The sequence below is a fragment of the Azospira sp. I13 genome (assembly GCF_003112695.1).
GTDB lineage: Bacteria > Pseudomonadota > Gammaproteobacteria > Burkholderiales > Rhodocyclaceae > Azospira.
In genome coordinates, this window is sequence record NZ_BFBP01000013.1 from 57,073 (window position 1) to 168,871 (window position 111,799).

Here is a 111,799-nt window from a genome sequence, read left to right on the forward strand (position 1 = left end):
CTCTATCTCGACCGCATCGCCCGCCACAACCCGGCCATCAACGCCTACGTCTCCACCCAGCCGGAGCGCTCCCTGGCCCAGGCCAAGGCGGCCGATGCACGCATCGCTGCCGGCGACATCGGCCCCTTGACCGGCATCCCCCTGGCCCAGAAGGACATCTTCTGCGCCGAGGGCTGGCTCACCACCTGCGGTTCGAAGATGCTGGCCAACTTCGTCAGCCCCTACGACGCCACGGTGATCCAGAAATTCGACGCTGCCGGCGCCGTAAATCTGGGCAAAACCAATATGGACGAGTTCGCCATGGGCTCCTCCAACGAAACCTCCTTCTTCGGCCCGGTGAAGAACCCCTGGGACCAGAGCCGTGTACCCGGCGGCTCCTCTGGCGGTTCCGCCGCCGCCGTGGCGGCCCGTCTGGCACCGGCCGCCACCGGCACCGACACCGGTGGCTCCATCCGCCAGCCCGCCGCCCTGTGCAACCTCACCGGCCTCAAACCCACCTACGGCGTGGTTTCCCGCTGGGGCATGATCGCCTTCGCCTCCTCCCTCGACCAGGCCGGCCCCATGGCCCGCTCCGCCGAGGACTGCGGCCTGCTGCTCAACGCCATGGCCGGCTTCGACCCCAAGGATTCCACCAGCCTGGAACGCCCGGTGGAGGACTACACCCGGGAACTGAACGCCCCGGCTACCGCCAAGCCCCTGGCCGGCCTGAAGATCGGCCTGCCCAAGGAGTTCTTCGGCGAGGGCTGTGATGCCGCCGTGATGGCCGCCATCCAGGCCGCTATCGAGCAGTACAAGGCCCTGGGCGCCGAGATGGTGGAAGTGAGCCTGCCCAACATGAAGCTCTCCGTGCCGGCCTACTACGTCATCGCCCCGGCCGAAGCCAGCTCCAACCTGTCCCGCTTCGACGGCGTGCGCTACGGCTATCGCGCCCCGGAGTACGACAACCTGGACGACATGTACGCCAAGAGCCGGGCCCAAGGCTTCGGCGCCGAAGTGAAGCGCCGCATCCTCATCGGCACCTACGTGCTCTCCCACGGCTACTACGACGCCTACTACCTGCAGGCCCAGCGCATCCGCCGCCTCATCGCCGAGGACTTCGTCGCCGCCTTCAAGCAGTGCGACGTGATCCTCGGGCCCACCAGCCCCTCCACCGCCTTCAAGCTCGGCGACAAGGCCGGCGACCCGGTGCAGATGTACCTCTCCGACATCTACACCATCGCCGTGAACCTGGCCGGCCTGCCCGGTATGTCCCTGCCCTGTGGCTTTGCCGAGGGCCTGCCGGTGGGTCTGCAGCTGATCGGCAACTACTTCGACGAAGCCCGCCTGCTCAACGTGGCCCACCGCTACCAGCAGGTCACCGACTGGCACGGGCGCGCGCCCGCCGGCCTGGAGTAAGGCGGATGGGGCTGCCGGCCCGCCGCCTGCCATACCGGGCCCTGGCCTGCGGACTGGCGGCTGCCATTCTGGCCGGCTGTGCCACGCCGCCGCCACCTCCAGCCGAACCGCTGCCGGACAACGTGGTGGAAGTGGCGCCGCCGGCCGACAAGTACGATTTCAGCCGTCCCCTGAAGCACCTCAACGGCCGTAACCTGAAACCCATTCCTACCCGGCCCCTCAACGTTGCCGGCAGCTGCGCCTTCCGCGACCCCACGGGTTACCGGGGCAACATCCAGCTGCAGGTGAAGGAAGCCAAGGTGCAGCGTTTCGCCGCCAAGGTGGATGTGCCGAAGAAGGGCTCCTGCCAGTTCGACCTGAAGCACTTCCAGCAGGTGGAAACCCTGCCCCAGGTCCGCCTGGCTGCCGCCGACGGCTGCTCGGTGCGCATGTGGGAGCAGGACAAGAAAGTGACGGTGGCCTTCAACGGCTGCCAGGCCCAATGCAGCGGTGAGGCCGTGGATTACCTGTGGCCCATCCAGCTGGAACGCCGCAGCTGTTTTTAACGCAACCTTTTTGCCTCCGAGAACGACATGAGCGCACGTAACTGGGAAGTGGTCATCGGCATCGAGACCCACACGCAACTCGCCACCCGCTCCAAGATTTTTTCCGGTGCTTCCACCGCCTTCGGCGCCGCGCCCAACGTCCAGGCCAGTGCCGTGGATCTGGCCCTGCCCGGGGTGTTGCCGGTGTTGAACCGGGGGGCTGTGGAATGCGCCATCAAGTTCGGCCTCTCCATCGGCGCCGAAGTGGCGGAAAAATCCGTTTTTGCCCGCAAGAATTACTTCTACCCCGACCTGCCCAAGGGCTACCAGATCAGCCAGTTCGAGCTGCCGGTGGTGGTGGGCGGCGGCGTGCGCATCCAGGTCGGCCAGGGTGACAAGGCTTACGAGAAGGTGGTGCGCCTGACCCGTGCCCACCTGGAAGAAGACGCGGGCAAGTCCCTGCACGAAGACTTCCACGGCAAGTCCGGCATCGACCTCAACCGGGCCGGCACCCCCCTGCTGGAAATCGTCACCGAGCCCGACATGTGCTCCTCCGCCGAGGCCGTGGCCTACGCCAAGGCCCTACACGCCCTGGTGCGCTGGATCGGCATCTGCGACGGCAACATGCAGGAAGGCTCCTTCCGCTGCGACGCCAACGTCTCCGTACGCCGCCCCGGCGAGCCCCTGGGCACCCGTCGTGAAATCAAGAACCTCAACTCCTTCCGCTTCCTGCAGCAGGCCATCGACTACGAAATCCAGTGGCAGATCGACACCCTGGAAGACGGCGGCAAGATCCAGCAGGCCACCGTGCTGTTCGACCCGGACTCCGGCGAGACCCGGGTCATGCGCACCAAGGAAGACGCCCACGACTACCGCTACTTCCCGGACCCCGACCTGCTGCCCCTGGTCATCTCCCGGGAGTGGGTGGAGCGCACCAAGGCCACCCTGCCGGAGCTGCCCGAGGCCAAGCGCCAGCGCTTCATGGAGCAGCTGGGCCTTTCCGCCTACGACGCCACCGCCCTCACCGCTTCCCTCGAAGTGGCCGACTACTTTGACGCCGTGGTGACCGCCGCCGGCGCGGCCAACGCCAAGAGCGCCGCCAACTGGGTCATGGGCGAACTGTCCGCCCGCCTCAACAAGGAGGACAAGGACATCGCCGCCTCCCCGGTGAGTGCCGCCCAGCTGGCCGGCCTCATCGCCCGCATCGCCGATAACACCATCTCCAACAACATCGCCAAGAAGGTCTTCGAGGCCCTGTGGAATGGCGAAGACGCCAGCGCCGACGAGATCATCGAGAAGCAGGGCCTGAAGCAGATCACCGACACGGGCGCCATCGAAAAGCTGGTGGATGAAGTGCTGGCCGCCAACGCCGCCAACGTGGCCGAATACAAGGCCGGCAAGGAAAAGGCTTTCAACGCTCTGGTGGGCCAGGTGATGAAGGCCGCCAAGGGCAAGGCCAACCCCCAGCAGGTGAACGACCTGCTCAAGGCCAAGCTGGGCGGCTGAACGTCCGGCAGCGCCCAGGCGCTGCCGCAGGCCCTACTCCGCGATTGCAAACCCGCCCCGGCGGGCCCGCGAACTCAGCCCGAGGCGAGTTTATGGGCCCGCCGGGTCGTTTCTGGCAGGCGAAAACGCGGTGTGCAGGCCAGCACCCAGTGCCGGGCCGTTTCCAGGCAGACCCGGTGGCCGATGGAAACATAGAGGGGCGCCACGCCCCGCCGGCTGCGCAGCACGGCGCCGATCATTTCTTCCTTGTCCCACAGGGGCGCCCAATCCCCCTTGGCCTCGCCCGGCGCCTCATGGCGGCCAACAAGGCGGCTTTTCGCCACGCCGATGCTCGGTATGTCCAACAGCAGCCCCAGATGGCTGGCAATGCCCAGGCGGCGCGGATGGGCGATGCCCTGGCCGTCGTAGAGCATGAGGTCCGGTCGCCGGGACAGTTGTGCCACGGCGGCCAGTGCGGCCGGCCCTTCGCGGAAGGAGAGCAGGCCCGGCACATAGGGAAAGGCGGTGGGCACCCGCGCCACCACCTCCTCCAGGGGCACCAGGGAAGGAAAGTCCAGCACCACCACGGCGGCCCGGGTAATGCGCCCGCCGGCCTCGAACCCTACATCCACCCCGGCGACGGTGCGTACCGGGCCCAGGCGGTCTTCGCGTTCCACCTGCCCGGCCAGTCGGCGTTGCACCTCCCTGGCCTCGGCCGGGCTCAGGTCCCACCCGTGATGCAAGCTGTCGTTTTCGCTGCGCCGCCCCAGGTTCACGGCCGGGCCACCAGCAGGGGCACGCGCATTTCCGCCGGGCTGAGGCCGCCGTGCATGCCCAGCAGGTCCAGGGGCTGTTCCCCGGGCAGGGTGTCGTAGATGGTCCAGTTGTCGCGCATCAGCAGGGCGTAATCGCCGATGCGACTGGCCAGTTCCGGGTGGGCCGGGCCGGGGCCGAACCAGCCTTCCGCCAGCAGCCGTTCCCGGGGCATGGCCAGGGCGGCATGGCCCAGGTGCTGGCGCACGTAGGCCTCGAAGACCGTCGCCTTGCCCGGCTTCAGGTAACACCAAGCGCTGCGCCGCTCACCGCACAGAGGCAGGGCCAGGCAGTCCGCCAGCAGCGGGTGGTCGGCCAGGGCGATGCGCCGCTCCGGCGGGGAATCGATGAAGCCGTGGTCGGCGGTGACCAGCACCAGGGTATCGCTGCCGCCCAGGGTCGCCAGCCATTCGATGAAGGCCTGGCTGAAGGCGGCGAGGGCGGCCAGAGCTTCCGGGCTACGGCAGCCGTGGGCGTGGGCGGTGCTGTCGTAGTCCGGCCAATAGCCGTAGACGAACTTCTTGCCCGCCTTGGCCGCCAGCCCCGAGAGGGCGCCGAACAAGCCTTCCGGGCCGTCCAGGCCGCGATAGGCCAGCCGGGCGGCACCCCGGCTGTGGTAGCGGTTGAACGGGCTGTGGGCGATGAAGCGGGGTGACACCACGTAGCTGCTGCGTTGCAGCCCGGCATACAGGGTGGGGTGGCGGAAGAGCCGGGCCGGCAGTGCGTCGGGGGGCGGCAGGGGTTGTCGGGCCGGGGCGCCGGGCCGGGCCGTGAGGGGCAGGATGGCCAGCAGGTTGCCCACTTCCCGCAGCCACATGTGCCAGCCGGTGAGCCCGTGCTGGCTGGGGGGCAGGCCGGTCATGAAGGTGGGAATGGCAGCGGCGGTGGTGCTGGGAAAGACCGAGGTCAGGCAGCCTCGCAGATAGGGCGCCAGGGGGCCGGGGTTTTCCGCCAGCAGATCGTAACCCAGGCCATCCACCACCAGCAGGACGAGGTTGGTGACGCTGCCCAGGTCCGCGGCCGGGGCTTGCCGCAGGGGCGGGCAGGTGCCTGCCGGGGCACCGCAGGCCTGGCCAAGGGAAACCATGAGATTGGCGATGCTGCCGCCCTGATAATCCGGCTGATACATGGTGGCGCAAGAGATGGTCGGGAATGGCTTCAGGCTAGCACGGGGGCTCCGGGCAGGCCAGGCGACGCTATGTCATCTCGTCCGCTATGGTCAGCCCGCTGGCGGGGGGCTACCATAGACTCGACGTACGTTTCCCGGCATCCCCCCGTTCTTCCAGGAGTTGTGCGGCAATGCCCCTGCTTACCGCAGAGAAGACCCTGCTTCAGGCGATCTACGACAGTTCCAGCGTGGCCATCTTCCTGGTGGACATGACGGGGCATATCGTCCATGCCAATCAGCGCATGGCCGACATGTTCAGTTGCACCATGGCGCAGCTGATCGACAGCGAGTACGTCAGCCTGGTCCATCCCGCCGAGCGGGAGGCCGGCCGGCAGAAGATGCTGGCCCTGATGGCCCAGGGCATTCCCAGCGTCAATGTGGAACGCCGCTACTGGCGCCGGGATGGCAGCGAATTCTGGGGCAACCTTACCGGCAAGGCCCTGCTGGACGATGCAGGCAAGCCGGTGGGTCTGGTGGGCAACATTGCCGACATCGACCAGCGCAAGCGGGCCGAATGGGAGCTGGAGGCCAGCCAGGAACGTTTCGAGCGGCTGGCCCGCACCGTGCCCTGCGTGCTCTACGACTACATCATCTGGCCCGACGGGCGGCGCAAGTTCCTCTACCTCAATGCCCGCTGCGAGGAGTTTTTCGAGCTGGCACCGGAGGTCATCCTCGAGGACGTGAACCGTTTCTGGAATCTGGTGCACCCGGAAGACCGCCAGCGCCTGGAATCCGAGGAGGAACGCGCCCGCCGGGGTAGCGACCTGTTTGCTGCCGAAGTGCGCCTGACTACCCCCTCCGGCCGGGAAAAATGGATTCGCCTCTCGTCCCGGGCCAATGTGCTGGAGCCTGGCGAATCGGCGGTGTGGAGCGGCTTCATGCTCGACATCACCGAAACCAAGCAGCTCGAAGTGGAGCTGCGCCAGCTGGCCACCACGGACGCCCTGACCGGCCTCTCCAACCGCTCCCACTTCCTCCGGCAGGTGGAGCAGGAAATGGGGCGCTTCCAGCGCTCTCCCCGCTCCGCCGGTGTGCTGATGCTCGATCTGGACTACTTCAAGCACATCAACGACACCCACGGCCATGCCACCGGCGACGAAGTGCTGCGGGATTTTGCCCGCCGGGTGAAGGCTTGCCTGCGCAGTGTGGACCTCTTTGGCCGCATGGGCGGCGAGGAATTCTGCATCCTGCTGCCGGATACGGATCTGGAAGGCGCCCGGGTGCTGGGTCAGCGCCTTTGCCAGGAAGTAGCCGGCACGCCGGCCCAGGTGGGGGACCTCGCCATCCCCTACACGGTGAGCATCGGCGCCGCCGAGTTCCGGCCCGAAGACCGCCATTTTGAGCCCATCCTGGCCCGGGCCGATGCTGCCCTCTACCAGGCCAAACGCTACGGCCGCAATCAGGTGGCGGTGCTGTAAGCGCCCCGGCGGGCGGTGCTGCTGCCCCCTCAGGCCGGCCCTGGCTGGTCCACCATCACATAGCGTTTCCGCACCGCTTCCAGCACCTCGAAAACGCCGTTGAAACCAGCGGGAATGATGGCCGCGTCGCCCGGGCCGTATTCCCGCATCTCGCCGCTGTCGGCAATCAGCCGCAGCCGCCCTTCCAGCACCTGGAAGAACTCGTGGCGATGGGCGTGGAAGGCGATCTTCCAGGCCCCCGGTTCGCAGGCCCACACGCCCATGGAAATGCCCTGCTGCTCGTACAGCTCCCAGGTGGTGCGCTGGGGCGGCGCGCCGATACAGCGTTCCGGGGCGGGCTGGTCCAGGGTGGGCGCCGGCAGCGGGTCGGCGAAGTGGATGGCGCGGGGGGCAGTCATGACGGGCTTCTCCACGAGGGTCAGGCGCCGATCCAGCCCTGGCGCAGGGCCTGGGCGGCCCGGTCGGCCTTGGCGTTCACGCTCAGTTTCGCCGTGTCGGCCGCCGGGGCGGCCAGGGTCAGGGTGGCCTCGATCAATTCATCGCGGCGGAAGGCGTGCAGCTTTACCTGATCCCCCGCCCGGTGGCGCTTGAGGCGCTTCTCCAGGGCAGCGGGGGTGAGCTTGAGGCCGTCCCAGGCGATCAGCACGTCGCCGGCGGAGAGACCCGCCGCTTCCGCCGGGCCGCCGTTGTACACGCTGGTCAGCTTCACCTCGCTACCCTCGCCGCCGGTCTTGGCACCGAGGACAGGCAGACTGGAAGCCGCTTCCCAAGCCAGGGTGACGCCGAAGGGCTTCAACAGCCGCTCCAGGGGCAGATCGCCGGTGCCCGTCACCGCCTGCTTCAGCCAGCGGGCGGCGGCTGCCCCGCCCACCTCCGCCACGGCGGCGAAGACGCTGTTAGGCCCCTCTTCCACCACGCCGATGCCAGTACGGCCATGGCGCTGCCACAGCAGCTGCATCACCTGATCCAGGTTCGCCTTGCCGCCGCTCTCGGCCCGCAGCTTCAAGTCCAGGGCCAGGGCGATGAGGGAGCCCTTGGCGTAATAGCTGACCACGGCGTTGGGAGCGTTTTCGTCCTGCCGGTAATACTTGGTCCAGGCGGTGAAGGAGGATTCGGCCACGCTCTGCAGGTGGCGCCCCGGGCCCTTCTTCACGGCGCTGGCGGTCTTGGCCAGCAGGTTGAGATAGGTGGCGCTGTCGATGGCGCCGCTGCGCACCAGGCAGAGGTCGTCGTAATAGGAAGTGAAGCCCTCGAAGGCCCACAGCAGGCGGGTGTAGGCCTCCTGGGTGAGGTCGTAGGGGACGAAGGCGGCCGGTTTGATGCGCTTCACGTTCCAGGTGTGGAAATACTCGTGGCTACACAGGCCGAGGAAGGTGACGTAGGCCTCGGGCAGGGGGGCGCTGGCGGGTGTATTGCTGTTGGGCAGGTCGTCCCGGGAACAGAGCAGGGCCGTGGAGGCGCGATGCTCCAGGCCGCCGTAGCCGTCGCCCACGGCCATCACCAGGAAGACGTAGCGCTCCATGGGGGCCTTGCCGCCAAAGAGATCGATCTGCCATTCGCAGATGGGTTTGAGGTCGGCGGCCAGACGCTTCAGGTCCACGTCCGTGCGGCCGGTGACGGCGATGGCATGGGGCACGCCCCGGGCCTTGAATTCAATGAGGGCGAAAGTGCCCATTTCCACCGGATGGTCAATCAGTTCGTCGTAATCGGCAGCCCGGTAGCGGCCGAAGCCGTAGAGGGTGGCGGCGCCCCGCATTTCTCCCTTTTCGCCTTTGGCCACGGGCAGGCTGGTGGCCACCCGCCAGGCGGCGTAGGCCTTGCCCTGGGGCTTCACCAGTTCCACCCGGCAAGGCCGGTCTTCCTGGCCCAGGGCGCAGAGAAAGACGCTGGTGCCGTTAAAGAAGCCGTGGCTGGCATCCAGATGGGCGCCTCGCACCGAGAGGTCCCAGGCGTAGACCTCCATGGTCACGCTCAAGGCGGTGCCGGCGGGCACCTTCTCCGCCTGCCAGGTGGCCTTGTCGATCTGGGTCAGGCCCACCGCCTTGCCGCCGGCACTGGCCTCGATGCGCACGATATTCTTGGCGAATTCCCGGATCATGTAGCTGCCGGGAATCCAGGTGGGCAGGGCAAAGCGTTGCCCCGCCGGGTCCGGGTCGGTTACGGTGCACGTCACCTGGAACAGATGGGCCTCGGGCTTGAGGGGCACCAGGCGGTAATCGACAGACGGCAGTGCGACGGAAGGAGTTTTCTTGGCCATGGGAATCACGCAGAGTCAGAGTGAAGGGCGGCGGCGCCGGCCCTGGAGCATGGCCGCCATTCTAGCCTGCCTGCTGCTGACCGCCCTCGCCCCCCTCCCGGCCCGGGCCGCCGGCACCGTGGCGGTGGACGTGGGCCACGGCCTGTGGGACTCCGGCGCCATCAGCGCCCGGGGCAGTACCGAATTCGACTTCAACCTCAACCTGGCCCGGGTGCTGCGGCCGGTGCTGGAAGCCCGGGGCCTCACGGTGCAGCCGGTGAATTTCGACGGCGAAATCGAGAGCCTGCAGGCCCGGGTCGATGCCGCCGCCGGCAGCGACTTCCTGCTTTCCATCCATCACGACTCGGTGGCCTCCTTCAAGCTCACCGCCTGGAACTGGATGGGTGAAGACCTGGATTTTGCCGACGAGGACCGGGGTTTCGCCCTCTTCATCTCCCACCGCAATCCCCGGCTGGACAAAAGCCTCGCCTGCGCCTCGGCCATGGGGCGGGCGCTAAAGGCCCGGGGCTTCGTCCCCGCCACCCACCACGGCACCACCGCCGCCGGCACGCCCCGGCCCTGGGCGGATGAGGAGAATGGGGTGCGCTTCTATGACACGCTGTTCGTCATCTCACACGGGGCGATGCCGTCGGTGTTGTTTGAGGCGGGGGTGTTGAAGCATCGGGATGAGGAGTTGTTGTTGCGGGATCGTTCGCGGCAGCGCGCGATGGCTGAGGGATTGGCGGAAGGGGCGGCGGCTTGTTTGGCGGCGGGGAAGTGAGGTTGGTGGAGAGGTAATAGGGACGGGCATCTTCGGTATGGGGTTGGCCGAGAGTGGCTTGTCTGTTTGCTCTTGGGGTGGTGGGGTTGGTTGGGCGTGGTTGGTGGATTGGCGGCTGGGTTCCGCGCCTGACGCGCGTGTTCCTTTTCTTGCTTCCCCAAGAAAAGGAACCAAAAGAAGGGGAACCCTCACCCCCGGCCCTTCGGGCTTCCCTGCGCTGCTCAGTCGAGCGGGGCGGCTGCGGAACTCGCCCCCTGCGGGGGCTCAAACAGTCCTCGCCGAAAACCCCCCGCCCGCCTTCCGCTGCTCGGCGGGGGTGGAAGGGGAATGAGTCATGAGGAATGCCAATCACGGTTGATATGACAAAGGGCCAAGAACTATAAAGTTACAGCAGAATGTCATACGCACTATTTGAGTTGCGCGGTTGAAGAACCGAAGGTAAGTTTTATTCTCTGAGCTTCATGGCAGTTTGATACTTTTCCCATCTGCATTTACCCAGAAAAAAGACAGAGAATTCACCATGGGTGCAACACCTTATATTCCTCCACAACATCTAAAAACGGCGTTTCATTGCCCTTGTTGTCATGTCTATGCCAATCAGTTATGGGGGGGTGCGGCTTCAACCTTCGGGCAAGGCAGCTATCAGAACATTCAAGGGGTATGGTTTGCTTGGTGCTGTCACTGCCATAACGAATCAATTTGGGTGAACGACAATTTGATTCATCCCATAGCCACACAAGCTCCACCGCCAAATGCAGATATTCCCGAAGAAATTCTTGATGATTACAACGAAGCAAGCCGTATCGTTGGCGATTCACCTAGAGGTGCAGCGGCACTCCTTCGGCTATGTGTTCAGAAACTTTGTAAGCACCTTGGGGAGCCTGGGAAAAATATCAATGCAGACATTGCTTCCTTGGTGAAAAAGGGACTCAACCCAACCATTCAAAAGAGTCTAGATGTGGTTCGGGTCATCGGAAATGAAGCTGTTCACCCGGGAACAATTGATCTAAATGATGAGCGCCAAAAGTGCGGTCGCATTATTTAACTTGGTCAACATAATCACTGACGCAATGATTACGCAGCCAAAGATGATTGAGTCCCTCTACGATTCACTTCCGGCTGAGAAACGTAGTCAAATTGAATTGCGTGATAAATAGTACCTAATAGCCGATTTGGCTGGGGCTGAGGAAAGCATTAATCGTTAGTAACGACTGCGCAATTCGGATAGACAGTGTCATGTATGCCCTGTGCGGCGCCGAGCAACGGAGGTTCTGGCGGGAAAAGGGCGAGCACTGTTTGAGGGCCTTTAGGCCCGAGTTGCGCAGCCCCCGCCGGAAGCGAGTAGCACAGGGAACCCCGAAGGGGCGCCAAACCGGGCGCGCCTTCTTTTGGTTACATTTTCTTGGCAAGACAAGAAAAGTAACCCGCGCGTCAGGCGCGGAACCCAGCCGTAAAACACCCCATCACGCCCGAGGGAAAATCACCCTCAGCACTCAGACCAAAAGCCTCAGAGAAAAATCGGCTCCGGCGTGAGCCCGACGCCAAACTTCTCCCGCACACTGGCCTGCACGGCCGCCATCACGGCCCCCACATCCGCCCCCGTGGCGCCGCCACGATTCACCAGCACCAAGGCCTGCTTCTCATACATCCCCGCCGGCCCCAGATTCCTCCCCTTCCACCCCGCCTGCTCGATCAGCCAGCCGGCGGCCAGCTTCACCCGGCCGTCGTGCTGGGGGTACTGGGGCAGGGTCGGGTATTCGGCTGCCAGCCGGGCGGCGGTGGCGGCGTCCACCACCGGGTTGTGGAAGAAGCTGCCGGCGTTGGGCACCTGGGCCGGGTCCGGCAGCTTGCGCTGGCGGATGGCGATGATGGCGTCCGAGACCTGCAGGGCCGTGGGGGCGGCGATGCCGGCGGCGGCCAGTTCCTTTTCCACGTCCGCATAGCGGGTCACCGCCTGCCAGTGTTTCTCCAGGCGGAAGGTGACGTGGGTGATGGCGTAGCGGCCATCAAGATGCCAGCCTTCCTGCTTGAAGAGGCTGTCCCGGTAGCCGAAGCGCAGCTGGTGGCGATCGAAGCGCACCACCTCGCCGGTGGTCAGGTCCACCGCTTCCAGGTGGTGGAAGCGTTCTCCCACTTCCAGGCCGTAGGCGCCGATGTTCTGGATCGGGGCGGCGCCGACGGTGCCGGGGATGAGGGAGAGGTTCTCCAGGCCCGGGTAGCCGGCGGCCAGGGTCCAGCGCACGAAGTCGTGCCAGTTCTCGCCGGCGCCGGCGCGGAGATACCAGGCGTCGTCGTCTTCCGCCGCCAGCTCTCGGCCGGGGATGGCCATGCGCAGGACCTGGCCGGGGAAGTCGCCTTGCAGCACCAGATTGCTGCCGCCGCCGAGGATGAAGCGGCGGGCCGGGGCCGGCTGGTGGGCCAGGGCCGTGAGCTGGGCTGGTGCGGTGATGGTCAGCAGCTGCTGGGCGCGGCCGGGCAGGGCCAGGGTGTTGAGGCGGTCCAGGGGCGCATCGGCCTGGATCGGGGGCAGGGCGGCGTCAGTCATGGGCGGCGGGCCGGGCGTAGGGGGCGAAGGCAGCGGGCAGCAGGGCCTGTTCGAGGGAGCGTTGGGCGAAGAGGAAGCGGCCGTCGCAGACGAAGCCCTGGGCTTCCCAGTCCACGGCGTTGAGCAGGTCCCGCAGGGCTGCCAGGTCCACCGTGGGGTCGTGGGGGAAAAGGGCCAGCACCGCGCCGTCGTAGTAGTTGCAGGGGTGGAGGAAGAAGGGGCGTTCCACCCGGGTCTTGCCGTTCACGTAGATGCGGGGGGCGTCGCTGAGGTGGCAGCCGCGGCCCCATTTCCACCAGTTGTTGTCGTCGAAGCGGCGGATGCGGCGGCGGATGAGGCGCTCTCGGTGGGGCCGCAGCACCGGGTGTTCCACGTCGTAGATCATGGGCCGGGTCTGGCCGGTGCGCACGGTGCCGGCGCAGACGAATTCCTGGTTGCCGTGCTCGACGGAGGCGAACAGGTCGTCGGCCCCGGAAACGGCGCCGACCTTGACGTAGAAGACATCCTGCAGGCGCACCGGGCAGGGTTCCCGGGTGAAGGCGAGATGGCCGCCGGCCAGCAGGAAGTGGCGTTCCTCCACTTGGCCCCGGGCTTCGTAGCGGGTGCGGCGGCTTAAGTTGCCCTGCTCGAAGCGCCAGATGGCGCAGTTGGGGCTGGCGCCGGCAAAGATGCGGGCATCCCCCAGTTCGATGAAATCGGTGATGGTGCCGGCGGCGTGGAGCAGGCGGTTGAGGCCCACGGCGGAGGTGGCCTTGAGGAAATCCCGCGGGGTGATGAAGATCAGCTCGCCGCCGGGGGCCAGATGGCGCAGGCACTTCTCGATGAAGAAGAGGTAGAGGTTGGAGCGGCCGTCGAAATGCGCCAGGGGCAACTGCTGGCGGGTTGCCGCGGGGATGTCCTGGAAGCGCACATAGGGCGGGTTGCCGATGATGGTGGCGAATTTTTCCCGCACCGGATAGGCGAAAAAATCCATGATGCGGGCGCCAGCAGGGGCGTGGCGCGGGTCCACCTCGATGCCCACGGCGCCGGCCGGCAGGTGGCGGAAGAAGGCGCCGTCGCCGCAGGCGGGCTCCAGCATCCGGCCGCCGTTGCGGCGCAGGGCAAGCATGCGCGACACGATGGCCGGCGGCGTGAACACCTGACCCAGGTGGGTCACATCGAGGGCGGGGAGGTCTGCGCAATCGGCCATGGGCGCCAGTTTACCCCATCAGCCAGGGATTCTTGGCCATGCCGGCCCGGTGTGGACTGCCCAAAACGGCAAAAAACCTTTAAAATTCACGCCCCTGATCTTTGACTTCAGGCCAGACCGGCGCCTTTGGCCGTTTTGACCTGCTTTTCCAACCGTTGCGTCACGCCTCCCGCAGGGAGCGATGACCGGAGAAAACCATGGCTGCTACCGCCAACCGTACCCGCCGTTCCACCCTGGAACGCCGCTGCCTGTCCAAGGCCGCCAAGCGCCTGTTCCGCAACAGCCCCAAGGCTGTGCGCAAGGCTGTCTACGCCGCCGAAGGCCACGCCCGTAACAAGCCCATCCTCGGCGCCAAGTAAGCACCGACCGGCTTGAATGACGAGGGCGGCTAGAGGCCGCCCTCTGTCTTTGCATCACCCGCTTTTCGCTGTTGTTCGCTGTTCCGTTTGTTGCAGCCTCTTTCGTTGTTCCGCGCTTCTTCCGTCTTTCCAGGATCGCCCATGCTCGTCGCCGCCAATATCACCATGCAGTTCGGGGCCAAACCCCTCTTCGAGAACGTCAACGTCAAGTTCGGCGAGGGCTACCGCTATGGCCTCATCGGCGCCAACGGGGCGGGCAAGTCCACCTTCATGAAGATCCTCTGCGGCGCCCTGGAGTCCTCCGCCGGCAACGTCTCCAAGGACAAGCATGAGCGCATGGCCTACCTGAAGCAGGACCAGTTCGCCTACGAAGACATGCGGGTGCTGGACGTGGTGCTGATGGGCCACGAGGAAATGTGGGCCTGCATGGCCGAGAAGGACGCCATCTACGCCAATCCGGAAGCCACGGAAGAGGACTACATGAAGGCGGCCGAGCTGGAAGGCAAGTTCGCCGAGTACGATGGCTACACCGCCGAATCCCGGGCCGGCGAACTGCTGCTGGGCGTCGGCATTCCGGTGGACAAGCACAACGGCCCCATGCGCGAAGTCGCCCCGGGCTGGAAGCTGCGGGTGCTGCTGGCCCAGGCCCTGTTCGCCAACCCGGATATCCTGCTGCTGGACGAACCCACCAACAACCTGGATATCAACACCATCCGCTGGCTGGAAGATGTGCTCAACGAGCGCAACTCCACCATGATCATCATTTCCCACGACCGCCACTTCCTGAATCAGGTGTGCACCCACATGGCGGATCTGGACTACGGCAAGATCACCATCTACCCGGGCAACTACGACGACTTCATGGAAGCCTCGAGCCAGGCCCGGGAGCGCCAGCAGAACGCCAACGCCAAGGCCAAGGAACGGGTCGCCGAACTGCAGGACTTCGTGCGCCGCTTCTCCGCCAACAAGTCCAAGGCCAAGCAGGCCACCTCCCGCTTGAAGCTGATCGACAAGATCAAGCCGGAAGACGTGAAGCCTTCTTCCCGCCAGTACCCGTGGATCCGCTTCGACTTCGACGAGAAGGAAAAGCTGCACCGTCTGGCGGTGGAGATCGAGAACCTGAAGTTCGGTTACGACCCTGCCGCGCCCCTGTTCAAGAACTTCACCTGCAACATCGAGGCCGGCGACAAGATTGCTGTCATCGGTGAAAACGGCGTCGGCAAGACCACCTTCCTCAAGCTGCTGCTGGGCCAGCTGCAGCCCAACTACGGCACCATCAAGTGGGCCGAGAAGGCCAAGCCCGGCTACTACGCCCAGGACCACGCCAGCGACTTCGCCGAAGACAAGAACCTCACCGACTGGATCACCGAATTCGTGCGCCAGGGCGGCTACGAGGGCGGCGACGTGGAAACCCTGATCCGCGGCACCCTGGGCCGGCTGCTCTTCTCCGGCGACGAGGTGAAGAAGTCGGTGAAGGTGATTTCCGGCGGCGAACAGGGCCGCATGCTGTTCGGCAAGCTGATGCTGCTGCACTCCAACGTGCTGCTGCTGGACGAGCCCACCAACCACCTGGACATGGAATCCATCGAATCCCTCAACACCGCCCTGGACCTCTTCAAGGGCACCCTGGTGTTCGTCTCCCACGACCGGGAATTCGTCTCCTCCCTGGCCACCCGCATCATCGAGATCAAGCCGGACGGCATCGTCGATTACAAGGGCACCTACGAGGAATACCTGGCCAGCCAGGGCATCGAATAAGGCGCGGCGCCACCCCCGCGCCGTTCCCCAGGAGGGACGGGCGTTTCCGGTCTGCCAGGCCGGGGATGCCCGTCCCTTCTGCCTTTCCGGGCCGAGATAAAGCACGGCTCCCTGCCGGCTGTCCTACTGCGCCTTCCCCATTGCGACACCCTACCCGTACGGCGCCGCCGCTACTTCCTGCCGGCTTGCGTTGCGCTTTCGCCTTCGCCTGCGCCGCCGACGCTCACAGCGGAGCCCCGCGTCTTTCTCCATCTTGCAGTCCGTCCCCGGGGCGACAGCGGCGCGGCCGTTCGTTGCTACGACCCGTGCCGCCTTCCTGCTGTGGCATGGAACCTGCTCATATCGCCCCATAAGAAAAAGGATGTCGGTGGGAGGCGAGGTACTTCTCAGGAGTAAAGCATGACAACGGCTATCCTTGACCGCGCTGCGGACCTAGAACTGGTCACGATCTACGAGATCAGCAAGATTCTCACCTCCTCACTGGACTTCCAGAAAGCCGTGCGGGAGGCCCTCAATGTGATGCTCACCCACCTGCACATGCAGCACGCCATGGTCAGCTTGGTGCAGGGCGAGGGGAAATTGCACGTGCTTGGTGCAGCCGGCGTGCCTTTCTCCGTCGAGGAAGACATCGTGCTGGATGCCGAGAGCGGCGTCGCCGGCCACATCCTGCGCCACGGCACCCCCCTGGTGGTGCCCGACATCACCCAGGATCCCCTGTTTATCAACCGCACCGGCCGGGATCTTGCCCGCTGCACCGGGGTGGCCCTCATCGCCGTGCCGGTGAAGGACGGCCGGGGCGTCATCGGCGTGCTCAGCGTGGACCGCCCGCCCAACTCGCCCCGCCCCATCAGTTTCGACCGGGACGTGCGCATCCTCTCCCTGGTGGCCAGCCTGGTGGGCCAGACCTTCAAGCTGCACCAGGCCATTGCCGCCGAGCGGGCCCAGCTGATGCTCGAAACCCACCGCCTGCAAAAACAATTGCAGGGCAAGTACGACGTGGAAAACGTCATCGGCCGCTCCAAGCGCATGAAGGAAGTGTTCGCCGACGTGCACCTGGCGGCGCCGGGCAATTCCACCATCCTGCTGCGGGGCGAATCGGGCACCGGCAAGGAGGCCATCGCCCACGCCATCCATTACCTCTCGCCGCGCACCAAGGGCCCCTTCGTCAAGGTGAACTGCGCCGCCCTGCCGGAAACCCTGCTCGAATCGGAACTCTTCGGCCATGAAAAGGGCGCCTTCACCGGCGCCACCGCCGAGCGCAAGGGCCGCTTCGAAATGGCCGATGGCGGCACCCTCTTCCTCGACGAGATCGGCGACATTTCGCCCTCCTTCCAGGCCAAGCTGCTGCGGGTGCTGCAGGAGCACGAATTCGAGCGGGTCGGTGGCAACAAGACCCACAAGGCTAACTTCCGCCTGGTGGCCGCCACCAACCGCAACCTGGAGGAAATGGTGCAGAAGAACGAGTTCCGCGCCGACCTCTACTTCCGTCTCAACGTGGTGGCCATCCTGCTGCCTGCCCTGCGGGAGCGCAAGGAAGACATTCCCCTGCTGGTGGATTTCTTCCTCACCCGCTTCAACCGGGAAAACGGCCGCCGCCTGACCATGACACCGGGGGCCGTGGAAATCCTGCAGCACTGCAACTGGCCGGGCAACGTGCGGGAGCTGGAGAACTGTATCGAACGGGCCGCCACCATGACCCGGGGCAACCTCATCCGCGAGGCTGACATGCGCTGCCAGAAAGGCCAGTGCTTCTCCTCCGTGCTGCTGGATTCCACTGCCTCCCGGGCCTGCCACCCGGTCATGCCCCAGGGCGGCCCGGCGTCGGCCCTGCCCGGCCAGCCCGTGCGCCTGCGGGAGCCGATTCCGGTGGTGGCCGTGCCGGCCCGTCCGCCCCTCGGCGAGGCCGCACCCCCGGCCGGGCTGGAAGAGGATGACGAGGACCTGGCGGAAGGCAGCGAGGCCTTCGTTTCCGAACGGCAGCGCCTGGTGGAGGCCATGGAGCGTTGCGGCTGGGTCCAGGCCAAGGCCGCCCGCCTGCTCAACCTGACGCCCCGCCAGATCGGCTACGCCCTGAAGAAATTCAACATCGAGGTCAAACGGCTCTAAGGGCTGGCCGCCATTGCCCATGGCGGCCGGTTGCCGCCCGGTTCATTGCCGCCGCGGCCTGGCGGCGCGGGAATGGGCGGCAGCCGGCTTGGCCGGCAGGGACTTGGCGATGCAGGTGAGGTTGCGGTCGCTGGCCTTGCTGCCCCATGGGGTGGCCCGCAGAAGCCCATCTGGCGCGGCCTTCACTCCTGAGGCGGCGGACAGGGCCGTGTTTCCTGGCCCTTTGGGCAGCCCTCCCCCAGATCCTTATCCAGCGCGCCTTCCAGGCCTATCCATTGGTCAATGGCGGCCGGGTCGAAGCCGACCCGCCGTTCTTCCCCCATTTGCAGCAGGGGCCGGCGGATCAGCAGGGGATCGGCCAGGAGCAGGGCCAGGGCGGTGTCGCGGTCCAGTTGCCCGGGGTCCAGCTCACCGCTCTTGATGCGCGGCGAAGCCCGGTTGAACCATTGCGCCACGGGCAGGGGCGCCAGGAAAGCCAGCAGGGCCGGCGCCGTCCACGGCCAGGCCAGCAGATTGCGTACCGTCAGGCGGTGGCCGGCGGCTTCGAGCAGGGCCCGTTGTCGGGCGTTGCCGCCACAGCCGGGCTTTTCGTAAAAGGTAAGGTGGGCCATGGTTACGGGGAGTGCGTCGGTGGCGTGTGGGCACCTGGGGTGGGCCAGGTGAGGTGGGCGAGGATGGCCGGTGAGGTCGAAATGCCGTCGCGGTGGCCTGGTGGATCGGGTGCCGCTCCCGGGAACTTCCCTCCGTGGCTGGCCCTCAGGTTGGCGGGGAGGGCGGCGGGAGCGGCGAAACCTAAGGCCGGCAAGACCGCAGCTGCTCCAGGCAGCTGCAGTCCCGTCCGGTGACAGCGATATGCGCCGTCGCGCTCGGGGAGCGCAGGGCGGGGTGCGGCGGCGGGCAACCCGGGCCGGTGCCCCCCGGGGGCCTTAGACGGGGCGGTTTTCCGGCACCTTGACGGCGCCCATCTCGGCCAGGGCCTGGGCGTAGGGAATCACCGGCAGCTTGCCGTTGTACTTGGCGGCGGCATCCACCACGGCATCCACCTTGGCTTCGGCAGAAGCCTTCTTCAGGTCGCCCCGTTCCAGGTAGAGCAGGTCCAGCAGCTCGTTCCACACGGTGGCCTCGTCCAGGGGATAGATGTTCCAGCTGACGCCGCCCACTTCGACGGCGTACTTCTTGGAGAAGTCCACGTTGCCGGCGAAGAGAAAGTACTTGCCGGCAGGCACCAGGGCATCGCCCATCATGGCGACGATGTGGTCCAGGTGGGCCAGGGAATCCACGTGGGCCGCAAAGAACACCAGTTGCTCGCCTTCGGCGGCGAGGATCACCTGGTCGGCCTTGGTCAGGGGTGGGCGGGCTTCGCCAGCGACGCTTTCGGGGAATTCCAGGCCCAGCTCGCCGCGGAAGCCGAAGCGCCCGGCCTTGCCGGTGGGGCCGCTGATGAGGGGGGAGAGCAGTTTGCCGGAGAGTTTGGTGAGTACGGCGTTTTGGGTCATGGCAGCCTCGATGGGTAGGTAGTTGAAATGGATGCTGCACGGCTACTGCGAGAACCGTGCCAAACCTTGCCCGCCGCCAGTAACACCCCGGCAAGCCGCGCCAGACGGGGCTTGCGGCCCCCTGGCCGGGGCCATTGCAATGGCCGGGGCTTTGTCGGCTTCGATACAGCGGCGTCGTGTCCGCGACAAAGCACCAAATCCCTCTTTGTTATTTCAACCTGTTGTTTTCAATGGATAAATATGGCAGTTGCCGACCTGGCACATGGGTTGCTCTAAGGCTATCGCCGGCCTCCCCGATACGGGAGTCCGAGAACAAAAGCCCCAACCCCGACAGGAGCGGAACATGCAGAGCCACAGCGCCCCCACTGGAATGAGCGGAACCCCCGGCAGTAGCGTCGGCAGCGGTGCCATCCGCCGCGTCATCCCCATCGCCACCGCCCAGGGCGGTGCCGGGGCCGGCGGCGGCTGCAGTTCCTCCAGCTGTGGCTCCGGTGACGGCCCGGCCGACCTGCCTGCCCATATCTGGGAGAAGGTGAAGGACCACCCCTGCTACAGCAGCGAGGCCCACCACCACTTTGCCCGTATGCATGTGGCGGTGGCCCCGGCCTGCAACATCCAGTGCAACTACTGCAACCGCAAGTACGACTGTGCCAACGAATCCCGCCCTGGCGTGGTGAGCGAGAAGCTCACCCCGGAAATGGCGGGCAAGAAGGTGCTGGCCGTGGCGGCCGAGATTCCCCAGCTTTCCGTGGTCGGCATCGCCGGCCCGGGCGATGCCCTGGCCAACCCGGCCAAGACCTTCAAGACCTTTGAACTGATTCAGCAGACTGCACCGGACATCAAGCTCTGTCTCTCCACCAACGGCCTGGCCCTCCCGGACCATGTGGAGACCATCAAGAAGTTCAACGTGGACCACGTCACCATCACCATCAACATGGTGGACCCGGAAGTGGGCCAGCACATCTACCCCTGGATCTTCCACAACCACAAGCGCTACCACGGCCTGGAAGCGGCGAAGATCCTGCACGAGCGGCAGATGCTGGGCCTCGAGATGCTCACCGCCGCCGGCATCCTGGTGAAGGTGAACTCGGTGCTGATCCCGGGCATCAACGACCATCACCTGAAGGAAGTGAACCGGGTGGTGAAGGCCAAGGGCGCCTTCCTGCACAACATCATGCCGCTGATTTCCGACCCGGCTCACGGCACCCACTTCGGCCTCACCGGCCAGCGCGGCCCCACCGCCGCCGAACTGAAGGCCCTGCAGGATGAGTGCGAAGGCGACATGAAGCTGATGCGCCACTGCCGCCAGTGCCGCGCCGACGCCGTCGGCATGCTGGGAGAGGACCGCAGTCAGGAATTCACCAGCGACAAGCTCGACACCATTGCCACCACCTACGACCCCACCGCCCGCCAGGCCTACCGGGACTTCGTCGAAAAGGAACGGGCCGATCAACGCGCCGCCGAAGCGGAGAAGAAGGCCGCCCTGGCCGGCGCGTCCGAGAAGGCATTGGTGGCCGTAGCCACCAGGGGCGGCGGCCGCATCAACCAGCACTTCGGCCATGCCAGCGAATTCCAGGTGTACGAAGTCTCCGCCGCCGGAGCCAAGTTCGTCGGCCATCGCAAGGTGGAGCACTACTGCGCCGGCGGCTACGAGGAAGAGGAGGCCATGCCCTCCATCCTCGATGCCCTCCAGGACTGTGCCGCCGTGCTGGTGGCCAAGATCGGCCACTGCCCCATGAAGGAACTGCAGGCCGCGGGCATCGAGCCGGTGCAGGACTACGCCCACGAATACATCGAAGCCTCGGCCCTGGCCTGGTTCCAGCAACGCCTGGCGCGCCGCGCCGAGGCGGCGAGCCTGGTCGCCTGACCCATTCAACCCATCACGTCACCCCACGACAAGGAGCCCATCATGGCCTACAAGATCAACGCCTCCTCCTGCACCGCCTGCGGCGCCTGTGAGCAGGAATGCCCGAACGATGCCATCTACGAAAAGAACGGCCTCTTCGCCATCAAGACCGACGGCTGCACCGAGTGCATCGGCCACTACGACGATCCCCAGTGCCTGGGCGCCTGCCCCGCCGACTGCATCGTCGTGGACAAGAGCGTGCCACGCTACCAGGCCTGAGTCCGCCGCCATGGCCACCCTGCTGCTCACCGCCCTGCTGGCCCTGCTCCTCGGCACACGGACAGCCCAGGTGCGGTGTCGCATGGGGCGTCTGGCGGCACCCCCTGACGGCGCTTTCTGCGCTTGCTCCAGCAACCGACTTCATCCCCGGAGGTAAGGTCATGTGCGTCACCATCACTCCCCGTGCTGCCAAATACATGCGCCAGATGGTGCGATTTGGCGAAGGCTCCGCCTCCGCTGGCTTCCGCCTGGCCGTGAAGCCCGGCGGCTGTTCCGGCTTTGATTCCAGCTTCACCGTGGCCGAGGTGCCGACCCCCGGCGATACGGTGATCGAGCAGAACGGCGCCCTGCTCTTCCTCACCGCCGAAAGCTGCAGCCTGCTGCACGGCTACACCATCGACTTCAAGGAGAGCCCCTCTGCCGCCGGCCTCGCCTTCACCAACCCCAACGGCCCCCACGTCTGTGGCTGTGGGGCCGGTGACAGTGCCGCGGCCGGCCAGGGAGGCGTCGGCGTGGTCACTTTCATGAAGCGGGAGCAGGCCCCCGTGGCCGGTTGCTCCAGCCACAAGGCCTGAGGCAGCCGCCATGTCCGCCCGGGACAGCGAGGTGGTGGAACTGGACGGTCCCCCCCAGTTCACCTACGGCGAGAAGGTCATCTCCCGCAAGTATGTGAAGAACGACGGCACCTATCCCCTGCGCGACATCGGCGAGGTGCTGGTGCACAAGGGGGATGTGGGCTACGTCACCAGTATCGGCAGCTTTCTGCAGCAGTTCTACATCTACGGCGTGGACTTCGTGGACCGGGGTTGCCTGGTCGGCATGAAGGGCCGCGAACTCGAATCTTTGGACCAAACCAGCAACGAAAAGGGAGAGAGCATCATGAAAATTACCTTGCGCAAGGACAAGAACGGCAACCTGTCGGTTTACGTCCCCAAGAAGGACCTGGAGCAGGACGTGGTGTTCACCGAGAAAGCCACCCTGTGGGGTGGCCAGATCACCCTGGGCAACGGCTGGAAGCTGCAACTGCCGGAGATGGCGGTGGATACCCCCATGCCCATCACCATCGAAGCCACCAAGCTCAACGAGGAGTAAGGCCATGGGCGCCGATCGTATCCCCGGCCTGCTGGCGACCGTTGCCGACGGCCTCAAGGGCGGCGCCCTGCTTCCCTACCTGGGCCCCGAGGCGGTGCTGCTGGCGCCGGCCAACACGGCTCTGCCCCTAGCCCCGGAGGCCCTCGCCGGCTTCCTCTCCAAGCGCGCCACGGTGCCCTCGCGCATCCGCCGCAACCCTACGGCGACGGCCCAGTACATCGAGAATTTCCGCCATCGCAAGACCCTGCGCAACCTGATGCTGGAAGCCTTCGCCACCCCCGCCGAGCCGCCGGACTTCTACCGCCTGCTGGCCCGCCTGGCACCGCCCCTGGTGGTGGATACGGGCTACGACGGTGCCCTGGCCGCGGCCTTCGCCGGCAGCGATGACTGGGCCGAGATCCAGGGCGTCAGCCGGGCCGAGGTGCGGGAAGGCTGGTACCTCTGCTACGACGCCGGCGGCGGCCTCATGTCGGAGGCCGGCCTGGAGGCCCGCCGCACCCTGGTCTACAAGCCCCTGGGCAGTGTCCGCCCGGCGGGCAACTTCATCGTTTCCGATTCCGATTTCGTCGAGGTGCTGACGGAGATCGATATCCAGACGCCGATCCCCGGATTGGTGAAAAGCCGCCGCAGCAGTCGGGGCTTCGTCTTCTTCGGTTGCCGCTTCCGCGACCAGCTTTCCCGTACCTACGCCCGGCAGGTGATGAAACGCTCCGCCGGCCCCCACTTCGCCGTGTTGCCAGCAGCAGAGCTGAGCCGCAATGAACTGCGCTTCATCGCCGAGCAGGGCATCACCGTCATCGACCAGCCCCTGGCGGAAGTGGTGGATGCCCTGACCCGGTGCCTGGCCTGACCATGCTGCTGGTGCGCTACCGTCACGCCGGCCGGCCTTCCCTCTGCGGCCTCTCCCTGGCCCGGCCGCTGGAGGGCGAGGGGGTGCTGGCCATCCTGCATGAACTGCCGGAGAACCCCGGCGTCTCCATCTCGGTGGCCATCGACCGGGTCATCGCCGCCGCCCTCAGCCAGCACCCGGCCCTGGTGGCCGACACGCCCTTCCATCATATCCGCTGGATCGAGCGCTACTACGGCATCGAGGACGGCATCCCCGAAATGCTGGCGGAAACGGTGGCCGACATCAGCCCCGGCGCAGATGGCTGGCAGGTGCGCCCCCGGGATTGCCTGCCCGTAGGCAGCCAGCTGCTGCGCCACATCCGCCTGGAGCTGGCCCGCCTGGGGGATGATGCCGACAGTGCGGGCTGCTTCAACATCCATTGAAAAAGGCCCCATGCGGGGCCTCGCTTATCGCGCTGTGTGAGGTTTCAGCCTTCAGCCCGATCGCCCGGGGCGCAGGGGCTTGAGCAGGTCGGAGAGGCCGTTATGGTCGATCTCCTGCATCAGGGCCAGCAGGCGGCCGATCTCCCCGGGGGGAAAGCCTTCCCGGGCAAACCAGTTGAGATAGTTGCCCGGCAGGTCGGCGATGAGCGTGCCCTTGTGCTTGCCGAAGGGCATCTGGCGGGTCACCAGCAGTTGCAGATCTTCCGGCTTCACGTCGTCTGCCGTTTGAGTAGGTGCATGACGATGAAGCTGAGCACCGTCTCGCCCCGCTGGTTGGCCGCCACGTATTTGAGGCGGGCGATGCCCCGGTCCGGCTTGGAGGAAGAGGGTTTCACCTCCAGCACCTCGATTTCCGTATGCAGGGTGTCGCCGGGCCGTACCGGCGCCAGCCAGCGCAGCTCGTCGATGCCCGGGGAGCCGATGCTCGAGTGGCTGAAGATGCCGCTCTGGATGAACAGGCGGAAGGCCAGGGCCAGGCTCTGGAAGCCGCTGGCGATGAGCCCGCCGTAGGGCGACGCGGCGGCGGCGTTCACGTCCAGATGGAAGGGCTGGGGATCGTAGCGCCAGGCGAAGTCGATGATTTCCGCTTCGGTGAGGGTGATGCCCGGCGTGGTGAAGCGCTGGGCGGGGCTGAGGTCGTCGAGGTAGAGAGGGCTCATGGGGGTCGCTCCTGGAACAGGTAGGGAACGATACAAAACCCCGTGGCGCTTGTCAGCCCTGGCCGGCACCTCTGAAAGGTAGCCGGCCGGGTGCCGGACGCGTTAGAACCCCAGGCTTTCGAGGAAGTTGTCCACTTCGCTCTGGGAGGCGAAAGCCTGCTTTTGTTGCTTGTCCGAATCCATGGCTGGGCCGTTGAGCAGGCCTTCCCGGGCGGGTGCAGCGTCGCCCGGGGCGGTGCGGGCGAGCAGGGTGAGGAGCTGGCTTTCCATGTCCTGGGCCAGGTCCACGATTTTCTTGATGACCTGGCCGGTGAGATCCTGGAATTCCTGGGCCATGACGATTTCCGTCAGCTGGGCCTTGTTGGCCGTGGCGTCTTCCTCGGCCTGTTGCAGGTAGGCCTGGGTGCGGGCCAGGGTGTCCTGGTAGTCCTTCGAATCCTTGCGCTTGCCGGCCACGCGCTGCCAGTCAGCAAGCAGTTGCCGGGCATCGGCCTGGCTGCGCTCCTGGCTGGGCTGGATGGCATCCACCGCGTTGAGCACGCGGGAGACCGCCTGCTCGGTCATGGAGAGCACGTAGTTGAGCCGCTCCCGGGCATCGGGAATGGCATCGGCCGTGCGTTCCAGGGCCCGGAACTGGGTGTCGTGGCCCAGGGCCTGCAGGGTTTCGTGCAGGTCCCGGGTCATCTTGCCGATTTGTTCGAAGACGTGGTGTTGGTTGTCCTGGGTCATGAGGGGGCTTTCGTGGGTCGCGTTCCGTCAGGACGTAACCATACCGCATATGCCGCCGCCTTCCGAGGGGGCGGGCGGTCAGGGCACCCCGGCGGGACTTACCAGGGCCAGCAGGGCGGCGGTCTGGGCCTCGATCGCGATGCGCGCCGTCTTGTCCAGGCGGCGCAGCCAGCGGAAGGGAATTGCAGCCTCGCCGTAATGGGCGCCGGCCAGCATGGCGGCCAGGGCGCCGTTGGTGTCCGCATCGCCCCCCAGGTTCACCGTCTTGACCACGCAGGCCTCGAAGCTGTCGGTGGTGAAGAAGGCGTGACACACCGTTTGTACGGTATCCACCACGTAGCCGGTGGCCCGCTTCGGGTAGGGATCGAAGCGGAAGTTGCGGTGGCCGGCCACCAGGGCGTCGGCCAGTTCCCGGGCTTTGGCCTTGCCCTCGCCCCGCAAGAGGGCCCGGGTCATGCAGCCCAGGGTCAGGGTGGCCACATCGGAGAGGGGATGATTGTGGGTGAGGTGGGCCTGTTCCAGGCTCCTGCGGGCGAAGGCATCGTCATCCGCCAGGGTGGCGAGGACCACCGGCAGGTTGCGCATGACGGCGCCGTTGCCGGCATCGCCATCGCTGTAGGGAGATTCCAGGGTGCCCTGGCGCATGTAGCGGACGATGCCGCGGCGGCAGGTGTTGCCCACGTCGATGGGTTTGGTTTTGAGCCAGGCGAGGAAGTGCTCGGCGACGCAGGTGAGATCCCACTCGGGCCTTTCCAGAATGGCATTGCCCAGGGCCAGGCTCATCTGGGTGTCGTCGGTGATCTGGCCGGGCTTCAGGCGCAGCCAGCCGCCGCCGCTAATGTGCTCGTGCACGCCGTACTGGGCGGCGATTTCGCCGGGGGTGAGGAATTCCACCGTGGCGCCGAGGGCATCGCCGATGGCAAAGCCCAGGTAGGCGGCCCGGCTGCGGTCGAGCAGCGAACCGGGGGCGGCGGGTGGTCGGCGGGGGTGGGTGAGAAACACGACAGGGCTCCCTTCAGTAGTAGCTCATCTGCACCCGGTAATCGCCGCCGATGACCAGGAATTCCCCTTCGCCCTTGAGTACCGGCCCGGGCAGCAGGCCGTTGCAGAAGAGGATCTTCGACAGGGGGACCTGCACTTCCAGCAGGGTGTCGCCGAACTGGTCGGCCACCTCCCGGTCGTCGGTGAAGGAGATGAGGTTGTTCTGCCGCACGATGGCTTCCCGCTTACCCAAGGTAGCCACCACATGATGTTCGGAGAGGTCGTTCACGCCCCGGTAGAGGGTGAGGTGGCGGCGACTGGGAAAGCGGTAGCGGGCCAGCATCCACTGGCAGTACTCGTAGAGCAGGTCCAGTTGCAGCTGGATGGCGTTGTTGTGGAAGCGGCCACACATCTTCTCTTCCACATAGGTCATCCAGGCGGCGGAGGGGTAACGGCCCAGGGGGGCCTTGTGGAAAGTGGGCAGCAGGCCAAAGCGGCTTTCCACCCAGCCCTTGAGCACGGCGCCCTCCGGATTGTTGGCGTCGAAGCCCCAGCCCTGCAGCAGGCGCCGGTAGCTGCTGCGGAAATGGCGTGCGCCCGGGCCGGTTCGGTCCCCTGCCGAGCGATGGCGCCGCTCCCCCATTTCATCCACCCCGAAGACCGCCGCCATGTATTTCTGGAAAGCCTCCATGGCCTCCTCGGGGCTGGTGGCGTCTTCCAGCATACGGAAGAGGGCCGGGTTGGTTTCCCGCACGCCGCTGATGTGCAGGCGCAGGGGGTGTTCGTTGAAGGCGGCGCTGGCCAGCAGCCCCGCCGGCACCCCCACCAGATTGGTGCTGTGCCCCGCGGGGGGCGGCGCAAGGGGGAGGGGAGCAGCATCGGGCTTCATGCGAAAGCCATAAGCAACATCCATTCCCTGGCGTGGGTGCCGGGCCGCCCGAAGGCGGGGGGATGCCAGGGTTTGGCTGCCGGGCCTGTCAGGGCCGGGGCGGCGGGGGTGCCGGGGCAGGCGCGGGGATTACGGGTGCGGGGTTGGAACGCCGCCGGTCGGCCGGCCGGGGCGGCTGGGAATGCGGCCTTTGCGACAGGTGGCGCGGGTCTTTGTCGTGTTCGCAACATGGCCGGGAAAGGTTGCGTATTTCTATTTTTCCCCATGTAAACAGCTGCTTGAATGGAAAAACAGGACCTGGCACGCCCCTTGCCATAGTAGGTCAAGCCTGGCACCGCCGGGATTGATTTTGTGACTTCAACCATCGAGGGGAAATGAAATGAGTGATCTGCGTCAAATCGCCTTCTACGGCAAGGGTGGCATCGGTAAGTCCACCACCTCCCAGAACACCCTGGCGGCTCTGGCTGAAATGGGTCAGAAGATTCTGATCGTCGGCTGCGACCCCAAGGCCGACTCCACCCGCCTGATCCTGCACGCCAAGGCCCAGGACACCGTGCTCTCCCTGGCTGCCGATGCCGGTTCCGTGGAAGACCTGGAACTGGAAGACGTGCTCAAGGTGGGCTACCGCGACATCCGCTGCGTCGAATCCGGTGGCCCGGAACCCGGCGTCGGCTGCGCCGGCCGCGGCGTGATTACCGCCATCAACTTCCTGGAAGAAAACGGCGCCTACGACGGTGTCGATTACGTCTCCTACGACGTGCTCGGCGACGTGGTGTGCGGCGGCTTCGCCATGCCCATCCGCGAGAACAAGGCCCAGGAAATCTACATCGTCATGTCCGGCGAAATGATGGCCATGTACGCCGCCAACAACATCTCCAAGGGCATTCTGAAGTACGCCAACGCCGGCGGCGTGCGTCTGGGCGGCCTGATCTGTAACGAGCGCAAGACCGACAAGGAATACGAGCTGGCCGACGCTCTGGCCAAGAAGCTGGGGACCTCTCTGATCCACTTCGTGCCCCGCGACAACGTGGTGCAGCACGCCGAACTGCGCCGCATGACCGTGCTGGAGTACGACCCCGAATCCAAGCAGGCCGGCGAATACCGCGCCCTGGCCCAGAAGGTCCATGCCAACAAGGGCAACGGCGTGATCCCCACCCCCATCTCCATGGACGAGCTGGAAGACCTGCTGCTCGAGTTCGGCATCATGAGCAAGGAAGACGAGTCCATCGTCGGCAAGTCCAAGTCCGCCGCTTAAAGACTACGAGCCACAGGGGGCGCAGAGGTCACGGCGAAGCCGTGATGCCCAACGAAAACTCTGTGCTCTCTGTGATCTCTGTGGCTAACGCATTAATTAGGAGAATCACATGAGTGCGGTACTCGACGACAAAACGCGCAACCAGGCGCTGATCCAGGAGGTCCTCGACGCCTACCCGGAGAAGGCCGCCAAGAAGCGCGCCAAGCACCTCAACGTGTACGAAGAGGGCAAGCCCGACTGCGGCGTGAAGTCCAACATCAAGTCCCTGCCCGGCGTCATGACCATTCGCGGTTGTGCCTATGCCGGCTCCAAGGGCGTGGTGTGGGGCCCGATCAAGGACATGGTGCACATCTCCCACGGTCCCGTGGGCTGCGGCCAGTATTCCTGGGGCACCCGTCGTAACTACGCCTCCGGCACCGTCGGTGTGGACAACTTCACCGTCCTGCAGGTCACTTCCGACTTCCAGGAAAAGGACATCGTCTTCGGCGGCGACAAGAAGCTGGAAAAGCTGATCGACGAGATCGGCACCATCTTCCCCCTGGCCCGTGGCATTTCCATCCAGTCCGAATGTCCCATCGGCCTCATCGGTGACGACATCGAGGCCGTGGCCAAGAAGAAGGGCAAGGAAGTCGGCAAGACCATCGTCCCGGTGCGTTGCGAAGGCTTCCGCGGCGTTTCCCAGTCCCTCGGCCACCACATCGCCAACGACATGGTGCGCGACTGGGTCCTGGACAAGGCCGACAACAAGGGCTTCGAATCCACCCCCTACGACGTCACCATCATCGGCGACTACAACATCGGCGGCGACGCCTGGTCTTCCCGCATCCTGCTTGAAGAGATGGGGCTGCGCGTCATCGCCCAGTGGTCCGGCGACGGCACCCTGGCGGAAATGGAAAAGACGCCCAAGGCCAAGCTCAACCTCCTCCACTGCTACCGCTCGATGAACTACATCAGCCGGCACATGGAAGAGAAGTACGGCATTCCCTGGGTGGAATACAACTTCTTCGGCCCCTCCAAGATCGCTGCCTCCCTGCGGGAAATCGCTTCCCACTTCGACGACAAGATCAAGGAAAACACCGAGAAGGTGATCGCCAAGTACCAAGCCATGGTGGACGGCATCATCGCCAAGTACAAGCCGCGCCTCGACGGCAAGAAGGTCATGTTGTACGTGGGCGGCCTGCGCCCCCGTCACGTGGTCGGCGCCTACGAGGACCTGGGCATGGAAGTGGTCGGTGCCGGTTACGAATTCGCCCACGGCGATGACTACCAGCGCACCACCCACTACGTCAAAGACGGCACCCTGATCTACGACGACGTGACCGGCTTCGAATTCGAGAAGTTCGCCGAAAAGATCCGTCCGGATCTGGTGGGCTCCGGCGTCAAGGAAAAGTACATCTTCCAGAAGATGGGCATTCCCTTCCGTCAGATGCACTCCTGGGACTACTCCGGCCCGTATCACGGCTACGACGGTTTCGCCATCTTCGCCCGCGACATGGACATGGCCATCAACAGCCCGGTCTGGAACATGACCAAGGCCCCCTGGAAGAAGTAAGCCCAGGGCGCCAGCAAGTACTGAGTCCGCCTCCCATGCCTGCTGCCGGTCGGCAGAGGGTTAGGGGAGCCGGAAACTTGAAGCGCGACCGATGCGGGGATGACCGCCCGGGGCGCAAAAAGGAGATTCAAAATGCCGCAATCCGCTGAGAAAATTCTCGACCACAACGAGCTGTTCAAGCAGCCCGAGTACCAGGAGCTGATGGCCCGCAAGAAGCAGTTTGAAGACGGTGCCGACGCTGCCAAGGTGCAGGAAGTCGAGGCTTACACCAAGTCCTGGGAATACCGGGAGATCAACTTCAAGCGCGAAGCCCTGACCGTCAATCCGGCCAAGGCCTGCCAGCCCCTGGGCGCCGTGCTGTGTGCTTCCGGCTTTGAAGGCACCCTGCCCTACGTGCATGGTTCCCAAGGCTGCGTCGCCTACTTCCGTTCCCACCTCAACCGCCACTTCAAGGAGCCTAGCTCCTGCGTTTCCGACTCCATGACGGAAGATGCGGCCGTGTTCGGTGGCCTGAACAATATGATCGACGGCCTGGCCAACGCCTACGCGCTGTACAAGCCGAAGATGATCGCCGTCTCCACCACCTGCATGGCCGAGGTGATCGGCGATGACTTGGACGCCTTCATCAAGACCGCCAAGCAGAAGGGTTCCCTCCCGGAAGACTTCCGCGTGCCCTTCGCCCACACCCCGTCCTTCGTCGGCAGCCACATCACCGGCTACGACAACATGCTCAAGGGTGTGCTGACCAACCTGTGGGCCGGCCAGGAACGCAAGGAAGGCGCCGCCATCAACGTGAACGGCGGCTTCGACGGCTACTGCGTCGGCAACAACCGGGAAGTGAAGCGCATGCTGGGTTTGATGGGCGTGGATTTCACCGTCCTTTCCGATCCTTCCGACGTCTTCGATACCCCGGCTGACGGCGAATTCCGCATGTACGACGGCGGTACCAGCATTGAGGCCGGCAGCGCCGCCATCAACGCCAAGGCCACCTTCCTGCTGCAGGGCTTCTCCACCGCCAGCACCGCCAAGTTCATCAAGGAAAAGGGCCAGGAGGTCGTGGCCTTCCACAACCCGGTGGGCGTCACCGCTACCGACGCTTTCCTGATGGAAGTCTCCCGCGTCACCGGCAAGGCCATCCCCGCCGAGCTGGAAAAGGAGCGCGGCCGTCTGGTGGACGCCATCGCCGACTCCCAGGCCTACCTGCACGGCAAGACCTTCTCCCTGTTCGGCGACCCCGACATGGTCTACGGCCTGGTCAGCTTCCTGCTGGAACTGGGTGCCGAGCCCAAGCACATCGTGGTCACCAACTCCACCAAGGACTTCGAGGCCAAGCTCGGCGCCCTGCTGGAAGCCAGCCCCTTCGGCCAGGAGGCCAAGATCTACGCCGGCAAGGACCTCTGGCACATGCGTTCCCTGCTGGCCACCGAGCCTTCCGACTATCTCATCGGCTCCTCCTACGGCAAGTTCCTGGAGCGTGACACGGGCGTGCCCCTGATCCGGATCGGTTTCCCGATCTTCGATCGGCACCACCACCACCGCTTCCCCATCTGGGGTTACCAGGGCGGCCTCAACGTGCTCGTGAAGATTCTCGACAAGATTTTCGACGGGCTCGACAAGGACCCGAAGGGCACCAGTTTCGACGTCGTGCGGTGACGATCTGCCCGCCCGTCCAGTGGGTCTCCGCTGGCGGGCGGGATTTTTTTGAGGAGTGATTCAATGCCGAACGTAACGTTTTCCTCCCCCAAGCAGAAGAAGGATGTGACCGTGTATGCCGTCGCCGGCAACCGTTCCACCATTCTCGGTCTGGCGAAGGAACACAAGATTCCCGTGGATTTCGAGTGCCAGGATGGCAACTGCGGCTCCTGTGCCGTGGAAGTGCTGCACCTGGGCAACAAGCCCGCCATGGCGGCGCACCTGACGGAAAAGGAAAAGACCGCCCTGGTGCTGGCCGGCAAGGTCAAGCAGGCCGAGCTGGATGAACTGGTGGTCAAGGACCTGGCCCCGGGCTGGCGTCTGGCCTGCCAGTACATGCTGCTGGACGAGGACATCGCGGTCAAATTCTGAGCGCCGGAGCAGGATGGGCGCCGTGCGACGGGCGCCCTGAATGCGTCGTGACAGCAAAGCTTGCACTGGTTTCGTCGCACCGGTACGGGGGTGAAACTCTCCCAGCTTCCGTACCTCCCCAGCAGAGAAACAATTCCAATAATGACGGCCGGCGACGGGGCAACCCGCCGCCGGTTCGTTTTTACGGGAAATTCCCAAGGGGCCGGCCGCCCCGGGGGCTGGCTATAATCGACAAACCTTCAGCCCTTCGCCCATCCGCCATGAACATTCGCCGCCTCCTGCCCTGTGCCCTCCTCTCCCTCATTGCCGCCGCGGGTGCGGCCCAGGCCCAGGTAAAGATCGGGGTCATCGCTTCTTCCACCGGCGTTACCGCCCAGGTGGGCATTCCCCAGAAGAACACCGTGGCCCTGCTGCCCACGGAAATCGCCGGGCAGAAGGTGGAATACATCGTTCTCGACGATGCCTCCGACCCCACCAATGCCGTCACTGCGGTGAAGAAGCTGATCAGCGAGAACCGGGTGGATGCCCTGATCGGCCCCACTACCTCCCCGGCCGCCCTGGCCATGCTGGATTTTGTTGCCGAGGCGAAGACGCCCCTGCTCACCACCGTTGGTTCTTCCGCCATCGTCCAGCCTATGGATGAAAAGAAGAAATGGGTCTTCAAGACCACCCAGAACGATGACCTGATTGCCGAGGCGGTGATTGCCCACATGCAGTCCGCCGGGGTGAAGAGCGTTGGCTTCATCGGCTTCAACGATCCCTACGGTGAGAACTGGTTCAAGGTCTTCTCCGCCCTGGCCGAGAAGGCCGGCATCAAGCTGGTGGCCAGCGAACGCTTCGTGCGCACCGACCAGTCGGTGATCGGCCAGACCCTCAAGCTGATGGCTGCCAAGCCTGACGCCGTCTTTATCGCCGCCACCGGCGGCCCGGCGGTGCTGCCCCAGGCCTCCCTGCTGGAGAAGGGCTACAAGGGCAAGCTGTACCAGACCCACGGTGTCGCCACCAACGACTTCATCAAGCTTGGCGGCAAGGCTGTCGAAGGCACCCTGATGGCCGGCGGCCCCATGCTGGTGGCGGACGACCTGCCTGCGGGCAACCCCATCAAGGCCGTTGCCCAGGGCTACATCAAGGCCTATGAGGCCAAGTACGGCGCCGGTACCATGTCCACCTTCGGCGCCAATACCTTCGATGCCGGCCTGTTGTTGCAGAAGGCCGTGCCCCAGGCCCTGAAGGCCGGGGCTCCCGGTTCTGCCGCCTTCCGCACCGCCCTGCGCGATGCCCTGGAGCATTCCCGCGAAGTGGTGGGGGTGCAGGGGGTTTTCACCATGACCCCGGCCAACCATAACGGTATGGATCAGCGGGCCCGGGTGATGATGACGGTGAAGCAGGGCCGCTGGGTGCCTCTGCCCTGATCCATCAGGTTTTTGTGCCAGCGCAAAGAATCGTTAACGCGGATCGGGCACACTGCCTCCGCCCTTGCGGAGGGGCCGGGGCGTGATGGGCCCCCGGCATTGCAGTTTTTGACCGGCTCCCATCGCCGGATATAGAGGATCAACATGGCGGCAGAGCAGATGACCGAGGCGGGCGCGGCCCCCTCGCGCCGCCATAACCTGGGTGGGCATGCCCTGCTGGCGGCTATCCTGCTGGGGGGCTGTGTGCTTGCCTGGCTGCTGGGCCAGCTGGATACGGCGCGGCGGGCCAGCGATGCCCGTTCCCAGATCACCGCCGAACTGGCTGCCGTGCGGGCCCGCCTGGAAGGGCAGATTCTCGCCACCTTCAGCGTAACCGAAGGCATCGTGCACCTACTGCGCTACGACGGCGGGATCACCCAGGAGCGCTTTGCCGGCATGGCCTCCCAGGCCATCGCTGCGGCACCCCACATCCGCAACATCGCCATCGCCCCCGAGGATACCGTCCGCTTCGTCTACCCCCTGGCCGGCAACGAGCGGGCCCTGGGCCTCAATTACCGGGAGCGGCCGGACCAATATCCGCTCATCCTGCGGGCCCGGGAGCTGAGCCAGCCGATGCTGGCCGGGCCGGTGAACCTGGTTCAGGGCGGCCGGGGCCTGATCCATCGGCGCCCCATCTTCGTCACCAACAAGGAAGGGGGTAGCCGTTACTGGGGCGTTGCCTCCATGGTGGCGGATGTAGACCGCCTGCTCACGGCTGGCGGCATGACCCGGGATGGCAGCCTGGAACTGGCCTTGCGCGGGCAGGACGGCCAAGGCGAAAAGGGGGGCATGATCTGGGGTGATCCGTCGGTGTTTCAGGAGGAGCCTGCCACCATGAGTGTGCAGATTCCCGGCGGCATCTGGCAGCTGGCCGCGGTGCCCAAGGGCGGCTGGCCCCAATCCTCCCCCGCCGGTTCCCCCCTCTTTCTTCTGGCCCTGGCCAACACGGCCCTGCTCGCCTATTTCGTGGCTCAGCTGACCCGGCGCAACCGGGAAATTCGCGAGCGTAACGCCGTACTCTCCCGGGAGATCGGCGAGCGCCAGGTGGTGCAGGAATCCCTGGCCCAGAGCGAAACCCGTTTCCGTACCTTGTTCGAACGCTCGCCGGACCCCTGCCTGATCCTCGACCAGGGGCGTTTCGCCGACGGCAACGATGCGGCCGTGGCGATTTTCGGCTTCTCCGACCGGCAGGCCCTGCTGGCCACTTCCCCCATCGATGTGTCGCCCTTTGCCCAGCCGGACGGCCAATCCTCGGTCGACAAGGCACAGGCCATGGTGGACATTGCCATGGCCCGGGGCCTGCACCGCTTCGAGTGGTTGCACCGCCGCCAGGACGGCCACCCGTTCTCTGCCGAGGTCACCCTCTCGGCCATGAGCCTGGGTGACCAGCGGGTGTTGTACGCGGTGGTGCGCGACATCTCCGAGCGCAAGCGGGCGGAGGAGGAACTGGCCCGCCAGCGTGCCCTGCTGCAGGCCATCGTGGACAACGCCCCTTCCCTGATCTACGTCTTCGACGTCGAAGGCCGCCTGCGCCTGTGCAACCGCCTCTTCGAGGGGGCGGTGAAGCATTCCCGCCACACCATGGAAGGCCGACCGCGGGAGATGTTCCTGCCCCAGGCCGTGGCCCGGCAGCACCGCCGCAACGACGAGGAAGTGCTGGCCCAGGGCTGCGCCATGCGCTTCGAGGAACGCAACGACGACGGCCCCCAGGGACGCGTCTACCTCACCACCAAGAGTCCCCTCATCGGCGCTGACGGCAGCCTCCAGGGGGTGCTGGGGATATCCACCGACATTACCGAGATCAAGGCCGCCACCGAACAGCTGCGCCTGGCCGGCGTGGTCATGGAAAACACGGCGGACGGGGTGATGATCACCGACGCCCAGGGCCTCATCCTCTCGGTGAACAAGGCCTTCACCGACATCACCGGCTATAGCGCCGCCGAGGCTCTGGGCCAGACCCCCAGCCTGCTGCGTTCGGATCGCCAGGATGCCGACTTCTACCGCACGATGTGGGAAACCCTGGCCCAGGCCGGCATCTGGCGCGGCGAGATCTGGAACCGGCGCAAGAGCGGCGCCCTCTATCCGGAGTGGCTGACCATCAATACGGTGCTCGGCCCGGGCGGCGAGGCCGTGAATTACGTGGCGGTGTTTTCGGACATTTCAGCCATCAAGCACTCCCAGGCCGAACTGGAGCGCCTGGCCCATTTCGACCCCCTCACCAGCCTGCCCAACCGCACCCTCTTCCACGACCGCCTGCAGCACGCCCTGGAACGGGCCCAGCGCTATGGCCAGGAGCTGGCGGTGCTGCTGTTGGACCTGGATGGCTTCAAGACGGTGAACGACAGCCTGGGCCATCCGGTGGGCGATCTGCTGTTGCAGCAGGCGGCCCAGCGCTTCAAGGAATGCGTGCGAGTGGAAGACACGGTATCCCGCCTGGGGGGCGATGAATTCGCCGTCATCCTCAACAATTTGGAGCACGGCACGGATGCCATCCTGGTGGTGAAGAAGATGCTCCAGGCCCTGCAGCAGCCCTTCGAGCTGAACGGCACGGCCGCCCTGGTCACCGCCAGCATCGGTATCGCCATTGCCCCCCTGGATGGCGACACCCCCGAGGCCCTGGTACGCAATGCGGATACGGCCATGTACGGGGCCAAGGAAGGCGGCCGCAACAACTACCGCTTCTACCAGGCCGACATGACCCGCCGGGCCCAGGAGCGGCTGGTGCAGGAGCGTTCCCTGCGCCGGGCTCTGGAAAACGGCGAATTCGAGGTCTGGTACCAGCCCAAGCTGGATCTGGCCGGTCGCCATGTCACCGGTGCCGAGGCCCTGTTGCGCTGGCGTGACCCCCAGCGGGGCCTGGTCTCGCCGGTGGAGTTCATTCCCCTGGCCGAGCGCACCGGCCTCATCGTGCCCATCGGCGAACTGGTGCTGGAGCTGGCCTGCCGCCAGATTCACGAATGGTGGGCGCGGGGGCTGCAGCCCGGGCGCATCGCCGTCAATGTGGCGGCCTTGCAGATCGAGCGCAGCAACTATGCCGAATCCCTGGCCCGGGTGCTGGCCCGCCACGGCCTGCCGGCGGAGGTGCTGGAGGTGGAGGTGACCGAGAGCCTGATCATGGAGAACCCCGAACACGCCCAGGAGGTGCTCTGCGCCATTCAGGAACTGGGGGTGACCACGGCGGTGGACGACTTCGGCACCGGCTATTCCTCCCTGGCCTACCTCAAGGTGTTGCCCATCGACCATCTGAAGATCGACCGGGCTTTCGTTTGCGACCTGCCCCACAACGCCAACGACGTGGCCATCGCCCGGGCCATCATCGCCCTGGGTCATTCCCTGGGCTTCCAGATCACCGCCGAGGGCATCGAAACCCAGGAACAGCTGGAATTCCTCCATGCCGCGGGGTGCGACCAGGGCCAGGGCTACCTCTTTGCCCGGCCCATGCCGGCGGCGGAATTCGAGGCCTGGCTGCAGCAGCACGGGGAGGCGGACTGAGCGAGTCGCCGCCGGCTCCCCCGAAAGGCCTGCAATCCACTAAGATGGCGCCCATTGCACTATGGCTGTACCGCCCATGTTTTTCCGCCTCACCCGACGATTGCTCCTGCCGCTCCTGAGCGGCGCCCTGCTGGCTGCCTGCGTCACCACGCCGCCCGCACCGGCCTACAAGCACGAATCCTTCGACAGCAATTCCCCCTTCGAATACTGGAGCACCCGGGAGCCGGGCAACGCCTGCGAACTGGGGCGTCGCGCCCTGCTTAGCCAGGGCTATCAGGTGGATGAGCCCAAGCCCCAGAACATCCGCGGCGAAAAGCTCTTCCAGCCGGCCCAGGATTACGGCATGCGCCTGTCCATCAATCTGGTCTGCCTGCCCAGCAATGTCGGCACGGTGATCTACGCCAATGCCCTGCAGACCCGCTTTGCTCTCAAGGCTGGCGGCAGCAGCGCCGGCCTCAGCGTCGCCGGCATCGGCTCCATTTCCCTGCCCTGGGCGGCGGACAAGGATTCCCTGGTCAAGGTGGGGGAAGAAACCATTTCCGACCCGGACTTCTACAAGCGCCTTTTCACCCTCATCGAAAGCCTGGATGGCGGCAGCTGAAAGCAGTCCCGCCAAGTAAAAGGCCAGCCCTAGGGCTGGCCTTTGTTCTTTTGGGCAACGGCTCAGGCCGGCGCCAGCTGCCGTACCACCGGTTGTTCCCGGATGGGTAGATTCACCAGGGCTGCTGCTGCCGCCAGGGCGATGTCGGCGTACCACATCCAGTTGTAGTCGCCGAAGCTGACCAGGGTCAGGCCGCCCAGATAGGCGCCGAGAAAGCCGCCGATCTGGTGGGAAAGCAGGGTTAGGCCGAACAGGGTCGCCAGGTAGCGCACGCCGAAGAGCTTGCCGACGATGGCGGCGGTGGGTGGCACCGTGGCCAGCCAGGTGAAGCCCAGGCCCGCGGCGAAAAGGTAATAGGACCACTCCGTGCGGGGCATCATCAGGTAGGCGATGATCAGCACCGCCCGGGAGGCGTACATGGCGGCCAGGATGTGCTTGCTGCGATAGCGGGCAACACAGGAACCCGCGTAGAGGCTGCCGAAGATGTTGGCCAGGCCGATGATGGCCAGGGACCAGCTGGCCACCGAGGGCGGCAGGCCGCACAGATCCACCTCCCCGGGCAGATGGGTGACGAGGAAGGCGATGTGGAAGCCGCAGGTGAAAAAGCCGGCGTGCAGCAGCAGGTAGCTGGGGTCCCGCATGGCCCGGGCGATGGCCTGGCCCAGGCCGCCCTCGTTGCCGGTGGTGGCTGCATGGGGCGGCGGGCCGCCGGCCAGCTTGCCCACCAGGGGCAGGGCCGCCAGGGTGGCGATGGCCATGGCCCACAGGGCGCCCATCCAGCCGACGCTCTGGATCAGGCGCTGCAGGATGGGGGCAAAGATGAACTGACCGAAGGAGCCGCCGGCATTGATCACCCCAGAGGCAGCCCCCCGGGCCTCCACCGGCAGACGCTGGGCAGCGGCGCCGATGAGCACGGAAAAGCTGCCAGCTCCGGCGCCCATGGCCGAGAGCAGGCCCAGGGAAACGATCAGGCCAAAGCCGGAGCCCATGAAGGGGGTGATGGCGCTGCCGAAGGCCAGCACCAACAGGCCCCCAATGAGCACCGCTCGGGAGCCATAGCGGTCCGCCACCGCCCCTGCCACCGGCTGGATGGCGCCCCAGGTGAACTGCCCCACGGCCAGGGCCAGGCTGATGGTGGTGATACCCAGGCCGGTATGGGTGTTGAGGGGGCTGACGAAGAGCCCGAGGGACTGCCGGGCCCCCATGGTGACCATGAGAATGCCGGCGGCGGCCAGGGTGGTGACCAGAATGTCCGGCCGGCTGAGGGTGCGAAACATGGCGAAGGCTTTCTGGCTCCGCTACAGCGGGGCTTGGGTGGCGATGTTGGCAATATAGTCAGCGGAAGGAGGATGAAAAAGTCCATAATCACCGCATCTACGTCAACGGATCATTGACATATGGCCTGGCTCCCCAGCTGGCACAGCTTCCTCAAAGTGGTGGAAAGCGGCAGCATGGCCGCTGCCGCCCGCCGTCTCGATTGCACTCGGGCCCAGATCAGCAAGCAGATCGGCGACCTGGAAAAGAGCCTCGGCCAGCGCCTCTTCGAGCGTTCCACCCGCAAGCTCAGCCTTACACCCGCCGGCGAGGTCTTCCACCAGCACGCCCAGCGTGCCCTGGAGGCCGTGGAAAGCGCCGAGTTCGCCGTGCGCCACCTGGGCGATACCCCCCGGGGCACACTGCGCATCAGCGCCACCCTCACCTTTGGCCGTCTCTACATCGCCCCCCTGTTGCCTCGCTTGGTGGAAAAATACCCGGGCCTGGAATGTGAGCTGGTCCTCACCGACCAGCTGGTGGATCTGGTGGCCGATCGCATCGACCTGGCCTTCCGCCTCACCCAGGCGCCGCCGGAAGATGTCGTGGCCCGTCCCCTGATCGCGCTGGAGCGCTGCATCTGCGCGTCTCCCGCCTACCTGGCCGCCCACGGCACGCCCCAGAGCCTCCAGGATTTGCCCCTGCACCACTGCTTCAGCTACCTGCTCACGGACGATGGCCAATGGCGCCTGGCCGACCGGGAAGGCAACGAAACCATGGTGCCAGTGCGCAGCCCGATCCAGCACAACAACCTGGATTGCCTGCAGGAGGCCATCCTCGCCGGCCAGGGCATCGGTATCCTGCCCGATTTCCTCTGCGCCCCGGCCATTGCCGATGGCCGCCTCATCCGGGTGCTGCCCGATTACGAACCCCTGGTCCGCTTCGGCCGCCATCTCTACGCCTGCTACACCCCCAGCCGGGTGCGCTTACCCAAGGTGAAGGTCTTCCTGGCGGAACTGGAAACCACCCTAAAACCGGTGCCGCCCTGGCACCAGCCTTGAAACTGGAGGCTGGAAGCAGAAAAGCAAAAGGCCAGTCGCGGAGGACTGGCCTTTTTCAATTCGGTGGAGCGGGCGATGGGAATCGAACCCACGGCTCTAGCTTGGGAAGCTAGGGTATTACCATTATACGACGCCCGCTCGGGTGATCCGGCTGCCCGGGAGGGCTGGCCGAGGGCGCATTCTACGCCCGGGGTGGCTGCCGGGGCAACCGGCGGCCGGAAGGTGTGGAGAGCTCAGGGGGCCAGGCGGCGGTAGCGGCCGCCCTGGAAGATCAGGGGGCTGCGCTCGGTGTCCTGGGCGAAGCGTTCCACCTGGCCGATGAAGATGACGTGGTCGCCGCCCGGGTGGCGGGTCAGGTTGTGGCACTCGAAGCTGGCGCACAGGCCGTCGAGGACGGGGGCGCCGGCCAGGCCGGGCTGCCAGGCGACGCCGTCGAACTTGTCTTCGAGGCGGGAGGCGAAGCGGTTGGAGAGGGCCTCCTGGTCGGCGGCCAGGACGTTGATGGTGAAGTGGCTGGCCTGCTCGAAGATGGCCAGGCTGGGGGAGTTCGACGACAGGCTCCACAGCACCAGGGGCGGCTCCAGGGAGACGGAATTGAAGGAGCTGACGGTAAGGCCCACCGGTCGGCCGTCGGCGGCCATGGCGGTCACCACCGTGACGCCCGTGGCGAAGCCGCCCAGGGCATTGCGGAAGGCCCGGCAGTCGAAGGGCGGCAGGGGGACGTTGCCGGCGTCATCGCAAGCGTCGCAGGGCAGATCGAGGGCGGTGTTGGGGCTGGTGGTCATGGAGTGGTCGGGATCGGGCTGCGTGCTAACATGCGCGGACTTTGGGAAGCCCGGAGGGCCGGCTATGGCGCGGCTGCCGACGCAAAACCCTTATTTTTCAAGGAAGTGAAGCCATGAGAATCGGAACGCCCCTCTCCCCGTCGGCCACCAAGGTGATGTTGCTCGGGGCGGGAGAATTGGGCAAGGAGGTGATTATCGCCTTGCAGCGCCTGGGTGTCGAGGTTATCGCCGTGGACCGCTATGCGGCGGCGCCGGGCATGCAGGTGGCCCACCGTTCCCATGTCATCTCCATGACCGACGGGGCTGCCCTGCGCCGCCTCATCGAGGAGGAGAAGCCTCATTTCGTGGTGCCGGAGATCGAGGCCATCGCCACCGATACCCTGATTGAGATCGAAGCCGAAGGGCTGGCCCAGGTGGTGCCGACGGCCCGGGCAGCGCGGCTGACCATGAACCGGGAAGGCATTCGCCGCCTGGCTGCCGAAGAACTGGGCCTGCCCACGTCCCCCTACCGTTTCGCTGAATCCGAGGCGGAATTGCAGGCCGCCATCGACGGCACGGCGGAAGCCAAGGGCATCGGCTATCCCTGCGTCGTCAAACCGGTGATGTCGTCCTCCGGCAAGGGCCAGACCCTGGTGAAGAGTGCGGCGGACGTGGCCCGGGCCTGGCAGCACGCCCAGTCCGGCGGTCGGGTGCAGCAATCCCGGGTGATCGTCGAAGGCTTCATCAAGTTCGATTACGAAATTACCCTGCTCACCGTGCGCGCCGTCGGCTCTTCCGGCCAGGTGGAGACCTTCTTCTGCGAACCCATCGGCCACATCCAGGTGGATGGCGACTACGTGGAATCCTGGCAGCCCCAGCCGATGACCGAAGCGGCCCGGGAGCGGGCCCAGGAAATCGCCGCCAAGGTCACCGGCAACCTGGGCGGGCGCGGCATCTTCGGCGTAGAACTGTTCGTCAAGGGCGACCAGGTGTGGTTCTCCGAAGTCAGCCCGCGGCCCCACGATACCGGCCTGGTGACCCTGGCCAGCCAGCGCCTTTCCGAATTCACGCTGCACGCCCGGGCCATCCTGGGTCTGCCGGTGGATGTGAGCCTGCGTTCCCCCAGTGCTTCCGCCGTCATCTATGGTGGTCTGGAAGAGCAGGGCGTGGCCTATGAAGGCGTGGCCGAGGCCTTGCAGGTACCCAATGCGGACCTGCGCCTCTTCGGCAAGCCGGAAAGCTTCAAGAAGCGTCGCATGGGCGTGGCCCTGGCTAGCGGCGGCAGCATCGAACAGGCGCGCCAGCGCGCCGCCCTGGCCGCCAGCCGGGTCACGCCGGTTTCCGCCGTCAAGAAGTAAGGCTCCGGACGGGGCTGGACAAGGCCAAAGGCCGGGTGCGCTCCTCGCGGGGCGGCCCGGCCTTTTTCATTGGCGTGCTGCGCTGGCACTGCGGTATGGCGCCATGGGCAGCGACCGCCGTTGTGGTGCCATCTACTGGCTGGGCAACGTGCCGGGATGGGAAGGCAGGGGGAGGACTGCAAGGGGAGGCTTGCCAGTCTGCGCTGATGCCATGGAGACGATCCCCTATCGCTCTTCCCCGGAGCCTTCCGGGGGGGCTCCTTTCGGGCGAGGGGAAAGCCTCTTGTGCTGCGTTGCAGGGAGAGCTGTCCTGGAAGCAGCGATGCCCGATGCTCGGTATCCGGGCCCTGGTCTATGAGTCCGCCAGGGCCAGATAGAGCCGCCGATAGCTTTCACGCATGGCGGCCAGGCCTTCGGCCGTGGTGGGGGCAGCGCTATAGCGAGCTTGCTCGAAGAGCCAGGTCAGGCGGTGCAGGTCGCCCCGCAACTCCGGGTGTCGGGTGCCCAGTTGCCTTTGGTACTCCCGGGCTGTCTGTGCCGGGTGGCGGCCCAGCTCGTGGAGCAGGAAGAGTCGCTCGAAGGCGGCGTAGAGCAGGCGGGCCGCTCGGCGGTCGCCGCCGTGCCGATGCCAGTGGGTCTGCATCAGGTAATCCAGGCGGGTGTGTAGCCAGAGCAGGGGGCGACTCTCCCGGGCGAGGAACAGCCAGGCCAGCAGCAGCCCCAGCAGGAGCAGGCCGAGCAGGGCCAGGGCGACGTCCTTCTTGTGGGCCTCCAGCCATTTCTTCAGGGCCTCCCACCAGTCCGCCAGCGCATTGCGAACGGGGGCCAGCCATTGTTCCAGGGTCTCGGCCGCGTCGGCCATGGCATTCATGATCTCACCCTGCCAGGCCGGCATCCCCGGCCGCTTCGCTGCCTGGCGCATTTCCTCCGGGGTGGGCCAGTCGGAACGCAGGGGGCCGGATTCGCTGCCTCCCAGACCGTTGCCGATGCCGCTACCGGTGCCTCCGCCGCTGTTACCGTTGCCAGCCCCGTCGCTGCCATTGCCGCCGTTTTGGCCGATGGCCTCGCCCTGCCCCAGGCTGGCGCCGGCGGGCAGGCCGTGGCGCCAACTGAAGCTGAGCCAAGTTTCCTGGGGCGTCACCGTGTAGATCAGGCTGGCCAGCAACAGGATGACGGCAGAGGCAGCAGCCACGGCCAGCCCCTGGCCCCGCGCGGCATGGCCACCCAGGCTGTGCTGCGCCACCTGACGGGAGCGGCGGGCCACCTGCTCTGCCACCAGGGTGGTGACCACCGCCACCACATAGGGCAGCAGGTAGAACAGCAGGGTCCAGTCCGCCCGCGAATGAGCCGCGGCAAAGAGCACCAGGGCCAGGGAGGTGAGGATGGCGAACTGGAAGTGCCGGCGGCTGGTGGTGATGCAGTTCTGCGCCGCCTGCATGCCACAAAGCAGGTAGGCGCCGGCCCGGGGCATGCCCCAGACGGGCAGGAAGAAGAGCAGGAAGGCGATGACGGTGAGTACCAGCAGGCTGCGCTGCCAGGATTTCCCCCGGCTGTCGGGTACCCCCCGCTGGCGCCAGCCCACCCCCAGGGTGACGGCGAAGATGACGCCCCAGATGAGGGTCTCCCGGCCGAAGCTGCCGTAACGGATGTCGAGAAAGGCATTGCAGGCCACCGCCAGCAGCAGGCAGGCGTAGAGGCCCAGGTAGGCCGGTCCGTAGGTCAGGGGTTCGAGCGTCGGCTGTTTCATGGATTGAAGCGGGCGGAGAGGTCTTCGCCCCGGCGCACCGGCATCACCTGGGCACCGAGCTCCAGCAGGCCGGCGGCCAGAGCGTCGTGGCCCCAGGCCGTCTGGTCGGTGAAGGAGGCCGGGTCGAAGCGTATCGCCAGCAGGTGGGCGCCATCCTGGCGCAGCAGGGAGAGGGCGCCCAGGCTGGCCGGGGGCGGGCCGGGCAGGGCCGGCTCACTGTGAAAGCTGACAATCGTCTCACCGGGCGTCAGTTGCCGGGCTGCCCGCTCCAGGGCGGCGGCATAGGGGGTGTCACCGTCGGCGGCCACCACCGCCAGGCTGTCGAGCAGCGCCTGGAAATGGGTGTCGCCGCAGCCAGCGGGGAGGTCCAGGGGATTGCGGCCGAGGCCGATGAGTCGGACCGGCAGGCCGTTGTCCAGCCCGTAGCGGGCGATGGAGGCAGCGATGCGCACCGCCACCTCGAAACTGGCTTGCCGCCCCTGGCCGAGGTTGCTGGCAGCGTGGCAATCCAGCACCAGACACAGGCTGGCGGAGGCCAGGGGTTCGTATTCCCGCACCATTAGCTCATTGCTGCGGGCGCTGCTGGGCCAGTGGATATGGCGAGGGCTGTCGCCCCGGCGGTACTCCCGCAGGCCGCAGAACTCGCTGCTGCCGGCCCCTTCCGGTAATTGCAGGGCGCCCTGGTGAATGAGGGTGGGTGTGCCCCGCAGGGGCAGGGCGACGATGGGGAAGAGGCTCGGATAAATGGTCAGGGTGTCCTGGCCGCCGCTGCGGCCCTGGCGAGCTTCCGCCAGCCCCAGGGGGAAACTGGAGGCCAGGCCCACCGGGCCGAGCCGGTAGAAGCCGCGCTTTTCCGCCGGCACGGCGACGCTGAAAGTGCGTTCCCCGCCGCCGGGCACCCAGGCCACCTGGCCCAGCACCACCTCTGCCGGCACCTGGCCGCTGGCGGCGCCGACGAAGGGCAGGCGATCGACTAACTCCACCATGAAGCGTGGCAGCCAGCCCCGGTTGTGCACCGTCACCTGCAACTCCACCATGGCCCCTTCTGCTGCCCGCAGGGGGCCGCTGCGCGTCACCGCCAGGCGCCGCACCAGCCAGTGGGGCCAGGCGATGCCGGTGAGCAGGGTGGCGAGGAAAAGGGCGGCTACGGCCCACACCAGGGGCTGGGTTCGGTTGAGGGCGCTGCTGTAAGCCGCCAGGGTGAGCACGGCCAGCACCAGGGCGCGCTGGTGCCGGCGCAGCCAGCCCAGGGCGGGGCGGCCGTCGAAGTCCAGGGGGGTGGATGGCGGCGGCGTCCCGGGGAGGGCGCCTGCGCCGGTCCGGGGTGCGCTCATAGGGGGGCCGGCACCTGGTCCAAAATTTCCGCCAGCACCTGGGCGGCGGTACGCCCCTGGGCTGCCGCCTGGGGCCGCAGGATGAAGCGGTGCACCAGTACCGGGTGGGCCACGGCCTTCACCAGTTCCGGCGTGACGAAATTCTGCTCCCGCAGCAGGGCCAGGCCCTGGGCGGCGCGGCAGAGGGCGAGGGTGCCCCGGGGGCTGGCGCCAAGGCGCAGTTCTGGGTGCTGGCGGCTGGCGGCGACGATGCGGGCCACGTAGTCGGCCACGGAATCTTCCACGTGCACGGCCCGCACCGCCTCCCGGGCGGCCTGTAGTTCGGCCTCGCTCAATACCGGCTGCAGGCGTTCGATGGGGTGGCCCTGGGCCTGGGCCCGGAGGATGCGGGCTTCCTCTTCCGGGCTGGGATAACCGGTGGACAGGCGCATGAAGAAGCGGTCCAGCTGGGCTTCCGGCAGCACGTAGGTGCCTGCCATTTCGATGGGGTTCTGGGTGGCCAGGACCATGAACACCGGCGGCAGGTCGTAGGTGCGGCCATCGACGCTGACGTGGAATTCCTCCATGCATTCCAGCAGGGCCGACTGGGCCCGGGGCGTGGCCCGGTTGATTTCATCGGCGAGGAGGATGTTGGTGAATACCGGGCCGGGGCGGAACTCGAATTCCACCGTCTTCTGGTTGAACACCGGCACCCCAGTGACGTCGGAGGGCAGCAGGTCCGGCGTGCATTGCAGGCGCTTGCAGTCGAGGGCCACGGATTTGGCCAGGGCCCGGGCCAGCATGGTCTTGCCGGTGCCCGGCACATCTTCCAGCAGAAGGTGGCCGCGGCAGAGCAGGGTGACCACCGCCAGTTCGATCACCGGCCGCTTGCCGATGATGACGTTCTCCACGTTGTCGATGAGCTTTCCGATGGTCTGCATGGCGGCCTGAAAATGTCGTTGGAATGAAGGCGCGAGTGTAGCCCGGGCTTCCCCGGCGGAGCAATTGGCCGGGAGCGTTAGAATGGCGCCTCCCCTGCTCTTGCCCCAGCCCTGCCGCCGTGCCTGATACCTCTCCTGATACTGCCGTAGCCCAGTTTGCTCCCCGCCTCGTCGCCTGGCAGAAAAGCCATGGCCGCCACGACCTGCCCTGGCAGCAGACCCGGGACGCCTTCCGTATCTGGCTGTCGGAAATCATGCTGCAGCAGACCCAGGTGGCCACGGTGATTCCCTACTACGCCCGTTTCCTGGATGAATTCCCTACCCTCTCCGATCTGGCCGCGGCGCCCCTGGAGCGGGTGCTGGAGCTGTGGGCCGGCCTGGGCTACTACGCCCGGGCGCGCAACCTGCACGCCTGCGCCGTGGCGGTGCAGCGGCAGTACGGCGGCGAGTTTCCCCGCCAGGCCGCCCGCATCGCCGAACTGCCGGGCATCGGTCGTTCCACCGCGGCGGCCATTGCCGCCTTTGCCTACGGCGAACGGGGCGCCATTCTCGATGGCAACGTGAAGCGGGTGCTGACCCGCTGTTTCGGCGTAGCGGGTTTTCCCGGTAGCCCCAAGGTGGAGAAGGCGCTCTGGCAGCTGGCTGAATCCCTGCTGCCCCACGGGCCAGGGGAGATCGAGAGCTACACCCAGGGCATCATGGATCTAGGGGCCAGCCTGTGCAGCCGCAGTAAGCCGGCCTGCGCCATCTGCCCCATGCACGATCTCTGCGTGGCCCGCCGGGAGGGCCGCCAGGCCGAGCTGCCGGAAGGCAAGCCAGTGAAGAAGGCGGTGCCGGAACGCCACGTCACCGCCCTGATCCTCCATGATGGCGCCCGGATTCTGGTGGAGCGCCGCCCGCCCACGGGCATCTGGGGTGGGCTGCTGGCCCTGCCCGAAGTGCCGGAGGGGGATTCCCCCGCTGCTTTGGTCAGCCGCCTCGGGCTAGCACTGGAAAGCGTCGAAGCCCTGCCCGAAGTGCGCCACGCCTTCACCCATTTCCGCCTTTTCCTGACCCCCCTGCTGTGCCGCGTTTCCTCCCGGCCGGAGGTCGGCGAAGGGGGGCTGGAATGGCTGCCCGCAGAGGATTTTGCCCGGGCCGCCCTGCCGGCGCCCCTGCGTAAATTGCTGCTGAAAATGCCGTCACCGCCCTGGGGTAAAACCGGGGTGTCTTGACAAATGTCAATAGAATCAATATAGTGCGCTCCGTTGCTGCAACGCGGCAATGTCTTGTAGCCGGCCACGACCCTCATTTCTGCCTCTAGGCGAGGCACTTCCCCCTTCCTTCAACTGGTCCCCGGCTTTGGGTGCGCGCTGGCGCTCCCTGATTTCTTGAACCCCACTGTCACCGTATCTTGCGTCCCGGTTTTTTCGGCGGCGCGGTGGCTACAGGAAAGGAGAGAGAGACCATGTCTTCCACCTTCTCGCTGAAATACATGTCTCGTCGCGGTCATCATGCGCCGAGCCTGTTGCAAGTCTGTCTCGTCGCTGCCGGCCTCGCGCTGCTGGCGGCCATGAGCCCCCTCTTCGCCGGCAACGGCGAGTTTGTTGTCGGCAACGAAGCCGTAACCGCCGTTGCCGATATCGCCAGCAGCGAAGCCGCTGCCCTGGCGCAGGAGCCTGACCTGGCCAGCGTGGGCCTGGCAGCGCCCCTGGCTCCCCACCTTGCTGCCCCGGCTCCAGCCGTGGAACCCCTGACGCCGCCCATGCGCGCCGCCCTGGGTTACGTGGCCCAGCGTTACCGGGTCTCTGCCGAAGCGCTGCGGCCCATCTTCCATGCGGTGCAGAGCACCAGCCAGGAATTGCGCCTGGATCCGCTGCTGATTGTTGCCGTGATTGGCGTTGAATCCCGCTTCAATCCCTTCTCCCAGAGCGTCATGGGAGCCCAGGGCCTGATGCAGGTGATTCCCCGTTTCCACAAGGACAAGCTGCCGCCCAATGCCGGCAAGGCGCCCTTGCTGGACCCGGTGACCAATGTGCGGGTCGGTTCCCTGGCCCTGGATGAGGCCATCCGCCGCAAGGGCGGCCTCATGGAAGGGCTGCAGCAGTTCGCCGGGGCCACCCGGGACGAAGAGCAGACCTACGCCACCCGGGTGCTGCTGGAAAAGCAGCGCCTCGAGCAGGCCGCCGCCCGTCACATCGGCCGGGGCTGAGCCGGAATCGAGCTTTTCCCGGGGATTCCCGGGGCATCCTTGCAGGGCACTCCGCCCTGCCTGCTCCCCTTGTCTCTCCTACCGCCGGGATAGCCGCCACTAGTCACGGGAGGCGGCTATCCCGCCCTGGCGCCTCCCGGGCTACTTGCCCCCTGATTTTTCCCCTGCCGTTCCCTACGGTCTGGCCTGGTTCTGCCCTGGCAGCCGCCCGATCTCAGCGTCGTCCGTACGGCGATTGCCCCTGGCATTCCTCGGGAAGCCACTATTTATGCGGCTGGGAAGGGGAAAACGCCAAGTTTTCCATACCGGATGGTATGGGATAAATGTTACAAAACGGCATGGTCCAGCCGGCCGGGATAAGCCCGGTTTGGCCGCAGGGCCATTTGCAGGCCGTTCGCGTCATGAAACATCTATCCCTTTCCCGTCAAATCGTCATCGCGGCCGGCCTAGCCGTGGCCTTGATGATCGGTATCCAGAGCGCCGTGGTGGCTTACCTGTCGCGCCAGGTGGCAATCCAACAGACCCAGGATTCCCTGGAAGAGCAGACCCGCCTCATCATCACCACCCTGGAATATGCCCAGGACGCCCTCAAGGCGCGGGCTCTGGACAACCTGCGGGATTTCGAACGCTCCCTGCCGGGCAAGATCCACCTCAGCGGCCGTACTGTGACTACGGGTAGCCAGCAGCTGCCGGAAATGCTGATGGGCGGCACTCCCGTCAACGGCAACGTGGGCCTGCTGGAAAGCTACAAGAAGTCCAACGCCGGCCGCGAAGCCGCCTTCCTCATCCGCAGCGGCGACACCTTCTATCGCGGCGCCACCCTGCTGAAGGACGCCAACGGGGGGTCGCGCAACGGCGAAGCCCTTTCCGACAAGGAAGCCTACGTGCCTTTCCTGCGTAAGGGCGAGGTGTACACCGGTACCATCCAGCGCAGCGGGCGCATGTATTCCATTGCCGTCACCCCCATCAAGGACGACGCCGGCAATGTGGTGGGTGGCATCACCCTGCGGCTGGACGTGGCTGACAACATCGACCTGCTGAAGAAAAAGCTGATGTCGGCCAAAGTGGGCAAGACCGGCTATCCCTACATCGTTTCCGAGCCCTACGGCGACCAGAAGGAGGGCGTGTACATTGCCCACCCGACCCTGGAAGGCAAGAAGCTCTCGGAGGCCGGACCTCTGGCCCAGAAGATCACCGACATGCTCTACAAGACCCGCAACGGGGTCATCCAGTACAAGTGGCTGGACAAGGAAGGCAAGGAGCGGGACAAGATCGTGGTGGTCAAGGAACTGCCAGATCTGCACTGGATCGCGGCCATTGGTTCGTGGACCGATGAATTTACCGACCGCACCCTGGCCCTGCGCAACGAGGTCATCGGCATCTCCGTGGCCCTGGGCGCCCTGCTCCTGCTGGCCATCGCCTTCGTCGCCGGCAGCCGCCTGAAGCCCGTCGCCGCCCTGGTGGATGCCAGCAACCGCCTGGGCACCGGCGACCTGTCGGTGCAACTGACCGGCCCCGCCGGCAGCCACAACGAGGTGGACGTGCTGGGCCGCTCCCTGGGCCAGGCCATCGATTCCATCCGCAATCTGGTGGGCAACATCAAGAACACCAGCCACGAGCTGTACGGCACGGCCAACGCCTTCTCTGCCACCTCCCGGGAGCTCAATCAGTCCACCGACGTGCAGAGCGAAGCCACCGCCGCCATGTCCGCCGCCGCCGAGGAGCTCTCCGCCAGCATCGGCCACGTCGCCAGCAATGCCGCCTCGGCCCTGGAACTGACCGGCGCCGCCCTGGCCGATGTGGAATCGAGCAAGGCCACCGTGGGCCAGGCCATCACCGCCATGGAAGAAAGCGCGGCAGCGGTGCGCCAGTCTGCCGAGCAGGTGGGGGAACTGGGGCAGCGTTCCCAGGAAATCGAGCATGCCCTCAGCGCCATCAAGGGCATCGCCGAACAGACCAACCTGCTGGCCCTCAACGCCGCCATCGAAGCCGCCCGGGCCGGCGAGGCAGGCCGCGGCTTCGCCGTGGTGGCCGACGAGGTGCGCAAGCTGGCGGAGCAGTCCGGCAAGACGGCTCAGACCATTTCCAGCATCCTCTCCCTGGTGGGGGTGGGCGTCAGCTCGGTGCGGGACACCATCGACCAGGCCGTCGGCCGCGTCAGCTACTCCGTGCAGGCCTCCCGTCAGCTGGAGGCCGTGCTGGGCCAGGTATCCGAGCGTTCCGGCCAGGTCATGAGTGCCATCCAGGATATCGCCGGCGCCACCCAGGAGCAGTCCACCACCGCCCAGAACATGGCCCGCAACGTCGAACAGGTGGCTGAAATGGCCGCCCAGACCGGCAGTTCCGCCCATGCCAACCTGGATCAGTCAGCCAAGCTGCTCGGCGCCGCCGACAGCCTGCAGCGGGATACAGATTCCTTCAAACTGTAGACGACCGCGGGGCAGTTCGTTAGGCCCCCGCCAGAAAGAAAAAAAGCCCGGCTTGACCGGGCTTTTTCAATGGTGCTGCCGTCCTGAAATGTTTCTGGCATGAGCTTTGCTGGAGTGTCTTCCGTCAGCCTCGCTGCGGCAAAGCTTGCCGCGCCGTGGCCCATCTTTCAGGAGCCCTGCATCATGTCGGTTAGCGCTGCTTCCTCTGCCCTCTCCTCCCTCAACCCCTACGAGGCACTGCGCCGCATGAATGGGGCAACAAGCACGCAGGCCGAGGCCGCCACGTCGGGTAGTGGCGGTGCCAGCAGTATCGTCAGCATCTCCTCCCAGGCACGCCAGCGTCTGGAAATGGATGCCCAGGATCAGGCGACGGAGGCGGCAGCGGTGGCCGCCGGTGAAGTCCCCCTGCGCCACCTGGCCCTGCCGGACTGGTTTGCCGACTACACCCCGGTGATCCTGCAATCGGCGGACATGTCCAACGGGCCGGTGAGCATTGCCAGCACCTACCAAAAGGGCTACGAGATGCAGCGGGACCATCCGCAGGAGACCTCCGAGTATAGCCAGCGGGTCTCGGCCATCTACCAGCAGCTTTTGCAGGATAACGGCGTCGGCGACAAGGTGAGCCACTACCAGGCCATGCATGAGGACAAGGCCCTCAGTCAGGACCTGCGTCGCCAGTTCCATGAGGCCCTGGCCAACGATCCCCAGGCCCAGAAGCTGCGGGCTACCCTGGGCATCAGTCTGCCGAACCTGACGGCCTGATTGGCCGGCCAGTCAGGGAGTAGGTTCCGGTGTTTCTAGTGCGGTGATGGTGCTGGCCGGGGCACCAGGGTCAGGGAGAGGCGGGCCAGGAGAATTCCCAGGGCCAGGGTCAGGAAGCCGGCGCTCCAGCCCAGGCTGCTGTCGTGGCCAAGCCGGTCCAGGGCCATGCCGAAGGCCACCGGGCCGATGAAGCCGCCGGCAAAGCCGATGCAGGCATAGAGGGCCAGGGCCTTGCCGCGGCGGTCGGCGGGGGTTTCCGTGAGCAGGCCGGCGGTCATGGCGGCCGAATCCAGGTTCATGGTGGCGGCGTACACCAGTAGCAGGCCCATGGCCCACAGGCCGTGGGCGCCCACATCCCCCACCAGGGCCATGGCCATGGCGAGCAGCGCCGAGAGGCTCATTACCCGGGCCAGCCAGGTGGTGCGGCCCCAGCGGTGGGCCCCCTCGTTGCCCAGGATGCTGGCCGGCACGGCAAGAAAGGTGGCCAGGGCGGCGACGATGCCGGGGGCGGCGGTGAAGGCCGAGGGGGTTTGCCCGTGGGACCAGGTGAGATAAGCCACCAGCCAGGAGCGGAAGCCGAACAGCTCCCAGTTGTGGCCGCAGTAGGCGCCGCAGAAGGCCAGGATGCGACGGTCCCGCAGCACGCTGCGCCAGCCGGCATCCGCCCGGTGGTCGGCGCCCTCGGGCCGCTTTGGCGGCAGGGCGAAAGCCACCAGCAGCACGGCGGCGAAGACCGAGACGGCCGCCAGGCCGAACAGCAGGGGCCAGGGCATGAGCCGCCCCATGCCTTCCAGCAGCAGATAGGAAAGGCCGGCGCCGGTGCCGAAGGAGGCCGTGTAGAAGGCCGTGGCCCGGGATTGATGTGCCAGGGGCAGGCGATCCGTCAGGGCCCGCAGGCCGGGCATGTAGGTCCCCGCCAGGCCGAAGCCGGCAAACAGCCAGAACAGCAGCCCCGGCACGAAACTGCGGGCGAACAGGCCGAAACCGGCCAGGGCCAAGGCCGCCAGGGTGGCGGCCAGCAGATAGATGCGGCGGGCGTCGTAGCGGTCCGTCAGGCTTACCAGCAGGGGGACGGCGGTGATGTAGCCGAGGAAATAGACCCCCCCCAGCCAGCCGCCCTGAGTGGCCGAGAGCCCCCATTCGGCGGTGAACACCGGCAGCAGCGTCGGCACCAGGGAAAAGCCGAGCATGGTGAGAATCTCGGCGCCGCAGCAAAGCAGCACCAGGCGCCAGGGGAAAACGGTGGAATCGTAAGCGGTGGAATCGTTCATGCCGGGTTCAGGAAACCAGGCCCTTGGGTGCCAGATACTTGTAGAGGATTTCCAGGCGGGAGACCGGGTCGTTCAACTCCAGCAGCTTCTGCTGGGCCAGGGGCTGCACGGGCATGACTTCCGACAGCCGGTAGCCGACCCAGTTGGCCTCGTCGAAGGCATGGGGCGGCGGCAGCTTCTCCGGGCCCAGGTCGGCGGCGATCTGCTCCAGCAGGGGCACCAGGGCTTCCAGGGCAGTGGGGATGGGGGTGAAGGCGGGTTCATCCAGCACCTCCACCCGGGCCCGCAGCAGGCCGTCATCCTGGGCCTCGCACTCGAGGATGCGGAAGCGGTGGTCGCCGGCCACGGTCAGGTGCAGGGGCTGGTCCGGCAGTTCCTCCCACTGGCGGATGAAGGCCAGGGTGCCGATACCGTGAGGCACCGCCGGGGCGCCCACATCCTTGCCCGAGGCGATAAGGCAGACGCCGAAGGGTGTCTTGGCCTGCTGGCAGGCCGCGGCCATGTCCAGGTAACGTTGCTCGAAGACCCGCAGGGACAGCAACCCGCCGGGGAAGAGCACGGTATGCAGGGGGAAGAGGGGAATCTCCAGCACTTCCGGCGCGGCCTTTTCCTGGCCCAAGAGTCTTTCCAGCCAGCCCATCAGTTGGCCTCCGATGCATCGCCCCAGCGGGCCATGAGGGTGTGGGGAATCGCCAGCTGGTCGAGAATGCGGGCGACAACGAAATCCACCAGGTCCTCGATACGCTGCGGGTGATGATAGAAGCCCGGGCTGGGGGGCAGGATGACCGCCCCGGCGCGGGAGAGGCGCAGCATGTTTTCCAGGTGGATGGTGGAGAACGGCGCCTCCCGGGGCACCAGCACCAGGGTGCGGCGCTCTTTCAGCACCACGTCGGCCGCCCGTTCGATGAGATTGTCCGAGAGGCCCTGGGCGATGGCTGCCAGGGTGCCCATGGAACAGGGACAGACCACCATGGCGTCCGGCGGATTGGAGCCGGAGGCCACCGGGGCGAACCACTCCTCCCGGCCATAGACTTCCAGGCTACCGGGCAGGCCAGCGTGGCGGCTGCGGAAATGGGCGGCCACTTCCTGGGGGCGGGAGGGCAGGTCCAGGGCCATTTCCTGTTTGGCGACGATCTGGGCCGCCTGGGAATACAGCAGCTGTACCCGACAGCCGGCAGCCAGCAGGCATTCCAGGAGACGCACCCCGTAGGGCAGGCCGGAGGCGCCGGTGAAGGCGAGGCAGACAGTCTTAGGCATGATCGGTTTCCATTGGGGCGCCAGCAGGGGGCGGTTCAGCCAGGATGCGGGCGGCGATGAGCCCGTTCACCGTGCCAAAAAAGAGGGCCGCGCAGGCAAAGAGGGGGGCCAGGAGAAAGACCCCGTCATGGGGAATGAGCCACAGCCGGGCCAGCAGGAGTTGCCCCGCCATGTGGGCGAAGGCGGCGATGATGGAAAGGCTGACCGGGCCAAAGGCCGCCCCAGGGCCCGCCCGCAACAGGGGCCGGGCCAGGCCCAGGGCCAGCAGGCTGGCCAGGGCGCCGGTGGCGGAGAGGAAGAAGCCCGGCGCCAGAAACTGGCCCAACAGCAGGCTACCCGCCAACACTCGCAAACCGGTGACCCAGACCGCCGCGCCCCAGCCGAAACGCAGCAGCACCACCAGGGTGACGATATTGGCGAGGCCCGGCTTGATCCCCGGCAGGGGCGTGGGAATCGCCGCATCCACCAGGGAGAGGCCAATGGCCGCCGCCGCCAGCCAGGCGATGCGGTGGTCTTCGGCACTGAGGGGAATGGTCAGGACCCGGGTCCCGGCCGGGTCAGTAACTGAGGGAGTCATAGGCGGATGTGCGGCCAGCGATCTGCAGGCTGACGTGGTTGGGGGCGCAGATGGCGATTTCACCGGGGCGGGCCAGCCAGCCCTGGCGCACGCAGTACTGGCGCGGCCCCGGGTCGGCGGCAACCCGGGCCCGGCCGGGCTCCACCGTGATGACGGTGCTGCCCAGGGGGCCGGGCACTTCCAGGGTGCGGTGCTGCTGCAGGTCCAGCTCGGCGAAGACCTGACCGCCGCTGCGCACCACCGCCTTTTCCGCCCGCCCGCCCTGCCAGGCCAGGGGGAACAGGGCGGCACAGGCGGCGGCGCCGAGGCCCAGGGTCAGCCAGTCGCCGGGGCGCAGCAGGCCAAGCCAGAGGCGCCAGTCCGCGGGGGGGCGTGTCGCAGCGCCTGGGGATGCGGGGGGTGGGGAAGAGGCGCTCACCGCCGGCTCACTTGCCGCCTTCGGCCAGCTGGCGGTGGCGCAGCAGTACCCGCAGGCCGTCGTCGCTGCTTTCCCCTTCGCCGTCGCGGAACTGGCGGGACAGCCATTCGGCCAGGTACACCGAGCGGTGCTGGCCGCCGGTACAGCCCACCGCCACCGTGAGGTAGCTGCGGCTATCGCGGATGTAGCTGGGCAGCCACTGGGAGACGAAATGGAAAATGTCCGCCGCCATGCGCCCCACTTCGGGCTGGGCTTCCAGGTAGTCAATGACCGGCCGGTCGCGGCCGGTGAGGGGGCGCAGTTCCGGGTCGTAATGGGGGTTGGGCAGGCAGCGCACGTCGAAGACCAGGTCCGCATCCAGGGGAATGCCGTGCTTGAAGCCGAAGGACTGGAACAGCAGGGTGAGGCCGTGGCCCGGGTCCACCGCAATGAACTGCTTCACCCATTCGCGCAGGCTGGCAGCTTTCAGGTCGCTGGTGTCGATGTGGTGGCCGAGCGTGGCGATTTCTTCCAGCAGTTCCCGTTCCTCCCGGATCGCTTCCACCAGGGTGTGGCCCTCGTTCGCCAGGGGGTGGCGGCGGCGTGTTTCGGAGAAACGCTTGAGCAGGGTGTCGTCCTTGGTATCCAGGAAGAGAAAGCGCAGCTCCACCTTTTCCTTGAGATGGGCCAGCAGCTTGGGCAGTTCCCGGATGCCGGCGCCGCCCCGCACGTCCATGGCCACCCCCACCTTGTTGTAACCCTGGGCGGCAAGACAGTCGATGAGCTGCGGCAGCAGGCCGGAGGGCAGGTTGTCTACACAGTAGTAGCCGCCGTCCTCGAGGACGTTGAGGGCGATGGACTTGCCGGAACCGGAGAGGCCGGAAATAAGGACGAGATGCATGGCGGGAACGGGGTCGAGAAAACGCGATCGGGGGAGGTTCGTTTTGCTCCGCAGCATAGCGGCGGGGGCTTTCGCGATCAAGCCGCGGGGGCATACACTGTCGGGTCCGGTTCGATTGCGAATCTTCGTGCAAGTTCATCACCATGCCCGCTCCCGCCCTCCTGCCGATCCCCTTCCTGCCTGAACTCACCGCCCTGCGCCGGGATATCCACGCCCATCCCGAACTGGCCTTCGACGAAAGCCGCACCGCCGACATCGTTGCCCGGGAGCTGCTGCGCTACGGTATCGAAGTGCACCGGGGTATCGCCAAGACCGGCGTGGTGGGCATCCTGCGCAACGGGGAATCCAGCCGCGCCATTGGCCTGCGGGCCGACATGGATGCCCTGCCCCTGGATGAGAAGAACGAGTTTCCCCACCGCTCCCGTCATCACGGCAAGATGCACGCCTGCGGCCACGACGGCCATACCGCCCTGCTGCTGGGGGCCGCCCGCTGGCTGGCGGAGCACCGCAACTTCGACGGCACCGTGGTCTTCATCTTCCAGCCCGCCGAGGAGTCGGAGGGCGGCGCTGCCGTCATGATTGAGGACGGCCTGTTCGAGAAATTCACGGTGGATTCCGTTTACGGCCTGCACAACTGGCCCGGCATTCCCCTGGGCGAAATGGCCATCATGCCCGGCCCGGTGATGGCCGGCACCTGCGCTTTCGAGATCGCCATCCGCGGCCACGGCTGCCATGCCGCCATGCCCCACCAGGGGGTGGACCCCATCGTCGCCGGCAGCCAGCTGGTGCAGGCCCTGCAGACGGTGGTCAGCCGCACCCTGCATCCCTGCGAGTCGGCGGTGGTTTCCGTGACCCAGTTCCACGCCGGTTCCGCCTGGAACATCATTCCCGACGATGCCGTCCTGCGCGGCACCATCCGCACCTTCAAGCCGGAAGTGCAGGAAACCGTGGAGCGGGCCATCGAGCGCCTGGTCAGCGGCGTCGCCGCCGCCACCGGCGCCCAGATCGGCGTGACCTTCGACCACCGCTATCCCCCCACCGTCAATACGGCGCCGGAGGCCGAGCTGTGCCGCCAGGCCGCCCGGGCGGCGCTGGGGGCCGGCAAGGTCATTACCGACGCCCTGCCCTCCATGGGGGCAGAAGACTTTGCCTACATGCTGCGGGAAAAGCCCGGCTGCTATGTCTGGCTGGGCAATGGCCCGGGTACCGGCGGCTGCACCCTGCACAACCCCCACTACGACTTCAACGACGAGGCCCTGGCCGTGGGCATCACCTATTGGGTGAGCCTGGTGGAAACCGCCCTCAAGCCGGCCTAGCGCCGGTCGCCGAGGTGGCTTGGCCCCCCGCTGCGTTGGCCTTCAGGGCGACGTAGCGGTCGCTGATGAACTGCTCGATGGCCTGGGTGAGGGCTTCGCCCCGCAGGCTGCCGGCCAGGTCACGGGCCTTGCCGACGAATTCCGTGGCGCCGATTCCCGCCTTTTCCGCCATCGCCGTCCACATGGACTGGCCGGGTTCCAGCCGCACGGCCGGCATCTTCAGCCCCGCCTCCTGCCAGCGCTGCTTCCAGCCCGCCATCATGTCGGGGATGGCCGGGGTATTGGCGGAGGCCTCGGCATCGGCTGTTGGCTTCGGGGTCGAAGGGTTGGCCGCTTCTTGCTGCTTGGTCAGCACGGCCATGGCCTGGGAAATATCCAGCTCCCGCTGGGCATCCGCCTCGGTCATGGGTTGCTTCCAGCCTTCCAGTTGGACTCTGACGGTGAGGTTGAGCAGGCGGTTGAAACGGGCGTTCTGGGCCGGGTCCATGTTGTCGTGGCCGATGGCCTTCATTTCGGCCTTGAACTGATCCAGCAGGGCCTGGTTTTCCGGCAGCAGGGGCAGGTTGGAAACGCTGTTGGGCAGGTAGCCATCACCGATGCCCGGCGCGGCGCGGCGCTCGTCCAGCCGCGCCTGGGCCTCGGCCATGATGTCGGCGGGGAAATCCTGGCGGGTCCAGTAGGCCGCATCCGGCAAGGCCAGGCCCCGGGGGCGGTCATTTTTTGCCGCCTCCCGGGCAGCGGCGGAAATCGACACCTGGGTGCTGGCCTGGTCCGTGCCGCTGGCGGCGGCGCTGCTGGCCGCTGTCTGGCGGGCGCGGAAGGTGGCGGCGCTGATCTGGTAGATGCCGGCCAGCCCGGCGTTGCTGAGGGGGGCGGTGCTGCCCATGAAGGTTCTCCCGGTGCGGCAAAGTCTGCCGTCATAGTGGTCGCTGCCTGGTGTTATGCAGGGACCATGCCAGGGGAATTGGGGGGTAGTACGGGATAAGACGGGATAGGACTGGCCACCGCAGGTGCGCACGGGCTGATGGGAGCAGCCGGGGTCGCCGGCCGCTTCTCCCGCTTTCGCTACTTTCCCGGCGCCAAGCTCGCGGGTTAGCCGGCCACCAGCCAGCCGTCCTCCTGCCGCAGGGCGCCCGACTTGAGGAGGTCGCCTTGCAGCCACTCCGCCGTTTCCTCCGGGTCCAGGCCCAGGTAACGGGCAGCTACGGAATGGGCGAAGGGCAGGCTGGCGATGAGGTTCGGCAGCTCCGCCTGTTTTACCCGGCGCTTTTCCAGCAGGTAGAACACCAGCATGACCTTGAGCGCATGGCGTGCCAGGCGCTCAAGGGAACCTTCGAAGCCGGCCAGGCGGGAGTAGGCCCGGGTGAAGCTTTCCTCCACGTCGGCAAAGGGGGCGCCATGGCCGGGAATGACGCTGCGGATGGGCAGGCGGGCCAGCATGTCCAGGGTTTCGCGCGTGGTCTTGAGGCCGTCCGGGTTGCCCAGCAGCTCGGCGAAGATGACGCCGAAACCATCCTGCCACAGGGCATCGCCGGAAATGAGGATGCCCTCGTCGGCATTGAAGTAGGCCAGGGCGTCCATGTCGTGGCCCGGTACCGCCAGGGCCTGCCAGCTCAGACCGCCCAGGCCCAGGACGTCCCCCGGGGCAATGGTGGCATCGTGCTGGAAGCGGGCCGATTGCTGGCCGAGGGGCGAGAGCAGCAGGGCTTCTTCATCCCATTCGGCAATGGCCGCCGACATGCCGGTGGGCACCAGCACCTGGCAGCCGGTGGCGTGTTTCAGGGCCGCGTTGCCGCCGATATGGTCGGAGTGGGAGTGGGTGTTGATGAGCCGGGTCAGGCGCCGGCCATCCAGGGCCCTTTCCACCAGGGCCAGGGTCTGGGCGGCGTGGGAGACATAGCCGCTATCCACCAGGGTGGCCTCTTCGTCGTCAATGAAGAGGACATTGTTGGAGGAGAGCCAGCCCCGTTCCAGCACCTGGATCGTGTCGGGCAGCCGCGGCGGCGGGGTGTGTTGGGTGGGTGGGGCCATCAGTCGCTGCCTCCGCTGATTTCTGCCTGCACATTGGCGGGCAGAGGAGCCTCCGGCGCAGCCGGGGGCAAGGGTTGGGGAGTGGGCACCGGTTCCGGATCGCCAAAGATTTCGGCTTCGCTGCGGCCGCAGCCGAGGCAGTAGCCATCTTCCATGGTGCACACGCCGATGCAGGGATTGTTCTCGTCGCTCACGGGGCACTCACTTGCAGAAGCTGTCGGCGGCATCGCCCCAGGGGTCGTGGGCGACGCGGCGCTGTTCCACTTCGGCCAGCACGGCCAGACGGGTTTCGTCGGAGGCGCCGGCCCAGGTGGCGATTTCGTCCAGGGTACGGAAGCAGCCCCGGCAGAGGCCGGAGGTGGCATCCATCTGGCAGATGTTGATACAGGGGGAGGCGACAGCCATGTTTTTCAGTCTCATTGACAACAAAAAGGGCGAGGTAGACCTCGCCCCGGGGCGCCGGTTCAGGCTTATCCGGCGCACTTGGCGAGCAGGGCCCGGGCTGCCTTGGAGGCGGGCTCCCGGCCCAGGTGGGCGGAGATGAAGGCGCCCGCCGCCACCAGCTGGTCCAGGTCGATGCCGGTGTGGATGCCCAGGCCGTTGAGCAGATAGACCACGTCCTCTGTGGCCACGTTCCCCGAGGCCCCCTGGGCATAGGGGCAGCCCCCCAGGCCGGCGACGGAGGCATCGAATACGGCCAAGCCCATCTGCAGGGAGGCGTAGATGTTGGCCACCGCCATGCCGTAGGTGTCGTGGTAGTGGCCGGCGAGCTTGGCCATGGGCACGTGGCGGGCGCAGGCTTCCAGCAGGCGGGAGACGCTGGCAGGATTGCCGACGCCGATGGTGTCCCCCAGGGAGACTTCGTAGCAGCCCATGTCGTAGAGAATCTTCGCCACTTCGGCGGCCTTCTCCGGCGCCACCGCACCTTCATAGGGACAGCCGACAACGCAGGAAACGTAGCCCCGCACCTTGATCTCCAGGGCCGAGGCCGAGGCAACGATGGGTTCGAAGCGCTTCAGGCTTTCAGCGATGGAGCAGTTGATGTTCTTCTGGGAAAAGGCTTCGGAGGCAGCACCGAAGATGGCCACCTCGGTGGCCCCGGCCTCCACCGCCGAGTCGAAGCCCTTGAGGTTGGGGGTCAGCACCGGGTAGGCCACCCCGGGCTGCTTACGGATGCCGCGCAGCACTTCGCTGTTGTCCCCCATCTGGGGCACCCACTTGGGGGAAACGAAGGAGGTGGCCTCCACCGCCGGCAGGCCGGCGGTGGCCAAGCGTTCGATCAGTTCGATCTTCACGGCAGCGGGCACCACCTGCTTTTCATTCTGCAGGCCGTCCCGGGGGCCGACCTCAACGATTTTCACGTGCTGGGGCAGGGTCATTTCGCGCTCCTAGGCTGCCTCGAAATCCACCAACTCCGCCCCATCGGCCACCTGCTCGCCGACGGCGAAGCGGAAGGCCTTGAGGGTGCCGGTCTTGGGGGCGGTGATGGTGTGTTCCATTTTCATGGCTTCGAGAATGAGCAGTGGCGCGCCCTTCTCTACCGGCCCGGGTTGGGCCAGCAAGGCCACCACCTTGCCCGGCATGGGGGCGGTGAGGCCGCCACCCTGGGCGCCGCCGGCCTCCACCAGGTGCAAGGGGTCGTGGCGTTCGATGACATAGGTGCCGCCGTTGAGGAAGATGTGGCGCTTCTCGGCGACGGCCACCACGCTGGCCATCAGACGCCGGTCGTCCAGTTCTACCGCCAGGCGGTCGTGGGCCAGGAGGCGGCCGCGGGCCAGGACGGTTTCATTACGCAGGGTCAGCACCCAACCATCGGCGGCGTAGGCCACCCCCACGTCCACCTGGGTCTCGCCGACCCGGTAGCTGACGGTGCGGCGGGCGGCGATGTTCATGCGCCAGCCGTCCCGCTGGCTCCAGGGGGACCAGGGATCGCCGCTGCGCTGGCTGGCCGCAACCGCGTCGTCCTGTTCCCGCAGCAGGCCAGCCACAGTGGCGATGAGGAAGACATCCCGGGGCAGCTCGGCCTCGGCGGGGAAGAGGAAGTCCTTCTGCCGTTCGATCAGGCCCGTATCCAGGTCGGCGCCGGCAAAGGCCGGGCAGGCTACCAGGCGGGAGAGGAAGTCGATGTTGGTGGTCACCCCCACCACCCGGTAGTCGGCCAGGGCCTGGCGCATGCGGGCCAGGGCGGCCTCCCGGTCTTCGTCCCAGACGATCAGCTTGGCGATCATGGGGTCGTAGTGGGGCGTGATCTCGTCGCCCTCCTCGACGCCAGTATCGACCCGCACATGCAGCCCCTCGGCCGGCGGGGCCAGATGCAACAGGCGTCCAGTGGAAGGGAGGAAGCCCTTGTTGGCGTCCTCGGCGTAGATGCGGGCCTCCAGGGCATGGCCGCGGATTTCCAGCTGTTCCTGTTTCAGCGGCAGGGGCTCGCCGGCGGCCACCCGCAACTGCCATTCCACCAGGTCCTGGCCGGTGATCATTTCGGTGACCGGGTGTTCCACCTGGAGGCGGGTGTTCATCTCCATGAAGTAGAAGGAGCCATCCTGGTTGGCGATGAACTCCACGGTGCCGGCACCCACATAGCCCACCGCCTTGGCGGCGGCTACGGCGGCCTCGCCCATCTGGCGGCGGCGCTCGGCCGGCATGCCGGGGGCGGGAGCCTCTTCCAGCACCTTCTGGTGGCGGCGCTGCACCGAGCAGTCCCGCTCGAAGAGATAGACGCAGTTGCCCTGGGTGTCGCCGAAGACCTGGATTTCGATGTGGCGCGGGCGGGTGATGTATTTCTCCACCAGCACGTGGTCGTCGCCGAAGGAGGAACGGGCCTCCCGCTGGCAGGAGGCCAGGGCGGCGATGAAGTCCTCGCCCTTTTCCACCAGACGCATGCCCTTGCCGCCACCGCCGGCGGCGGCCTTGATCAGCACCGGGTAGCCGATGGCGTCGGCCTGCTGCTTGAGGAATTCGGGGTCCTGGTTATCGCCGTGGTAGCCGGGAGTGAGGGGCACCGCGGCCTTTTCCATGAGGGCCTTGGCGGCGCTCTTGGAACCCATGGCGCGGATGGCGGAAGCGGGCGGGCCAATGAAGACCACGCCGGCGGCGGCGCAGGCTTCGGCGAATTCCTCGTTCTCGGAGAGGAAACCGTAGCCCGGGTGGATGGCCTGGGCGCCGGTACGCTTGGCTGCGTCGAGAATTTTCTCGGCCACCAGATAGGATTCCCGCGCCGCGGCCGGGCCCAGCAACACCGCCTCGTCGGCCAGGCGCACATGGCGGGCGTTGGCATCGGCCTCGGAATATACGGCGACGGTGCGAATGCCCATGCGGCGGGCGGTTTTAATCACACGGCAGGCGATCTCGCCGCGATTGGCAATCAGGATCTTGCTGAACATCGTGTCTCCTCCGGGCCCCCGTCTTCTTGCGGGGGCTTGGGAATGTTGGGGTGGTGGGCCGACTAGTCGGTGACCCAGTTCGGTTTGCGCTTTTCCAGGAAGGCGGCGATGCCCTCGCGACCCTCCGGCGAGGCCCGCATCTCGGTAATGCGGCGGGCGGTGTCGGCAACCAGGGGCGCGTCGATTGGGCGCTTGGCCACTGCCCGGATCAGCGCCTTGCTGGCGGCCTGGGCGGCGGGGCTATTTTTCAGCAGCTTGTCCACGATCTCGCCCACGGCTTCATCCAGTTGCTCCTCGTCGGGCACGATTTCATGCAGCAGGCCCAGGCGGTAGGCATCCGTCGCCGAGAAGCGTTCGGCGGTGAGGAAATAGCGGCGGCACTGGCGTTCGCCCAGGGCTTCGATGACGTAGGGGCTGATGACGGCAGGAATGAGGCCCAGCTTCACTTCCGTGAGGGCAAAAAGGGCATCGTAGGTGGCCACGGCGATGTCGCAGGCCGCCACCAGGCCGACCCCGCCGCCGTAGGCCGGACCCTGGACCCGGGCCACGGTGGGCTTGGTCAGGTGGTTGAGGGTGGATAGCAGGGTGGCCAGGTTGCCGGCATCGGCCAGGTTCTGCTCCGGGGTGTAGCCGGCCGCCCGCTTCATCCAGTTGAGGTCGGCTCCGGCGCAGAAGCTCTTGCCGGCGGCGGAGAGCACCACCACCCGCACGGCAGGGTCGGCTTCCAGTTGCTTCAGGCCGGCGGTGATTTCGGCGATCAGGGCTTCATCGAAAGCATTGTGGCGGTCGGCCTTGTTAAGGGTGAGGATGCCGACGGGGCCGTCCACTTCGATGAGGATGGAACTGAAAGTCATGGTGTTGTTCTTCCTGAGCGTTACATGCGGAATACGCCGAACCGGGTTTCCTCCGCCGGCGCATTCATGGCCGCCGAGAGCCCCAGGCCCAGCACCCGGCGGGTATCCGCCGGATCGATGATTCCATCATCCCACAGGCGGGCGCTGGCGTAGTAGGGATGGCCCTGGCTCTCGTACTGTTCGCGGATGGGGCGGCGGAATTCCTCTTCCTCCTCGGCACTCCAGGCCTTGCCCGCCGCTTCCAGGCCGTCCCGCTTGACCGTGGCCAGCACGCTGGAAGCCTGCTCGCCGCCCATTACCGAGATGCGGGCGTTGGGCCACATCCACAGGAAGCGGGGCGAGTAGGCGCGGCCGCACATGCCGTAGTTGCCGGCACCGAAGGAGCCGCCGATGACCACGGTGAACTTGGGCACCTTGGCGGTGGCCACCGCGGTGACCATCTTGGCCCCGTCCCGGGCGATGCCGCCGTTCTCGTACTTGCGCCCCACCATGAAGCCGGTGATGTTCTGCAGGAACACCAGGGGGATGTTGCGCTGGGCGCACAGCTCAATGAAGTGGGCGGCCTTGAGGGCGGATTCGGAAAAGAGGATGCCGTTGTTGGCAACGATACCCACCGGGTAGCCCCAGATGCGGGCGAAGCCGCAGACGATGGTGGTGCCGTAGCGGGCCTTGAATTCGTCGAAGTCGGAACCGTCTACCACCCGGGCGATGATCTCGCGCACATCGAAGGGCTTCTTGGTGTCGGTGGGGATGACCCCGTAGAGCTCCTCGGCGGCGTAGAGGGGCGCCACCGGTTCGGTGAGGCTGACCGAGGGCTGCTTCTGCCAGTTGAGGTTCTTGACGATGCGTCGGGCGATGGCCAGGGCGTGCTGGTCGTTCTCGGCAAAATGGTCGGCTACGCCGGAGACCCGGGTGTGCACGTCGGCGCCGCCCAGGTCCTCCGCCGTCACCACTTCGCCGGTGGCGGCCTTCACCAGGGGCGGGCCGCCGAGGAAGATGGTGCCCTGGTTCTTGACGATGATGGACTCGTCGGACATGGCCGGCACGTAGGCGCCGCCGGCGGTGCAGGAGCCCATCACGGCGGCGATCTGGGGAATGCCCTGGGCCGAGAGATTGGCCTGGTTGAAGAAGATGCGGCCGAAGTGTTCCTTGTCGGGAAAGACTTCGTCCTGCATGGGCAGGAAGGCGCCGCCCGAATCCACCAGGTAGATGCAGGGCAGGCGGTTCTCCAGGGCAATCTCCTGGGCGCGCAGATGCTTCTTCACGGTCATGGGGTAGTAGGTGCCGCCCTTCACCGTGGCGTCGTTGGCGACGATCATGCATTCCACGCCATTGACCCGGCCGATGCCGGCAATGACCGAAGCGGCCGGCACGTCGCCGCCGTACATGCCGTAGGCGGCCAGCTGGCCGATTTCCAGGAAGGGGGTGCCTGGGTCCAGCAGGGCGTTCACCCGCTCCCGGGGCAGCAGCTTGCCCCGGGCCACGTGCTTCTGCCGCGCTGCCTCGGGGCCCCCCAGGGCCACCTTGCTGATCTGCTGCCGCAGGTCGTCCACCAGCCCGGCCATGTGGCCGGCGTTGTGCTGGAAATCTTCCGACCGGGGATTGAGTTGGCTTTTCAGGATGCTCATGTCTCCTCGCTTTTCTTGGGGTCGCGATGGTGTTGTGGTGTGTCAGGTGTTGCTTATAGCTGGCGCTCTTCCTTGAGCCACTTGCTCACCGGCTCGGGGACGTAGGCATCCATGGCGGCCAGCAAGCGCTCAATGTCGGTGTCGGCCAGGGCCATGGCCCGGTTTTGTTGCCGCAGGAAGCCTTCGTTCACTGCATGGTCGAACAGGGACAGCAGGCCGTCGTAGTAGCCCGCCACATTGAGCAGGCCCATGGGCTTCTGGTGGAAGCCGAGCTGGCCCCAGGTGAGGATTTCGCAGAACTCTTCAAAGGTGCCGAAGCCGCCGGGCAGGGCAACAAAGCCATCCGCCAGTTCGGCCATGCGGGCCTTGCGGGTGTGCATGGAATCCACCACCTCCAGGCGGGTCAGGTTGCGGTGGTCCACATGGCGGCCTGCAACTTCCTTGCCCATCAGGGCCTCGGGGATGACGCCGATGACTTCGCCGCCAGCGTCCAGGCAGGCATCGGCCACGGCGCCCATGAGGCCGATGTTGCCGCCGCCATAGACCAGCTGCCGACCCTGCTCGGCCAGCAGGCGGCCGAGCTTTTCGGCCTCCTGGCGATAGTGGGGGGCGTGGCCGGCGTTGGCGCCGCAGAAGACACAGACTCGCTTCATGAGGAAGTTTTCGCAGACAGGCGGATCAAGGCAGTTTCAGGAGGGCAGTTGAAGCGCACCGGCAGGATGCTGGTGCCAATGCCCGCGGTGACGTAGGTGGGCACGCCCTGGCCGGGAATCCAGCCGTAGGCATGGTCACGGGGTGCGCGCCCCGGGGTGATGAGGGCGCCGATCAGGGGCAGGCGGACCTGGCCGCCATGGGTGTGGCCCGCCACTGCCAAGGTGGTCCGGGCAGGCAGTTCGGGCGCCGTGGCCGGGTCGTGCATCATGGCGATGAGGGGCGCTTCTGCGGGCACCTTGGCCAGAGCCTGTTGCGGGGCGGCGTGCCGCGTCATGTCGTCGCCGATGCCCACCAGCCAGAAGGGTTGGCCCTGGTGGTGGAGGGGCACGGCCTGATTTTCCAGCACCGTGATGCCGACCTGGGTGAGCTGTGCCGCAATCTTGCCGTCATCGAGCCACCAGTCGTGGTTGCCCAGGGTGGCGTAGACGCCCAGGGGTGCCCGTAACTGGCCCAGGGCCTGGGCAATTTCTTCCCCGGCAACCGGTGTGCCGCCCATAACGCCCTGGATGACGAAATCACCGGGCAGCAGGATCAGGTCGGGCTGGCCGGCGTTGATCTGGGCCACTGCCTGGCGAACCATGTCCAGCCCGGCGTGGGGGGCGCCCACATGCCAGTCTGCGGCCACGGCGATCTTCAGGGGTGGCAGGGGCCAGCGGGGCGATGCTAGCGCCAGCTGCCGCTCCTGCAGCCAGCCCGGTTCGATGCCGAAGCTCCACAGGGCCAAGGCCAGCAAGGTCAGCAGAAGGCCGCGCCAGACGGTCACTTCAGAAGCCTCCCTCGGCCAGCCAGCGCTCGATCTGGGGCAGGCGGTCGGCGCCCCAGAAGGGCTCGCCGTCCACGAAGATGAAGGGGGCGCCGAAGACGCCCCGGGCGATGGCGGCTTCGCCTTCCTGGCGCAGGCGGGTTTTGATCTCCTCGCTTTGCACGCCGGCCATCAGGGCGGTGGCATCGGCGCCGACCTGGGTGGCCAGCTCGGCCACCACGGCGGGGTCGGAGATATCCCGCTCCTGCACGAAAACGGCGCGGAAGGCGGCATGGGCAAAGGCCCGGGCCTGGGCGCAGTCCCGCTCATGCAGCCAGTAATAGGCCCGGGCAGCCACCTGGGTGGCCAGGGGGAACTTGGCCGGCAGCTTGAAGGGAAGCCCCAGGAAACGGGCAGAGCGGTCGAAGTCGTGGCGGGAATAGGTGCCCTTGACCGGGATTTCCGTCAGGGGGGCACTGCCGGTGGTCTTGAATACCGGGCCGAGGAGAATGGGGCGCCACTTCACTTTGCGGCCATATTTTGCGGCGAGTTCGTCAATTTTCTCGCTGGCCAGATAGGCGTAGGGCGAGGAAAAGTCGAAGTAGAACTCCAGGGGCTCGGCCATGAATGGTCTCCGTCAGGGTTGGGGGGCTGGACCGTGCTTATTGTAGGGGGATTGTGTGGCTGCCGGCCTCAGCGTACCGCGCCGGGTGGCCGGCCTGGGGCCGGCTCCGGTGCAGGCGTGGTGCAGCTTTAGGCCGTTTCGGCGAACAATTCCCGACCGATCAACATGCGCCGGATTTCGCTGGTGCCGGCGCCGATTTCATACAGCTTGGCATCGCGCCACAGGCGGCCGGTGGGGTATTCGTTGGTATAGCCCACACCACCCAGGGTCTGGATAGCTTCGCCAGCCATCCACGTGGCCTTCTCGGCGGAATAGAGGATGGCCCCGGCCGCATCCTTGCGCAGGCTGCGGGCGTGGTCGCTACGGTCACAAGCCTGGCCCACGGCATAGACGTAGGCCCGGGTGGCCTGCCAGGTGGAGTACATGTCGGCCAGCTTGCCCTGCATCAGCTGGAATTCACCGATGGGGGTGCCGAACTGCTCCCGTTCGTGCAGGTAGGGCAGCACCACGTCCATGCAGGCGGCCATGATGCCCAGGGGGCCGCCGCAGAGCACGGCACGTTCGTAGTCGAGGCCGCTCATCAGCACCTTGGTGCCGTTGCCGACGCCGCCGAGGACGTTTTCTTCCGGTACTTCGCAGTCGTCGAAGAACAGGGGGAAGGTATTGGAGCCGCGCATGCCCAGCTTGTCCAGGTGGGTGCCGTGGGTGAAGCCCTTGAAGCCTTTTTCGACGATGAAGGCGGTCATGCCCTTGGCGCCGGCGTTGAGATCGGTCTTGGCGTACACCACCAGGGTGTCGGCGTCGCCGCCGTTGGTGATCCACATCTTGGAACCGTTGAGGACGTAGCGATCGCCCTTCTTCTCAGCCTTCAACTTCATGGAGACCACGTCGGAACCGGCATTGGGCTCGGACATGGCCAGGGCACCGACGTGTTCGCCGGAGATCAGCTTGGGCAGGTACTTGTCCTTCTGGGCCGCGGTGCCGTTGCGGCGAATCTGGTTCACGCAGAGGTTGGAATGGGCGCCGTAGGAAAGGCCGACGGAGGCAGAGGCTCGGGAGATTTCCTCCAGGGCGACGATGTGGGCCAGGTAGCCCATGGCCGTACCGCCGTATTCCTCCTCGGCGGTCATGCCGAGCAGGCCCAGGTCGCCGAACTTTTTCCACAGGTCGGCGGGGAACTCGTTATCCCTGTCGATCTGGGCTGCCCGGGGGGCAATTTCCTTTTCCGCGAAGGCGCGCACGGTGTCGCGCAGCATCTCGATGGTTTCACCGTGACCGAAGTCCAGGCTGGGAATGTGCATTTGTCTCGCTCCTTTGGTTTTCTTCCTTTCCTTGAACGCTCTGTGGCTTGGCACCACGGGCGACCTGGAGGAGGAATGTATTGAAGTGGGGCGCCGCTTTTACTGCGGCTTATGCCTTGCTGCTTGCTTCGTGTTTTTCCTTCTTGCCGTGCATGGTCATGATGGTCTGCTGCATGACCGCGCACAGGGTTTTCTTGCCGTCCTTCACCGCGAACACCTCGGCCTTGGTCACCGTTAGGGTACGGCCGTATTTCAGCACCGTGCCCTGGGCGATGAGCAACTCCCCGTCGGCCGGGGCCAGCAGGTTCATTTTGTATTCCACGGTGAGGACGCTGGCGTCCGCCGGTGTCAGGGTGTTGGCGGCGTAGCCAGCGGCGGAGTCGGCAATCATGCCCACCACGCCGCCGTGGATGAAGCCGTGCTGCTGGGTCACCTCGGGTTTGTGGGGCAGATGGATTTCCGTATAGCCGGCCTCGATTACCGGCATGGAGGCCCCGATCAGGACCATGGCCTGCTGGCGGTGGAAGCTGTCCCGCACGCGGGCGGCGAAATCCGGGTCGGATGGGTGGTGCATGGTTTGTCTCCTCCGGCGCGTTTGTGCGCTCTCTAGAATGCTATTGAATGTTACGTTGACGTAAACGTCAACTAGTTGCTGAAAATGAAGCCGGCAAGGACCGACTTACTGTTCCTGCCCCCCATTTTCCTTGGCCAGGGCGACGGCCAGGTGTTCACGGCAGACACATTCGACGTTGCCGATTTCGGCCAGCATGGCTTCGATATCCTCCCGTTGCTGTTCCAGGGCGGCGCGGCGCTGGGCCAGCATGTTGAGCAGGCGGCTGAGCTGGTCGGATTCGTCCCGGGCCACGTCGTACATGTCGATGACGTCCCGAATCTCTGCCAGGGAAAGGCCCAGGCGCTTGCCCCGCAGGGCCAGCTTGAGGCGGGTGCGGTCACGCTTGGTGTAAACCCGGTTGCGCCCTTCCCGGTTGGGGGCCAGCAGGCCCTGATCCTCCCAGAAACGGATGGTGCGGGGGGTGATGTTAAATTCCCGGGACAGATCCGAAATGGTGAAGGTGCTGCCGGCAGCCTGGTCGCCCGGTTCGCTAAGGATGCTCACGTGGGTGCGGCTCCGATGAATGGTGGTTGAAAAAACGACGGGAGAGTTAAACAGATGCCCCGGCATTTTTCAATCGGGAACTACCCGCCAGGCGTGGCGCTCAAGGTGGAAGGCGGTCAATCACCGTACTGCCGGCTAAAGCTGCTGTCATGTTGGCGTAAGGGAACTAGGCTTCAATGATCTAAGCCGAAGGGTATAGTTGAAAGCCGAACCTCGACTTGTCCCGTCCCATTGCCATGAGCCAGACCTTGCAATTTCCCTTTCCCGATATTCCCGCTTCCGGCACCACCCTGGAGGTCGCACCCGGCATCCGCTGGCTGCGTATGCCGCTGCCCTTTGTCCTCAACCACATCAACCTGTGGCTGCTGCAGGATGGGGAGGGCTGGTTCATTGTGGACACGGGCTTTGGTCTGCCGGATATCCAGGCTACCTGGGAAAAGGTGCTTGCCGACCTGGATGGGCCAGTGCATGGCATCGTCGTCACTCACTTTCACCCGGATCACCTGGGCCTGGCCGCCTGGTTGCAGGAGAAGAGTGGTGCGCCGTTGTACATGACGGCCGGCGAATATCTCACTGGCCATGCCGTATGGCATGAAATCGCTGGCCACGGTACCGCCCCCATGCTGCAGCAGTTCCGCGCCCATGGCCTGGCTGAAGCCCGTTGCCAGGACCTGGCCGAGCGGGGCAACGGCTACCGTAAGGGCGTGCCCGGTTTGCCCACCACCTACCGCCGACTCTTCGATGGCGACACCCTGCGCATTGGCCAGCGGGACTGGAAAATCCAGTTCGGCTACGGCCATTCGCCCGAGCATTTGTCCCTTTACTGTGCTGATTCCAGCGTGTTAATTTCAGGCGACATGCTGTTGCCGAAAATCTCCACGAACATCAGCGTTTTCGCCGTCACACCCACGGCCAATGCCCTAGGCGACTACCTGGCTTCCCTGGACCGCTGTGCCCGGGATTGCAGCGATGCCTCCCTGGTATTGCCGTCCCACGGCCTGCCCTTTCGGGGCATCCGGCAGCGGGTAGCCGATCTGCAGGCCCACCATGCGGAACGGCTGGCAGTGCTGGAGGACAGCTGCAGCGAACCCCGTAGTGCCGCCGAGTTGCTGACGACCCTGTTTGCGCGGGAACTCGACACCCACCAGACCATGTTTGCCATGGGCGAGGCCATCGCCCACCTGAATTACCTCGAACAGGCCGACCGCCTTGCTTGCGTGAGCGGTGCGGACGGCATCTTCCGGTATGTCCGGAAACAACCTAGGCGTTAATAAAGAAGGGGACTCACGATGTCGCAGCAAAACCAAGCAGAAGACCACAATCTCCCGAATCCGGCCGAACTGGCCAAGTCCTATGCCGAAGTGGCCCAGCGTGCCTCCCGGCTGCTGACCCAGTTCATGGAGAAGAAGGCTTCCGAGGGCATCGCGCCCCCCAGTGATGAAATGGGTATCGCCAAGGCCTTCATGGATCTTTCTTCCCGACTGCTGGCCAATCCCTACAAGTTGGCCCAGACCCAGATGAACATGATGTGGGACTACTTCTCCCTGTGGCAGGGTTCCATGCTGAAGATGATGGGTATGCCGATCCAGCCCATCGCCGCACCGGCCAAGGGCGACAACCGCTTCCGTGACGAAGACTGGGAACAGCATTTCCTCTTCGACTACATCAAGCAGTCTTACCTCATCGCTTCCCGTCACATCCACGACACCGTCTGTTGCGTCGAAGGCCTGCCTGACGAAGCCCAGAAAAAGGTGGCCTTCTACACCCGTCAGTATGTGGATGCCCTTTCCCCCTCCAACTTCGCCTTCACCAACCCGGAAGTGTTCCGCGAAACGGTGAAGAGTCACGGTCAAAACCTGGTCAAGGGCCTCAACAACCTGCTCAACGACCTGGAAGCCGGTGATGGTCAGCTGCGCATCCGCATGACCGACACCACCGCCTTCGAACTGGGCAAGAATGTCGCTACTACGCCCGGCAAGGTGGTCTTCCAGAATGAGCTGTTCCAGCTGGTGCAGTACGAGCCCACTACCAAGGAACAGTACAAGAAGCCCCTGCTGATCGTGCCGCCCTGGATCAACAAGTTCTACATCCTGGACCTGCGGGAGAAGAACTCCCTGGTCAAGTGGGCCACCGATCAGGGCCACACCACCTACATCATGTCCTGGGTCAATCCGGACGCCAAGCTGGCCCAGAAGTCCTTTGAGGACTACGTCACCGAAGGCACCCTGGCCGCCATTGCCGCCGTGGAAAAGGATACCGGCGAGAAGCAGATCGACGTGGCCGCCTACTGCATCGGCGGTACCCTGATGGCCACTACCCTGGCCTACATGGCTGCGAAGAAGGACAACCGGGTTGCCTCCGCCACCTTCTTCACCACCATGATCGACTTCTCCAACCCTGGCGAACTGGGCGTCTTCATCGACGAGAAGCAGGTCAGCAGCCTGGAGCACAAGATGGCCGAGCGGGGCTATCTGGAAGGCAGCGAGATGGCGATGACCTTCAACCTGTTGCGGGCCAACGACCTGATCTGGTCCTTCGTGGTGAACAACTATTTGCTGGGCAAGGATCCTTTCCCCTTCGACCTACTCTACTGGAACAGCGATTCCACCCGCATGCCTTACGCCATGCACAGCTTCTACCTGCGCAACATGTACATGGCCAACAAGCTGAAGGATCCGGGCGGCATTACCATCGACGGCGTGGCCATCGATGTTTCCAAGATCAAGGTGCCCTCCTATTTCATCTCCACCGTGGAAGACCACATCGCCCCGTGGAAGAGCACCTACCTGGGGGCCAAGCTGTTCTCCGGCCCGGTGCGTTTCGTACTCGGCGGCTCCGGCCACATTGCCGGCATCGTCAATCCGCCGGTGGCCAACAAGTATGGCTACTGGGTCAATGATGCCGCCAAGATGCCGGCCACGTCCGAGGACTTCCTGGCAGGGGCCACCCAGCATCCCGGTTCCTGGTGGACGGATTGGAATGCCTGGGTCACTGGCCTGGATGGCGGCAAACAGGTGCCGGCCCGCCAGCCCGGCAAGGGGGGGCTCAAGGTGGTTGAGGAAGGCCCCGGCTCCTATGTGAAGTTCCGTCTGGATACCCAGAAGAAGGCTGCAGCCTAAGCCTTCGTAGGCTGAGCCATGAAAAGGGGCGCCCCGCGGGGCGCCCTTTTTCATGCAGTGTTAGCAAAGCTGCAGCAGCAGGGATTAGCCCCGGGCGAAAATGGCCTCGGCAGCGGCGATGGTGGCGGCGATGTCCGCCTCCGTGTGGGCAGCGGAGACGAAGCCGGCTTCAAAGGCCGAAGGGGCCAGGTAATGGCCGGCTTCCAGCATGGCGTGGAAGAAGCCGTTGAAAGCCTCCTTGTCACACTGCATCACCTCGGCAAAGGAGGTGGGCGGCGTGGTGCTGAAATAGACGCCGAACATGCCGCCAACGCTCTGGGCGGAGAAGGTGACGCCGTGCTTTTGCGCCGCAGCGGTGAGGCCATCGGTCAGTTGCTTGGTACGGGCGGCCAGGCTGTCGTAGAAGCCTGGAGCCCGGGTGGCCTTGAGGGTGACCAGGCCGGCGGCTACCGCCACCGGGTTGCCGGAGAGGGTGCCGGCCTGATACACCGGGCCCAGGGGGGCGATCTTTTCCATGATTTCCCGCTTGCCGCCGAAGGCACCGACGGGCATGCCGCCGCCGATGACCTTGCCCAGGGTGGTCAGGTCCGGGGTGATGCCGTAGAGGCCCTGGGCGCACTGGGGGCCGACGCGGAAGCCGGTCATGACCTCGTCGAAAATCAGTACGGCACCGTGCTTGCTGCACAGTTCCCGCATGGCCTGCATGAACTCGGGCTTGGGGGCGATAAGATTCATGTTGCCGGCGACCGGCTCGACAATGACGGCGGCGATCTTGTCGCCATGCTTGGCGAAGGCGTCGGCTAGCTGGGCGGGATCGTTGTAGTCCAGGACCAGGGTGTGCTGGGCCAGGTCGGCCGGCACGCCGCCGGAGGAGGGGTTGCCGAAGGTCAGCAGGCCGGAGCCGGCCTTCACCAGCAGGCTGTCGGAGTGGCCGTGGTAGCAGCCCTCGAACTTGATCAGCACGTCGCGACCGGTATAGCCCCGGGCCAGGCGGATGGCACTCATAGTGGCCTCGGTGCCGGAGGAGACCAGGCGCACCATGTCCAGGGAGGGCAGGATGTCGCACAGCAGGTCGGCCATCTCGATCTCGGCCTCGGTGGGGGCACCGAAGGAGAGGCCGCGCGCGGCGGCATCCTGCACGGCCTTCACCGATTCGGGATGGGCGTGGCCGAGAATCAGGGGGCCCCAGGAGCCAACGTAGTCCAGGTAGCTCTGTCCATCCGCATCCCACACCCGAGGCCCCTGGCCATGGGTGAAGAAGCGGGGTACGCCGCCGACGGAACGGAAGGCCCGCACGGGAGAATTGACCCCGCCGGGAATGTGGCGCTGGGCGGCTTCGAAAAGTTGCTGGTTACGCGTGGTGGCGGAGGCGCTCATGTTCGGCACTTTCTGCAAAGAGACGTTGATAGGCGGCGGCCCGGGCGGTGACGTCCGGGGCCTCGAACAAATCGGTGATGACGGCGGTGCAATGGGCGCCGGCGGCGATGACTGGGGCAACATTGTCCAGGGTGATGCCACCGATGGCGGCGACCTGTACGTTGGGCTGAATGTGCGGCAACTCCCGGCGGGCCCGGGTAATCAGCTCCAGGGGGGCACGTTGGGCCAGGGGCTTGGTAGGGGATGGGTAGACGGCGCCAAAGGCCACGTAGTCGGCGCCGGCCCGGGCGGCCGCCTGGGCTCGGGCGAAGTCGGCGTAACAGGAGGCGCCGAGGGTCTTGCCGGTACCGAGGGCGCTGCGGGCGGCCACCAGGTCGCCATCGTCCCCGCCTAGGTGGACTCCGTCGGCATCAATGGCTAGGGCCAGGGCCAGGTCGTCGTTGATGATCAGGCGGCAACCGTGCTTGCGGCATAGGGCCAGCAACCGTGTGGCCTGTTCCAGCCGGCGGGCGGCGTCGTTGCTCTTGTCCCGGTACTGCAGCAGGATCATGCCACCGGCCAGGGCGGCGGCTGTCCGGGTGAGCAGATCGGCCGTGGTCAGGCCATCCGGGGTGATTCCGTAGAGCCCGCGGGGCGTGTCAGCCATGGCTGGCGTCGTCCTCTTCCGGGCCCCGGGCCCAGAAAAAGCGGTCGGGAATGTACTGCCCCATGCCGGGGCGGAAGCCGGCCGACAGGGTCTGCCAGGTGTATTCCTGGGCATCCCGCACGGCATCGCTAAGGTCCTGGCCGTTGGCCAGGTTGGCGGCGATGGCCGAGGCCAGGGTGCAGCCGGAACCGTGATAGCTGCCCGGCAGGCGGTCCCAGCGGTCGGTGCGGATCATGCCGTGCTGTCCGTATAGGGTGTTGATGACCTGGGGCGTGTTTTCGTGAGTGCCGGTGAGCAGCACATATTCGCAACCGTAGCTGATGAGGCGGCGGGCGCATTCTTCCAGGTCCGGTTCGTCCTCGTCGTCCTCGTCGGCCAGACGGCGGGCCTCCAGGCTGTTGGGGGTGAGCAGGGTGGTCTGGGGCAGCAGCATTTCCTTCATGGCGCCGATCAGGTCTTCGGTAGCCAGCTCGTCGCCCCGGCCTGAGGCCAGCACCGGGTCGAGGATCAAGGGAATGTCCGGGTAATCCGCGACGATGGCGGCAATGGCAGCCACATTCTCCACGCTGCCGATGAGCCCGATCTTGAAGGCTGCCACCGGCATGTCCTCCAGCAGTGCACGGGCCTGGTCTTCCACCCAGTCGGGCTCCATGGCCAGGACGGCGTCCACGCCCGCCGTATCCTGCACCGTGATGGCCGTGATGACGGAGAGGGGGTGGCAGCCCATGCTGGAGAGGGTCAGCAGGTCGGCCTGGATGCCGGCGCCACCGGTGGGATCCGAGGCGGCAAAGCTGAGGACGATGGGAGGCTGGGGCGATGGGGTGGGTGTTTGCGGCATTGCAGCACGCCAGCCGCCTTTCGGCCGCACAGCGCTTTGGGTAAGATCAAGGGTCCCGATTCTAGCCCAAATCCCTGCCCCGAGCTTTGATATGGCCCAGCTTGATACCTTCCCGCCAGCCGACCCTTACCGCACCTGGGTATGCCTGATTTGTGGCTTCGTCTACGATGAGGCTGCCGGTGCTTCCGCCGAAGGCCTGCCGCCGGGCACCCGCTGGGCCGATGTGCCGGCGGACTGGGTCTGTCCGGAGTGCGGCGCACGCAAGGAAGACTTCGAAATGGCGGAAATCTAGGAAAATCCCGGGCGCCGTATTAGTATTGCAGCATAAAAAACACAAGCCCCCGGTTGCCGCCGGGGATTCGAGAGACCTTGGGAGGTTGAATTGCCGGATGCCACTAGCCAGCGCGGCGTAAAAGTGATGGTCATCGACGACAGCAACACCATCCGTCGCAGTGCTGAAATTTTCCTGGTGCAGGCCGGCTGTCAGGTCGTGCTGGCCGAAGACGGCTTCGATGCCCTGGCCAAGATCGCCGATCACCAGCCGGACATCGTTTTTTGCGACATCATGATGCCCCGTCTGGATGGTTATCAGACCTGTGCCCTGATCAAGAAGAACGCCCGTTTCCGCAATACCCCCGTCATCATGCTGTCCTCCAAGGACGGTCTGTTCGACCGGGCGCGCGGCCGCATGGTCGGTTCCGACCAATACCTCACCAAGCCCTTTACCAAAGACAGTCTGTTGCAGGCCGTAGCCACCTATGGCCCGCAGCAGGTTCAATAAGCGTTAGTCGAGAGAGTCCCTATGCCCGTCAAGAAAATCCTCGTGGTGGACGATTCCCCCACCGAACGTCACTTCATGGTCGAAACCCTTACCAAGAACGGCTACCAGGTGGTGACCGCCGAAAACGGTGAGGATGGCATCGCCAAGGCCAAGGTCGAGAAGCCTGATCTGATCCTCATGGATGTGGTCATGCCCGGTCTCAATGGCTATCAGGCCACCCGTACCCTGACTCGCGATGAAGGCACCAAGGACATTCCGGTCATCGTCTGTACCTCCAAGGGCCAGGAAACCGACAAGATCTGGGGCCTGCGCCAGGGGGCCCAGGATTACCTGGTCAAGCCGGTCAACGCGGAAGAACTGCTCGCCAAGATCGCAGCTCTGTAAAGGCGAGAGCCGTATGGCCAGAAAAGTCAGCCTGCGGGAGTTCCAGGAGCATCTGGCTGCCCGTCTTTCCGGTGCGGCCCGGGGCCAGGCGGCCGCCGGGCTTCTGGGGGTCCAGGCCGGCAGCCGTCTGTGGCTGCTCAATCTCTCCGATTCCGGGGAAATCACGCCCTCCCCCCACCTGACACCGGTGCCGATGACCAAGCACTGGTTTGCCGGCATCGCCAATATCCGGGGCGGCCTGTATTCGGTGGTGGATCTGTCCGCTTTCCTCGGCGGCGATGCCACGCCCCATAACGCCAATGTCCGCCTCCTCCTGGTGGGGACCCGTTATGGCTCCAACGCCGCCCTGTTGGTGAATCGCTCCCTGGGGCTGAAGAATCTGGAATCCATGACCCCCGCCCCCGCTGATGCCTCCCTGCCCGCCTGGGCTCAGGAGACCTATGCGGACGCCGAGGGGCGGACCTGGCATCGCCTGAACCTGAAGGAACTGCTGGCTGACTCCGATTTCATGCAGATTGCTGCCTGATTTCGTCGCGCACCCGCCGATTCAGTACCCGTATTCCGTGACCAACAAATCGAACCGCTCTGCGATGAGCCGTCATCGCAACAAGAATTGAGAACTGGAGAACACCATGGCGTTCAAGCTGAAGCTCCCGGCTTTTTCCTTCGGTAAGGGCAACAAGAAGTCTGCCGCACCGGTGGGAGAGGAGACCCTCGCCGCCCCGACCAAGGTCATGGAAATGCCCGTTGCCAAGCCGGTGAAGGAAAAGAAGGCCAAGCCGGCTGCCGCCATGTCCGATTTCCTTGGTCAGTATCCGGTCGTCAAGCAGTTGCAGATGCTCGGTTCCGTGCTGCTGGTGGTGATGCTGGTCATCGCCGCCCTGATCTACCACGACAACCGGGAATCCACTTACGGCACGGTCTATGTGGCGGCAGCCGGTGAAATGCGCATGCTGTCCCAGCGCCTCGCCAAGGACGCGGCCCAGGCCCTGCAGGGCAGCTCCGTTGCCTTCAACCACCTGAAGGCCTCCCGGGAATCCTTCGCACGCTTGCTGGAGCGTTTGTCCCAGGGCGGTGAAATCACCGACGTCACCGTGCCGCCTTCTCCCGACGGCGTGCAGCCCCAGCTTCAGGCCCTGATGGCCGAGTGGGACAAGACCGACAAGAATGCGACCCGCCTGCTGGAAATGGAGAAGAACCTGGTGAACCTGGGCAAGGACGTTGCCACCATCGCCAGCAAGAACCCCCAACTGCTGGATCTTTCCGAGCAGGTTGCGGCCATCAAGCTGCAGTCTGGTGCCGGCTCCCGTGATATCGCGGCCGCCAACCAGATGGTGATGCTGACCCAGCGCATCGCCAAGAACGCCTCGGCCCTGCTGGTGGGTGATGCCATTGACCCGGAAGTGGCTTTCCTTCTCGGTAAGGACACCAACTCCTTCCGCGACCTCCTGACCGGCCTCATCAAGGGCAACGAAGGCCGTGTCGAAACCGATACCCGCAGCAAGCTGGGGGAATTGGAAGTCGCCTTCAAGGAATACCAGGAAGCCGTCTCCGGCATTCTCGGCAACATGCAGCGTCTAGTGCTGGCCAAGCAGTCCGGCTCCGCCATTTTCAAGGATTCCGACGCCCTGCTGGCCGCCACCGACAAGCTGGCCGATGCCTATCAGGCCGAACTGGCCGAGCGTGCCTTGTACATCGTCATCCTGGTGGTGCTGGTGCTGGCCGCCCTGGGTTCCCTGGTGCTGATGGCCAAGATCTACCTGGAAGACTCCCGCCGTCGGGCGGAGGAATCCGAGCGTATGCGCCAGGAGTCGGAACTGCTCAACCGCCAGAACCAGGACGCCATTCTGCGTTTGATGAACGAACTGGGCGACCTGGCCGACGGCGACCTGACCGTTACCGCCACCGTGTCTGAAGACATTACCGGCGCCATCGCCGACTCCATCAACTACACCATTGAAGAACTCCGGGTGCTGGTGGGTCGCATCAACGACGCTGCAAATCGGGTGACCCTAGCCACCGAAATGGCCCGCAAGACCTCCGAGGAACTGCTGGCCGCTGCCGAGCGCCAGTCCCGGGAAATTGAGGATGCCGGCCGTTCCGTTCTGACCATGGCCAGTTCCATGAACCAAGTGTCTTCCGAAGCCTCCCAGTCCGCTCAGGTGGCCCGCCAGTCCCTGTCCGCCGCAGAAAAGGGCGCCCAGGCCGTGCAGGATTCCATCAAGGGCATGAACGAAATTCGCGAACAGATCCAGGAAACGGCAAAGCGGATCAAGCGCCTGGGCGAAAGCTCCCAGGAGATCGGCGAAATCGTGGAACTGATTTCCGACATTACCGAGCAGACCAACGTGCTGGCCCTGAACGCGGCCATTCAGGCTGCCTCCGCTGGTGAAGCCGGTCGCGGCTTCACGGTGGTGGCAGAAGAAGTGCAGCGCCTGGCCGAACGTTCCGCTGAAGCAACGAAGCAGATCGCGGCCATCGTGAAGACCATTCAGACCGACACCCAGGATGCAGTATCCGCCATGGAAGAATCCACCCAGGGCGTGGTCGAAGGGGCCAAGCTGTCCGACGCTGCCGGCCAGGCCCTGGCCGAGATCGGCTCCGTGTCCCAGAGCCTTGCCAGCCTGATTGAGAACATTTCCTCCGCTACCCAGCAGCAGGCCCAGTCCGCTGCCAGCGTGGCCGAAGTGATGAAGGACATCCTGAACGTGACGGAGCAAACCACCGCCGGTACCAAGCAGACCGCCGAAGCTGTGGGTGAGTTGGCCGGCCTGGCGACGGAACTGAAGGGTTCCGTGGCCGGCTTCAAGGTGGCCTGAGCACGTCGTTCCGATAACCAGATTTCAAGGTCTCCATGAGCGCAGTCACGGAATTCGACGTCGGGCCCCTCACTTGGGTGAAGGGCGAGATCGATGCCGCCCTGGATCGGGCCGACCAGGCCCTGCTCCAGTATCTTGGTGGCGATCGCGCCGATCTCAGCCAGATCAAATTTGGCCGTACCCACCTGCACCAGGTCCACGGGGCCCTGGCCATCGTCGGCCTGGATGGGGTGACCCAGTTCACCGAGGCCCTGGAGGCCTATCTGGCCGAGCTGGAAACCGGCAAGAGCCCTGCTTCCGACGCAGCGGTGGAACTGGTGCGTCGTTCCCTGCAAGCCATTCGCCATTACCTGGACGACCTGCTCAACGGCGAGCCCAACCAGCCCTTGCGGCTGTGGGAGCTGTATCGGGACGTGCAGCAGGCCCGAGGCTTGGAGCGGGTGAATCCGACAGATCTCTTCTTCCCCGACCTGGGGGTTCGTCCGCCCCGTCGTAACCCGGTGGCTCTGCCGCCGGCTGAACTCAACAAGCGCCTGCGCTCGGAGCGTAGCCGCTTCCAGAAGGGCCTGCTGCTCTGGCTGCGCGGTGACCGGGCCGGCCTGGCCCTGATGCGCGATGCCATCACCGCCATTGAAGCCACCCAGGATCTGCCTGCTGCCCGTTCCTTCTGGTGGGTCGCCCAGGGCTTCATTTCTGCCCTGGCCGAAGGGGCCGTCAAGAGCGAGGCTGACGTCAAGCAGCTGTGTGCCCGCATCGACCTGCAGATTCGCCGTCTCATCGAGGGCTCCCGCAATTTCGCCGAGCGCCTCATGCGCGACGCCCTGTATCACGTGGCCGTGGCTGATACCCAGGATGGTGTGGTCAGTGGCCTGAAGCAATCCTTCGCCCTCGGCGAACTGCTGCCGACGGGCAGTGAATCTGGCCATGCCTCGCCGGCCCAGGAACAGGTGCTGCGCCGCCTGCGCGAGCCCCTCAGCGCCGCCGAGGAAGCCTGGGGCAAGTTCTGCGCCGGCAGTGCTCCGGCCCTGACTGTCTTCCGCGAACAGGTCGGGCATTTGGCCCAGGGAGCCGAGCAGCTCGGCCATGCCGACTTCCACCGTCTGTGCCGGGCCATTCTCGGCACTGCCAACTGGCTTCAGGAAAAGCCCGGCCGCCACAGCGAAGCCCTGTCCATGGAGCTGGCCACGGGTATCCTGCTGGCCAGCAATGCGCAGGAGAATTTTGCCCATCTTGGCCAGGACTTCGCCCACCAGGTCGACGTCATGGTGGAGCGCCTGCACAGTTGCGTCACCGGCACGCCGCCGACCACCGGCGCCGAAGTGCCCGGCCTTGACGAGATGTCGCGCCGCGCCCAGGAACGCCTGCTCAACAGCCAGGTGGCCAAGGAAATCCAGTCCAGCCTGATGCAGATCGAGCAGGTGCTGGATGCCTTCTTCCGCGATGCCTCCCGCCGCGGTGACCTGACCAGCCTGGATACGCCCCTCAAGCAAATCACGGGCGCCCTGATGATGCTGGGCCAGGAAGCCGCAGTGGATACCCTGCGCCAGTGCAGCAGCAAGATCGCCGAATTCTCGGCAGCCGATTACGAGCCCCAGGACGGGGATTTCGAAGCGGTAGCCAGCCAGCTTTCCGCCCTCGGCTTCTTTGTCGAAGCCCTGCCGCGGGAAATGGCCAAGGGCCATGTGGACTTCGCCGAATTCACCCGCGGTCTGGGTCCCCAGGTGGTGGAGCCAGAAGAGGAGTTCGTCGAAGTGCCGGAAGCCCCGGCCCCCAGTGTTGAACAGGAGCTGGAAAAGCAGAAGAAGGAAACCCAGGCCCTGATGGAGGCCCTCAAGGAGCAGCCGGCCGACGAGAACCTGCGCCAGGAACTGAAGCAGAATCTCGAATCCCTGCAGAAGGATGCCGATTTGGTGGCCGACAAGGCCCTCGGCCAACAGGCCAAGGCTGCCCTCTCCGCCCTCGAAGCCGCCCCCAGCCTGGAAACGGCTGCGCCCGACCTGGATGCTGCCCTGGCGGGTATCAAGCCCCAGGTCGCCGCCGCACCGACGCCTTCCGAAGAAACCTTAAAGCTCACCCAGGCCTCCGAGGAGGAGCTGGACGCCGAGTTGCTGGCCATCTTCCTGGAAGAAGCCCAGGAAGTGCTGGGCACCATCGACAGCCATATCGGCCTGCTGCGCGAGCAGCCGAACAATGTGGACTTCCTCACCACCATCCGTCGCAGCTTCCACACCCTCAAGGGTAGCGGCCGCATGGTGGGGCTCAAGGACCTGGGCGAAACCGCCTGGGCCCTGGAGCAGGTGCTCAATCTCTGGTTGCGTCAGGAGTATGGCGTCAGCCCCGAGCTTTTTGCCCTGATCGAATCTGCCCACCAGGTTTTCGGTGACTGGGTCCGCTATCTGGAAACCCGGGAAGGCTGCGCTCCCGACCCCTCGGCCCTGGTGGCCCAGGCCGATGCCCTGCGTGGCGTCGAACCGGCCGAGCCTGCTGCCGAGGCGCCCGCCGCCGAGCCGGTGCTCGCTCCCGAGCCGCTCCTGGACGAGTCCCCCCTGACTTTCGCCTTCGACCTGCCGGACGAACCGCTGGAGTTGACGCCGCCTCCTGTTGAAGTGACCCCGGTCATCACCAGCGACGTGCTGAATCTGGCCACCGCCTTGACGGCGCCGACCGAGGTGGAAGGCGGTGCGGAAGTACCGGCAATCACCGATACCCAGGAAGCCCAGCCTCTTGTCGAAGCCGCCATGGCGCTGGAACTGCCGCTGCCGGAAACGACCCCGGAGATGCTTCCCGAAGCCGGGCCGGAATCGCCGTTGCTGGAAGAAGTTCCCATCACCCTGCCCGAGTCCGCCGATGGCCTGGACTTCGATTTCGACCTCGGCGAAGAGGCCGTGGCCGAGCTGCCAGCGGCGTCAGCACCGCTGGTCGAGGAAGTGCCGGCCATCCTGCCGGAGGAACCCCTGGCGAGCCTGTCGGCAGAAGATGCCGATACGCAGCCCATGGAGCCGGTGTTGCCGGACGCACCGCTGGTCGAACTGGAGGTGGCTGACCTTCCGTCCATGCCTGACTTGCCGGCCAGCGAATTGGCCGTCGATACGGATTTCCCGGACGATCTGGAATTCTCCCTGGATGACGAGATATCCCTGGGCGACCCCGTTGCGGTCGAAGCCCCAGTGTCCTCGGCTGCCCCCGAATCCAAGCTGACCCTGACCGTTTCGCCGACGCTCTACCAGATTTTCCTGGAAGAGGCCCAGGGGCACCTGCAGACCCTGCAACGCCAGTTCGGCCTGCTCGAAACCGAGCCCGACATGCCCACCAGCGAGCCTTTCACCCGGGCTGCGCACAGCATGGGCAGCATCGCTGGCACCATCGGCCTGATGGCGGTGAACCGCCTTGGTCGGGCGCTGGAGCATGCCCTGCTGCGCCGGGATGCCTCGGCCAATCCCGCCAGTCTGGAAGCCCTGGAAATCATCCGTCTGGCCATTTCCTCCCTGGAAGAAATGGTGGAAAGCGTTGCCGCCCAGCGGCCGCCGGAGCCTGCCTCCCACCTGGCGGATGCCCTGGATACCCTGTACCCGGCCGCTGTCGCCGACCAGGGGGACGCCCACGAAGTACCGGCCGTCATGAGCGCCGCCGCGCCGGTGGCGCCGACGCCACCGCCTGCACCCATCCATCTGAAGGACGAACTGGATGAGCAGCTGCTGCCGATCTTCCTCGAAGAAGCTCAGGAGCTGACCCAGAGCATCACCGAGAATCTGCGCTACTGGCAGGCCGACCCCCACAATGCGGATGTCGCCCGGGTGCTGGCCCGCCTGCTGCACACCCTGAAGGGCTCCGCCCGCATGGCCGGCGCCATGAATTTGGGGGAACTGACCCATACCCTGGAAACCCGGGTGGAGCAGGCCCACAAGGCGGGTGCCGCCGAAGGCCAGATGATCGAAGAGATCCAGGGCGCCTTCGATGCGGTAGCCCAGATCGTCGAACGGCTGGCTTCCGGGGATACCCTGGATACGCCTCTCCCCGCCGAGTTGTTGGCCCTGCCCGAATCCACCGAAGTTGCCGACAGCGCCGTGTCTGTGCCCGCCGAGGCGCCGGCGGCCCCGGCTGCTGCAAGCGAAGCCCCAGCCTCGCCCTTCGTCGAGCGCCGCCGCCGTGCCGGCGATGCGGAAACCGAGCCCGAAGCCGGTGGTGCCGCCAAGGCCCTGCTGCGGGTGCGGGCCGACCTGATGGACCGCCTGGTGAACGAAGCCGGCGAACTGTCCATCGGCCGTTCCCGTATCGAAGGGGAAATGCGCAGCCTCAAGGATTCCCTGCTGGATTTGACGGAAAACGTCATTCGTCTGCGTCGCCAGCTGCGGGAAATTGAAATCCAGGCCGAAACCCAGATCCAGGCCGGCACGGCCGAGGCGGAAGAAAAGCATGCCGGCTTCGACCCCCTGGAGTTCGACCGTTTCACCCGCTTCCAGGAATTGACCCGGATGATGGCCGAGTCGGTGAACGACGTGGCCACGGTGCAGCAGAACCTGCTGAAGAACCTGGATGCCGCCAATGCCGCCCTGATCGCCCAGGCCCGCCTCAACCGGGAATTGCAGCAATCCCTGATGAGCGTGCGCATGGTGCCGTTCAACAGCCAGACCGAGCGTCTGCACCGCATCGTCCGCCAGACCGCCAAGGAAGTGGACAAGCGTGCCAACCTGGAAATTGTTGGTGGCCAGGTGGAGCTGGACCGGGGCGTGCTGGACAAGATGATCGCCCCCCTGGAGCACATGCTGCGTAACTCCGTCGCCCACGGCCTGGAAGGCCGCGAGGCGCGGGTAGCAGCCGGCAAGCAGGAAATCGGCGAAATCGAACTGAAGGTGGCCCAGGAAGGCAACGAAATCATCATCACCCTGGCAGACGACGGCGCCGGCCTCAACCTGGAGCGTATCCGCGCCAAGGCCGAGGCCCAGGGGCTGATCGCCCCCGATGAGGTGGTGGATGACGCCCATCTGGCCGACCTGATCTTTGCTCCCGGCTTCTCTACCGCCGGCGAGGTCTCCCAGATCGCCGGCCGCGGTGTCGGCATGGATGTGGTGCGCACCGAAGTGAGCAACCTGGGTGGGCGTCTGGAAATGCAGTCCGTCGCCGGCAAGGGCATCACCTTCCGCGTCTATCTACCCCTCACCCTGGCGGTGACTCAGGCCCTCATCGTGCGCGTCGGCAACCGCCGCTATGCTATTCCCTCGGCCATGATCGAACAGGTCCAGGAAGTGAAGGAGCAGGTACTGGCCGGCATCCGCGATTCCGGCCAGGTGGAATGGCTGGGCAACCGCTATCCCTACCACTTCCTGCCCCATCTCCTCGGGGATGCCCAGGCCCTGCCCGAAGCCCGGCGCCTCTCCTGGGTGCTACTGCTGCGTTCCGGTACCCAGCGCACCTCTATCCAGGTGGACGAGCTGTTCGGCAACCAGGAAATCGTCGTCAAAAACGTCGGCCCCCAGCTGGCCCGGGTGGTCGGCATTGCCGGCGCCACGGTGTTGGGGGATGGCCAGGTGTTGCTGATCCTCAATCCGGTGGCCCTGGCCGCACGCAGTGAAGGCAACCTCGCGGTGCGTCTGGCGAGCGGCGAGGCCGCAGCAGTGCAGCCGGAGGAAGCGCCCGCCGTTTCCCTGCCCACCGTGATGGTGGTGGATGATTCCCTGACGGTGCGCAAGATCACCAGCCGTCTGCTGGCGCGGGAGGGCTACCACGTGCTGACCGCCAAGGACGGTGTGGATGGCCTGGAGCAGTTGATCGACACCCTGCCCGACGTGCTGCTGGTGGATATCGAGATGCCCCGTATGGATGGCTTCGACTTCACCCGTAATGTGCGGGCCGACGAGCGCCTCAAGCACATCCCCATCGTCATGATCACCTCCCGCACGGCGGACAAGCACCGCAACTACGCCTTCGAGATCGGGGTGAACCATTACCTGGGCAAGCCCTACCAGGAAGATGAGCTGCTGGCCCTGGTGGAGCAATACACCCGCAAGAAGCGCATGCACTGAGGCTCTCGGCCCGGATCATGAAGCCCCCGTCGGCTGCTTGCCGCCCGGGGGCTTTTTTCTTCAGGGGTGGGGTGCATCCCCGGCGAGAGGCGTGGAGACGGCCGCTGCCGGGGGCCTCAGGGCCGAGGCAGACCAGAGGCTGATGATTAACCCGCCGACGGCGACCAGCCCGATGCCCGAACTTAGTCCGCCGTGCTCGGCCGTGAAGCCGATCAGTACCGGCCCCAGCAGCAAGCCCAGATAGGCCAGGCGGCCCACCAGGGCCAGGGCTTCGGCCGATGCGATGCCTGGCAGGTGAGCGGCCCGGGACATCAGGACCGGCATAAAGTTAGCGCAGCCCAGCCCGGCCAGGGCAAAGCCGGCCACCGCCGGTAGCGCCGCTTCCAGGGCCAGGGCTGCAAGGATGCCGAGAGTCACCAGCAGGCCCGAGTACTGCAAGGTGCGTTGGCCGCCCCAGTGGCTGCGTAGCCGGTCACCAAAGAAGCGCCCCAGGGTCATGCCGACCGAGAAGCCGGCATAGCCCAGGCCGACCCAGACCCCTTCCAGAGACAGCCCATCCCGCATGTAGACTGCCGACCAGTCGTACATGCCGCCTTCGGCTACCAGGCCGATGAAGGCTAGTCCACCAAGCAGCAACAGTTGCCGCCGCAACCCGTGGCCCGGGGTGTGTTCATGGGCGGAGGTCGGCTCCGTCAGCAAGCGGCGCCGGGTACCCACGCTGAGGGCCGCCACGGCGGCAGCAGTCAGGGCGAAGATCAGCCAGGCCGGCAGCTGCCAGCCCAGCCAGGCTGAACCCGCCATGGCCCCGGCCAGGCCACCGAGGCTGAAGAGCCCGTGCAGGCCCGACATCAGGGGCCGGCCGCTCTGCTTTTCCAGCAAAGCCGCCTGGGCGTTCATGGCCACGTCGAAGAGGCTGTTGGCGGCGCCGAAGCACAGCAGCAGGGCAAACAGGGCCAGGGTGCTGGGCATGAGCATCAGGCCGGCGGCGCTGGCGGCCAGGGCCAGACCACCCCAGAGACAGGCCCGCCGGCTGCCAACCCGGGCGATCCAGCGCCCTATGGGGCCCATGGCGAGAATGGCGCCCCCGGCCACGGCAAAGAGGGCCCAGGACAATTCGCCGTCGCTGAAGTGGAACTTCTCCTTGATCAACGACACATGCACCCCCCACACGGCGTAAGTGAAGCCGGAACTGAAGAACAGGGCCATGATGGCTAGGCGGGTACGGGAGCAGGGGAAAGCGGAGCGTTTGGACAACATGTAAACGGCCTGGGAGCGGCGCTGCCGTGGGCCGGCGCTGATGGGGAAGCGGCAAGGGGAACGTGAAGAAAGGGCGAGAAACAGAACAACGGGAGCGGATGAACAGGTAGCGTCGGCAAGTTCAATCAGAGGTAGCCGGCGTCAGTCAGCGCCGGCCGCTGGTGGCGATGCGGCCGTCAGGGCGGCTAGTTGGCGGTCCTGCCAACGGGAAAAAAAGCATTGGGCGACGAGCGCCCCAAGGAGGGCACAGAACATGTCGGACTGGGTATCCCAGGGGTCGCCCTGGGTGCCGAGAAATTCATCGGCCCCCTGCCCCAGGGCCAGGGCGGCGCCCCATTCGATCAGCTCGTAGCTGGCGCTGATGGCCAGCACTACGGCGGTGACGAGAAAGGCCAGCATCCGCCGTCCGCGGACATAGTGACCACGCAGGAGAATCTCCCGGGCCACCAGGGCTGGGCAAAAGCCTTGGAAGAAGTGCCCCAGCTTATCGTAGGGATTGCGGCTCAACTCGAGCCAGTCCGCCACCTGGAAGCCGAGAGGGACTCGGGCATAGGTGTACATGCCGCCAAAAACCAGGATTACCCCGTGCACAAAGATCACTGCATACAGCAGGCTGGTGAGGGGATAGGTGCGATGGGTGGCGACCAGCAGGGGCACGGCGATCAGCACCGGCAGCACTTCCATGAGCCAGGTCAGCCGGTCATAGGGTTGCCAGCCGGTATGCACCAGCAGCCCCAATTGGGCCGCCAGGGCCAGGATCAGCAGGCTGGATCGGGGGCTGCTCATCTCACACCTGACAGAGCAGGCCCTTCAGGTATTCGCCTTCCGGCACCGCCAGGGCGACGGGGTGGTCCGGCCCGGCGGCCAGGCGGCGCAGGATGCGGGCATCGACACCGGCATCGAGGGCGGCGCCGGCAATGATCTTCTGGAACAGCTCGCCGCCGATGCCGCCGGAGCAGGAGTAGGTGAACAGCAGGCCGCCCGGATTGAGCAGGCGGAAGCCCAGCAGATTGATGTCCTTGTAGGCCCGGGCGGCCCGGTCGGCATGGGCGGCGGAGGGTGCGAACTTGGGCGGGTCCAGCACGATCAGGTCAAACTTGCGTTCGGCCTTGCGCAAGTCCCGCAGGGCAGTGAAGACGTCGGCCTCCCACCATTCGGCGCGACTTGCATCCAGCTGGGGGTTGAGGGCCACGTTGCGCTTGGCCGTCTCCAGGGCTGGGCCGGAGGAGTCGATGGAGAGTACGGAAGTTGCGCCACCGGCCAGGGCCTGCAGGGAAAAACCGCCGGTGTAGCAGAAGCAGTTGAGCACGCTCTTGCCGGCCGCCAAGGCACCGGTGAGCAGGCGGTTCTCCCGCTGGTCCAGGTAGAAGCCCGTCTTGTGGCCCCCCACCACGTCCACCAGCAGGCGCACGCCGTTTTCCATGATGGAGAGGTCGCCTTCCGGGGCCGCGCCGTGGAGCCAGCCGGTGACCGGCTCCAGGCCTTCCAGCCGGCGCACGTCGGAATCGGAGCGCTCGTAGATACGGGCGCAGCCGGTGGCCTGGACCAGGGCATTGACGATGGCCTTGCGCCACTTCTCGCCGCCGGCGGAAGTCAGCTGCAGGGACAGGGTATCGCCGTACTGGTCGCAGATGATGCCGGGCAGACCATCGGATTCGCCATGAAGCAGGCGTACGCCCTCCTCATTCTTCAGCTCGGGCAGGCTACGGCGGCGGACCACGGCCTCGGCGATGCGGCGCTTGAAGAAGACGTCGTCGATGCTCTCGTTCTCGTCGAAAGTCCACACCCGGGCGCGAATCTGGGATTCCGGGCTGTAGGCTGCGCGCGCCAGAAACTTGCCGTCGTCGGCCAGCACGTCCACCGTATCGCCGGGCCGTGCCTTGCCCTTCAGGCGCCCGACGGAGCCAGCAAAAATCCAGGGGTGGCGACGCAGCAGGGAGCGTTCCTTGCCGGGGAAAAGAATGAGCTGGGACATGGGGGAAATCCGGTGAATCCAGGGAAGGAGCGGAGTTTACTCCAGAAGCCCCGTCAGAGGCCGGCGGAACCGGGGGCCTCGGGCGTACCTAGCGCTATTTGCGTTTGGCCCGGGGGTGGGCTGTGTCATAAACCTTGGCCAGGTGCTGGAAATCCAGGTGGGTATAAACCTGGGTGGAGGCGATGCTGGCATGTCCCAGCATTTCCTGCACCGCCCGCAGGTCGCCGGAGGATTGCAGCACATGACTGGCGAAGGAATGGCGCAGCATGTGGGGGTGCACATGGCTGGGTAGGCCCGCCAGCTGGGCACGGCGAGCCAGGCGCTGCTGGATGACACCGTGGCTGATGCGCCGGCCGCGGGCGCCGACAAAGAGGGCGGTCTCTTCCTGCCGCGCCAGCTGAACCCGGCACAGCAGCCAGGCCGCCAGGGCTTCCCGGGCCTTGCCGCCGACCGGCACAACCCGCTCCTTGTCCCGCTTGCCGTGCACCCGGACTTCGCCACCATCGATGTCGCTGACCGCCTGCAGGTCGAGGTCGGCCAATTCCGCCAGGCGCAGGCCGGAGGAGTAGAACAGCTCGAACATGGCCCGGTCGCGGATTTCCTGGGGATCGTCGGGGTCGATGCTGGATTCCAGCAACCTCACCGCCTCGTCCGGCGATAGGGTGTGGGGCAGGGCCCGAGGGCCTTTGGGCGGGCGCACTCCCTCGCAGGGATTGGCCTCGGCCAGGCCGTGGCGGCCCAGCCAGCGGTAGAAGACCCGCCAGGCCGAAAGGCTGCGGGCCAGGGAGCGGCCCGCCAGGCTGCGGCCGTGGAGCAGGCCGACAAAGCGGCGGATGTGGTGGGCCTGCAGCTGCCCCAGGCCGGGCTGGCCCGGCAGCTCGGCCGCCAGGGCCAGGAGCTTGCCGATATCCCGGCGGTAATTGCTGACGGTATGGGGCGACTGGCGGCGCTGGGTTTCCACTTCCGCCAGAAAGGCGCCCACGGCGGCCTGGTCGTCCATGCCGGCGCTCCTCGTCGCCTCAGTCGTGGCGCAAGGCCCGGCCAATGGCGGCGGAAACGATCTCACCCAGCCGCTCCAGGTACAGGGTGCCCATGTCGGCGTAGAAGCGATCCACGCTTTCGCTGCCCATGGCGATCATGCCGAAGGTGCCGCCGCCATTGCGCAGGGCAATGAGGGCCTGGGAGCGGATGTGGGAAGAGGCTTCGCCGAACCAGGTGGAGGTCTCGAACCCGGAGGTGGAACCGCAATAAGGCCGGTTGAGGGTTTCCGCGAAAACCTGCAGTTCCTCGGAGACGGCCGCGAACTCGGGCAGTTCACCGACTCCTTCGGGCTGGTCCCAGAGGCGCAGGGCCACGTGGGGAACGGCAAAGTCTTCCTTGAGGTGGAAGTCGAGGATGTGGATGACGGCCTGGAAAGTGGTGGCCGCCACCAGGGCCACGGCCAGCCGGTGCATCTTCTCGCTGATGGCGTCGTTGGCTTCGCCGAAACCGAGCAACTCGGCCATGCGGCCTTCCAGGGCCTTGTTCTTGTCCCGCAGGGCCAGCATCTGCCGCTCGGTGATGGAGATGGCCCGGCCGCCGTGGGGGTGGGGAATGACCAGGCGGGAGATGAGGTCGGCGTGCTCTTCGAAAAACTGGGGATTGTGTTCCAGGTATTCGGCCACGTCAGCGCCGGTCAGGCGCGGCATTTGGGTTTCGCTCACAGTTCAATTTCTCCGGAGAAGACGGTGACGGCCGGGCCGGTCATGCGTACCGGCGTGCCGGGGCCGTGCCAGGCAATGTTCAACTCGCCGCCGCGGGTCTGTACCCGCACCGGGGAATCCAGCAGGTCGCGGCTGATGCCCGCCACTACCGCGGCACAGGCGCCGGTGCCGCAGGCCAGGGTTTCGCCGGCACCCCGCTCATAGACCCGCAGGCGCACGTTGTGCCGGTCCACCACCTGGAGGAAGCCAGCATTGACCCGTTGGGGAAAGCGCGGGTGGGATTCGATGAGCGGGCCCTGGATGTCCACCGGGGCGGCATCCACATCCGCCACCACCTGCACCGCATGGGGGTTGCCCATGGAGACGGCGGTGATGGCCACCTCTTCGCTCCCCACCTGCAGGGGCTGGATGACCGCATCGCTGGTGGAAACGAAGGGCACCTTCTCGGGTGCGAACTGGGGCACGCCCATGTCCACCGTCACCTGGCCGTTGTCTTCCAGGCGCGGGCCGATGATGCCGGACTTGGTTTCCACCTTGATCTCGGTCTTCCCGGTAAGGCCCTGCTCATGGACGAAGCGGACGAAACAGCGGGCGCCGTTGCCGCACTGCTCCACTTCGCTGCCGTCGGCGTTGAAGATACGGTAGCGGAAGTCCACGCCCGCCTGGCCGGGCTTTTCGACCAGGAGAATCTGGTCGCAGCCAACACCGAAATTGCGGTTGGCGAGGAAGCGCAGTTGCTCCGGAGTGAGGCGGATGTCCTGACGCACGCCGTCGAGCACGACGAAATCGTTGCCCAGGCCGTGCATCTTGGTGAATTTGAGTTTCATGGTATCCATGGGGTGAAGGCCCTCAGACAAGGCTTAGACGAGGGATCTGGCCATTATAAAGTCATCCATGACAAAGCCGTTGCCGATCTCCACGCAGACCGATTCCCGCACCTCGAAGCCATTCTTGCGGTAGGCGGCGATGGCCTGGGCATTGTTCTTGTTCACCGCCAGGATCAGCTGCTTGCCGCCCCGGGCCTTGGCCCGTTGCTGCACGTGGGCCAGCAGGGCGCTGCCGATGCCCTGGCGCTGGGTGTCCGGGTGCACGTAGAGCTTGTCCAGCTTGAACTCTCCAGGCGTGGCCGTGGCCTGGGTGGCGGCGAAGCCCAGGCGCCGGGCGCCGAGAAAGGCCTGGTCCCACCAGATATCGGGGCGGGCCAGCTCTTCCAGCAGGCAGGGGGCGGCGTAGCGCTGGGCCAGCATGTAGTTGATCTGGGCCGGACTGATGATGTCGCGATAGGCCTGGGCCCAGATGGTGCGGGCGAGGGCGGCGATGGCGCCGACTTCCTCGCGGTAGACCGGGCGGATGGTGGGACTCATGAAAATTCCTCAGTAAAAACGGGCCTCGCCCTCGGGGCGGGTCTTGAAACGCTTGTGCAGCCAGAAATACTGCTCGGGCCGGGGACGCACCTGCTCCTCGATGAAAGCATTGACGCGGCGGGTGTCGGCTTCGATGTCGTCGGTCGGGTAATGTTCCCAGGCGGGTAGCAGGCGCACCGTGTAGCCGGCCGATGTCATTTCCGTGACACAGGGCACCACCCGGGCCTTGCCCAGGGCGGCGAGGCGGGCCACGCCGGTAATGGTGGCGGCCGGGACGCCGAAGAAGGGGACGAAAATCGCATCCCGGGGGCCGAAATCCATGTCCGGCAGGTAGTAGAAGGGGCGCCCCTCGGCCAGGGCCTTGACCACCTTGCGCATGCCGTCCTGGCGCGAGAGCAGCTGGGGGGCGTTGAAGCGCAGGCGGCCAGCGTAAAGGGCAGCATTGAAATGCCGGTTCTTTTGCTGCGCATAGACGGAGAGCATGGGACGCTCCAGGGTCAGCGCCGTCCAGCCGGCATCGAGGCCGACAAAGTGGGGGGCCAGCACTAGGGTGGGATGATCGTCGTCGGGCAGGTTTTCTTCCCCTTCCAGGCGGATCAACCGCTGCAGGCGGGCCGGTGAGGCGTGCCAGAGCAGGGCCCGGTCAAAGAAGGCTTGGCCGAAGGCGATGAAATGGCGGCGCGCCAGCCGGCGCCGCTCAGTCTCTGTCAGTTCGGGAAAGCACAGGCCGAGATTGGTACGGGTGACCCGCCGCCGCTCCGCGCCCAGGGTATGCAGAATGAGGCCGAAGAGTGCCCCCAGGCCACGCAACAGGGGTAGGGGCAGGAAATGGCAGAGCCAGAGAAAGGCCAGGGCCAGCCGGGTCATGGCGCGCCCTCGCCAGTCGGGGGCGGCTCGGCGCCCCGGGGCTGCTTGTAGCGGTTGTAGCCCCACAGATACTGGCTGGGACACTGGCGGATCAGTCCTTCCAGTTCCCGATTGATTTGCGCCGCGCGGGCCTCCGTGTCGCCTTCCAGAGCGGCCATGGGCGATGAGAGGTGCAGGTGGTAACCGGTACCGCCGGGCAGGCGCTCGGCATAGGCGAAGACCACCCGGCCGCCGGCTTCCGAGAGGCGTGCCGCCAGGGTCATGGTGTAGGCCGGGCGGCCGAAGAACGGCAGCCACTTGCCTTCGCCGGCACTGGGGGCCTGGTCCGGCAGCAGGCCGACGGCTTCCTTGCGCTTCAGGGCCCGGATCAGTGCCCGTACGCCGGAGAGGTCGGCCGGGGCCAGCTTCAGGTGCTCGCCCCGGGCCCGTCCGGCTTCGATGATGCGGCCCAGCCAGGCCAGCTTGGGCGGGCGGAAAAGCACGGTAATGGGGGACTGGGGGCGGCGCAACGCCGACTGTCGGGCGTAGTACTGGGCGGTGATCTCGAAGCAGCCCAGGTGCGGGGTGAGGAAGATGATGCCCTCACCGGCCGCCCAGGCGGCCTCCACCAGTTCCCAGCCGCTGACCTGGACGACTCGGCCGGCGACTTCCTCCAAGGGCCGTAGCCAGACCTTGGGCAGTTCCAGGACGCCCCGGCCGGCCTCGGCGGCGATGGCCGGGGTCAGCCGGGCGGCGGCCTCCGGTGGGTAGGCCAGGGCCAGGTTTTCACCCAGATGGCGACGGTAGGTGGCGGACAGGCGATAGACTAGCCGCCCCAGCAGGGCGCCCAGCGCATGAAGCCAGGCCAGCGGCAGGCAGGCGAGAAAGCGGAAAAGAAGGCTCAAGGGAGGCTCGGAATTGATCAGGCTTAAATCCACCGGACGGGAATGTTTGACCCCGGGCCGGCAAAAAAAATAGAATTATCGGCCGCCGAGTTAATCAGGACAACTTGCAGGGCGGTTCACAAATACTGCTAAAGCGTCGCCTGCTCTCCCCGGAGCCGGTCGCGCCGCTCAAGTAACACGGGGATTTCTTTAGGAGCAGTACAAATGGCTGAATACTTCTTTACCTCGGAATCCGTTTCCGAAGGCCATCCCGACAAGGTCGCCGACCAGATCTCTGATGCCATCCTGGATGCCATCCTGGCCCAGGACAAGCATTCCCGCGTCGCCGCCGAGACCCTCTGCAATACCGGTCTGGTGGTGCTGGCGGGCGAGATTACCACCAATGCCAACGTGGATTACATCCAGGTGGCCCGGGATACCATCAAGCGCATCGGCTACGACAACACCGAATACGGCATCGACTACAAGGGCTGCGCCGTGCTGGTGGCCTACGACAAGCAGAGCCCGGATATCGCCCAGGGCGTGAACAAGGCCTACGACGACGATCTGGGTCAGGGCGCTGGCGACCAGGGCCTGATGTTTGGCTACGCCTGTGACGAAACCCCGTCCCTGATGCCCCTGCCGATCTTCCTCTCCCACCGTCTGGTGGAGCGCCAGGCCCTGCTGCGCAAGGACGGTCGCCTGCCCTGGCTGCGTCCCGATGCCAAGTCCCAGGTCACCATCCGCTACGTGGACGGCAAGCCCGACGCCATCGACACCGTGGTGCTGTCCACCCAGCACGCCCCGGACATGAGCCTGGAAGCCATCCGCGAAGCCACCATCGAGGAAATCATCAAGCCGGTGCTGCCCAAGGAACTGATCAAGGGCGACATCAAGTATCTGGTGAACCCCACCGGCCGCTTCGTCGTCGGTGGTCCCCAGGGCGACTGCGGCCTCACCGGCCGCAAGATCATCGTGGATACCTATGGCGGTGCCGCTCCCCACGGCGGCGGCGCCTTCTCCGGCAAGGATCCCTCCAAGGTGGACCGTTCCGCCGCCTATGCCGGCCGCTACGTGGCCAAGAACATCGTTGCCGCCGGCCTGGCCAGCAAGTGCCTGGTGCAGGTCTCCTACGCCATCGGCGTGGCCGAACCCACCTCCATCATGGTCGAGACCTTCGGTACCGGCAAGGTGAGCAACGAGACCCTGACCGCCCTGGTGCGCAAGCACTTCGACCTGCGGCCCAAGGGCATCGTCAACATGCTCGACCTGCTGCGCCCGATCTACCAGAAGACCGCCGCCTACGGCCATTTTGGCCGCGACGAGCCGGAATTCACCTGGGAAGCCACGGACCGCGCCAATCTGCTGAAGAGCGACGCCGGCCTGTAATTTTTCCGGCGAAAGAAAAAAAGCCCGGCCTGGTGCCGGGCTTTTTTTATGGTTACTGCCTTGTTGCTTCCAGTGCCTGGAGACGGGCTCGGATATTGTCTCCCATGGCCATCTGGGGCTCGGAGGGCGTCAGCTTCTCCTGCTGCTCCCGCAAGGCGACCTGCTGCCGGGCCTGGTGGAAGGCAGCCTCGAAATCCAGGCCCTGCCGCAGGGCCTCGTTGATGTAGGCCTGGCCAAAGAAGGTCCAGTCCGCCTCGTGGCTGCAGCCATGGGAATTGCGGTCGGCCCGGGAGGCGGCAATGACCAGGGTGTCCGGTCCCGCCAGGGGCGCGATGAACCCGCCGGAATAGCAGGCCGAGACGACGATCACCCGGTGGCGGATGCCGGCCCCGTCCAGCATTTCTTTCAAGGCGGCGGGCGTCAGGCCCGGGAAGTCATAGGGCCACAGGCTTAGGTCGAAGCGATGGTCGGCGGAGCCGTGGGAAGTGAGAAAGAGGAAGAGTACGTCTTCCTCCCGGTTCATGCGCTGGCCCATGCCTTGCAGTACCTGTTCCAGCGCGGTCCGGCTGGCGGCCGGATAGGTCTCCAGGGTGTCCGGATTGTTGATGAGCAGCAGCTGGCGGTTGGCGTTGTCGAAGCGCTGCCCGAGCAACTGGGCGGTGGATTGTACTTCCCGGGCAAAGACGTCCTGGCTGGCATTGCCGGCGACGCCGACGAAATACAGTTCTGGCCGGCCTGGAGTGCCGGCGCTAATCCGTTCCAGGGCCTGTTGCAGCAGCTGGGGCTGGCGGTAGAGCATGGCTTCCCGGGTAGCAGCTTGCCAACGCTGGCGTTGTTGATCCTCCTCGTCCCCAGTGTCGGTTTCCTCGCTTCCGGTGCCGATCCATATTCGGCCATCGCCACCGTAGAGTGCCAGGGTCGGCAGGATGAGCAGCAGGAGCACGGCAAGGACAGCCCCCAGGCGTTGCTCGCTGACCAGCCCGTGAAGTCGGCACAGGGCAACGATCGAGGCCAGGGCAACCCAGAGCAGCAGGGTCGGATAGAGCAGTGAAGCGCCTTTCCCCAGAGCCTGCCAGCCGGCCTCGGGAATGAGGCTGAGGAGTTGCCACAGCAGGTTGCTGACGAAGCCCAGGGCGCAGAGGGCAATGGCGCCGGGCAGGAACTTGTCCCCCTTGCCAGCGAATGCAGCTGTTGCCCAGGCTGCGAGCAGAACCCAGGGGATGCCGGCAATGAAGGCCGCTATTCCCGCAGGATGAAGCTGGCCGGGCCAGCCCTCCCGCAGCAAATCGCTGCTCAGGATAAGCAGAATCTCTGCGCCCAGCAGCAACAGGAGCTCGGGCACCCCTGCCCGCAGGCGGCTGGTGCCGTTGGCGCGGAAAGCCAGTAGGAAGGCGCCGGCGACGAGATTGTCGAGGAGCGCCCGGCCCCAGGATTTCCCTTGTGGCGGGACGGGGGGCGCGGTCGCAACGGGAGCGGCAACGATGCTCAGATACTGGCCCATGGCGGCGAGAAATGCTTCCCGCTGCGCTTCGTCTCCCAGAGCGGCATAGGGGATGGCCAGCGCCTTGAAGCTGTTCCAGTGCAGTAGCAGATGGGAGGGGGTGCGCTCTGCCGGGGCCATGGCGCTCCAGGGGATTTGCTGATGCTCGTCCGTGGTGCGGATATCCAGCCCCGTGGGTGTAATGGCCAGGCAGTAGTCGCGGCACTGGCTGCGGGCGGCCAGTGCCAGCACCCGCCGTTGCTGCCACAGGACTTGAACCAGGAGCAGGGCGACGAGGAGCAGCGGCCCCCAGGTAAGGAGTTGCTGTCCTCGGCCCTGGAACAAGAGGCTGATCGTGGCACCGATACACATCCAGATCAGCAGCCGCACGATGATGGGAAGCCAGCCCGGGCGGCTGGCACCCCGTAGCAGGCGTTTCTGGACGGCGCGGATGGCGGCGAGATGGTCCTGCTCTTCCAGCTGGAACTCCAGCGTCGGCGACGGTGCGATCATGCCGGAGGTGTTGTCAGCTAAGGTGAGGGAGTCGGTAGTCATGATCCTGCATAATGCGAATGGCAACTTCGGGGGAAAATACCACTTTGTTGGCAAACCGCGGCACCGATAACCGCTAAAATCAACGTCTGCATTCTTTTGCGATCCACTTTCAATGCTCAAGAAAATCCGTGTCGAGCAACTGCAGCTCGGTATGTATCTCAAATCCTTCTGCGGTTCCTGGCTGGACCATCCCTTCTGGCGTAATTCCTTCGTTCTCAAGGACCCGGCGGATATCGCCGCCATCCGCGCCAGTTCCATCCTCGAAGTCTGGATCGATGCCAGCAAGGGGCTGGATGTGGCACCCGGCGAGGCCGCCATCAGCGAGGCTGAATCCGAGGCCGAGGTGGCCGAAGAGCAGGTGCGGGAGGCCCAGGCCACCCGTTCCGTGGAGCGGGTCAGCGTGTCGGCCGAAATGCAGCGGGCCGCCCGGATTTGCGCCAGCTCCAAGAAAGCCGTGGTTTCCATGTTTCAGGAAGCCCGCATGGGCAAGGCCGTGGATGCGGAGCAGGCCCAGGTGCTGGTGGAGGAAATCTCCGATTCCGTGGCCCGCAACCCCGGCGCCCTGATCAGCCTGGCCCGGCTGAAGACCGCCGACGATTACACCTACATGCACTCCGTAGCCGTCTGCGCCCTGATGGTGGCCCTTGCCCGCCAGCTGGGCCTGGACGAACAGCAGACCCGCTTGGCCGGTCTTTCGGGGCTGCTGCATGACATGGGTAAGGCGTTCATTCCGGCTGAAATCCTTAACAAGCCGGGCAAGCTCACCGATGAGGAATTCGCCGTCATCAAGACCCACCCCGCCGAGGGGCATAAGGTCCTGCTGGAGGGCAAGGGCGTGCCGGCGGAAGCCCTGGATGTCTGCCTGCACCACCATGAAAAGACCAACGGCACCGGCTACCCCAAGGGCCTCAAGGGCGACGAGATTTCCCTCCTGGCCAAGATGGGGGCGGTGTGCGACGTGTACGACGCCATTACCTCCAACCGCCCCTACAAGGCGGGCTGGGATCCGGCTGAATCCATCAAGAAGATGGCCGAGTGGGCCGATGGGCATTTCGACCCCCGGGTCTTCCAGGCCTTTGTGAAGAGCCTGGGTATCTACCCCATCGGCTCCTTCGTGCGCCTGGAATCCGGGCGGCTGGGGGTGGTGGTGGAGCAGAGCGAGAAATCCCTGCTGGCACCCCGGGTGAAGGTGTTCTTCTCCAGCAAGTCCAACAGCTACATTGCCCCGGAACTGATCGACCTGGCCCGTCCCGGCATCAAGGACAAGATCGCCAGCCGGGAAGACCCCGCCAAATGGGGCATCAACAATGTGGACGAAATCTGGAGTACGGCGGCCGCCTGAGGCGTTTGTTCGCGTCGGCAGGAGATCGGCGGGTGTTTTTCCCCGCCGTTTTTCCGTCTATAATCCGACACTTCCGAGGAGCGCTGCGAGACCGCAAGGGTCCCAGGCTCGGATGCCAGCCCCTCCCCGGGGCGGCCAAGTTTCAACGGCGCTCACCTCTACAACCCTGCCGGGCGCAGGGGGTCAGGTGAGCCCTGCTGCAAGCACTCCCACCCCTCCCCGGCCACAGTTCTCAAGGAGCTCTGCTGTGGCTGAATTCAACGACTACGTAATCGCCGACCTGGGCCTGGCCGCCTGGGGCCGTAAGGAAATCAACATCGCCGAGGGCGAAATGCCCGGTCTCATGGCCATCCGTGAGGAATTCGCCAAGAGCCAGCCTTTGAAGGGCGCCCGCATCACCGGCTCCCTGCACATGACCATCCAGACCGCGGTGCTGATCGAGACCCTGACCGCTCTGGGCGCCGAAGTGCGCTGGGCTTCCTGCAACATCTTCTCCACCCAGGACCACGCTGCCGCCGCCATCGCCGCTGCCAACATCCCTGTTTTCGCCGTCAAGGGCGAGTCCCTGGCCGAATACTGGGACTACACCCACCGCATCTTCGAATGGACCGATGGCGGTTACTCCAACATGATCCTGGACGACGGCGGCGATGCCACCCTGCTGCTGCACCTGGGTGCCAAGGCCGAGAAGGACATCTCCGTCCTGGCCAAGCCGGGTTCCGAAGAAGAGACCATCCTCTTCGCCGCCATCAAGGCCAAGCTGGCCCAGGACCCCACCTGGTACTCCGTGCGTCTGGAAAAGATCAAGGGCGTCACCGAAGAGACCACCACCGGCGTGCATCGCCTGTACCAGATGCACCAGCGCGGCGACCTCAAGTTCCCCGCCATCAACGTGAACGATTCCGTCACCAAGTCCAAGTTCGACAACCTCTATGGCTGCCGCGAATCCCTGGTGGATGGCATCAAGCGCGCTACCGACGTGATGGTGGCTGGCAAGATCGCCGTGGTCTGCGGCTACGGTGACGTGGGCAAGGGTTCCGCCCAGGCCCTGCGCGCCCTCTCCGCCCAGGTGTGGGTCACCGAGATCGACCCCATCTGCGCCTTGCAGGCCGCCATGGAAGGCTACCGCGTCGTTACCATGGAATACGCTGCTGACAAGGCCGACATTTTCGTCACCACCACCGGTAACTTCCACGTCATCACCCATGACCACATGGTGAAGATGAAGAACAACGCCATCGTCTGCAACATCGGCCACTTCGACAACGAAATCGACGTTGCTTCCCTGGAAAAGTACCAGTGGGAAGAGATCAAGCCCCAGGTGGACCACGTCATCTTCCCCGATGGCAAGCGCATCATCCTGCTGGCCAAGGGCCGCCTGGTGAACCTGGGCTGCGCCACCGGCCACCCCAGCTACGTGATGAGCTCCTCCTTTGCCAACCAGACCATCGCCCAGATCGAGCTGTTCACGAAGACTGCCGATTACCCGGTGGGCGTATACACCCTGCCCAAGCACCTGGACGAGAAGGTGGCCCGCCTGCAGCTGAAGACCCTCAACGTGCAGCTGACCACCCTCACCCAGCAGCAGGCCGACTACATCGGCGTGCCCGTGCAAGGCCCCTACAAGGCTAACCACTACCGCTACTAAGCTTTGGCTTAGTTCCGCCGCCGATGCCTCTCGGGGTGTCGGTGGAGTGAACCAGGATCGAGTCCGGCCATGTCCATGAACTCGTTTCACAGCCGCAGCCATCGGGCAGCGCCCGCCAAGGCGCGCCAGGAGGCGCCGGCTGCCCCCCGCAAGGGGGTGCGGGCTGACGTGCTGGCCGTGGAGCAAGGCCTGGCGGCCTCCCGCAGCCTGGCCCGGGATCTGATCCGGGACGGCTGGCTGGCGGGGCCTGACGGACGTGTCACCAAACCCTCCCAGGAATTGCCGCCGGGCACCCGGCTGCGCTTGCTGGCGGAAGCAGAGCGATCATGAGCGACAAGACATTCAGTATCGAATTTTTCCCGCCCCAGACGGCGGAAGGCGTAGAGAAACTGCGCCTCGTGCGGGACAAGCTGGCGGCCCTCAAGCCGGCCTTCTTCTCCGTCACCTATGGCGCGGGTGGTTCCACCCGGGAGCGCACTTTCTCCACCGTGCGGGAAATCGCCGCCGCCGGCCTGGAAGCTGCCCCCCATCTTTCCTGCATCGGCTCCTCGAAAGAGTCCATCCGGGCCATCCTGGATGAATTCAAGGCCGAAGGAATCCACCGTCTGGTGGCCCTGCGCGGCGACCTGCCTTCCGGCATGGCCGACCCGGGCGAGTTCCGTTACGCCAACGAGCTGGTGGAATTCATCCGTGCGGAAACCGGCGACCACTTTCACATCGAAGTAGCGGCCTATCCCGAGTGGCATCCCCAGGCCCGCAGTGCCGAAGACGACCTGCAGGCCTTCGTGCGCAAGGTCAAGGCCGGCGCCAACTCCGCCATCACCCAGTATTTCTACAACGCCGATGCCTATTTCCACTTCGTCGATGCGGTTCGGGCGGCTGGCGTGACCATCCCGGTGGTGCCGGGCATCATGCCCATCGCCAGCTTCTCCAAGCTGGCACGCTTCTCCGATGCCTGCGGCGCCGAAATCCCGCGCTGGATGCGCAAGAAGTTCGAAGGCTTCGGCGACGATGCTGATGCCATCAAAGCCTTTGGCCTGGATGTGGTCACTGAACTGTGCGAACGCCTGCTCGCCGGCGGCGCCCCGGGGTTGCATTTCTATTCCATGAACCAGGCAGGCCTGACCACGGAAATCTGGCAGCGCCTGGGGCTCGGCAAGCGGTGATTGTTGGCACACCCCGCTGTGCCAGAGGCGTACAATTAAACTGCAGATAACAATTCAGTAGGGAGTTTGACAATGTTTCCTGAATACCGCGACCTGATTTCCCAGCTCAAGACCTCCGACCGCCACTTCCAGAACCTTTTCCAGAAGCACAACGACCTGGATCAGAAGGTGAAGAACATGGAAGCCCGCATCGAACCGGCCAGCGCCGAAGACATTGAAGTGCTGAAGAAGGAAAAGCTGGCCCTCAAGGATGAGCTGTACACCATTCTGAAGAAGGCCAGTGCCGCTGCTTGAGTGCTGCTTTTTCCTGGGGTCATCCCCGCTGAAAACGCCCGCTGTCAGCGGGCGTTTTTCTTTGCCTTGCTGACCAGCAGGACGCCGGCCAGGACCAGTCCGGCTCCCATCAGCTGGGCGGCGGAAAGCGGCTCCTGGAGCAGCCGCCAGCTGAAAAAAATGGTCAGTACCGGGCCCAGGGTGCCGATCAGTACCGAGCGCGCCGCCCCGATGCGGCGGATGGCGGCGGATTGCCAGAGGATCGGCAGCACGGTGGAAAAGAGCGCCATGGCAGCACCGTAGGCATAAATCGGCAGCGGCTGGCGTAAAGCAGAAAGCGGCTGGGCAATGAAGAAGTTGAGCTGGGTGGCGGCGGTGGAAACGAGCATGGCCAGCCCGGCAAACCGGGCCGAACCGAGGCGGCGGATGACGGGCTCGGCGCCGGCGCTGTAGAGCGCATAGGTCAGGGCGGAGCCGAAGACGAAGGCGCTGCCGAGCAGCAGGGTGCCCACATCGCCGCTGATTTCCAGGTCGTGGGCGAAGGCCAGGCCGATGCCGGCGTAGGAGAGCAGCAGGGCGCCGACCTGGCGCTTCTCCAGGGTCTGGCCCATGAACAGCACGCCGATGAGTACCGTGAGGGTCGGATAAGTGAACAGGATCAGCCGCTCCAGGCCGGCGGAGATGTATTGCAGCCCGAGGAAATCGAGCATGCTGGAGGCGTAGTAGCCAAGCACGCCGAGTACGCACAGGGCCAGCCAGTCCCGCCGTGTCAGGGGCGACGCGCCGGCGGCCCGGCTGGCGGAAAGGCCGATCCAGAGAAAGACGGGCAGGGAAAAGACCATGCGCAGTGAGAGCAGGGTCACTGCATCCACGGGGGCGGCGGCGTAGGCCAGCTTGACGAAGATGGCCTTGAAGGAGAAGCCGAAGGCGGCCAGGATGGCCAGGGCGACGCCGAGCCGTTCGGAGGACCAATGTTTCCAGGGCATGAAGTTAAATTCGCGTAGGACGAAGTGTTCTCATTCTGTGTCCGCGCCAGATAAGGAACAATTGGTAAACTGCCAAGCAAGCCTTCGTCAGGAACGAATCCGTCCATGCGCTACGATCTGACCGACCTGAAGCTCTTCCTCGCCGTGGCGGCAGAGCGCAATCTCACCCGGGGGGCGGAAAAGGCCCACCTGGCACCGTCTTCCGCCAGCCATCGCATCCGCCAGCTGGAAGATGCCCTGGGGACGCCCCTGCTGACTCGCCAGGCCCGGGGTGTGGCCTTGACCCGGGCGGGGGAATCCCTGTTGCGCCACGCCCGGGAGGTGTTCGCCCGCCTGGAGCAGATGCATGCGGACCTGGCGCCCTACGCCCGGGGCATCCGTGCCCATGTCAGCCTGTGGGCCAACACCCATGCCACCCATACCTTCCTGCCCAGCGACCTGGCCGAGTTCCTGCGGGAGCATCCCCAGGTCAGCGTCACCCTGGAGGAACACACCAGCCCCGACGTGGCCCTGGCCGTGGCCAAGGGCGAGGTGGAAGTGGGGGTGGTGGCCGGGGCTGGAGAAATCACCGGGGTGGAGTTGATCCCCTATCGCCAGGATCGCCTGGTGCTGGTGGTGCCCGCCGGTCATGAGCTGCTGGCGCGGGGAGCGGCCGGAGAAACCGGCGCCCTGGGCTTTGCCGAGGTTCTCGACTACCCCTTTGTCATGCTCCATGCCGGCAGCGCCATCCATACCTTTACCACCAATGCGGCCGCTGCCCTGGGCCGCCATCTCAACGTACGCATCCAGGTGCGCAGCTTCGGTGCGGTACTGCGCATGGTGGGGGCCGGTGTCGGCATCGGCCTGGTGCCTCGCTCGGCCCTGGTCTTCGTGGACCAGGAGTGCCCGCCCCGCGTGTTGGAACTGTCCGAACCCTGGGCCCAGCGCGATCTGCAGATCTGCGTGCGCAACCGGGCGGCCCTGTCGGGCTTTGCTGCCGCCCTGGTGGATGCCCTGGCCGGCGGCAGCTAGTGGGAAGGGGTAGCGCCGGGGGGGGCGAGGGTTTCTGTGTTGTCGGAACGCCGGGGCTAGGGTGGCAAATGAACTGAGGGCTGGAAAGCTCAAGCGCTAGAGGGCCGGCGCTTTAGCCTGGGGCCAGAACTTCTCCCAGTCCCGTGCCGGTTCCGGCCGGCCGTAGAGATAGCCCTGCAGGATGTCGCAGCCGTGGGCGACGAGAAAGTCCCGCTGGGCAGCGGTTTCCACCCCTTCAGCCACTACCTTGAGGCCCAGGCTGTGGGCCAGGGCCAGAGTTGCCGCGCTGATGGCGGCGTCGTTGGCGTCCACTTCAATGTCACGGACGAAGGCTCGGTCCAGCTTGAGGGTCTGGATGGGCAGCATCTTCAGATATGCCAGGGACGAGTACCCGGTGCCGAAGTCGTCGATGGCCAGTTCCACGCCCAGGCTGCGCAGGGCCTGGAGCGTGCCGATAGCCCGCTGGGGGTCGCTCATGGCAGCGGATTCGGTGACTTCCAGCTCCAGTTCGCCGGCCACCAGGTTGTAGCGTTCGATGGCGGCCTCCACCTGTTCCGCCAGGCTGGGGGAGCGCAGCTGATGGGCCGAGAGATTCACTGCCATGCGCAGGCCTGAGTGGCCGGCCGAGCGCCAGACTTCTATCTGACGGCAGGCTTCCTCCAGCACCCAGCTGCCGATGGCTTCGATAAGACCGCATTCTTCCGCGATGGGAATGAACTTGTTGGGCGGGATAAGCCCCCGGCTGGGGTGGTTCCAGCGCACCAGGGCCTCCATGCCACACAGCCCTTCGTCGGCCCCGCGCACCTGGGGTTGGTAGTAAAGCTCAAGCTGGTTTTCCGCCAGGGCGTGGCGCAGGTCCCGTTCCAGGTTCATGCGTTCGCTGGCGGCGGCGTTCATGCTGGCGGTGAAGAACTGGAAGTTGTTCCGCCCCTCTTCCTTCGCATGGTACATGGCGGTGTCGGCATGTTTCATCAGGCTTTCCTGATCGTCGCCGTCGCCGGGATAGACGGCGATGCCGATGCTGGCACCGGAATGCTGGATGGCATCGTCGATGAAATAGTCCTGGTTCAGAGTGCGTAGGATCTTGCCCGCCACCAGGGCCGCATCCATACCAGCGTCCATCCGTGAGAGAACCACCACGAATTCGTCGCCCCCCAGGCGGGCGACGATGTCGCTTTCCCGCACGCAGGTGCGCAGCCGGGCCGCTACTTCCACCAGCAGGCGATCCCCCACGTGGTGGCCCAGGGTGTCGTTGATGACCTTGAAGCGGTCCAGGTCGATGAACATCACCGCCAGGCGGTTATTGTCGCGGCGCGCATCAAGGAGGCTCTGGGCCAGCCGGTTCTCCAGACTGTGCCGGTTGTGCAGGCCGGTCAGGGGGTCATGGTGGGCCAGGTATTCAATGCGCTGCTCCGCCGCCTTGCGTTCGCTGATGTCGGTGAAGCTGGCGATGTAGTGGGTGATGTCCCCGGCGGGATTGCGGATCACTGAAATGGCCGTCCATTTCGGGTAGGCGCCGCCGTCCTTGCGTCGGTCCCACAGCTCGCCCTGCCAGAAATCCCGCTCGAGGAGTCCCGCCCAGAGGGCCTGGTAGGTCTCCCGCGGGGTGTAGCCGGAGGCCATGATGCGCGGGTCCTGGCCTTGCAGTTCATCCAGGGTAAAGCCGGTGTGTTGGGTGAGGGCCCGGTTCACGGCGACGATGCGGTTGTTGCGGTCGGTGATGAGGATGCCCTCGCCACTGTTTTCGAAAACGCTGGCGTAGAGATGCAGGGCCGCTTCCGTGCGCATCCGCTCAACCCGGCGCTGGTAGGAGACGCGCCAGGCCAGGCCGATGCCGAACATGCCGAGCAGCCAGATGCCCCCGTGGCTCAGGCCCAGGTAGAGGCGGGAGCGGGTGATCTGTTCGTAATAGGGGGCAAGGGGCAGGTTGAGGCCGGTGGCGCCCCGCATGTCGCCTTCCTTGTAGCCCAGGATGGCGTGGCATTTGTCGCAGCCCGGTTCCATGAACATGGCCCGCAGGTAGCGTAGGTAAGGCTGGCCATCGATCTCGGCGATGGACCAAACCTCGGTCCGCTCGCCCCGGGTGAAGGCCTCCAGCTCGGCCTTTTCCCAGGGGTCCGGCGCGTTGCCCGGGTTGAGGTAGCGCAGGCCGGTGATACGGCCGCGAATGCCGTACTCCGCCGCGTAGCGGTCCATGGTCTGGCGCAGGATGGAGGCGGGGTTGAGTAGGGTCAGCTGGCGCCCGTCGGTGGTGGTTACGTCCCGCCCCGGCACGTGGGAGAGCCAGGGCACCGAGGGCTGGGTCGGGGTGATGGGCACGTAGACGCCGCCGTGGTCCGTCGCCCAGCGGCGCAGGGACATATCCTTGTTCAGGTTGGCCCGGGCTTCGGCATAGGCCATGTCCATGGCCTGTCGCTCCGCGTTGTGCAGGTTCCAGATCAGGGAGGCGGAAAGGATCAGGGTCCAGCCGGCGCAGGCCAGCAGGGTCAGGCTGGCCAGGGAAGTCGGTTGCCGCTCGGTAGCGGTTGGTTCGGCGGGCATGGGGCGGCGTCTCCAGTCGGTGATGGGCGCGGCGTGCTGATTGATTATGCCAAACAATGGTATGCAAACGGACTTTTCCTCGGTGGGTTATGGATTTCTCTGCCAGTCGGGCGATCCTTTCTGCAAAATTGCGGTCTACTGCCACTGAGCGGCCGACCGCCGAGTACTACGAGCCATCCGCGATGAACCGACTAGCCCGGGAGAGTTCTCCCTACCTGCAGCAGCACGCCCACCAGCCGGTGGATTGGTACCCCTGGGGGGAGGAGGCCCTGCAACGGGCCCGCCAGGAGGACAAGCCAATCCTCCTCTCCATCGGCTATTCCGCTTGCCACTGGTGCCATGCCATGGCCCACGAGTGTTTCGAGGATGAGGCGGTGGCGGCGCTGATGAACCGCCTCTTCATCAACATCAAGGTGGACCGGGAAGAGCGGCCCGACCTCGACCAGATCTACCAGACGGCCCATCAGATGCTGCTGCGCCAGCCAGGCGGCTGGCCCCTGACCATGTTCCTGACGCCCCAGGCCCTGCCGTTCTTTGGTGGCACCTTCTTTCCTCGGGAGCCCCGCCACGGCCTGCCGGCCTTTGCCGAGTTGCTGCAAAGCGCGGCCCAGGCCTACCGGGAGAAGCCAGCGGCCATTGCCGAGCAGAACCAGGCCATCCTGGAGGCCTTCGCCAGCTCCCTGCCGGCGGCCGTGCGTGGTACCCCGGTATTTAACGCCGACCCCCTGGCCCAGGCGGTGGCCGAGCTGGATGCCAATTTCGATCGCCGTCGCGGCGGCTTTGGCGGTGCGCCCAAATTCCCCCGTCCCCTGGATCTGGATTTTCTGCTGCGCCGCCACGCCGCCACCGGCGACCCCAATGCCCGGGAGATGGCCCTGGTCACCCTTGAGCGCATGGCCGAAGGCGGCATCCACGACCATCTGGGCGGCGGCTTCTTCCGCTACAGCACCGATACTTACTGGACCATCCCGCACTTCGAGAAAATGCTCAGCGACAACGGTCTGTTGCTGGGCCTCTATGCCGACGCCTGGGCCCTCAGCCACAAACCGGTGTTCCAATGGGCGGCCAGCGGCATCGTCGCCTGGCTGGAGGCGGAAATGCAGCTGCCAGAGGGCGGTTTCGCTGCCGCCCTGGATGCGGACAGCGAAGGCGAGGAAGGCCGCTTCTATCTATGGACCCCGGCCGAAATCCACGCCCTGCTGGCCCCTGAGGAATGGACCGTGGCAGCCGCCTACTGGGGCCTGGAGGGCGACGCCAATTTCGAGGGTCGGGAATGGCACCTGCGCCAGGTGCTGGCCCTGGAACAGGTGGCGGAGCAGCGCAACCTCAGCCTCAACGAAGCCCGGGCCCGTCTCGCCGCGGCCCGGCAGCGCCTGCTGCGGGCCCGCAACGAGCGCCGCCGCCCCGGCCGTGACGACAAGCTGCTGACGGGCTGGAATGCCCTGGCCATCCGCGGCCTGGCCCGGGCCGCCCGGGCTCTGGGGCGGCCGGAATGGCTGGCCCTGGCTTACCGGGCGATGGATGGCATCCGCCGGGAACTGTGGCGCAACGAGCGCCTGCTGGCTTCCTGGAAAGACGGCAAGCCCGGGCGGCGTGCCTTTCTGGATGACTACGCCTTTCTCCTGCTCGCCTTGCTGGAGTTGTTGCAGGCGGGCTGGCGCGACGAGGATTACCGCTTCGCCACGGCGCTGGCCGACGGGCTGCTGCAACACTTTGAGGACCCGGTGGACGGCGGCTTCTTCTTTACCGCCCACGACGACGAACCCCTCATCCATCGCCCCAAGCCCCTGGAAGACCATGCCACGCCATCGGGCAACGGGGCGGCAGCCTTTGCCCTGGGCCGTTTTGCCTTGCTCAGCGGCGAGCCGCGTTACGCGGCGGCGGCCCGCCGTACCCTGGCCCTCTTTCTGCCGGAACTGCGCCGCCAGCCCTCAGCCTATCCGGGGCTGCTCAATGTCCTGGGGGATGAACTCAGCCCGCCGGCCCTGGCGGTGCTCCAGGGGCCCGGGGCGGCGCTTCCGGCCTGGGTCGACGAACTGGGCCGCCTGCCGGCCCCCTGGTTGTTGGCAGTTGCCCCTACGGGCAAGGCCGCAAGGCCCGAAACCCTGCTCAAACCAGCCTCATCCCATGTCAACGCCTGGGTATGCTGCGGCGTTACTTGCTTGCCACCGATAGACGGCCTGGAGCCCCTGCTTGGCATGTTGGCCAAACCGTTGAAAGTGCATTAACATCCCCGCGCTGCACAGCAATCCATACTTACTCAAAACGGAGCGAGAGCATGAAAGCGATTTACCTGTCCCTGCTGGCCGCCGCCGGCCTCATGATCAACGGCGCCGCCCAGGCTGACGAAGCCCTGGCCAAGGCCAAGAACTGCATGTCCTGTCACCAAATCGCCACCAAGGTGGTCGGCCCCGCCTACAAGGACGTGGCCAAGAAGTACGCCGGCGACAAGGCTGCCGAAGCCAAGCTGGCCGAGAAGATCCAGAAGGGTGGCAAGGGTTCCTGGGGTGAAGTGCCGATGCCCCCCAACAACGTGACCCCTGACGAAGCCAAGAAGCTGGCCCACTGGGTTCTGAGCCTGAAGTAATCCTTCTGGCCTCGCGAAAAAGCCAACCTCCGGGTTGGCTTTTTTATTGCCTCCACCCTTTTGCTCTCTTCCGTCGCCCGCTGTATTGACAAGGCGCCCGGCCGGCCCGGAGAATCAATCGCCACACCGCTGGTTTGCCGTACCGTTGTCTTCCCCCAATTGCATAAAAAAATGCCCGAGAGGAGTCCGTATGCGCTTTACCCGTATCCCCGGTACCACCCTGGCCCTGGCTGCCGCCATTGCCCTGATCGGTTGCGGTAACAAGGAGGAGCCCGCCCCGGCGCCAGCTCCAGTGCCCGCTGCCCCCGTGGCAAAACCCGAGATCACCGTGAAGATCGGCCATGCGGCGCCCCTCACCGGCCCCCAGGCCCACATCGGCAAAGACAACGAATACGGCGCTACCCTGGCGGTGGAAGAACTGAATGCCAAGGGTCTGGAAATCGGCGGCGCCAAGGTCAAGTTTGAACTCATCTCCGACGACGACCAGGCGGACCCCAAGCAGGGCACCACCGTGGCCCAGAAGTTTGTCGATGCCAAGGTAAACGGCGTCATCGGCCACCTCAATTCCGGCACCACCATCCCTGCGTCGCAGATTTACTCGGACAATGGGATTCCCCAAATTTCTGGTTCTGCTACCGCGATCAAATACACCAAGCAGGGTTTCGCCACCGCCTTCCGCGTCATGTCCAACGACGAGCAGCAGGGCAAGGCCCTGGCCGAGTTCGCCGCCAAGACCCTGGCGGCCAAGAGCGTCGCGGTGATTGACGACCGTACCGCCTATGGCCAGGGCCTGGCCGACGAGTTCAAGAAGGCGGCCGAGGCCGCCGGCCTCAAGCTGGTGGCCAACGAGTACACCAACGACAAGGCCACCGACTTCAAGGCCATCCTCACCAAGATCAAGTCCAAGAAGCCGGACCTGATCTTCTACGGCGGCATGGATCCCCAGGGCGGTCCGATGGTCAAGCAGCTGAAGGAACTGGGCATCAAGGCCAAGTTCCTCACCGGCGACGGCGGTTGCACCCCCAACTTCATCACCCTGGCCGGGGCTGCCGCCGAAGGCCAGTACTGCTCCCTGCCGGGTGTTCCCCTGGAGAAGATGCCGGGCGGCGCAGCCTTCAAGGAGAAGTTCACCGGCAAGTTCAAGACCGAAATTCAGCTCTATGCCCCCTATGTCTATGACGCCACCATGACGCTGGTGGATGCCATGAAGCGGGCCAATTCCGTAGAGCCGGCCAAGTACCTGCCGGAAATCGGCAAGACCGCCTACCAAGGCGTCACCGCCAAGATTTCCTTCGATGCCAATGGTGACTTGAAGGATGGCGCCATTTCCTTCTACGAGTTCAAGGGCGGCAAGATCGAGTATGTGGAAACCCTGGGCGGCGTACCGGAAGCCCCGGCCGAAGCCAAGCCGACAGCAGATGCTGCACCGGCGGCGGCTCCGGCCGCAGCTCCTGCCGTAGCTCCGGCGGCTGCCCCTGCTGCGGCGGCTACCGGGGCCATTCCCGCACCCGCTGCCGAAAAGAAGTAAGTCGGCCTCGCGACCCCACCATGCAAACGGCGCCTTTTGGCGCCGTTTGCATGTCCGGATAGAAATCCCATGGACATTTTCCTGCAACAAATCATCAACGGCCTGGTGCTGGGCAGCATTTACGCCCTGGTGGCCCTCGGCTACACCATGGTCTACGGCATCCTCGGTCTGATCAACTTCGCCCACGGCGAGGTGGTGATGATCGGCGCCCTCACCGCCCTCACCGTGGTCAAGCTCCTGGCTGGCTCCGGTTTGCCGGGCCCGGTGATTGCCCTGGTCGGCCTGATGGCCGCCGTGCCGGTGTGCATGGCCATCGGCTACACCATTGAGAAGGTGGCCTATCGCCCCCTGCGCAAGGCCCCCCGGCTGGCCCCCCTGATTACTGCCATCGGTGTTTCCATCGTGCTGCAGAACCTGGCTATGATGGTCTGGGGTCGCAGCTACCACGCCTTCCCGGCCATTCTGCCGGCGGAAGCCCATGAAGTACTGGGGGCCACCTTTACCGACCTGCAGGTGATCATTGTTCTGGTGGCTGCCGGCATGATGGCCGGCCTGCTCCTGCTCATCAACCGTACCCGCCTGGGCCGCGCCATGCGCGCCACCGCCGAGAATCCTGCCATGGCCCAGCTGATGGGGGTGAATGTGAACCACATCATCTCCCTCACCTTCGTCATCGGCTCCGCCCTGGCTGCCGTGGCCGGGCTCATGGTCAGTGCCAACTATTCCATCGCCCACTACTACATGGGCTTCATCCTCGGTCTCAAGGCCTTTACCGCCGCGGTGCTGGGGGGAATCGGCAACCTGGCCGGAGCCATGCTTGGCGGCATTCTGCTGGGCCTCATCGAATCCCTGGGGGCCGGCTATATCGGCGATATCACCGGCGGCTTTCTCGGTTCCCATTACCAGGACGTGTTCGCCTTCTTCGTGCTGATCCTGGTGCTGGTCTTCCGCCCCTCCGGTCTGGTGGGCGAGAAAGTGGCGGAACGGGCATGAACTGGAACACGCTTAAACACGACCGCCGCACCCTCTGGGCCGGCTATGCCGCCATCGGCATCGTCCTGGCGGTGCTGCCCTTCCTTGTCGGTGCCGGCCTGGGCAATGCCTGGCTGCGCATCCTCAACTTCGCCATGCTCTACATCATGCTGGCCCTGGGACTGAACATCGTGGTGGGTTTTGCCGGCCTGCTGGACCTGGGCTACATCGCCTTCTACGCGGTGGGGGCCTATCTCTATGCCCTTCTGGCCAGCCCCCACTTCGGCCTGCACTGGCCGGTGTGGGCCATCCTGCCCCTGGGGGCTGTGGTGGCGGGCGGGGCCGGGGCCCTGCTGGGGGCGCCGACCCTGCGCCTGCGGGGCGACTATCTGGCCATCGTCACCCTGGGCTTCGGCGAGATCATCCGTATTTTCATGAACAACCTGAACGCGCCCATCAACATTACCAACGGGCCCCAGGGTATTTCCAGCATTGATCCATTTCACATCGGCAACGTCACCCTGGCCAAGCCCCTGGTGGTGGCCGGCATTACCGTGCCCTCCCTGCACGCCTACTACTACCTCTTCCTGGGGCTGGCCCTGGTCATCATCTTCGTCACCATCCGCCTGGAGGATTCCCGCATCGGCCGGGCCTGGGTGGCCATCCGGGAAGACGAGATCGCGGCCAAGGCTTGCGGCATCAACGTGCGCAACATCAAGCTGCTGGCCTTCGCCATGGGCGCCACCTTCGGCGGCGTCGCCGGTGGTCTCTTCGCCAGCTTCCAGGGCTTCGTCAGTCCCGAGTCCTTCGGCCTCATGGAGTCGGTGATGGTGCTGTGCATGGTGGTGCTGGGTGGCATGGGCCACATTCCCGGGGTGATCC

The 111,799-nt window shown here is 65.7% G+C and carries 103 protein-coding genes, 1 tRNA gene and 1 riboswitch (2 of these 105 running past the window's edge); of the genes, 50 read left to right on the forward strand and 54 right to left on the reverse strand.

Features of this window, described 5'->3' with window-relative positions; genetic code table 11:
- The 3 genes in view from gatA to gatB are tightly spaced (at most 27 nt apart) and all read left to right on the forward strand, a layout consistent with a single transcriptional unit that may run on beyond the window.
- Window positions 1-1,395: the 3' portion of an Asp-tRNA(Asn)/Glu-tRNA(Gln) amidotransferase subunit GatA gene (gene gatA / locus AZSI13_RS13080; RefSeq protein ID WP_109041620.1), read on the forward strand. 75 nt of this gene lie to the left of the window's left edge; the window shows 1,395 of its 1,470 coding nt (coding positions 76-1,470); its start codon lies beyond the left edge, outside the window; the stop codon is at window positions 1,393-1,395.
- Between the two features lie 5 nt (window positions 1,396-1,400).
- Window positions 1,401-1,940, forward strand: coding sequence for a hypothetical protein (locus AZSI13_RS13085; RefSeq protein ID WP_235609773.1), 540 nt, complete (start codon window positions 1,401-1,403; stop codon window positions 1,938-1,940).
- Window positions 1,941-1,967: 27 nt separating this feature from the next.
- Window positions 1,968-3,425 carry an Asp-tRNA(Asn)/Glu-tRNA(Gln) amidotransferase subunit GatB gene (gatB, locus tag AZSI13_RS13090; protein WP_109041621.1) on the forward strand — a complete coding sequence of 486 codons (1,458 nt, stop codon included), beginning with the start codon at window positions 1,968-1,970 and terminating at the stop codon, window positions 3,423-3,425.
- Window positions 3,426-3,499: 74 nt separating this feature from the next.
- Here gatB and nfi read toward each other — a convergent pair whose 3' ends face one another.
- Together nfi and AZSI13_RS13100 are read right to left on the reverse strand one after the other, a co-directional pair.
- On the reverse strand, window positions 3,500-4,180 hold the full coding sequence (gene nfi, locus AZSI13_RS13095) for a deoxyribonuclease V (RefSeq protein WP_268807531.1): 681 nt from the start codon (window positions 4,178-4,180) through the stop codon (window positions 3,500-3,502).
- Window positions 4,177-5,346 carry an alkaline phosphatase family protein gene (locus AZSI13_RS13100; protein ID WP_109041622.1) on the reverse strand — a complete coding sequence of 390 codons (1,170 nt, stop codon included), beginning with the start codon at window positions 5,344-5,346 and terminating at the stop codon, window positions 4,177-4,179. Before AZSI13_RS13100 ends, nfi begins: the two co-directional genes overlap by 4 nt.
- 170 nt (window positions 5,347-5,516) lie before the next feature.
- On the opposite strand from AZSI13_RS13100, the gene AZSI13_RS13105 reads away from it, so the two are divergent.
- Window positions 5,517-6,803 (forward strand): sensor domain-containing diguanylate cyclase, encoded by a 1,287-nt coding sequence (locus AZSI13_RS13105; protein WP_165833519.1) that lies wholly within the window; start codon window positions 5,517-5,519, stop codon window positions 6,801-6,803.
- A gap of 29 nt (window positions 6,804-6,832) precedes the next feature.
- Here AZSI13_RS13105 and AZSI13_RS13110 read toward each other — a convergent pair whose 3' ends face one another.
- Together AZSI13_RS13110 and AZSI13_RS13115 are read right to left on the reverse strand one after the other, a co-directional pair.
- Window positions 6,833-7,201 carry a cupin domain-containing protein gene (locus tag AZSI13_RS13110; protein ID WP_109041624.1) on the reverse strand — a complete coding sequence of 123 codons (369 nt, stop codon included), beginning with the start codon at window positions 7,199-7,201 and terminating at the stop codon, window positions 6,833-6,835.
- A 20-nt stretch (window positions 7,202-7,221) separates the two neighbouring features.
- Window positions 7,222-9,060, reverse strand: coding sequence for a M61 family metallopeptidase (locus tag AZSI13_RS13115; protein WP_109041625.1), 1,839 nt, complete (start codon window positions 9,058-9,060; stop codon window positions 7,222-7,224).
- Between the two features lie 49 nt (window positions 9,061-9,109).
- Here AZSI13_RS13115 and AZSI13_RS13120 point away from each other — a divergent pair, with 49 nt between their 5' ends.
- Both AZSI13_RS13120 and AZSI13_RS13125 read left to right on the forward strand, forming a co-directional pair.
- The gene (locus tag AZSI13_RS13120; RefSeq protein ID WP_109041626.1) at window positions 9,110-9,820 is read left to right on the forward strand and encodes an N-acetylmuramoyl-L-alanine amidase; all 711 of its coding nucleotides are present in this window, start codon (window positions 9,110-9,112) and stop codon (window positions 9,818-9,820) included.
- A gap of 520 nt (window positions 9,821-10,340) precedes the next feature.
- Window positions 10,341-10,865, forward strand: a complete 525-nt coding sequence (locus AZSI13_RS13125) for a DUF4145 domain-containing protein (RefSeq protein WP_201262388.1) — start codon at window positions 10,341-10,343, stop codon at window positions 10,863-10,865.
- Between the two features lie 462 nt (window positions 10,866-11,327).
- Here AZSI13_RS13125 and murB read toward each other — a convergent pair whose 3' ends face one another.
- Together murB and AZSI13_RS13135 are read right to left on the reverse strand one after the other, a co-directional pair.
- Window positions 11,328-12,365, reverse strand: a complete 1,038-nt coding sequence (gene murB, locus AZSI13_RS13130) for a UDP-N-acetylmuramate dehydrogenase (protein WP_109041627.1) — start codon at window positions 12,363-12,365, stop codon at window positions 11,328-11,330.
- Window positions 12,358-13,554 carry a class I SAM-dependent methyltransferase gene (locus tag AZSI13_RS13135; RefSeq protein ID WP_109041628.1) on the reverse strand — a complete coding sequence of 399 codons (1,197 nt, stop codon included), beginning with the start codon at window positions 13,552-13,554 and terminating at the stop codon, window positions 12,358-12,360. Before AZSI13_RS13135 ends, murB begins: the two co-directional genes overlap by 8 nt.
- A gap of 197 nt (window positions 13,555-13,751) precedes the next feature.
- Between AZSI13_RS13135 and AZSI13_RS17620 the strand changes: the two genes are divergently transcribed.
- From AZSI13_RS17620 to nifA, 3 genes are all read left to right on the forward strand, one after another.
- A complete protein-coding gene (locus AZSI13_RS17620; RefSeq protein WP_014235862.1) occupies window positions 13,752-13,913 on the forward strand; it encodes a hypothetical protein in 162 nt (53 codons plus the stop codon).
- A gap of 141 nt (window positions 13,914-14,054) precedes the next feature.
- Entirely contained in the window at window positions 14,055-15,671 is a 1,617-nt protein-coding gene (locus tag AZSI13_RS13140) for an ABC-F family ATPase (protein ID WP_109041629.1), read from the forward strand.
- Between the two features lie 399 nt (window positions 15,672-16,070).
- Window positions 16,071-17,777, forward strand: coding sequence for a nif-specific transcriptional activator NifA (gene nifA / locus AZSI13_RS13145; RefSeq protein WP_109041630.1), 1,707 nt, complete (start codon window positions 16,071-16,073; stop codon window positions 17,775-17,777).
- Window positions 17,778-17,959: 182 nt separating this feature from the next.
- On the opposite strand, the gene AZSI13_RS13150 is transcribed toward nifA, so the two are convergent.
- Together AZSI13_RS13150 and AZSI13_RS13155 are read right to left on the reverse strand one after the other, a co-directional pair.
- Window positions 17,960-18,388: an ArsC/Spx/MgsR family protein gene (locus tag AZSI13_RS13150; protein ID WP_109041631.1), complete on the reverse strand. Its 429-nt coding sequence runs from the start codon at window positions 18,386-18,388 to the stop codon at window positions 17,960-17,962.
- Between the two features lie 315 nt (window positions 18,389-18,703).
- Entirely contained in the window at window positions 18,704-19,273 is a 570-nt protein-coding gene (locus AZSI13_RS13155) for a hypothetical protein (RefSeq protein ID WP_109041632.1), read from the reverse strand.
- Between the two features lie 343 nt (window positions 19,274-19,616).
- Here AZSI13_RS13155 and nifB point away from each other — a divergent pair, with 343 nt between their 5' ends.
- From nifB to AZSI13_RS13185, 7 genes are read left to right on the forward strand one after another with little or no spacing between them, the layout of a single operon-like run.
- A complete protein-coding gene (nifB, locus tag AZSI13_RS13160) occupies window positions 19,617-21,140 on the forward strand; it encodes a nitrogenase cofactor biosynthesis protein NifB (protein WP_201262389.1) in 1,524 nt (507 codons plus the stop codon).
- Window positions 21,141-21,182: 42 nt separating this feature from the next.
- Window positions 21,183-21,398: a 4Fe-4S binding protein gene (locus AZSI13_RS13165; protein WP_109041634.1), complete on the forward strand. Its 216-nt coding sequence runs from the start codon at window positions 21,183-21,185 to the stop codon at window positions 21,396-21,398.
- 10 nt (window positions 21,399-21,408) lie between these two features.
- Window positions 21,409-21,555 carry a hypothetical protein gene (locus tag AZSI13_RS17625; protein WP_165833521.1) on the forward strand — a complete coding sequence of 49 codons (147 nt, stop codon included), beginning with the start codon at window positions 21,409-21,411 and terminating at the stop codon, window positions 21,553-21,555.
- A 4-nt stretch (window positions 21,556-21,559) separates the two neighbouring features.
- Window positions 21,560-21,973 (forward strand): iron-sulfur cluster assembly accessory protein, encoded by a 414-nt coding sequence (locus AZSI13_RS13170; RefSeq protein ID WP_109041635.1) that lies wholly within the window; start codon window positions 21,560-21,562, stop codon window positions 21,971-21,973.
- A 10-nt stretch (window positions 21,974-21,983) separates the two neighbouring features.
- Window positions 21,984-22,490 (forward strand): putative nitrogen fixation protein NifT, encoded by a 507-nt coding sequence (gene nifT, locus AZSI13_RS18065; protein ID WP_235609775.1) that lies wholly within the window; start codon window positions 21,984-21,986, stop codon window positions 22,488-22,490.
- A 4-nt stretch (window positions 22,491-22,494) separates the two neighbouring features.
- Window positions 22,495-23,340: an SIR2 family protein gene (locus AZSI13_RS13180; RefSeq protein ID WP_109041636.1), complete on the forward strand. Its 846-nt coding sequence runs from the start codon at window positions 22,495-22,497 to the stop codon at window positions 23,338-23,340.
- On the forward strand, window positions 23,328-23,762 hold the full coding sequence (locus AZSI13_RS13185; protein ID WP_133247318.1) for a hypothetical protein: 435 nt from the start codon (window positions 23,328-23,330) through the stop codon (window positions 23,760-23,762). Before AZSI13_RS13180 ends, AZSI13_RS13185 begins: the two co-directional genes overlap by 13 nt.
- 51 nt (window positions 23,763-23,813) lie before the next feature.
- Here AZSI13_RS13185 and AZSI13_RS13190 read toward each other — a convergent pair whose 3' ends face one another.
- The 5 genes from AZSI13_RS13190 to AZSI13_RS13210 all read right to left on the reverse strand — a co-directional run bounded on the left by AZSI13_RS13190 (window position 23,814) and on the right by AZSI13_RS13210 (window position 27,080).
- Window positions 23,814-24,035, reverse strand: a complete 222-nt coding sequence (locus tag AZSI13_RS13190) for a DUF3820 family protein (protein WP_109041638.1) — start codon at window positions 24,033-24,035, stop codon at window positions 23,814-23,816.
- Window positions 24,032-24,481 (reverse strand): MaoC family dehydratase, encoded by a 450-nt coding sequence (locus AZSI13_RS13195; RefSeq protein WP_109041639.1) that lies wholly within the window; start codon window positions 24,479-24,481, stop codon window positions 24,032-24,034. Before AZSI13_RS13195 ends, AZSI13_RS13190 begins: the two co-directional genes overlap by 4 nt.
- Before the next feature lie 102 nt (window positions 24,482-24,583).
- Window positions 24,584-25,210: a protein phosphatase CheZ gene (locus AZSI13_RS13200; protein WP_109041640.1), complete on the reverse strand. Its 627-nt coding sequence runs from the start codon at window positions 25,208-25,210 to the stop codon at window positions 24,584-24,586.
- 78 nt (window positions 25,211-25,288) lie between these two features.
- Window positions 25,289-26,212 carry an ADP-ribosyl-[dinitrogen reductase] hydrolase gene (gene draG / locus AZSI13_RS13205; RefSeq protein WP_109041641.1) on the reverse strand — a complete coding sequence of 308 codons (924 nt, stop codon included), beginning with the start codon at window positions 26,210-26,212 and terminating at the stop codon, window positions 25,289-25,291.
- A 13-nt stretch (window positions 26,213-26,225) separates the two neighbouring features.
- Entirely contained in the window at window positions 26,226-27,080 is an 855-nt protein-coding gene (locus AZSI13_RS13210; RefSeq protein WP_109041642.1) for an NAD(+)--dinitrogen-reductase ADP-D-ribosyltransferase, read from the reverse strand.
- A 379-nt stretch (window positions 27,081-27,459) separates the two neighbouring features.
- Between AZSI13_RS13210 and nifH the strand changes: the two genes are divergently transcribed.
- The 7 genes from nifH (at window position 27,460) to AZSI13_RS13245 (ending at window position 37,495) form a co-directional block, all read left to right on the forward strand.
- Complete coding sequence (gene nifH / locus AZSI13_RS13215; RefSeq protein WP_109041643.1) at window positions 27,460-28,335, forward strand: nitrogenase iron protein; 876 nt, start codon at window positions 27,460-27,462, stop codon at window positions 28,333-28,335.
- 109 nt (window positions 28,336-28,444) lie between these two features.
- A complete protein-coding gene (nifD, locus tag AZSI13_RS13220) occupies window positions 28,445-29,887 on the forward strand; it encodes a nitrogenase molybdenum-iron protein alpha chain (RefSeq protein WP_109041644.1) in 1,443 nt (480 codons plus the stop codon).
- 132 nt (window positions 29,888-30,019) lie between these two features.
- Window positions 30,020-31,540 (forward strand): nitrogenase molybdenum-iron protein subunit beta, encoded by a 1,521-nt coding sequence (nifK, locus tag AZSI13_RS13225; RefSeq protein ID WP_109041645.1) that lies wholly within the window; start codon window positions 30,020-30,022, stop codon window positions 31,538-31,540.
- 63 nt (window positions 31,541-31,603) lie between these two features.
- Window positions 31,604-31,951: a 2Fe-2S iron-sulfur cluster-binding protein gene (locus tag AZSI13_RS13230; protein WP_109041646.1), complete on the forward strand. Its 348-nt coding sequence runs from the start codon at window positions 31,604-31,606 to the stop codon at window positions 31,949-31,951.
- Between the two features lie 260 nt (window positions 31,952-32,211).
- Window positions 32,212-33,363, forward strand: a complete 1,152-nt coding sequence (locus AZSI13_RS13235) for an ABC transporter substrate-binding protein (RefSeq protein WP_109041647.1) — start codon at window positions 32,212-32,214, stop codon at window positions 33,361-33,363.
- A 144-nt stretch (window positions 33,364-33,507) separates the two neighbouring features.
- Entirely contained in the window at window positions 33,508-36,894 is a 3,387-nt protein-coding gene (locus AZSI13_RS13240; RefSeq protein ID WP_109041648.1) for an EAL domain-containing protein, read from the forward strand.
- Window positions 36,895-36,970: 76 nt separating this feature from the next.
- Entirely contained in the window at window positions 36,971-37,495 is a 525-nt protein-coding gene (locus AZSI13_RS13245; protein WP_109041649.1) for a DUF2242 domain-containing protein, read from the forward strand.
- 62 nt (window positions 37,496-37,557) lie between these two features.
- Here AZSI13_RS13245 and AZSI13_RS13250 read toward each other — a convergent pair whose 3' ends face one another.
- Window positions 37,558-38,772, reverse strand: a complete 1,215-nt coding sequence (locus AZSI13_RS13250; RefSeq protein WP_109041650.1) for an MFS transporter — start codon at window positions 38,770-38,772, stop codon at window positions 37,558-37,560.
- 120 nt (window positions 38,773-38,892) lie between these two features.
- Here AZSI13_RS13250 and AZSI13_RS13255 point away from each other — a divergent pair, with 120 nt between their 5' ends.
- Window positions 38,893-39,807: a LysR family transcriptional regulator gene (locus AZSI13_RS13255; RefSeq protein ID WP_109041651.1), complete on the forward strand. Its 915-nt coding sequence runs from the start codon at window positions 38,893-38,895 to the stop codon at window positions 39,805-39,807.
- 64 nt (window positions 39,808-39,871) lie between these two features.
- Here the strand turns inward: AZSI13_RS13255 and AZSI13_RS13260 are convergent.
- A tRNA-Gly gene (locus tag AZSI13_RS13260) sits at window positions 39,872-39,945 on the reverse strand.
- Window positions 39,946-40,040: 95 nt separating this feature from the next.
- Window positions 40,041-40,592 (reverse strand): flavin reductase family protein, encoded by a 552-nt coding sequence (locus AZSI13_RS13265; protein WP_109041652.1) that lies wholly within the window; start codon window positions 40,590-40,592, stop codon window positions 40,041-40,043.
- A gap of 113 nt (window positions 40,593-40,705) precedes the next feature.
- On the opposite strand from AZSI13_RS13265, the gene purT reads away from it, so the two are divergent.
- The gene (gene purT / locus AZSI13_RS13270; protein WP_109041653.1) at window positions 40,706-41,929 is read left to right on the forward strand and encodes a formate-dependent phosphoribosylglycinamide formyltransferase; all 1,224 of its coding nucleotides are present in this window, start codon (window positions 40,706-40,708) and stop codon (window positions 41,927-41,929) included.
- A gap of 352 nt (window positions 41,930-42,281) precedes the next feature.
- On the opposite strand, the gene AZSI13_RS13275 is transcribed toward purT, so the two are convergent.
- The 3 genes from AZSI13_RS13275 to AZSI13_RS13285 are packed head-to-tail and all read right to left on the reverse strand — an operon-like array spanning window position 42,282 to window position 45,930.
- A complete protein-coding gene (locus tag AZSI13_RS13275) occupies window positions 42,282-43,676 on the reverse strand; it encodes a DUF4129 domain-containing protein (protein ID WP_109041654.1) in 1,395 nt (464 codons plus the stop codon).
- Window positions 43,673-45,010: a DUF58 domain-containing protein gene (locus tag AZSI13_RS13280; protein ID WP_109041655.1), complete on the reverse strand. Its 1,338-nt coding sequence runs from the start codon at window positions 45,008-45,010 to the stop codon at window positions 43,673-43,675. Before AZSI13_RS13280 ends, AZSI13_RS13275 begins: the two co-directional genes overlap by 4 nt.
- A complete protein-coding gene (locus AZSI13_RS13285; protein WP_109041656.1) occupies window positions 45,007-45,930 on the reverse strand; it encodes a MoxR family ATPase in 924 nt (307 codons plus the stop codon). Before AZSI13_RS13285 ends, AZSI13_RS13280 begins: the two co-directional genes overlap by 4 nt.
- Before the next feature lie 119 nt (window positions 45,931-46,049).
- On the opposite strand from AZSI13_RS13285, the gene mutY reads away from it, so the two are divergent.
- The 4 genes from mutY to AZSI13_RS13305 all read left to right on the forward strand — a co-directional run bounded on the left by mutY (window position 46,050) and on the right by AZSI13_RS13305 (window position 51,312).
- A complete protein-coding gene (gene mutY / locus AZSI13_RS13290) occupies window positions 46,050-47,144 on the forward strand; it encodes an A/G-specific adenine glycosylase (RefSeq protein WP_109041657.1) in 1,095 nt (364 codons plus the stop codon).
- 233 nt (window positions 47,145-47,377) lie between these two features.
- Complete coding sequence (locus AZSI13_RS13295; protein WP_109041658.1) at window positions 47,378-48,121, forward strand: transglycosylase SLT domain-containing protein; 744 nt, start codon at window positions 47,378-47,380, stop codon at window positions 48,119-48,121.
- A 401-nt stretch (window positions 48,122-48,522) separates the two neighbouring features.
- Window positions 48,523-50,550 (forward strand): Cache 3/Cache 2 fusion domain-containing protein, encoded by a 2,028-nt coding sequence (locus AZSI13_RS13300; RefSeq protein ID WP_165833523.1) that lies wholly within the window; start codon window positions 48,523-48,525, stop codon window positions 50,548-50,550.
- Window positions 50,551-50,733: 183 nt separating this feature from the next.
- On the forward strand, window positions 50,734-51,312 hold the full coding sequence (locus AZSI13_RS13305; RefSeq protein WP_109041660.1) for a hypothetical protein: 579 nt from the start codon (window positions 50,734-50,736) through the stop codon (window positions 51,310-51,312).
- Between the two features lie 35 nt (window positions 51,313-51,347).
- On the opposite strand, the gene AZSI13_RS13310 is transcribed toward AZSI13_RS13305, so the two are convergent.
- From AZSI13_RS13310 to rapZ, 6 genes are all read right to left on the reverse strand, one after another.
- The gene (locus AZSI13_RS13310) at window positions 51,348-52,583 is read right to left on the reverse strand and encodes a nitrate/nitrite transporter (RefSeq protein ID WP_109041661.1); all 1,236 of its coding nucleotides are present in this window, start codon (window positions 52,581-52,583) and stop codon (window positions 51,348-51,350) included.
- Between the two features lie 7 nt (window positions 52,584-52,590).
- Entirely contained in the window at window positions 52,591-53,223 is a 633-nt protein-coding gene (locus tag AZSI13_RS13315; protein ID WP_109041662.1) for an LON peptidase substrate-binding domain-containing protein, read from the reverse strand.
- Window positions 53,223-53,840: a flavin prenyltransferase UbiX gene (locus AZSI13_RS13320; RefSeq protein ID WP_109041663.1), complete on the reverse strand. Its 618-nt coding sequence runs from the start codon at window positions 53,838-53,840 to the stop codon at window positions 53,223-53,225. The genes AZSI13_RS13315 and AZSI13_RS13320 overlap by 1 nt, the downstream gene beginning before the upstream one ends.
- Window positions 53,833-54,417, reverse strand: a complete 585-nt coding sequence (locus tag AZSI13_RS13325; RefSeq protein ID WP_109041664.1) for a Gx transporter family protein — start codon at window positions 54,415-54,417, stop codon at window positions 53,833-53,835. Before AZSI13_RS13325 ends, AZSI13_RS13320 begins: the two co-directional genes overlap by 8 nt.
- Window positions 54,398-54,736 (reverse strand): NusG domain II-containing protein, encoded by a 339-nt coding sequence (locus AZSI13_RS13330; protein ID WP_235609782.1) that lies wholly within the window; start codon window positions 54,734-54,736, stop codon window positions 54,398-54,400. The genes AZSI13_RS13325 and AZSI13_RS13330 overlap by 20 nt, the downstream gene beginning before the upstream one ends.
- 106 nt (window positions 54,737-54,842) lie before the next feature.
- Window positions 54,843-55,715, reverse strand: coding sequence for an RNase adapter RapZ (rapZ, locus tag AZSI13_RS13335; protein ID WP_109041666.1), 873 nt, complete (start codon window positions 55,713-55,715; stop codon window positions 54,843-54,845).
- Window positions 55,716-55,858: 143 nt separating this feature from the next.
- Here rapZ and AZSI13_RS13340 point away from each other — a divergent pair, with 143 nt between their 5' ends.
- Entirely contained in the window at window positions 55,859-57,031 is a 1,173-nt protein-coding gene (locus AZSI13_RS13340) for a M20 aminoacylase family protein (RefSeq protein ID WP_109041667.1), read from the forward strand.
- On the opposite strand, the gene AZSI13_RS13345 is transcribed toward AZSI13_RS13340, so the two are convergent.
- The 14 genes from AZSI13_RS13345 to AZSI13_RS13410 form a co-directional block, all read right to left on the reverse strand.
- Window positions 57,018-57,917 (reverse strand): hypothetical protein, encoded by a 900-nt coding sequence (locus tag AZSI13_RS13345; protein WP_109041668.1) that lies wholly within the window; start codon window positions 57,915-57,917, stop codon window positions 57,018-57,020. The genes AZSI13_RS13340 and AZSI13_RS13345 overlap by 14 nt on opposite strands.
- Window positions 57,918-58,123: 206 nt before the next feature.
- On the reverse strand, window positions 58,124-59,062 hold the full coding sequence (locus tag AZSI13_RS13350) for an MBL fold metallo-hydrolase (protein ID WP_109041669.1): 939 nt from the start codon (window positions 59,060-59,062) through the stop codon (window positions 58,124-58,126).
- Window positions 59,062-59,256, reverse strand: a complete 195-nt coding sequence (locus AZSI13_RS13355; protein WP_235609776.1) for a DUF1289 domain-containing protein — start codon at window positions 59,254-59,256, stop codon at window positions 59,062-59,064. Before AZSI13_RS13355 ends, AZSI13_RS13350 begins: the two co-directional genes overlap by 1 nt.
- Before the next feature lie 7 nt (window positions 59,257-59,263).
- Window positions 59,264-59,467 (reverse strand): DUF1289 domain-containing protein, encoded by a 204-nt coding sequence (locus AZSI13_RS13360; protein WP_109041671.1) that lies wholly within the window; start codon window positions 59,465-59,467, stop codon window positions 59,264-59,266.
- A gap of 65 nt (window positions 59,468-59,532) precedes the next feature.
- Window positions 59,533-60,441: a hydroxymethylglutaryl-CoA lyase gene (locus tag AZSI13_RS13365; protein WP_109041672.1), complete on the reverse strand. Its 909-nt coding sequence runs from the start codon at window positions 60,439-60,441 to the stop codon at window positions 59,533-59,535.
- Window positions 60,442-60,450: 9 nt separating this feature from the next.
- The gene (locus AZSI13_RS13370; protein WP_109041673.1) at window positions 60,451-62,445 is read right to left on the reverse strand and encodes an acetyl/propionyl/methylcrotonyl-CoA carboxylase subunit alpha; all 1,995 of its coding nucleotides are present in this window, start codon (window positions 62,443-62,445) and stop codon (window positions 60,451-60,453) included.
- Between the two features lie 62 nt (window positions 62,446-62,507).
- On the reverse strand, window positions 62,508-63,299 hold the full coding sequence (locus tag AZSI13_RS13375; protein ID WP_109041674.1) for an enoyl-CoA hydratase/isomerase family protein: 792 nt from the start codon (window positions 63,297-63,299) through the stop codon (window positions 62,508-62,510).
- Window positions 63,300-63,319: 20 nt separating this feature from the next.
- Window positions 63,320-64,927 (reverse strand): carboxyl transferase domain-containing protein, encoded by a 1,608-nt coding sequence (locus tag AZSI13_RS13380; RefSeq protein WP_109041675.1) that lies wholly within the window; start codon window positions 64,925-64,927, stop codon window positions 63,320-63,322.
- A 53-nt stretch (window positions 64,928-64,980) separates the two neighbouring features.
- Window positions 64,981-65,580: a TIGR00730 family Rossman fold protein gene (locus AZSI13_RS13385; RefSeq protein ID WP_109041676.1), complete on the reverse strand. Its 600-nt coding sequence runs from the start codon at window positions 65,578-65,580 to the stop codon at window positions 64,981-64,983.
- The gene (locus tag AZSI13_RS13390) at window positions 65,577-66,404 is read right to left on the reverse strand and encodes a metallophosphoesterase (protein ID WP_109041677.1); all 828 of its coding nucleotides are present in this window, start codon (window positions 66,402-66,404) and stop codon (window positions 65,577-65,579) included. The genes AZSI13_RS13385 and AZSI13_RS13390 overlap by 4 nt, the downstream gene beginning before the upstream one ends.
- Window position 66,405: 1 nt before the next feature.
- Window positions 66,406-67,008 carry a 2-hydroxychromene-2-carboxylate isomerase gene (locus tag AZSI13_RS13395; protein ID WP_109041678.1) on the reverse strand — a complete coding sequence of 201 codons (603 nt, stop codon included), beginning with the start codon at window positions 67,006-67,008 and terminating at the stop codon, window positions 66,406-66,408.
- Between the two features lie 128 nt (window positions 67,009-67,136).
- Window positions 67,137-68,309 carry an isovaleryl-CoA dehydrogenase gene (locus AZSI13_RS13400; protein ID WP_109041679.1) on the reverse strand — a complete coding sequence of 391 codons (1,173 nt, stop codon included), beginning with the start codon at window positions 68,307-68,309 and terminating at the stop codon, window positions 67,137-67,139.
- 109 nt (window positions 68,310-68,418) lie between these two features.
- Window positions 68,419-68,883: a PaaI family thioesterase gene (locus tag AZSI13_RS13405; RefSeq protein ID WP_109041680.1), complete on the reverse strand. Its 465-nt coding sequence runs from the start codon at window positions 68,881-68,883 to the stop codon at window positions 68,419-68,421.
- 105 nt (window positions 68,884-68,988) lie between these two features.
- Complete coding sequence (locus tag AZSI13_RS13410; protein WP_235609777.1) at window positions 68,989-69,426, reverse strand: MerR family DNA-binding transcriptional regulator; 438 nt, start codon at window positions 69,424-69,426, stop codon at window positions 68,989-68,991.
- Between the two features lie 236 nt (window positions 69,427-69,662).
- On the opposite strand from AZSI13_RS13410, the gene AZSI13_RS13415 reads away from it, so the two are divergent.
- Window positions 69,663-70,697, forward strand: a complete 1,035-nt coding sequence (locus AZSI13_RS13415; protein WP_109041682.1) for an MBL fold metallo-hydrolase — start codon at window positions 69,663-69,665, stop codon at window positions 70,695-70,697.
- Window positions 70,698-70,715: 18 nt separating this feature from the next.
- On the forward strand, window positions 70,716-72,545 hold the full coding sequence (locus AZSI13_RS13420; protein WP_109041683.1) for an alpha/beta hydrolase: 1,830 nt from the start codon (window positions 70,716-70,718) through the stop codon (window positions 72,543-72,545).
- A gap of 84 nt (window positions 72,546-72,629) precedes the next feature.
- Here the strand turns inward: AZSI13_RS13420 and hemL are convergent, their stop codons facing one another.
- Genes hemL through thiD form a run of 3 tightly spaced genes read right to left on the reverse strand, consistent with a single transcriptional unit; the run spans window position 72,630 to window position 75,406 of the window.
- On the reverse strand, window positions 72,630-73,922 hold the full coding sequence (gene hemL, locus AZSI13_RS13425; protein WP_109041684.1) for a glutamate-1-semialdehyde 2,1-aminomutase: 1,293 nt from the start codon (window positions 73,920-73,922) through the stop codon (window positions 72,630-72,632).
- On the reverse strand, window positions 73,897-74,568 hold the full coding sequence (thiE, locus tag AZSI13_RS13430; protein ID WP_109041685.1) for a thiamine phosphate synthase: 672 nt from the start codon (window positions 74,566-74,568) through the stop codon (window positions 73,897-73,899). Before thiE ends, hemL begins: the two co-directional genes overlap by 26 nt.
- Window positions 74,561-75,406 (reverse strand): bifunctional hydroxymethylpyrimidine kinase/phosphomethylpyrimidine kinase, encoded by an 846-nt coding sequence (thiD, locus tag AZSI13_RS13435; protein ID WP_109041686.1) that lies wholly within the window; start codon window positions 75,404-75,406, stop codon window positions 74,561-74,563. Before thiD ends, thiE begins: the two co-directional genes overlap by 8 nt.
- Before the next feature lie 91 nt (window positions 75,407-75,497).
- On the opposite strand from thiD, the gene AZSI13_RS13440 reads away from it, so the two are divergent.
- The 6 genes from AZSI13_RS13440 (at window position 75,498) to AZSI13_RS13465 (ending at window position 85,410) form a co-directional block, all read left to right on the forward strand.
- Window positions 75,498-75,698, forward strand: a complete 201-nt coding sequence (locus AZSI13_RS13440; protein WP_109041687.1) for a rubredoxin — start codon at window positions 75,498-75,500, stop codon at window positions 75,696-75,698.
- Window positions 75,699-75,824: 126 nt separating this feature from the next.
- A complete protein-coding gene (locus tag AZSI13_RS13445; RefSeq protein ID WP_172974747.1) occupies window positions 75,825-76,187 on the forward strand; it encodes a PleD family two-component system response regulator in 363 nt (120 codons plus the stop codon).
- Between the two features lie 21 nt (window positions 76,188-76,208).
- Window positions 76,209-76,571 (forward strand): response regulator transcription factor, encoded by a 363-nt coding sequence (locus AZSI13_RS13450; protein WP_109041689.1) that lies wholly within the window; start codon window positions 76,209-76,211, stop codon window positions 76,569-76,571.
- A gap of 13 nt (window positions 76,572-76,584) precedes the next feature.
- Window positions 76,585-77,097: a chemotaxis protein CheW gene (locus AZSI13_RS13455; RefSeq protein ID WP_109041690.1), complete on the forward strand. Its 513-nt coding sequence runs from the start codon at window positions 76,585-76,587 to the stop codon at window positions 77,095-77,097.
- 106 nt (window positions 77,098-77,203) lie between these two features.
- Window positions 77,204-79,390: a methyl-accepting chemotaxis protein gene (locus tag AZSI13_RS13460; protein ID WP_109041691.1), complete on the forward strand. Its 2,187-nt coding sequence runs from the start codon at window positions 77,204-77,206 to the stop codon at window positions 79,388-79,390.
- Between the two features lie 35 nt (window positions 79,391-79,425).
- The gene (locus AZSI13_RS13465) at window positions 79,426-85,410 is read left to right on the forward strand and encodes an Hpt domain-containing protein (protein WP_109041692.1); all 5,985 of its coding nucleotides are present in this window, start codon (window positions 79,426-79,428) and stop codon (window positions 85,408-85,410) included.
- A 60-nt stretch (window positions 85,411-85,470) separates the two neighbouring features.
- On the opposite strand, the gene AZSI13_RS13470 is transcribed toward AZSI13_RS13465, so the two are convergent.
- From AZSI13_RS13470 to AZSI13_RS13510, 9 genes are all read right to left on the reverse strand, one after another.
- Window positions 85,471-86,667, reverse strand: a complete 1,197-nt coding sequence (locus AZSI13_RS13470; protein ID WP_201262390.1) for an MFS transporter — start codon at window positions 86,665-86,667, stop codon at window positions 85,471-85,473.
- Window positions 86,668-86,808: 141 nt separating this feature from the next.
- Window positions 86,809-87,453, reverse strand: a complete 645-nt coding sequence (locus AZSI13_RS13475) for a DUF2238 domain-containing protein (RefSeq protein ID WP_109041693.1) — start codon at window positions 87,451-87,453, stop codon at window positions 86,809-86,811.
- Window position 87,454: 1 nt separating this feature from the next.
- Window positions 87,455-88,642: a class I SAM-dependent rRNA methyltransferase gene (locus AZSI13_RS13480; protein ID WP_109041694.1), complete on the reverse strand. Its 1,188-nt coding sequence runs from the start codon at window positions 88,640-88,642 to the stop codon at window positions 87,455-87,457.
- A 94-nt stretch (window positions 88,643-88,736) separates the two neighbouring features.
- Window positions 88,737-89,642, reverse strand: coding sequence for a tyrosine recombinase XerC (gene xerC / locus AZSI13_RS13485; RefSeq protein ID WP_109041695.1), 906 nt, complete (start codon window positions 89,640-89,642; stop codon window positions 88,737-88,739).
- A 19-nt stretch (window positions 89,643-89,661) separates the two neighbouring features.
- Window positions 89,662-90,345 carry a DUF484 family protein gene (locus AZSI13_RS13490; RefSeq protein WP_109041696.1) on the reverse strand — a complete coding sequence of 228 codons (684 nt, stop codon included), beginning with the start codon at window positions 90,343-90,345 and terminating at the stop codon, window positions 89,662-89,664.
- Complete coding sequence (gene dapF / locus AZSI13_RS13495; RefSeq protein ID WP_109041697.1) at window positions 90,342-91,172, reverse strand: diaminopimelate epimerase; 831 nt, start codon at window positions 91,170-91,172, stop codon at window positions 90,342-90,344. Before dapF ends, AZSI13_RS13490 begins: the two co-directional genes overlap by 4 nt.
- Window positions 91,173-91,205: 33 nt before the next feature.
- On the reverse strand, window positions 91,206-91,709 hold the full coding sequence (locus AZSI13_RS13500; protein WP_109041698.1) for a GNAT family N-acetyltransferase: 504 nt from the start codon (window positions 91,707-91,709) through the stop codon (window positions 91,206-91,208).
- A gap of 9 nt (window positions 91,710-91,718) precedes the next feature.
- A complete protein-coding gene (locus tag AZSI13_RS13505) occupies window positions 91,719-92,576 on the reverse strand; it encodes a lipid A biosynthesis acyltransferase (protein ID WP_109041699.1) in 858 nt (285 codons plus the stop codon).
- The gene (locus AZSI13_RS13510; protein ID WP_109041700.1) at window positions 92,573-93,460 is read right to left on the reverse strand and encodes a lysophospholipid acyltransferase family protein; all 888 of its coding nucleotides are present in this window, start codon (window positions 93,458-93,460) and stop codon (window positions 92,573-92,575) included. Before AZSI13_RS13510 ends, AZSI13_RS13505 begins: the two co-directional genes overlap by 4 nt.
- A 204-nt stretch (window positions 93,461-93,664) precedes the next feature.
- Between AZSI13_RS13510 and metK the strand changes: the two genes are divergently transcribed.
- A complete protein-coding gene (metK, locus tag AZSI13_RS13515) occupies window positions 93,665-94,828 on the forward strand; it encodes a methionine adenosyltransferase (RefSeq protein ID WP_109041701.1) in 1,164 nt (387 codons plus the stop codon).
- 52 nt (window positions 94,829-94,880) lie between these two features.
- On the opposite strand, the gene AZSI13_RS13520 is transcribed toward metK, so the two are convergent.
- Entirely contained in the window at window positions 94,881-96,863 is a 1,983-nt protein-coding gene (locus AZSI13_RS13520; protein ID WP_109041702.1) for a C13 family peptidase, read from the reverse strand.
- Between the two features lie 112 nt (window positions 96,864-96,975).
- Here AZSI13_RS13520 and AZSI13_RS13525 point away from each other — a divergent pair, with 112 nt between their 5' ends.
- The 5 genes from AZSI13_RS13525 to AZSI13_RS13545 all read left to right on the forward strand — a co-directional run bounded on the left by AZSI13_RS13525 (window position 96,976) and on the right by AZSI13_RS13545 (window position 101,313).
- Window positions 96,976-98,205 carry an HD-GYP domain-containing protein gene (locus tag AZSI13_RS13525; protein ID WP_109041703.1) on the forward strand — a complete coding sequence of 410 codons (1,230 nt, stop codon included), beginning with the start codon at window positions 96,976-96,978 and terminating at the stop codon, window positions 98,203-98,205.
- A 69-nt stretch (window positions 98,206-98,274) separates the two neighbouring features.
- A riboswitch (S-adenosyl-L-homocysteine riboswitch) is annotated at window positions 98,275-98,366 on the forward strand.
- Window positions 98,367-98,452: 86 nt separating this feature from the next.
- Complete coding sequence (gene ahcY / locus AZSI13_RS13530; protein WP_201262391.1) at window positions 98,453-99,853, forward strand: adenosylhomocysteinase; 1,401 nt, start codon at window positions 98,453-98,455, stop codon at window positions 99,851-99,853.
- Window positions 99,854-99,922: 69 nt separating this feature from the next.
- Window positions 99,923-100,183, forward strand: coding sequence for a hypothetical protein (locus tag AZSI13_RS13535; protein WP_109041705.1), 261 nt, complete (start codon window positions 99,923-99,925; stop codon window positions 100,181-100,183).
- Window positions 100,180-101,019, forward strand: a complete 840-nt coding sequence (gene metF / locus AZSI13_RS13540; RefSeq protein WP_109041706.1) for a methylenetetrahydrofolate reductase [NAD(P)H] — start codon at window positions 100,180-100,182, stop codon at window positions 101,017-101,019. Before AZSI13_RS13535 ends, metF begins: the two co-directional genes overlap by 4 nt.
- A gap of 72 nt (window positions 101,020-101,091) precedes the next feature.
- On the forward strand, window positions 101,092-101,313 hold the full coding sequence (locus AZSI13_RS13545) for a YdcH family protein (RefSeq protein WP_109041707.1): 222 nt from the start codon (window positions 101,092-101,094) through the stop codon (window positions 101,311-101,313).
- Window positions 101,314-101,357: 44 nt separating this feature from the next.
- Here AZSI13_RS13545 and AZSI13_RS13550 read toward each other — a convergent pair whose 3' ends face one another.
- Window positions 101,358-102,278 carry a DMT family transporter gene (locus AZSI13_RS13550; RefSeq protein WP_109041708.1) on the reverse strand — a complete coding sequence of 307 codons (921 nt, stop codon included), beginning with the start codon at window positions 102,276-102,278 and terminating at the stop codon, window positions 101,358-101,360.
- Between the two features lie 105 nt (window positions 102,279-102,383).
- On the opposite strand from AZSI13_RS13550, the gene AZSI13_RS13555 reads away from it, so the two are divergent.
- Window positions 102,384-103,289, forward strand: a complete 906-nt coding sequence (locus AZSI13_RS13555; protein WP_109041709.1) for a LysR family transcriptional regulator — start codon at window positions 102,384-102,386, stop codon at window positions 103,287-103,289.
- A gap of 96 nt (window positions 103,290-103,385) precedes the next feature.
- Here the strand turns inward: AZSI13_RS13555 and AZSI13_RS13560 are convergent, their stop codons facing one another.
- A complete protein-coding gene (locus AZSI13_RS13560) occupies window positions 103,386-105,830 on the reverse strand; it encodes an EAL domain-containing protein (protein ID WP_201262392.1) in 2,445 nt (814 codons plus the stop codon).
- A gap of 182 nt (window positions 105,831-106,012) precedes the next feature.
- Here AZSI13_RS13560 and AZSI13_RS13565 point away from each other — a divergent pair, with 182 nt between their 5' ends.
- The 5 genes from AZSI13_RS13565 to AZSI13_RS13585 all read left to right on the forward strand — a co-directional run.
- Entirely contained in the window at window positions 106,013-108,058 is a 2,046-nt protein-coding gene (locus AZSI13_RS13565) for a thioredoxin domain-containing protein (protein ID WP_109041710.1), read from the forward strand.
- 50 nt (window positions 108,059-108,108) lie between these two features.
- Window positions 108,109-108,417, forward strand: coding sequence for a c-type cytochrome (locus AZSI13_RS13570; protein ID WP_109041711.1), 309 nt, complete (start codon window positions 108,109-108,111; stop codon window positions 108,415-108,417).
- Window positions 108,418-108,607: 190 nt separating this feature from the next.
- Entirely contained in the window at window positions 108,608-109,945 is a 1,338-nt protein-coding gene (locus AZSI13_RS13575) for a branched-chain amino acid ABC transporter substrate-binding protein (protein WP_109041712.1), read from the forward strand.
- A 69-nt stretch (window positions 109,946-110,014) separates the two neighbouring features.
- Entirely contained in the window at window positions 110,015-110,938 is a 924-nt protein-coding gene (locus tag AZSI13_RS13580) for a branched-chain amino acid ABC transporter permease (RefSeq protein ID WP_109041713.1), read from the forward strand.
- On the forward strand, window positions 110,935-111,799 hold the 5' portion of the coding sequence (locus AZSI13_RS13585) for an ABC transporter ATP-binding protein (RefSeq protein ID WP_109041714.1). It continues 212 nt past the right edge of the window; only the first 865 of its 1,077 coding nucleotides appear in the window; its start codon is at window positions 110,935-110,937; its stop codon lies off the right edge, out of view. Before AZSI13_RS13580 ends, AZSI13_RS13585 begins: the two co-directional genes overlap by 4 nt.

Coding starts and splice junctions, on each gene's coding strand:
- AZSI13_RS13085 (WP_235609773.1), top strand. CDS start 1,401: ATGGGGCTGCCGGCCCGCCGCCTGCCATACCGGGCCCTGGCCTGCGGA.
- gatB (WP_109041621.1), top strand. CDS start 1,968: ATGAGCGCACGTAACTGGGAAGTGGTCATCGGCATCGAGACCCACACG.
- AZSI13_RS13100 (WP_109041622.1), bottom strand. CDS start 5,346: ATGTATCAGCCGGATTATCAGGGCGGCAGCATCGCCAATCTCATGGTT.
- AZSI13_RS13105 (WP_165833519.1), top strand. CDS start 5,517: ATGCCCCTGCTTACCGCAGAGAAGACCCTGCTTCAGGCGATCTACGAC.
- AZSI13_RS13110 (WP_109041624.1), bottom strand. CDS start 7,201: ATGACTGCCCCCCGCGCCATCCACTTCGCCGACCCGCTGCCGGCGCCC.
- AZSI13_RS13115 (WP_109041625.1), bottom strand. CDS start 9,060: ATGGCCAAGAAAACTCCTTCCGTCGCACTGCCGTCTGTCGATTACCGC.
- AZSI13_RS13120 (WP_109041626.1), top strand. CDS start 9,110: ATGGCCGCCATTCTAGCCTGCCTGCTGCTGACCGCCCTCGCCCCCCTC.
- AZSI13_RS13125 (WP_201262388.1), top strand. CDS start 10,341: ATGGGTGCAACACCTTATATTCCTCCACAACATCTAAAAACGGCGTTT.
- murB (WP_109041627.1), bottom strand. CDS start 12,365: ATGACTGACGCCGCCCTGCCCCCGATCCAGGCCGATGCGCCCCTGGAC.
- AZSI13_RS13135 (WP_109041628.1), bottom strand. CDS start 13,554: ATGGCCGATTGCGCAGACCTCCCCGCCCTCGATGTGACCCACCTGGGT.
- AZSI13_RS17620 (WP_014235862.1), top strand. CDS start 13,752: ATGGCTGCTACCGCCAACCGTACCCGCCGTTCCACCCTGGAACGCCGC.
- AZSI13_RS13140 (WP_109041629.1), top strand. CDS start 14,055: ATGCTCGTCGCCGCCAATATCACCATGCAGTTCGGGGCCAAACCCCTC.
- nifA (WP_109041630.1), top strand. CDS start 16,071: ATGACAACGGCTATCCTTGACCGCGCTGCGGACCTAGAACTGGTCACG.
- AZSI13_RS13150 (WP_109041631.1), bottom strand. CDS start 18,388: ATGGCCCACCTTACCTTTTACGAAAAGCCCGGCTGTGGCGGCAACGCC.
- AZSI13_RS13155 (WP_109041632.1), bottom strand. CDS start 19,273: ATGACCCAAAACGCCGTACTCACCAAACTCTCCGGCAAACTGCTCTCC.
- nifB (WP_201262389.1), top strand. CDS start 19,617: ATGCAGAGCCACAGCGCCCCCACTGGAATGAGCGGAACCCCCGGCAGT.
- AZSI13_RS13165 (WP_109041634.1), top strand. CDS start 21,183: ATGGCCTACAAGATCAACGCCTCCTCCTGCACCGCCTGCGGCGCCTGT.
- AZSI13_RS17625 (WP_165833521.1), top strand. CDS start 21,409: ATGGCCACCCTGCTGCTCACCGCCCTGCTGGCCCTGCTCCTCGGCACA.
- AZSI13_RS13170 (WP_109041635.1), top strand. CDS start 21,560: ATGTGCGTCACCATCACTCCCCGTGCTGCCAAATACATGCGCCAGATG.
- nifT (WP_235609775.1), top strand. CDS start 21,984: ATGTCCGCCCGGGACAGCGAGGTGGTGGAACTGGACGGTCCCCCCCAG.
- AZSI13_RS13180 (WP_109041636.1), top strand. CDS start 22,495: ATGGGCGCCGATCGTATCCCCGGCCTGCTGGCGACCGTTGCCGACGGC.
- AZSI13_RS13195 (WP_109041639.1), bottom strand. CDS start 24,481: ATGAGCCCTCTCTACCTCGACGACCTCAGCCCCGCCCAGCGCTTCACC.
- AZSI13_RS13200 (WP_109041640.1), bottom strand. CDS start 25,210: ATGACCCAGGACAACCAACACCACGTCTTCGAACAAATCGGCAAGATG.
- AZSI13_RS13210 (WP_109041642.1), bottom strand. CDS start 27,080: ATGAAGCCCGATGCTGCTCCCCTCCCCCTTGCGCCGCCCCCCGCGGGG.
- nifH (WP_109041643.1), top strand. CDS start 27,460: ATGAGTGATCTGCGTCAAATCGCCTTCTACGGCAAGGGTGGCATCGGT.
- nifD (WP_109041644.1), top strand. CDS start 28,445: ATGAGTGCGGTACTCGACGACAAAACGCGCAACCAGGCGCTGATCCAG.
- nifK (WP_109041645.1), top strand. CDS start 30,020: ATGCCGCAATCCGCTGAGAAAATTCTCGACCACAACGAGCTGTTCAAG.
- AZSI13_RS13230 (WP_109041646.1), top strand. CDS start 31,604: ATGCCGAACGTAACGTTTTCCTCCCCCAAGCAGAAGAAGGATGTGACC.
- AZSI13_RS13235 (WP_109041647.1), top strand. CDS start 32,212: ATGAACATTCGCCGCCTCCTGCCCTGTGCCCTCCTCTCCCTCATTGCC.
- AZSI13_RS13240 (WP_109041648.1), top strand. CDS start 33,508: ATGGCGGCAGAGCAGATGACCGAGGCGGGCGCGGCCCCCTCGCGCCGC.
- AZSI13_RS13245 (WP_109041649.1), top strand. CDS start 36,971: ATGTTTTTCCGCCTCACCCGACGATTGCTCCTGCCGCTCCTGAGCGGC.
- AZSI13_RS13250 (WP_109041650.1), bottom strand. CDS start 38,772: ATGTTTCGCACCCTCAGCCGGCCGGACATTCTGGTCACCACCCTGGCC.
- AZSI13_RS13255 (WP_109041651.1), top strand. CDS start 38,893: ATGGCCTGGCTCCCCAGCTGGCACAGCTTCCTCAAAGTGGTGGAAAGC.
- AZSI13_RS13265 (WP_109041652.1), bottom strand. CDS start 40,592: ATGACCACCAGCCCCAACACCGCCCTCGATCTGCCCTGCGACGCTTGC.
- purT (WP_109041653.1), top strand. CDS start 40,706: ATGAGAATCGGAACGCCCCTCTCCCCGTCGGCCACCAAGGTGATGTTG.
- AZSI13_RS13275 (WP_109041654.1), bottom strand. CDS start 43,676: ATGAAACAGCCGACGCTCGAACCCCTGACCTACGGACCGGCCTACCTG.
- AZSI13_RS13280 (WP_109041655.1), bottom strand. CDS start 45,010: ATGAGCGCACCCCGGACCGGCGCAGGCGCCCTCCCCGGGACGCCGCCG.
- AZSI13_RS13285 (WP_109041656.1), bottom strand. CDS start 45,930: ATGCAGACCATCGGAAAGCTCATCGACAACGTGGAGAACGTCATCATC.
- AZSI13_RS13295 (WP_109041658.1), top strand. CDS start 47,378: ATGTCTTCCACCTTCTCGCTGAAATACATGTCTCGTCGCGGTCATCAT.
- AZSI13_RS13300 (WP_165833523.1), top strand. CDS start 48,523: ATGAAACATCTATCCCTTTCCCGTCAAATCGTCATCGCGGCCGGCCTA.
- AZSI13_RS13305 (WP_109041660.1), top strand. CDS start 50,734: ATGTCGGTTAGCGCTGCTTCCTCTGCCCTCTCCTCCCTCAACCCCTAC.
- AZSI13_RS13310 (WP_109041661.1), bottom strand. CDS start 52,583: ATGAACGATTCCACCGCTTACGATTCCACCGTTTTCCCCTGGCGCCTG.
- AZSI13_RS13315 (WP_109041662.1), bottom strand. CDS start 53,223: ATGGGCTGGCTGGAAAGACTCTTGGGCCAGGAAAAGGCCGCGCCGGAA.
- AZSI13_RS13320 (WP_109041663.1), bottom strand. CDS start 53,840: ATGCCTAAGACTGTCTGCCTCGCCTTCACCGGCGCCTCCGGCCTGCCC.
- AZSI13_RS13325 (WP_109041664.1), bottom strand. CDS start 54,417: ATGACTCCCTCAGTTACTGACCCGGCCGGGACCCGGGTCCTGACCATT.
- rapZ (WP_109041666.1), bottom strand. CDS start 55,715: ATGCATCTCGTCCTTATTTCCGGCCTCTCCGGTTCCGGCAAGTCCATC.
- AZSI13_RS13340 (WP_109041667.1), top strand. CDS start 55,859: ATGCCCGCTCCCGCCCTCCTGCCGATCCCCTTCCTGCCTGAACTCACC.
- AZSI13_RS13345 (WP_109041668.1), bottom strand. CDS start 57,917: ATGGGCAGCACCGCCCCCCTCAGCAACGCCGGGCTGGCCGGCATCTAC.
- AZSI13_RS13350 (WP_109041669.1), bottom strand. CDS start 59,062: ATGGCCCCACCCACCCAACACACCCCGCCGCCGCGGCTGCCCGACACG.
- AZSI13_RS13360 (WP_109041671.1), bottom strand. CDS start 59,467: ATGGCTGTCGCCTCCCCCTGTATCAACATCTGCCAGATGGATGCCACC.
- AZSI13_RS13365 (WP_109041672.1), bottom strand. CDS start 60,441: ATGACCCTGCCCCAGCACGTGAAAATCGTTGAGGTCGGCCCCCGGGAC.
- AZSI13_RS13370 (WP_109041673.1), bottom strand. CDS start 62,445: ATGTTCAGCAAGATCCTGATTGCCAATCGCGGCGAGATCGCCTGCCGT.
- AZSI13_RS13375 (WP_109041674.1), bottom strand. CDS start 63,299: ATGACTTTCAGTTCCATCCTCATCGAAGTGGACGGCCCCGTCGGCATC.
- AZSI13_RS13380 (WP_109041675.1), bottom strand. CDS start 64,927: ATGAGCATCCTGAAAAGCCAACTCAATCCCCGGTCGGAAGATTTCCAG.
- AZSI13_RS13385 (WP_109041676.1), bottom strand. CDS start 65,580: ATGAAGCGAGTCTGTGTCTTCTGCGGCGCCAACGCCGGCCACGCCCCC.
- AZSI13_RS13395 (WP_109041678.1), bottom strand. CDS start 67,008: ATGGCCGAGCCCCTGGAGTTCTACTTCGACTTTTCCTCGCCCTACGCC.
- AZSI13_RS13400 (WP_109041679.1), bottom strand. CDS start 68,309: ATGCACATTCCCAGCCTGGACTTCGGTCACGGTGAAACCATCGAGATG.
- AZSI13_RS13405 (WP_109041680.1), bottom strand. CDS start 68,883: ATGCACCACCCATCCGACCCGGATTTCGCCGCCCGCGTGCGGGACAGC.
- AZSI13_RS13415 (WP_109041682.1), top strand. CDS start 69,663: ATGAGCCAGACCTTGCAATTTCCCTTTCCCGATATTCCCGCTTCCGGC.
- AZSI13_RS13420 (WP_109041683.1), top strand. CDS start 70,716: ATGTCGCAGCAAAACCAAGCAGAAGACCACAATCTCCCGAATCCGGCC.
- hemL (WP_109041684.1), bottom strand. CDS start 73,922: ATGAGCGCCTCCGCCACCACGCGTAACCAGCAACTTTTCGAAGCCGCC.
- thiE (WP_109041685.1), bottom strand. CDS start 74,568: ATGGCTGACACGCCCCGCGGGCTCTACGGAATCACCCCGGATGGCCTG.
- thiD (WP_109041686.1), bottom strand. CDS start 75,406: ATGCCGCAAACACCCACCCCATCGCCCCAGCCTCCCATCGTCCTCAGC.
- AZSI13_RS13440 (WP_109041687.1), top strand. CDS start 75,498: ATGGCCCAGCTTGATACCTTCCCGCCAGCCGACCCTTACCGCACCTGG.
- AZSI13_RS13445 (WP_172974747.1), top strand. CDS start 75,825: ATGGTCATCGACGACAGCAACACCATCCGTCGCAGTGCTGAAATTTTC.
- AZSI13_RS13450 (WP_109041689.1), top strand. CDS start 76,209: ATGCCCGTCAAGAAAATCCTCGTGGTGGACGATTCCCCCACCGAACGT.
- AZSI13_RS13455 (WP_109041690.1), top strand. CDS start 76,585: ATGGCCAGAAAAGTCAGCCTGCGGGAGTTCCAGGAGCATCTGGCTGCC.
- AZSI13_RS13460 (WP_109041691.1), top strand. CDS start 77,204: ATGGCGTTCAAGCTGAAGCTCCCGGCTTTTTCCTTCGGTAAGGGCAAC.
- AZSI13_RS13465 (WP_109041692.1), top strand. CDS start 79,426: ATGAGCGCAGTCACGGAATTCGACGTCGGGCCCCTCACTTGGGTGAAG.
- AZSI13_RS13470 (WP_201262390.1), bottom strand. CDS start 86,667: ATGTTGTCCAAACGCTCCGCTTTCCCCTGCTCCCGTACCCGCCTAGCC.
- AZSI13_RS13475 (WP_109041693.1), bottom strand. CDS start 87,453: ATGAGCAGCCCCCGATCCAGCCTGCTGATCCTGGCCCTGGCGGCCCAA.
- AZSI13_RS13480 (WP_109041694.1), bottom strand. CDS start 88,642: ATGTCCCAGCTCATTCTTTTCCCCGGCAAGGAACGCTCCCTGCTGCGT.
- xerC (WP_109041695.1), bottom strand. CDS start 89,642: ATGGACGACCAGGCCGCCGTGGGCGCCTTTCTGGCGGAAGTGGAAACC.
- dapF (WP_109041697.1), bottom strand. CDS start 91,172: ATGAAACTCAAATTCACCAAGATGCACGGCCTGGGCAACGATTTCGTC.
- AZSI13_RS13500 (WP_109041698.1), bottom strand. CDS start 91,709: ATGAGTCCCACCATCCGCCCGGTCTACCGCGAGGAAGTCGGCGCCATC.
- AZSI13_RS13505 (WP_109041699.1), bottom strand. CDS start 92,576: ATGACCCGGCTGGCCCTGGCCTTTCTCTGGCTCTGCCATTTCCTGCCC.
- metK (WP_109041701.1), top strand. CDS start 93,665: ATGGCTGAATACTTCTTTACCTCGGAATCCGTTTCCGAAGGCCATCCC.
- AZSI13_RS13520 (WP_109041702.1), bottom strand. CDS start 96,863: ATGACTACCGACTCCCTCACCTTAGCTGACAACACCTCCGGCATGATC.
- AZSI13_RS13525 (WP_109041703.1), top strand. CDS start 96,976: ATGCTCAAGAAAATCCGTGTCGAGCAACTGCAGCTCGGTATGTATCTC.
- AZSI13_RS13535 (WP_109041705.1), top strand. CDS start 99,923: ATGTCCATGAACTCGTTTCACAGCCGCAGCCATCGGGCAGCGCCCGCC.
- metF (WP_109041706.1), top strand. CDS start 100,180: ATGAGCGACAAGACATTCAGTATCGAATTTTTCCCGCCCCAGACGGCG.
- AZSI13_RS13545 (WP_109041707.1), top strand. CDS start 101,092: ATGTTTCCTGAATACCGCGACCTGATTTCCCAGCTCAAGACCTCCGAC.
- AZSI13_RS13550 (WP_109041708.1), bottom strand. CDS start 102,278: ATGCCCTGGAAACATTGGTCCTCCGAACGGCTCGGCGTCGCCCTGGCC.
- AZSI13_RS13555 (WP_109041709.1), top strand. CDS start 102,384: ATGCGCTACGATCTGACCGACCTGAAGCTCTTCCTCGCCGTGGCGGCA.
- AZSI13_RS13560 (WP_201262392.1), bottom strand. CDS start 105,830: ATGCCCGCCGAACCAACCGCTACCGAGCGGCAACCGACTTCCCTGGCC.
- AZSI13_RS13565 (WP_109041710.1), top strand. CDS start 106,013: ATGAACCGACTAGCCCGGGAGAGTTCTCCCTACCTGCAGCAGCACGCC.
- AZSI13_RS13570 (WP_109041711.1), top strand. CDS start 108,109: ATGAAAGCGATTTACCTGTCCCTGCTGGCCGCCGCCGGCCTCATGATC.
- AZSI13_RS13575 (WP_109041712.1), top strand. CDS start 108,608: ATGCGCTTTACCCGTATCCCCGGTACCACCCTGGCCCTGGCTGCCGCC.
- AZSI13_RS13580 (WP_109041713.1), top strand. CDS start 110,015: ATGGACATTTTCCTGCAACAAATCATCAACGGCCTGGTGCTGGGCAGC.